This is a genomic window from Massilia sp. LXY-5 (assembly GCF_059801075.1).
In genome coordinates this window covers 908904-1021483 of the sequence record NZ_JBNNEH010000002.1, presented here as the reverse complement: position 1 = coordinate 1021483, position 112580 = coordinate 908904, and the positions used below count along the sequence as shown (strand labels likewise).

General features: G+C 66.2%; 105 protein-coding genes (1 of these 105 only partly in view). 41 read left to right on the top strand and 64 right to left on the bottom strand.

The features are described from left to right. From ACI48I_RS08180 to trhA, 5 genes are all read left to right on the top strand, one after another. Positions 1-1164 carry the 3' portion of a dicarboxylate/amino acid:cation symporter gene (locus ACI48I_RS08180; RefSeq protein ID WP_193685406.1) on the top strand. It extends 138 nt beyond the left edge of the window, so only the last 1164 of its 1302 coding nucleotides appear in the window; its start codon lies off the left edge, out of view; the stop codon is at positions 1162-1164. A 248-nt stretch (positions 1165-1412) separates the two neighbouring features. Next, on the top strand, positions 1413-1862 hold the full coding sequence (locus ACI48I_RS08175) for a YciI family protein (protein ID WP_498573856.1): 450 nt from the start codon (positions 1413-1415) through the stop codon (positions 1860-1862). Positions 1863-1963: 101 nt separating this feature from the next. Beyond that, positions 1964-2347: a BlaI/MecI/CopY family transcriptional regulator gene (locus ACI48I_RS08170; RefSeq protein ID WP_498573855.1), complete on the top strand. Its 384-nt coding sequence runs from the start codon at positions 1964-1966 to the stop codon at positions 2345-2347. Continuing rightward, positions 2344-3612: a M56 family metallopeptidase gene (locus ACI48I_RS08165; RefSeq protein WP_498573854.1), complete on the top strand. Its 1269-nt coding sequence runs from the start codon at positions 2344-2346 to the stop codon at positions 3610-3612. The genes ACI48I_RS08170 and ACI48I_RS08165 overlap by 4 nt, the downstream gene beginning before the upstream one ends. A 112-nt stretch (positions 3613-3724) precedes the next feature. Further along, on the top strand, positions 3725-4345 hold the full coding sequence (gene trhA / locus ACI48I_RS08160; RefSeq protein ID WP_498573853.1) for a PAQR family membrane homeostasis protein TrhA: 621 nt from the start codon (positions 3725-3727) through the stop codon (positions 4343-4345). 46 nt (positions 4346-4391) lie between these two features. On the opposite strand, the gene ACI48I_RS08155 is transcribed toward trhA, so the two are convergent. Together ACI48I_RS08155 and ACI48I_RS08150 are read right to left on the bottom strand one after the other, a co-directional pair. Next, entirely contained in the window at positions 4392-5042 is a 651-nt protein-coding gene (locus tag ACI48I_RS08155; protein ID WP_193685401.1) for a 3-oxoacid CoA-transferase subunit B, read from the bottom strand. Between the two features lie 19 nt (positions 5043-5061). Beyond that, positions 5062-5760, bottom strand: coding sequence for a CoA transferase subunit A (locus tag ACI48I_RS08150; RefSeq protein WP_193685400.1), 699 nt, complete (start codon positions 5758-5760; stop codon positions 5062-5064). Positions 5761-5905: 145 nt separating this feature from the next. Here ACI48I_RS08150 and ACI48I_RS08145 point away from each other — a divergent pair, with 145 nt between their 5' ends. Beyond that, a complete protein-coding gene (locus ACI48I_RS08145) occupies positions 5906-6466 on the top strand; it encodes a PAS and helix-turn-helix domain-containing protein (RefSeq protein WP_193685399.1) in 561 nt (186 codons plus the stop codon). A 10-nt stretch (positions 6467-6476) separates the two neighbouring features. Here the strand turns inward: ACI48I_RS08145 and ACI48I_RS08140 are convergent, their stop codons facing one another. From ACI48I_RS08140 to ACI48I_RS08030, 23 genes are all read right to left on the bottom strand, one after another. Next, positions 6477-7106: a 4'-phosphopantetheinyl transferase family protein gene (locus ACI48I_RS08140; RefSeq protein ID WP_498573852.1), complete on the bottom strand. Its 630-nt coding sequence runs from the start codon at positions 7104-7106 to the stop codon at positions 6477-6479. 7 nt (positions 7107-7113) lie between these two features. Next, a complete protein-coding gene (locus tag ACI48I_RS08135; RefSeq protein WP_498573851.1) occupies positions 7114-7779 on the bottom strand; it encodes a hypothetical protein in 666 nt (221 codons plus the stop codon). Between the two features lie 66 nt (positions 7780-7845). After that, positions 7846-8292: an excinuclease ATPase subunit gene (locus ACI48I_RS08130; protein ID WP_498573850.1), complete on the bottom strand. Its 447-nt coding sequence runs from the start codon at positions 8290-8292 to the stop codon at positions 7846-7848. Positions 8293-8307: 15 nt separating this feature from the next. Then, positions 8308-9534: a beta-ketoacyl-ACP synthase gene (locus ACI48I_RS08125; RefSeq protein WP_498573849.1), complete on the bottom strand. Its 1227-nt coding sequence runs from the start codon at positions 9532-9534 to the stop codon at positions 8308-8310. Next, a complete protein-coding gene (fabG, locus tag ACI48I_RS08120) occupies positions 9531-10277 on the bottom strand; it encodes a 3-oxoacyl-ACP reductase FabG (protein WP_498573848.1) in 747 nt (248 codons plus the stop codon). The genes ACI48I_RS08125 and fabG overlap by 4 nt, the downstream gene beginning before the upstream one ends. Continuing rightward, positions 10274-10732: a hotdog family protein gene (locus ACI48I_RS08115; protein ID WP_498573847.1), complete on the bottom strand. Its 459-nt coding sequence runs from the start codon at positions 10730-10732 to the stop codon at positions 10274-10276. Before ACI48I_RS08115 ends, fabG begins: the two co-directional genes overlap by 4 nt. Then, positions 10729-11913, bottom strand: coding sequence for a beta-ketoacyl-ACP synthase (locus ACI48I_RS08110; protein ID WP_498573846.1), 1185 nt, complete (start codon positions 11911-11913; stop codon positions 10729-10731). The genes ACI48I_RS08115 and ACI48I_RS08110 overlap by 4 nt, the downstream gene beginning before the upstream one ends. Position 11914: 1 nt before the next feature. After that, complete coding sequence (locus ACI48I_RS08105) at positions 11915-12478, bottom strand: DUF3261 domain-containing protein (RefSeq protein ID WP_498573845.1); 564 nt, start codon at positions 12476-12478, stop codon at positions 11915-11917. Then, a complete protein-coding gene (locus ACI48I_RS08100; protein WP_498573844.1) occupies positions 12456-14834 on the bottom strand; it encodes an MMPL family transporter in 2379 nt (792 codons plus the stop codon). Before ACI48I_RS08100 ends, ACI48I_RS08105 begins: the two co-directional genes overlap by 23 nt. Beyond that, positions 14831-15457 (bottom strand): outer membrane lipoprotein carrier protein LolA, encoded by a 627-nt coding sequence (locus tag ACI48I_RS08095; RefSeq protein WP_498573843.1) that lies wholly within the window; start codon positions 15455-15457, stop codon positions 14831-14833. The genes ACI48I_RS08100 and ACI48I_RS08095 overlap by 4 nt, the downstream gene beginning before the upstream one ends. After that, positions 15454-15888 carry an acyl-CoA thioesterase gene (locus ACI48I_RS08090; protein ID WP_498573842.1) on the bottom strand — a complete coding sequence of 145 codons (435 nt, stop codon included), beginning with the start codon at positions 15886-15888 and terminating at the stop codon, positions 15454-15456. The genes ACI48I_RS08095 and ACI48I_RS08090 overlap by 4 nt, the downstream gene beginning before the upstream one ends. Further along, entirely contained in the window at positions 15881-17440 is a 1560-nt protein-coding gene (locus ACI48I_RS08085; RefSeq protein WP_498573841.1) for an HAL/PAL/TAL family ammonia-lyase, read from the bottom strand. Before ACI48I_RS08085 ends, ACI48I_RS08090 begins: the two co-directional genes overlap by 8 nt. Continuing rightward, a complete protein-coding gene (locus tag ACI48I_RS08080; RefSeq protein ID WP_498573840.1) occupies positions 17427-18377 on the bottom strand; it encodes a lysophospholipid acyltransferase family protein in 951 nt (316 codons plus the stop codon). The genes ACI48I_RS08085 and ACI48I_RS08080 overlap by 14 nt, the downstream gene beginning before the upstream one ends. Continuing rightward, complete coding sequence (locus tag ACI48I_RS08075; protein ID WP_498573839.1) at positions 18365-19105, bottom strand: glycosyltransferase family 2 protein; 741 nt, start codon at positions 19103-19105, stop codon at positions 18365-18367. Before ACI48I_RS08075 ends, ACI48I_RS08080 begins: the two co-directional genes overlap by 13 nt. 1 nt (position 19106) lies before the next feature. After that, the gene (locus ACI48I_RS08070) at positions 19107-20183 is read right to left on the bottom strand and encodes a methyltransferase (RefSeq protein ID WP_498573838.1); all 1077 of its coding nucleotides are present in this window, start codon (positions 20181-20183) and stop codon (positions 19107-19109) included. 6 nt (positions 20184-20189) lie between these two features. Beyond that, positions 20190-21884: an ApeI family dehydratase gene (locus tag ACI48I_RS08065; RefSeq protein ID WP_498573837.1), complete on the bottom strand. Its 1695-nt coding sequence runs from the start codon at positions 21882-21884 to the stop codon at positions 20190-20192. Beyond that, the gene (locus ACI48I_RS08060; RefSeq protein ID WP_498573836.1) at positions 21877-22422 is read right to left on the bottom strand and encodes a COG4648 family protein; all 546 of its coding nucleotides are present in this window, start codon (positions 22420-22422) and stop codon (positions 21877-21879) included. The genes ACI48I_RS08065 and ACI48I_RS08060 overlap by 8 nt, the downstream gene beginning before the upstream one ends. A 4-nt stretch (positions 22423-22426) precedes the next feature. Further along, positions 22427-22699: an acyl carrier protein gene (locus ACI48I_RS08055; protein ID WP_227496431.1), complete on the bottom strand. Its 273-nt coding sequence runs from the start codon at positions 22697-22699 to the stop codon at positions 22427-22429. Positions 22700-22709: 10 nt separating this feature from the next. Then, positions 22710-22964: a phosphopantetheine-binding protein gene (locus ACI48I_RS08050; RefSeq protein ID WP_193685382.1), complete on the bottom strand. Its 255-nt coding sequence runs from the start codon at positions 22962-22964 to the stop codon at positions 22710-22712. Continuing rightward, positions 22957-23730, bottom strand: a complete 774-nt coding sequence (locus ACI48I_RS08045) for a lysophospholipid acyltransferase family protein (protein ID WP_193685381.1) — start codon at positions 23728-23730, stop codon at positions 22957-22959. Before ACI48I_RS08045 ends, ACI48I_RS08050 begins: the two co-directional genes overlap by 8 nt. Then, complete coding sequence (locus tag ACI48I_RS08040; RefSeq protein ID WP_498573835.1) at positions 23723-24457, bottom strand: beta-ketoacyl synthase chain length factor; 735 nt, start codon at positions 24455-24457, stop codon at positions 23723-23725. Before ACI48I_RS08040 ends, ACI48I_RS08045 begins: the two co-directional genes overlap by 8 nt. Before the next feature lie 382 nt (positions 24458-24839). Next, positions 24840-25259, bottom strand: a complete 420-nt coding sequence (locus tag ACI48I_RS08035) for an acyl-CoA thioesterase (protein ID WP_193685379.1) — start codon at positions 25257-25259, stop codon at positions 24840-24842. An 85-nt stretch (positions 25260-25344) separates the two neighbouring features. Further along, positions 25345-26169 carry an SDR family oxidoreductase gene (locus tag ACI48I_RS08030; RefSeq protein ID WP_407943863.1) on the bottom strand — a complete coding sequence of 275 codons (825 nt, stop codon included), beginning with the start codon at positions 26167-26169 and terminating at the stop codon, positions 25345-25347. A 127-nt stretch (positions 26170-26296) separates the two neighbouring features. Here ACI48I_RS08030 and ACI48I_RS08025 point away from each other — a divergent pair, with 127 nt between their 5' ends. Then, positions 26297-27973 carry an electron transfer flavoprotein-ubiquinone oxidoreductase gene (locus tag ACI48I_RS08025; protein WP_193685377.1) on the top strand — a complete coding sequence of 559 codons (1677 nt, stop codon included), beginning with the start codon at positions 26297-26299 and terminating at the stop codon, positions 27971-27973. 144 nt (positions 27974-28117) lie between these two features. Next, entirely contained in the window at positions 28118-29332 is a 1215-nt protein-coding gene (locus ACI48I_RS08020; protein WP_498573834.1) for a porin, read from the top strand. Between the two features lie 97 nt (positions 29333-29429). Here the strand turns inward: ACI48I_RS08020 and ACI48I_RS08015 are convergent, their stop codons facing one another. The 12 genes from ACI48I_RS08015 to ACI48I_RS07960 all read right to left on the bottom strand — a co-directional run bounded on the left by ACI48I_RS08015 (position 29430) and on the right by ACI48I_RS07960 (position 39791). Continuing rightward, positions 29430-30356, bottom strand: coding sequence for a Bug family tripartite tricarboxylate transporter substrate binding protein (locus ACI48I_RS08015; RefSeq protein ID WP_193689026.1), 927 nt, complete (start codon positions 30354-30356; stop codon positions 29430-29432). Between the two features lie 125 nt (positions 30357-30481). After that, positions 30482-31822 (bottom strand): glucarate dehydratase, encoded by a 1341-nt coding sequence (gudD, locus tag ACI48I_RS08010; protein ID WP_498573833.1) that lies wholly within the window; start codon positions 31820-31822, stop codon positions 30482-30484. A 31-nt stretch (positions 31823-31853) separates the two neighbouring features. Continuing rightward, complete coding sequence (locus ACI48I_RS08005; RefSeq protein WP_498573832.1) at positions 31854-33233, bottom strand: MFS transporter; 1380 nt, start codon at positions 33231-33233, stop codon at positions 31854-31856. Positions 33234-33386: 153 nt separating this feature from the next. Continuing rightward, positions 33387-34454: a porin gene (locus ACI48I_RS08000; RefSeq protein ID WP_193685373.1), complete on the bottom strand. Its 1068-nt coding sequence runs from the start codon at positions 34452-34454 to the stop codon at positions 33387-33389. Between the two features lie 162 nt (positions 34455-34616). Continuing rightward, the gene (locus tag ACI48I_RS07995; RefSeq protein ID WP_193685372.1) at positions 34617-35501 is read right to left on the bottom strand and encodes a LysR family transcriptional regulator; all 885 of its coding nucleotides are present in this window, start codon (positions 35499-35501) and stop codon (positions 34617-34619) included. Between the two features lie 35 nt (positions 35502-35536). Further along, positions 35537-36193 (bottom strand): amino acid ABC transporter permease, encoded by a 657-nt coding sequence (locus ACI48I_RS07990; RefSeq protein ID WP_193685371.1) that lies wholly within the window; start codon positions 36191-36193, stop codon positions 35537-35539. Positions 36194-36196: 3 nt separating this feature from the next. Then, positions 36197-37009 carry a transporter substrate-binding domain-containing protein gene (locus ACI48I_RS07985; RefSeq protein WP_498573831.1) on the bottom strand — a complete coding sequence of 271 codons (813 nt, stop codon included), beginning with the start codon at positions 37007-37009 and terminating at the stop codon, positions 36197-36199. Between the two features lie 180 nt (positions 37010-37189). Next, positions 37190-37597, bottom strand: a complete 408-nt coding sequence (locus ACI48I_RS07980; RefSeq protein WP_193685369.1) for a hypothetical protein — start codon at positions 37595-37597, stop codon at positions 37190-37192. Between the two features lie 68 nt (positions 37598-37665). Then, on the bottom strand, positions 37666-38127 hold the full coding sequence (locus ACI48I_RS07975) for a metallophosphoesterase family protein (protein ID WP_498573830.1): 462 nt from the start codon (positions 38125-38127) through the stop codon (positions 37666-37668). 19 nt (positions 38128-38146) lie between these two features. Further along, the gene (locus tag ACI48I_RS07970) at positions 38147-38440 is read right to left on the bottom strand and encodes a DUF378 domain-containing protein (protein WP_193685367.1); all 294 of its coding nucleotides are present in this window, start codon (positions 38438-38440) and stop codon (positions 38147-38149) included. A gap of 114 nt (positions 38441-38554) precedes the next feature. Further along, the gene (locus tag ACI48I_RS07965; RefSeq protein WP_193685366.1) at positions 38555-39196 is read right to left on the bottom strand and encodes a YcbK family protein; all 642 of its coding nucleotides are present in this window, start codon (positions 39194-39196) and stop codon (positions 38555-38557) included. 70 nt (positions 39197-39266) lie between these two features. Next, a complete protein-coding gene (locus tag ACI48I_RS07960) occupies positions 39267-39791 on the bottom strand; it encodes a GNAT family N-acetyltransferase (protein WP_193685365.1) in 525 nt (174 codons plus the stop codon). A 223-nt stretch (positions 39792-40014) separates the two neighbouring features. On the opposite strand from ACI48I_RS07960, the gene ACI48I_RS07955 reads away from it, so the two are divergent. Further along, positions 40015-41031 carry a sulfate ABC transporter substrate-binding protein gene (locus ACI48I_RS07955; RefSeq protein WP_498573829.1) on the top strand — a complete coding sequence of 339 codons (1017 nt, stop codon included), beginning with the start codon at positions 40015-40017 and terminating at the stop codon, positions 41029-41031. 260 nt (positions 41032-41291) lie between these two features. Continuing rightward, complete coding sequence (locus ACI48I_RS07950) at positions 41292-42257, top strand: serine hydrolase (protein WP_193685364.1); 966 nt, start codon at positions 41292-41294, stop codon at positions 42255-42257. A gap of 151 nt (positions 42258-42408) precedes the next feature. Here the strand turns inward: ACI48I_RS07950 and ACI48I_RS07945 are convergent, their stop codons facing one another. Beyond that, positions 42409-42549: a hypothetical protein gene (locus ACI48I_RS07945; protein WP_193685363.1), complete on the bottom strand. Its 141-nt coding sequence runs from the start codon at positions 42547-42549 to the stop codon at positions 42409-42411. Between the two features lie 242 nt (positions 42550-42791). Between ACI48I_RS07945 and ACI48I_RS07940 the strand changes: the two genes are divergently transcribed. Then, positions 42792-43055: a hypothetical protein gene (locus tag ACI48I_RS07940; protein ID WP_498573828.1), complete on the top strand. Its 264-nt coding sequence runs from the start codon at positions 42792-42794 to the stop codon at positions 43053-43055. A gap of 17 nt (positions 43056-43072) precedes the next feature. On the opposite strand, the gene recD is transcribed toward ACI48I_RS07940, so the two are convergent. The 4 genes from recD to ACI48I_RS07920 all read right to left on the bottom strand — a co-directional run bounded on the left by recD (position 43073) and on the right by ACI48I_RS07920 (position 55263). Continuing rightward, on the bottom strand, positions 43073-45022 hold the full coding sequence (gene recD, locus ACI48I_RS07935; protein WP_498573827.1) for an exodeoxyribonuclease V subunit alpha: 1950 nt from the start codon (positions 45020-45022) through the stop codon (positions 43073-43075). 3 nt (positions 45023-45025) lie between these two features. Then, positions 45026-48676 carry an exodeoxyribonuclease V subunit beta gene (recB, locus tag ACI48I_RS07930; protein ID WP_498573826.1) on the bottom strand — a complete coding sequence of 1217 codons (3651 nt, stop codon included), beginning with the start codon at positions 48674-48676 and terminating at the stop codon, positions 45026-45028. Next, the gene (gene recC, locus ACI48I_RS07925; RefSeq protein WP_498573825.1) at positions 48673-52068 is read right to left on the bottom strand and encodes an exodeoxyribonuclease V subunit gamma; all 3396 of its coding nucleotides are present in this window, start codon (positions 52066-52068) and stop codon (positions 48673-48675) included. Before recC ends, recB begins: the two co-directional genes overlap by 4 nt. 75 nt (positions 52069-52143) lie before the next feature. Then, on the bottom strand, positions 52144-55263 hold the full coding sequence (locus tag ACI48I_RS07920) for a CHASE domain-containing protein (protein WP_498573824.1): 3120 nt from the start codon (positions 55261-55263) through the stop codon (positions 52144-52146). A gap of 95 nt (positions 55264-55358) precedes the next feature. Here ACI48I_RS07920 and ACI48I_RS07915 point away from each other — a divergent pair, with 95 nt between their 5' ends. Beyond that, entirely contained in the window at positions 55359-57434 is a 2076-nt protein-coding gene (locus tag ACI48I_RS07915; protein ID WP_498573823.1) for a prolyl oligopeptidase family serine peptidase, read from the top strand. 44 nt (positions 57435-57478) lie between these two features. Further along, positions 57479-57982: a GNAT family N-acetyltransferase gene (locus ACI48I_RS07910; RefSeq protein WP_498573822.1), complete on the top strand. Its 504-nt coding sequence runs from the start codon at positions 57479-57481 to the stop codon at positions 57980-57982. 9 nt (positions 57983-57991) lie between these two features. Here the strand turns inward: ACI48I_RS07910 and ACI48I_RS07905 are convergent, their stop codons facing one another. Continuing rightward, a complete protein-coding gene (locus tag ACI48I_RS07905; RefSeq protein WP_193685357.1) occupies positions 57992-58591 on the bottom strand; it encodes an acyl-homoserine-lactone synthase in 600 nt (199 codons plus the stop codon). A gap of 211 nt (positions 58592-58802) precedes the next feature. On the opposite strand from ACI48I_RS07905, the gene ACI48I_RS07900 reads away from it, so the two are divergent. After that, positions 58803-59012: a helix-turn-helix domain-containing protein gene (locus ACI48I_RS07900; RefSeq protein ID WP_227496754.1), complete on the top strand. Its 210-nt coding sequence runs from the start codon at positions 58803-58805 to the stop codon at positions 59010-59012. Here ACI48I_RS07900 and ACI48I_RS07895 read toward each other — a convergent pair. Continuing rightward, on the bottom strand, positions 58987-59721 hold the full coding sequence (locus ACI48I_RS07895; RefSeq protein ID WP_498573821.1) for a helix-turn-helix transcriptional regulator: 735 nt from the start codon (positions 59719-59721) through the stop codon (positions 58987-58989). The genes ACI48I_RS07900 and ACI48I_RS07895 overlap by 26 nt on opposite strands. Positions 59722-60118: 397 nt before the next feature. Between ACI48I_RS07895 and ACI48I_RS07890 the strand changes: the two genes are divergently transcribed. After that, positions 60119-65035, top strand: coding sequence for a hybrid sensor histidine kinase/response regulator (locus tag ACI48I_RS07890; RefSeq protein ID WP_193685354.1), 4917 nt, complete (start codon positions 60119-60121; stop codon positions 65033-65035). Next, the gene (locus tag ACI48I_RS07885; protein ID WP_227496426.1) at positions 65023-65874 is read left to right on the top strand and encodes a CheR family methyltransferase; all 852 of its coding nucleotides are present in this window, start codon (positions 65023-65025) and stop codon (positions 65872-65874) included. The genes ACI48I_RS07890 and ACI48I_RS07885 overlap by 13 nt, the downstream gene beginning before the upstream one ends. Positions 65875-65913: 39 nt before the next feature. Here ACI48I_RS07885 and ACI48I_RS07880 read toward each other — a convergent pair whose 3' ends face one another. Beyond that, complete coding sequence (locus ACI48I_RS07880) at positions 65914-66540, bottom strand: glutathione S-transferase family protein (protein ID WP_193685353.1); 627 nt, start codon at positions 66538-66540, stop codon at positions 65914-65916. A 157-nt stretch (positions 66541-66697) separates the two neighbouring features. On the opposite strand from ACI48I_RS07880, the gene ACI48I_RS07875 reads away from it, so the two are divergent. Then, the gene (locus tag ACI48I_RS07875) at positions 66698-69364 is read left to right on the top strand and encodes a M1 family metallopeptidase (RefSeq protein WP_193685352.1); all 2667 of its coding nucleotides are present in this window, start codon (positions 66698-66700) and stop codon (positions 69362-69364) included. 33 nt (positions 69365-69397) lie between these two features. On the opposite strand, the gene ACI48I_RS07870 is transcribed toward ACI48I_RS07875, so the two are convergent. Together ACI48I_RS07870 and ACI48I_RS07865 are read right to left on the bottom strand one after the other, a co-directional pair. Then, positions 69398-70015, bottom strand: a complete 618-nt coding sequence (locus ACI48I_RS07870) for a glycine zipper 2TM domain-containing protein (protein WP_227496425.1) — start codon at positions 70013-70015, stop codon at positions 69398-69400. After that, on the bottom strand, positions 70012-70335 hold the full coding sequence (locus ACI48I_RS07865) for a hypothetical protein (protein WP_193685351.1): 324 nt from the start codon (positions 70333-70335) through the stop codon (positions 70012-70014). Before ACI48I_RS07865 ends, ACI48I_RS07870 begins: the two co-directional genes overlap by 4 nt. Before the next feature lie 285 nt (positions 70336-70620). Here ACI48I_RS07865 and ACI48I_RS07860 point away from each other — a divergent pair, with 285 nt between their 5' ends. The 4 genes from ACI48I_RS07860 to ACI48I_RS07845 all read left to right on the top strand — a co-directional run bounded on the left by ACI48I_RS07860 (position 70621) and on the right by ACI48I_RS07845 (position 75642). Beyond that, complete coding sequence (locus tag ACI48I_RS07860; protein WP_193685350.1) at positions 70621-71370, top strand: Crp/Fnr family transcriptional regulator; 750 nt, start codon at positions 70621-70623, stop codon at positions 71368-71370. Positions 71371-71648: 278 nt separating this feature from the next. After that, positions 71649-73760, top strand: coding sequence for a PAS domain-containing hybrid sensor histidine kinase/response regulator (locus ACI48I_RS07855; protein ID WP_498573975.1), 2112 nt, complete (start codon positions 71649-71651; stop codon positions 73758-73760). Beyond that, positions 73753-74574: a response regulator gene (locus ACI48I_RS07850; RefSeq protein ID WP_498573820.1), complete on the top strand. Its 822-nt coding sequence runs from the start codon at positions 73753-73755 to the stop codon at positions 74572-74574. Before ACI48I_RS07855 ends, ACI48I_RS07850 begins: the two co-directional genes overlap by 8 nt. 111 nt (positions 74575-74685) lie before the next feature. After that, a complete protein-coding gene (locus ACI48I_RS07845; protein WP_498573819.1) occupies positions 74686-75642 on the top strand; it encodes an IS1595 family transposase in 957 nt (318 codons plus the stop codon). A gap of 66 nt (positions 75643-75708) precedes the next feature. Here the strand turns inward: ACI48I_RS07845 and ACI48I_RS07840 are convergent, their stop codons facing one another. The 3 genes from ACI48I_RS07840 to glpD form a co-directional block, all read right to left on the bottom strand. Further along, complete coding sequence (locus ACI48I_RS07840) at positions 75709-77145, bottom strand: PA domain-containing protein (RefSeq protein WP_498573818.1); 1437 nt, start codon at positions 77143-77145, stop codon at positions 75709-75711. Continuing rightward, positions 77132-77554 carry a post-PEP-CTERM-1 domain-containing protein gene (locus ACI48I_RS07835; protein WP_193685346.1) on the bottom strand — a complete coding sequence of 141 codons (423 nt, stop codon included), beginning with the start codon at positions 77552-77554 and terminating at the stop codon, positions 77132-77134. Before ACI48I_RS07835 ends, ACI48I_RS07840 begins: the two co-directional genes overlap by 14 nt. A 258-nt stretch (positions 77555-77812) precedes the next feature. After that, positions 77813-79363 (bottom strand): glycerol-3-phosphate dehydrogenase, encoded by a 1551-nt coding sequence (glpD, locus tag ACI48I_RS07830; RefSeq protein WP_227496424.1) that lies wholly within the window; start codon positions 79361-79363, stop codon positions 77813-77815. 191 nt (positions 79364-79554) lie between these two features. Here glpD and ACI48I_RS07825 point away from each other — a divergent pair, with 191 nt between their 5' ends. The 4 genes from ACI48I_RS07825 to ACI48I_RS07810 all read left to right on the top strand — a co-directional run bounded on the left by ACI48I_RS07825 (position 79555) and on the right by ACI48I_RS07810 (position 81629). Beyond that, the gene (locus tag ACI48I_RS07825) at positions 79555-80175 is read left to right on the top strand and encodes a phosphohydrolase (protein WP_227496423.1); all 621 of its coding nucleotides are present in this window, start codon (positions 79555-79557) and stop codon (positions 80173-80175) included. Between the two features lie 30 nt (positions 80176-80205). Next, positions 80206-80571 carry a hypothetical protein gene (locus tag ACI48I_RS07820; protein ID WP_193685344.1) on the top strand — a complete coding sequence of 122 codons (366 nt, stop codon included), beginning with the start codon at positions 80206-80208 and terminating at the stop codon, positions 80569-80571. Continuing rightward, complete coding sequence (locus ACI48I_RS07815; protein ID WP_498573817.1) at positions 80510-81391, top strand: SIR2 family NAD-dependent protein deacylase; 882 nt, start codon at positions 80510-80512, stop codon at positions 81389-81391. Before ACI48I_RS07820 ends, ACI48I_RS07815 begins: the two co-directional genes overlap by 62 nt. A 64-nt stretch (positions 81392-81455) precedes the next feature. Next, positions 81456-81629, top strand: a complete 174-nt coding sequence (locus ACI48I_RS07810; RefSeq protein WP_193685342.1) for a hypothetical protein — start codon at positions 81456-81458, stop codon at positions 81627-81629. Between the two features lie 38 nt (positions 81630-81667). Here ACI48I_RS07810 and ACI48I_RS07805 read toward each other — a convergent pair whose 3' ends face one another. Then, positions 81668-83803 (bottom strand): ATP-dependent helicase, encoded by a 2136-nt coding sequence (locus ACI48I_RS07805; protein ID WP_498573816.1) that lies wholly within the window; start codon positions 83801-83803, stop codon positions 81668-81670. 441 nt (positions 83804-84244) lie between these two features. Continuing rightward, positions 84245-84460: a hypothetical protein gene (locus ACI48I_RS07800; protein ID WP_227496422.1), complete on the bottom strand. Its 216-nt coding sequence runs from the start codon at positions 84458-84460 to the stop codon at positions 84245-84247. Positions 84461-84640: 180 nt separating this feature from the next. On the opposite strand from ACI48I_RS07800, the gene ACI48I_RS07795 reads away from it, so the two are divergent. The 10 genes from ACI48I_RS07795 to ACI48I_RS07750 all read left to right on the top strand — a co-directional run bounded on the left by ACI48I_RS07795 (position 84641) and on the right by ACI48I_RS07750 (position 93912). Beyond that, complete coding sequence (locus tag ACI48I_RS07795; RefSeq protein WP_193685340.1) at positions 84641-84817, top strand: hypothetical protein; 177 nt, start codon at positions 84641-84643, stop codon at positions 84815-84817. Between the two features lie 65 nt (positions 84818-84882). Then, positions 84883-85458: a chromate transporter gene (locus ACI48I_RS07790; RefSeq protein ID WP_498573815.1), complete on the top strand. Its 576-nt coding sequence runs from the start codon at positions 84883-84885 to the stop codon at positions 85456-85458. Next, positions 85455-86039 carry a chromate transporter gene (locus ACI48I_RS07785; protein ID WP_498573814.1) on the top strand — a complete coding sequence of 195 codons (585 nt, stop codon included), beginning with the start codon at positions 85455-85457 and terminating at the stop codon, positions 86037-86039. The genes ACI48I_RS07790 and ACI48I_RS07785 overlap by 4 nt, the downstream gene beginning before the upstream one ends. A 165-nt stretch (positions 86040-86204) precedes the next feature. Next, complete coding sequence (fghA, locus tag ACI48I_RS07780; RefSeq protein WP_498573813.1) at positions 86205-87044, top strand: S-formylglutathione hydrolase; 840 nt, start codon at positions 86205-86207, stop codon at positions 87042-87044. Positions 87045-87201: 157 nt separating this feature from the next. Continuing rightward, entirely contained in the window at positions 87202-87711 is a 510-nt protein-coding gene (locus ACI48I_RS07775; protein WP_227496421.1) for an Hsp20/alpha crystallin family protein, read from the top strand. Between the two features lie 21 nt (positions 87712-87732). Then, on the top strand, positions 87733-88458 hold the full coding sequence (locus ACI48I_RS07770) for a phosphoribosyltransferase (RefSeq protein WP_498573812.1): 726 nt from the start codon (positions 87733-87735) through the stop codon (positions 88456-88458). A gap of 72 nt (positions 88459-88530) precedes the next feature. Beyond that, a complete protein-coding gene (locus ACI48I_RS07765; protein ID WP_193685336.1) occupies positions 88531-89730 on the top strand; it encodes an SRPBCC family protein in 1200 nt (399 codons plus the stop codon). 4 nt (positions 89731-89734) lie between these two features. Beyond that, a complete protein-coding gene (locus tag ACI48I_RS07760) occupies positions 89735-91075 on the top strand; it encodes an erythromycin esterase family protein (protein WP_498573811.1) in 1341 nt (446 codons plus the stop codon). A 123-nt stretch (positions 91076-91198) separates the two neighbouring features. Beyond that, positions 91199-91687, top strand: coding sequence for a (2Fe-2S)-binding protein (locus ACI48I_RS07755; protein ID WP_498573810.1), 489 nt, complete (start codon positions 91199-91201; stop codon positions 91685-91687). Then, entirely contained in the window at positions 91684-93912 is a 2229-nt protein-coding gene (locus ACI48I_RS07750) for a xanthine dehydrogenase family protein molybdopterin-binding subunit (RefSeq protein WP_498573809.1), read from the top strand. The genes ACI48I_RS07755 and ACI48I_RS07750 overlap by 4 nt, the downstream gene beginning before the upstream one ends. Before the next feature lie 22 nt (positions 93913-93934). Here ACI48I_RS07750 and ACI48I_RS07745 read toward each other — a convergent pair whose 3' ends face one another. Then, a complete protein-coding gene (locus tag ACI48I_RS07745) occupies positions 93935-94273 on the bottom strand; it encodes a hypothetical protein (RefSeq protein ID WP_498573808.1) in 339 nt (112 codons plus the stop codon). A 266-nt stretch (positions 94274-94539) separates the two neighbouring features. Here ACI48I_RS07745 and ACI48I_RS07740 point away from each other — a divergent pair, with 266 nt between their 5' ends. The 4 genes from ACI48I_RS07740 to ACI48I_RS07725 all read left to right on the top strand — a co-directional run bounded on the left by ACI48I_RS07740 (position 94540) and on the right by ACI48I_RS07725 (position 100465). Beyond that, entirely contained in the window at positions 94540-95694 is a 1155-nt protein-coding gene (locus tag ACI48I_RS07740; protein ID WP_498573807.1) for a pyridoxal phosphate-dependent aminotransferase, read from the top strand. Beyond that, complete coding sequence (locus ACI48I_RS07735; protein ID WP_498573806.1) at positions 95691-97937, top strand: hybrid sensor histidine kinase/response regulator; 2247 nt, start codon at positions 95691-95693, stop codon at positions 97935-97937. The genes ACI48I_RS07740 and ACI48I_RS07735 overlap by 4 nt, the downstream gene beginning before the upstream one ends. Positions 97938-98096: 159 nt before the next feature. Beyond that, positions 98097-99725, top strand: a complete 1629-nt coding sequence (locus tag ACI48I_RS07730) for a Na+/H+ antiporter (RefSeq protein WP_498573805.1) — start codon at positions 98097-98099, stop codon at positions 99723-99725. A gap of 155 nt (positions 99726-99880) precedes the next feature. Continuing rightward, positions 99881-100465, top strand: a complete 585-nt coding sequence (locus ACI48I_RS07725) for a hypothetical protein (RefSeq protein WP_498573804.1) — start codon at positions 99881-99883, stop codon at positions 100463-100465. On the opposite strand, the gene map is transcribed toward ACI48I_RS07725, so the two are convergent. After that, on the bottom strand, positions 100462-101229 hold the full coding sequence (gene map / locus ACI48I_RS07720; protein WP_498573803.1) for a type I methionyl aminopeptidase: 768 nt from the start codon (positions 101227-101229) through the stop codon (positions 100462-100464). The two genes, ACI48I_RS07725 and map, sit on opposite strands and share 4 nt — an antisense overlap. Next, positions 101226-101438, bottom strand: coding sequence for a ParD-like family protein (locus tag ACI48I_RS07715; protein ID WP_193685326.1), 213 nt, complete (start codon positions 101436-101438; stop codon positions 101226-101228). The genes map and ACI48I_RS07715 overlap by 4 nt, the downstream gene beginning before the upstream one ends. 178 nt (positions 101439-101616) lie before the next feature. Here ACI48I_RS07715 and ACI48I_RS07710 point away from each other — a divergent pair, with 178 nt between their 5' ends. Together ACI48I_RS07710 and ACI48I_RS07705 are read left to right on the top strand one after the other, a co-directional pair. Continuing rightward, a complete protein-coding gene (locus ACI48I_RS07710) occupies positions 101617-102741 on the top strand; it encodes a DNA topoisomerase IB (RefSeq protein ID WP_193685325.1) in 1125 nt (374 codons plus the stop codon). A 41-nt stretch (positions 102742-102782) separates the two neighbouring features. Continuing rightward, complete coding sequence (locus ACI48I_RS07705) at positions 102783-103880, top strand: L-dopachrome tautomerase-related protein (protein WP_498573802.1); 1098 nt, start codon at positions 102783-102785, stop codon at positions 103878-103880. Positions 103881-103884: 4 nt separating this feature from the next. Here ACI48I_RS07705 and ACI48I_RS07700 read toward each other — a convergent pair whose 3' ends face one another. From ACI48I_RS07700 to ACI48I_RS07660, 9 genes are all read right to left on the bottom strand, one after another. Next, positions 103885-104304, bottom strand: a complete 420-nt coding sequence (locus tag ACI48I_RS07700) for a DUF4019 domain-containing protein (protein WP_193685323.1) — start codon at positions 104302-104304, stop codon at positions 103885-103887. Between the two features lie 59 nt (positions 104305-104363). Beyond that, entirely contained in the window at positions 104364-105554 is a 1191-nt protein-coding gene (gene pncB, locus ACI48I_RS07695; RefSeq protein ID WP_498573801.1) for a nicotinate phosphoribosyltransferase, read from the bottom strand. A 10-nt stretch (positions 105555-105564) separates the two neighbouring features. Further along, complete coding sequence (locus ACI48I_RS07690) at positions 105565-106053, bottom strand: SET domain-containing protein (RefSeq protein WP_498573800.1); 489 nt, start codon at positions 106051-106053, stop codon at positions 105565-105567. Between the two features lie 160 nt (positions 106054-106213). Continuing rightward, the gene (locus ACI48I_RS07685; RefSeq protein ID WP_498573799.1) at positions 106214-107332 is read right to left on the bottom strand and encodes a TIGR03118 family protein; all 1119 of its coding nucleotides are present in this window, start codon (positions 107330-107332) and stop codon (positions 106214-106216) included. A gap of 95 nt (positions 107333-107427) precedes the next feature. Beyond that, positions 107428-108120, bottom strand: coding sequence for a TorF family putative porin (locus tag ACI48I_RS07680; RefSeq protein ID WP_193685319.1), 693 nt, complete (start codon positions 108118-108120; stop codon positions 107428-107430). Then, positions 108117-109451, bottom strand: a complete 1335-nt coding sequence (locus tag ACI48I_RS07675) for a S8 family peptidase (protein WP_498573798.1) — start codon at positions 109449-109451, stop codon at positions 108117-108119. The genes ACI48I_RS07680 and ACI48I_RS07675 overlap by 4 nt, the downstream gene beginning before the upstream one ends. Beyond that, on the bottom strand, positions 109448-110098 hold the full coding sequence (locus tag ACI48I_RS07670; protein ID WP_498573797.1) for a zf-HC2 domain-containing protein: 651 nt from the start codon (positions 110096-110098) through the stop codon (positions 109448-109450). The genes ACI48I_RS07675 and ACI48I_RS07670 overlap by 4 nt, the downstream gene beginning before the upstream one ends. Then, positions 110095-110694 carry an RNA polymerase sigma factor gene (locus ACI48I_RS07665; RefSeq protein ID WP_227496419.1) on the bottom strand — a complete coding sequence of 200 codons (600 nt, stop codon included), beginning with the start codon at positions 110692-110694 and terminating at the stop codon, positions 110095-110097. Before ACI48I_RS07665 ends, ACI48I_RS07670 begins: the two co-directional genes overlap by 4 nt. 81 nt (positions 110695-110775) lie before the next feature. Then, entirely contained in the window at positions 110776-112455 is a 1680-nt protein-coding gene (locus ACI48I_RS07660) for an AMP-binding protein (RefSeq protein WP_498573796.1), read from the bottom strand. Positions 112456-112580: the final 125 nt, after the last annotated feature.

Below are 112580 nucleotides of genomic sequence, written 5' to 3'. Positions count from 1 at the left end.
ATGATCATCGCCCCCGTCATCTTCTGCACCGTCGTCGCCGGTATCGCCGGCATGCAGGACATGAAGAAAGTCGGCCGCGTCGGCGGCAAGGCCCTGCTCTATTTCGAAGTCGTCTCGACCTTTGCCCTGATCATCGGCCTGCTGGTCGCCAACATCGCGAAACCGGGCGCCGGCTTCAACGTCGACGTCGCCCACCTCGACACCAAGGCAATCGCCCAGTACACGGAGAAGGCCCAGCACCAGAGCACGGTCGACTTCCTGCTGAACATCATCCCGAACACCTTTGTCGATGCCTTCGCCAAGGGCGACATCCTGCAGGTGCTGCTGATCGCGATCCTGTTCGGCACCGCGCTGTCCATCCTCGGCGAACGCGGCCGTGCGACGACGAAGATCATCGAAGACTTCTCGCACGTCATTTTCGGCGTCGTGAACATCGTCATGAAGGTCGCCCCGATCGGTGCCTTCGGCGCCATGGCCTTCACCATCGGCAAATACGGCCTGGCCTCGCTGATCCCGCTGGCCAAGCTGATGGGTTCGTTCTACCTGACCTGCGGCCTGTTCGTCGTCGTCGTGCTCGGCACCATCGCCAGGCTGACCGGCTTCTCGATCTTCAAGTTCATCGGCTACATCAAGGAAGAACTGCTGATCGTGCTCGGCACCAGCTCCTCGGAAAGCGCCCTGCCGGCCCTGATGCGCAAGCTGGAAAAGCTCGGCTGCTCGAAGTCGGTCGTCGGCCTCGTGGTTCCGACCGGCTACTCGTTCAACCTGGACGGCACCAACATCTACATGACGATGGCCGCCCTGTTCGTCGCCCAGGCAACCAACACCGAACTGACCCTGATGCAGGAACTGACCATCCTCGCCGTGGCGATGCTGACCTCGAAAGGTGCCTCGGGTATCACCGGCGCCGGCTTCATCACCCTCGCCGCGACCCTGGCCGTGGTGCCGACCATCCCGGTTGCCGGCATGGCCCTGATCCTCGGCATCGACCGCTTCATGAGCGAATGCCGCGCCCTGACCAACTTCGTCGGCAACGGCGTGGCCTCGGTGGTGGTGTCGAAGTGGGAAAAGGAGCTGGACCACGAACGCATGGATGCCGTGCTGTCGGGCCACTATGTGGAAGATCACGCCAAGCACGTGCCGCCGATCCGCGAAGCTGCCTGATTCTTCGTGTCTCATCAAAAAACCGCGCTTCGGCGCGGTTTTTTGTTGCTTGCGTTCGTGCGCACGGGCTGGAACGCGTGGGCTCGGGAGGCCCACCCTAGGTTACGCAAGGGCCTGCGGCTGCCGTGTAACGTAGGGTGGGGATGCCCACGCGTTCGTGCTCCGGCATACCCGAGCGCCGACCCTTAGCGTTGCCGCCCGAATATCCGCATGCTACCCTCCGCGGCATAACAACACGGAGATACACCATGCGCCTGTCCACTTTCGCCTTCGCCACCCTGCTCGCCCTGCCCTTTGCGGCAGCGGCCCAAACCGCCCCCGCCTACGACGCCGAGCTCGCCAAATCCTTGGGCGCCGATGAGCGCGGCATGCGCCAATACGTGCTGGTCATCCTGAAAACGGGCCCGAACAAGATGGCCGACGGCGAGGCACGCAAGGCCATGTTCGCGGGCCATTTCGCCAACATGGGCAAGCTCGCCGGCGAAAAGAAACTGGTGCTGGCCGGCCCGCTCGACGGCAAGGAAGGCCGGCGCGGCATCTTCGTCTTCAACACGCCCGATATCGAAACCGCGAAAACCTGGGTCGCCACCGACCCGGTCATCATCAACGGCGAAATGGTTGCCGAGTACCACAAGTTCTATGGCTCGGCGGCGCTGATGATGGTCAATGAGGTGCACGGCAAGATCGAGAAGAAATAAAGCCACTGCAGGCAGGGCCGGCACGGCAGCGAAATAATCTAGACAATCTTTTCTAGACAAGATATTCTAGATTCATCCAGCCTGTCCCTGAAGGAAGCACCATGTCCACACCTGCCGACATTCCCAAGCCGACCGCGGCCGAACTCGACCTCCTGCAGGTGCTGTGGCCGCTCGGCGCCGCGACCGCGCGCCAGGTACACGAGGCGATGCAGAAGACGCGTCCCGAGGTGACCTACGCCACCGTGCTGCGCCTCATGCAGATCATGCACACCAAGGGGCTGTTGAGCCGCGACGAGAGCGAACGTTCGCACGTCTACACGCCGGCCCAGCCCCAGGATTCGCTGCAAACCAATTTACTGAAAGACCTGATGCAGAAGGCCTTCGCCGGTTCGGCCAAGGCGCTGGTGCTGGCGGCCCTGAAAAGCGGCATCTCCAAGAAGGAACGCGCCGAGATCGAAAAGCTGCTGAAGGACGACGAGCCATGACCGGCCAGGAGCTCGTCGGCCATATCGGCGCCACCCTGCTCGATTCCGTCTGGCAGTGTGCATTGATCGGGCTGGAGGCCGCCTGCGCGATGATCGGCCTGCGCAAGGCCCGTCCACAGACGCGCTACGCGGTCGCCTGCGTCCAGCTGCTGTTGTGCCTGCTGTGGCCTGCGGTCGAACTGGTCGCGCGCCTGAACGGCGGCCCATCCGGCGCAAGCGGCACCCCGGTACTGGGACAAATCTTCTCTGGCACCGGCGCGGCTGGCGGCGGCTGGCAAGGCTTCCTGCAGGCCCACCTTGCCTGGCTGGTCGCCGGCTGGGCAGCCTGCGCCGCTGCGCTCAGCCTGCGCCTGGCGCTCGGCCTGGTATGGATCCGGCGCTCCGCCAGGACCGAGCGCACCGACCCGCACTGGAAGGCGCGCCTGGACACGATGGCCGCGCAGTTCGGCATCACGCGCACGCTGCGCCTGCGGGTGGTCGACACGCTGTCCAGTCCCGTTACCGCCGGCTGGTGGCGTCCGGTGGTGCTGGTGCCGGCGTCGCTCATCTCCGGCATGCCGCCGCAGCTGCTGGAGGCCCTGCTGGCGCATGAACTGGCGCACGTGCGCCGCTGCGACTACCTGGTCAACCTGGCGCAGAGCCTGATCGAAACCATCCTGTTCTACCACCCCGTGGTCTGGTGGCTCTCGCACCGCATCCGTGTCGAGCGCGAGCAGATTGCGGACGATATCGCGGCAAGACAACTGGGCGAACCGCGGCGCCTGGCCCTTGCGCTTTCCGAACTGGAACGTCTCCAGTTCTCAACCCAGCACCTGGCCCAGGCGGCCAACGGAGGAGATCTCATGACCCGCATCAAACGATTGGTTCGTCCCGAAACGCAAGCACTGACCTGGAAAGCCGCGCTTCCGGTCCTGGCCATGGCGACGGCCTGCATCGCCGGCTGCGCCGGGACGGCAACGGCCCACGACGCCACCGGCGACGCCTCGCTCAGCAGGAAGCCGATTGCCCAGTTCAATTCCTGCGCCAAACCGGAATATACGGCGGAGGCGCTGGCCCGGCGCGCACAAGGAACGACCTCGCTGCGCTTCCTGATCGATACCGACGGAAGCGTGGCCGAAGCGCAAGTTGCGCAGTCGAGCGGCGACGCCTCGCTCGACGAGGCGGCACGCGCCGCGATCGCCAAGTGCCGCTTCACGCCGGCGCTTGCCGGCGGCAAGCCGGCGCGTGCCTGGGTGCCGGTCCAGTACGTCTGGTCGCTCGGGTAAAAACGCAACACCGGCGCACGCGCGCCGGCATGGCACAGTGCGCGCAGACACGCCCGCGCTAGAATGGGGAGGCGGCACTTCCGGTGCCGCCCACTGTTCAGCGGGGGGTGCCATGCAACACGGCGAAAAGCTCAACACCATCACCCACCTCGGCGGCGCCGTGCTCGCCTTCGGCGCCAGCATCCCGCTGCTGGCGCGCGCCTTTAACGCGAACGGCCACCTGGGGCTGGCCAGCACGGCCGTGTATGCGATCTCGCTGGTCCTGATGTACGCCTGCTCGACCGCCTACCACGGCGCCAGCGGATCGCTGAAGCAATTGCTGCAGCGCCTGGACCACCTCAGCATCTACCTGCTCATCGCCGGCAGCTACACGCCCTTCTGCATGCTGATGCTGACGGGCAGCGAGGCCTGGATCCTGCTCGGCGTCGTGTGGGGCCTGGCGATCGTCGGCATCCTGCAGGAAACCCGGCCGCACAAGGGCGCGCGGGTGCTGTCGATGCTGGTGTATCTCGCGATGGGCTGGTCGGCGGCAACCATGTTGCGCCCACTGCAGGAAGGTCTCGGTGCGGCCGGCTTTGCCTGGCTGCTGGGCGGAGGGATCGCCTACACGGCCGGCATCGTGTTCTATGCGCTCGATGCACGCCTGCGCCATGCGCACGGGATCTGGCATCTGTTCGTGCTGGCGGGGAGCGCCGCGCACTACATCACGATTTACTGGTACGTGCTGGAATAAAAAAGAGCGGCACAGGCCGCTCTCCTCGACTGCATCTATCGCAGGCTCAGACCGCCGACACGTCCAGCTCGGCCGCCGTTGCTTCTACAATCTGCTCCTTCGTCACGCCCGGCGCCAGCTCGACCAGCTTCAGGCCCTTGCCGGTGACGTCGATCACGCCCAGATCCGTGATGATGCGGTCGACCACGCCGACGCCGGTCAGCGGCAGGTCGCATTTCTTGAGGATCTTGTGGCTGGTCGAGCCATCCTTGGCGGTGGCGACGTGTTCCATCACCACGACCACGCGCTTGACGCCGGCGACGAGGTCCATCGCGCCGCCCATGCCCTTCACCATCTTGCCAGGGATCATCCAGTTGGCCAGGTCGCCGTGCTCGGAGACCTGCATCGCGCCCAGGATGGCGAGGTTGATCTTGCCGCCGCGGATCATGCCGAAGGAATCGGCCGAGCTGAAGTAGGCTGCGCCGGGCAGCGCGGTGACGGTCTGCTTGCCTGCGTTGATCAGGTCGGCGTCGACCGCGTCGTCGGTCGGGAACGGGCCGATGCCAAGCAGGCCGTTTTCCGATTGCAGGAAGACTTCGATGTCCTGCGGTACATAGTTGGCGACCAGGGTCGGCAGTCCGATGCCCAGGTTCACATAGAAACCGTCCTGCAGTTCCTGTGCCGCGCGCGCGGCCATTTCATCACGAGTCCATGCCATGTTCTGTCTCCGATCGGTTTTAGTTTGCGCGCACGGTGCGCTGTTCGATGCGCTTTTCCGGCGTCGGATTGTGGACGATGCGGTGCACGAAGATACTTGCGGTGTGCACCTGGTCCGGATCGATCTCGCCGATCTCGACCAGCTCTTCGACTTCGACGATGCAGACTTTACCGGCGGTGGCGACGTTCGGATTGAAGTTGCGCGCGGTCTTGCGGAACACCAGGTTGCCGGCCTTGTCGGCCTTCCAGGCTTTCACCAGCGACACGTCCGGCACCAGGGCCAGCTCCATCACATAGTGTTCGCCGTTGAACTCGCGCGTCTCCTTGCCGTCGGCAACGATGGTGCCGTAGCCGGTTTTCGTGAAGAAGGCCGGGATGCCGGCGCCGCCGCAACGCAGCTTCTCGGCCAGGGTGCCCTGTGGGGTGAATTCGAGTTCGAGTTCGCCGGCCAGGAACTGGCGTGCGAATTCCTTGTTTTCACCGACATACGAGGCGATCATCTTCTTGATCTGGCGCGTCTCCAGCAGCTGGCCGAGGCCGAAGCCGTCGACGCCCGCGTTGTTGGAGATGGCGGTCAATTGTTTCACGCCCGAATCGCGCAGCGCTTCGATCAGCGCCTCGGGAATGCCGCACAGGCCGAAGCCGCCGACGGCGATGGTCTGGCCGTCTTGAACGATACCGGCCAGTGCCGATGCCGCGTCAGGATACACTTTGTTCATACCCGTCCCTTTTGTAGATTGGCTGAATAGCCGTTTATGTACCGCAGAGTAGAATCCCAGCATAGAATACGCCGATTCAAAGCACAATACCGTAGAACTACCGGCCATGGCCCTGCCCCAGCAACAGCAAGTAGACCCAGTTCAAGTGAATCCATCATACGCCATCGATTACGAGATGATTTTCCAGCATGCGCCGGTCGGCATGTGCATCTCGAGCAACCGCGTGATCCAGTCATGCAACCTCGCGCTGGCCGCGATGTTCGGCTACGACCGCGGCCAGCTCGACGGCCAGTCCTTTGCCGTGCTGTACCCGACGATGGACGAATTCCTGCGCACGGGCGACCGCATCGTGCCCATCATGAATGCGAAGGGCCGCTACTCCGACGAGCGCATCATGCGCCGCGGCGACGGCGAACTGTTCTGGTGCCACGTGACGGGGCGCGCCCTGAACGCGAACGAGCCGCTCGGCGCGGGCGTGTGGACCTTCGAGGACGTGAGCGAGAAGCGGCCGGTCACAGCCGAGCTGACCCCGCGCGAACGGGAGATCGCGGCGCTTCTAGTGGAAGGCAAGACCAGCAAGGTGATCGCCCGCGAGACCGACCTGAGTCCGCGCACTGTCGAGATGCACCGGGCGAAACTGATGCGCAAGTTTTCGGCGTCGACCTCGTCGGAGCTGGTGCACAAGCTGGTGGGCGTGGCGCGCTGAACGGCGCTTCTCAGGCCGCGGCCAGCAAATCACTAGGGTTAACCGCTTGAAGTACAGGCAAGCCAACCAAAATTTTGGCGCTGCTCAAGGCAATAACAACGTCTGGATGACTCAGGAAATAGTCAGCCACACTAGTTACACCCAACTTAAGACGGGCTTCGTACTGACACCACATCTGATAAAAGCGTATGGCGCGATTATCGCAAGCTGTGGAAGCGATTTCACCAGCTTCCGACGGCCCGAAGACTTGCTCAGCTAACGCTATAAAATCCCTGTTTTGGTTGGCTCGTTCGATATCGAGTCCGACTGGACAGTCGGGACTGATTGCGCAGCCAATCCACCTGCCACTATGCGAAATGCTAAATCCAACTTCGCTGCTAGGTGGAAAAACCAAAAGTGGGCTCTGTGCTCTTTGCTCCCGTAAACTTATCTCGCTTGGAGGAAGATTCAGAATCTGACTGAGCCCATATCGAAGTATCACCCGTCCAAGGATAAACTGGCGCTGCCGGGCCGTTCGCATGAAGCTGTTGCAGCGCTGGCGTTCAGAATCTGATAACCATTGCGTCAGTTGATGAATTTGGTTATCCGCCAAATCATTAGCGTCAACGAGCATCACTTTAATACCAGAGCTAGAGCCCATTTTTATCTCAGTTGAAATCCGAGAGGACCTTATAGGTTATTTCGGTATTTGATGCACTAAGAACTTCAATTCGTGCGCCTTTATACCCAAGAATTTTTGACTCATTGAGATCATAAGTCACATCATTATTAAAAGCAGGACGAGCCATATCGCTGTTAAACTCGCGATATCCCAAGGTAATCCGGTTCCCGATGCGTCCGCTATAAATCAGAGTCTGCTGCGATACTGCTCGCTGGAAATCTGTTTGCTCTTCCGTTTTATAGTCAACCTCGGCGCAGCTTGCTCGACTAACGCAAAGCGACTTGGCGCCGGCGTTCTTCTCAAAAATGTAAACGTTCCCCTGACGTACCGTTTTGGTCGCGTCCTTGTTAATGAGGGGAACCCGGAAATTTCGATACTCTGCGCCATGTCCGACTTTTGGGTATCGCCCCGCTCGAATCAACATATCACCGATGGGTTGATCTTGGGAAATGATAAGCGTTTCGGTAGTTCGAGCAAATCCACTCATCAATAAGTTTTCGCCAACGCCCGCTTTTGCGGTCACGCCAACTTCTGGAACTGTGGCCTTTCGGACCATCGCTGTAGGTGCTTGTACCTGTGGCGCCGGGCGTGGGGACCGACAAGCGGATAAAGAAACCAAACTCAAGAAAATTATAGGCAAAAATTTTTTCATGTAAATTCCAATAAATTTCTTCTTAATTTAAATTATCGAATCGGGAGAGACAGAAAAGTTGCAGGCTCACCGCTTTAACTTAACAAAATTACCTTTTAATGCGACTCCAGCGACGAGTGCTCCAGCGTGGCACTCAAACTCGCTCTCGCTCGACATTTCCGATTTTCGATAATTACTTACAATATTAACGACGGCGTCCGCACCTAACTGCTCAGCACGCTTTTGCAGCTGAAGCATGGCAGAAAGGAAGGCCCAGTTGCAAGCATGCTCGTCGGACTTCCCAAAAGCGTTAGTCTTTTTGTTCGTAGAACCCTCTCCCAGCTCCTCAGCAACCGTCGGCACAGCTTGTGCACCGAAATAAAACTTCGTCGAATTACCAAGTTTCGTTACAGCCTCGGGGGCACTGAGCGCGGCGGCAATCGGCATCATAATCGTCCGGTCTGCCGCGTTCGCACTCAGAGCAAGAGATCCAAGTGTCAAAATTCCGAATGCCTTGATTAACTGATTTTTCATTTCATCTCCTGGTGGTTAAACTCGTGCAAAAATCAGCGACGTGTTAATGCCGCCGAACGCAAAATTGTTGGTCATGACGTATTCGCAGTCGAGGCGGCGCCCCTCCCCGCGAATGTAGTCGAGCTGCCCGCACTGGGGATCGACTTCATTGAGGTTGACGGTCGGGGCGAACCAGCCCTCGCGCATCATCTCGATGCTGAACCAGGCTTCCAGCGCGCCGCAGGCGCCCAGGGTGTGGCCCATGTAGCTCTTGAGGGAGCTGATCGGCATGTGCGGGCCGAACAGCGCGGCGGTCGCTTGCGTCTCGGCCAGATCTCCCTGCTGGGTGGCGGTGCCGTGGGCGTTGACGTAGCCGATCGCGCCTGGGGCCAGGCCTGCGTCCTCGAGCGCCATCTCCATCGCGGTGCGCATGGTGGCAGCGTTCGGCTGGGTCACGTGGGTGCCGTCGCTGTTGGTGCCGAAGCCGACCAGTTCCGCGTAGATGGTGGCGCCGCGCGCCAGCGCGTGTTCGCGTTCTTCCAGGATCAGGGCGCCGGCGCCCTCGCCGATCACGAGGCCATCGCGCGAGACGTCGAAAGGACGCGGCGTGGCCTGGGGCGTGTCGTTGCGCGTGCTGGTGGCGAACAGGGTGTCGAAGACGGCGGCCTCGGTCGCGCACAGCTCTTCGGCGCCGCCGGCGATCATGGCCGTCTGGCGGCCGCTCCTGATCGCCTCGTAGGCGTAGCCGATGCCCTGGCTGCCCGAGGTGCAGGCCGACGAGGTCGTGATCACGCGCCCGGTCACGCCGAAGAACACGCCGATATTCACCGGCGCCGTGTGCGCCATCATCTTGATGTAGGTGGTGGCATTGATGCCGCGCGTGGTGCGCTCTTCCATCATGCGGCCGAAGTCGCCGATGGCGCTCGGGGTGCCGGCCGAGGAGCCGAAGGACACGCCCATGCGGCCGCTGGTGAGCAGCGGATCGTCCAGCAGGCCGGCGTCGATGAGCGCCAATTCGGTGGCGCGTGTGGCCAGCAGCGCGACGCGCCCCATGCTGCGCGTGGTCTTGCGGCTGTAGCGCCCGGACAGTTCGAAGGGTGCGGCCGGCGCGCCCAGGCGCGTGTTCAGGCCATCGTAATCGTCCCATTCCTTCATGTGGACGATGGCGTTGCGGTAGGAGCCGAGGCGGTCGCGGACCGTGGCCCAGTCGTTGCCGATCGGGCTGATGCCGGCCATGCCGGTGACGACGACGCGGTGGTTCATGCGAGACCTCCATTCACGGAAATGACCTGGCGGGTGACGTAGCCGGCGTCGTCGGACAGCAGGTAGCTGACCGCCGCCGCCACTTCCTCGGGACGGCCGACGCGGCGCGCGGGGATCATTTTCAATGCCTCTTCCATCGGCACCTCGCCGATCATGTCGGTCTCGATCAGGCCGGGCGCCACGCAGTTGACGGTGATGTTGCGCTTGGCCAGTTCCAGCGCCAGCGCCTTGGTGGCGCCGATGATGCCGGCCTTGGCTGCGCTGTAGTTGACCTGGCCGCGGTTGCCGACCAGGCCCGAGACCGAGGCCATGGTCACGATGCGGCCGGGCTTGCGGCGCTGGACCATCGGCATCACGAGGGGATTCAACACGTTGAAGAAGCCATCGAGGTTGGTGCCCAGCACCTGGTCCCATTCCTCGCCCGTCATCGCCGGGAAGGCCGTGTCGCGCGCGACGCCGGCATTGCAGACGACGCCGTAATAGCAGCCGTGTTCTTCGATATCGGCCGCCAGCGCGGCGGCCGTGGCCTCGCGCTCGCCGATGTCGAACTGCAGCACGCGCGCGCTGCCCCCAGCGGCGGCGATCTCGCCCGCGACCGCGTCGGCTTCTTCGCGCCGGCTGCGGCAATGCACCACCACGCCATAGCCCTCGCGCGCGAGGCGCAGCGCGATTGCCTTGCCGATGCCGCGCGAGGAGCCGGTGACGAGGACACTGCGCAACACACTTTTATCGATACTACTCATTCGGAACTCCGTTGCAAAAACTCTTCGACATTGTCGGGCTGGAAGACGGTGATCGTGGCGCTGGCCAGCTCGGTCCCGTCCTGCCCATCTGTGATACGGCAGTCGAACGCGCCCAGGCCGTTGTCGCCCTGCAGCGCGCGCTGCACGTGGATATGTAATACGCTGCCGACCGCAAAGGCCGGCACGCTGCAGGCATAGCGCCGGCTGCCGAGCAGGAAGCCGACGCGCACCGGCTCGCCGCGCTGGCGCGCCGCAAAGCCGGCGTGGGCGGCCACCGCCTGCGCCATGTATTCGACGCCGACCCAGGCGCCGACTTCGCCGCCGCTGCAGAACATCGAGTCCGGCCCAATGCGCACCTGGGCGTCGAGGGTCTCGGCGTCGGTCGCCAGCAGGGTGTCCAGCAGCGACATGGCGCCGCTGTGCGGGACCAGCGTTTTGATATCGGGCAGGTTCATTGTGTTCTCCCGAACAGCAGCGCCGCATTCGAGCCGCCGAAGGCGAAGGAATTACTCAGCGCATAGCGGATCGGACGGCCAAGCCTGGCGCCCGGCTGCGCCACGTTCAATGAAGGCAGCGCCGGGTCGGGCGTGCCGTCCCACAGGTGCGGCGGCAGCATGCCGGCCGCGTTATCGTCCTGCATCGCGATCCAGCAGAAGGCCGCCTCCACTGCCCCGGCAGCGCCCAGCGTGTGGCCGGTAAAAGGCTTGGTCGAGCTGACCGCCACCTCGCTGCCGAACAGGTCGGCCACGGCGCGCGATTCCATCGCGTCGTTCTGCACGGTCGCCGTGCCGTGCAGGTTGATGTAGTCGACCTGGCTGGCGTCGATGCCGGCGCGGCGCAGGGCCTCGTTCATCGCGATGCGCGCGCCGCCGCCGTTCGGATCGGGCGCCGACATATGGTGGCCGTCCGACGACTCGCCCCAGCCGCACAGGGCGACCGCGGCCGGCTCGCGGCTCATCAGGAACAGGGCCGCGCCCTCGCCCAGGTTGATCCCGTTGCGGCTGGCGCCGAGCGGGTTGCACTGCACGGCGCTGACCGATTCGAGGGCACTGAAGCCGGCCACCGTGAAGCCGCACAGGGTGTCGACGCCGCCGCTGACGACCGCGTCGACCAGGCCCATGCGGATCAGGCGCGCGGCGCTGGCCATGGCCTTGGCGCTCGAGGAGCAGGCGCTCGAATGGACATAGGCCGGGCCGGACACATTCAGCGCGTGCGCCAGCAGCGCGGCGGGCGAACCCATCTCCTGCTGGCCGTAGTGGAAGTCCGCCGGCAGTGCATGGCCCGCCACGTGTGCGGCGATCGCGCTTTCGGTGGCGCCCACGCCCGAGGTGCTGGTGCCGACGATCACGCCGACCCGGTCCGCGCCGTAGCGGGCAATCGCGGCATCGACCGCCGGCCGGATCTGGGCCAGCGCGGCCAGCGCCAGCGCGTTGTTCCGGCTGCGCATCGGCAGCGGCAGGTGCGCCAGGTCGGGCAGCACGGCCTCGACGCGGCCGAGGGGCAGCGTGCGGCCCGGGGAGCAGGCGTCCGACAGCGTGAGGCCGCTCGCGGCGTCCTCCAGCAAACGGCGCCGCGCCGTCTCGCGGTCGGCGCCGAGCGCGCAGACCAGCGCGCAATCGTTCAGGTAGATCATCATCTTATTCGGCAGCCGACTCGATGGTCAGCTTGTATTTGTAGCGCAGGTTGTCCAGCACCGCCTTGCCCTTCCAGCGCGGCGTGCCGCTGTAGTCGATCGTGGCCACGACCACGCCTTCGCGGCGCAGCGTGCGGCGCAGGCCCTGCTCCTCGATCGTCCAGCCGGCCGGCAGCACGCGCGCGATTTCGGCCGCGGGCCACACGGTCAGCTGCACGTCTTCCAGCACGTCGGCGGCGCGCACCTGTTTCGGCAGCATCGGGTGGCGCCACTCAAGCAGTTCCTTGCCGTCGAACTCGAGGCTCAGCACGCGCATGCCGAGCGCCAGCCCGACCAGGCTGACCTTGTTCGGGTCGACTTCGAGTGCGGCGTCGAGGTCGTTGGTACCGCCGGGGCGCTGCACCGTCAGGTGCTGTTGCACGCTGATCGATTCGCCCAGTGCGGCGGGGGCCAGGCGCAGGCCGAGGCGCGCCGGTACCTCTTCTTTTTTCGTGCAGCCGGCGAGCAGCACGGCTGCTGCCAGCAGCGCGGCTTTGGTACCGCGGTCAAGCCAGGACGGGCGAAGCATGGGGTTCCTCCTTGGTTACGGTGAAGCACGGGGCGCCCAGCCAGACCAGCGCGGTCCCGACCAGCATCGTCAGGCCGAACGCCTGCAAGGCCGGGGTGCCGGACAGGCCGAGCAGGCCGAAGGACAGGATGGTGCTGGCCGCCGACAGGCCGACCGCGAGCCAGGGGGCGTCATCGCCGCGCTCGTGCTCTTCCTGCATGAAGATGCCGTAGTCGACGCCGACGCCGAGCAGCAGCATCAGCGCCAGTACGTGGAACAGCTGCAGGCTCTGGCCGGCAAAGCCGAGCAGCGCCAGGGTCAGCAGGCTGGCCGCGGCGGTCGGCGCCAGCACGCGCCAGGTGCGGCCGCGGTAGCGCGGCAGCAGCACCAGGAACACCACCGCATAGGCGCCCAGCACCGCCCAGCCCATCCAGGCGCGGTAGCGGCCGAGGACCGAGGAGATGCCGCCGACCTTGTCGACCCACTGCACCCCGGCCAGGCCGTCGGCGGCCCGTGCCAGGCTCGGGATGGCCGCGTAGCGCATCCCGCGCAGGGCGACGATGCTGGCGTATTCGCCCTCGACCTTCCCCAGCCACAAGTGGCGCCAGGGTTCGCTGGCCGCGGTGCGCAGGAAATCGTCGAGGCGCAGCGGCACCGCATTGGTGCGCAGGTGGGCGCGGGTGGCCGCGACCCATGCGGCATCCTCGCCGATCTCGCGCGCCAGTCCCGCCAGCGGGCCGTCGCCGGCCAGCAGCTTATTGTCGACCAGCGCCAGGCGCTCGGCCTGGGTGCGCTGGGACGGCACCCAATTCGAGAGCGCCTGATAGCCGCCGATGTCGCCCCCGGCGATCAGGGGTTCGAGGCGGGCCTTGAGCGCTTCCTCGCGCTGCAGCACTACTTCGTTCGAGCTGCCGCGCACCAGGTAGTACTGGACCGGGCTCGGGGCGTCGAGCAGCTTGCCCAGCTTGATCTGGTCGCGGATCAGTTCGGGCGGCGAGGATTGCAGCGAGCGGATATCGTCGTTGACCTTCAGGCGCGACCAGCCGAGGGCCGTGAACACGCCAAGGACCGCGACCAGCAGCAGCGCCGCCGGCTGGTTTGAGACGCGCGGCCAGCGCGCCACCAGGGCGCGGTAGCCGCGCGCCAGCGGCCCGGCCTTCAGGGTGCGCGGACCAATCAGGGCCGGGAACCAGCACACCACGGTCAGCCAGGCGAAGACCAGGCCCAGCGCCGAGAACACGGCCATGTGGCGCAGTCCCGGGAACGGCGTCAGGGCGAGGCCGAGGTAGCCGATCACGGCGGCCAGCAAGGTCAGGCCGAGGCCGGGCAGCAGGCGGCGCAGCAAAGCCGGCGAGTCGAGCTGCGGATCGGCGCCGAGGCGGTGACAGAGGAAATAGATGCCGTAATCCTGGGCCACGCCGATCAGGCTCGCGCCGAACACCAGGGTCAGCAAATGGATGCGGCCGAACAGCAGCCAGCAGACGGACAGCGCGCCCAGGAAGCCGACGGCAATGGCCAGCACGATCAGCGAGATCGGTTTCACGGAACGGAAGGTCAGCCAGGTCAGCAGCACGATGCCTGCCAGGGAACCGGCGCCGATCGTATGGATCTCGCGGCTGGCCTGGCGGCCGGCGGCGGCGGCATGCAGCACCACGCCGGCCTGGATCACGTCGGCGGAAGGCACGGCGCCGGCGGCGGCAGCCTTGGCCGCGTCCAGCAAGGGCACGACCGCGCCCTGGGCGCCCAGCGAAAACGCCGACTGTTTCAAGGTGTAGGTCAGCAGTACATACTGGCGCCCTTCCCCTTCGACGAACAGGCGGCCGTCGCGCGGGCGCACCGGCGTTTCGCCGGCACGCTCCTGCATCCAGCCGGCGAACAGGCCGAACGGGTCATCGCGGAAGGCGACCAGCTTCGGGCCCGAGAAGGCGCTGTACAGGCGCGCCAGGGCCGACTCGGTCCAGTAGCGCGCCGGCTGCTCGCGCAGCTGGCGTTCCCCTTCCGCGCCCACCAGCAGGCTGGCGTGGCGCTGCAGGCCGGCCAGCCAGCCGGCTTGCGCCTCGTCGCCGATGGCGTCGAAGGCGAGCAGCGCAGCGTGCGGCGCCAGTGCGGCGCGGTAGGCGTCGGCCGCCCGCTGGGCATCGCTCCACTCCCTGGCGCCGACCAGCACCACCACGCGCTGCTGCGCGCTGTCGACCATGTGCGTGAACGACTGCTGCAGGACCGGGTCGCGCTCGTCCAGCGGCAGCAAGGCCAGGATGTCGGTGTCGGGCACGATGCGCTGGCCCAGCCAGAGCCAGGCGTTATGCCCGACCAGCAGGCAGACGACGAGCGCCCAGAGCAGCGCCAGGCGTTGTTGGGCGCTTTGCGATCCGATCACAGCAGGGCCGCCTCTTCAGGCAGCAGGGCCGCCGGCCCCGTCTTGATGTCCGAGAAGACGATGCTGGTCCTGTCGCCGCTCTCCTCGTTCATCTGGATGCTGCGCACATAGGCCGCGCCGTCGAGCGAGATGGCGCCGATGGCGCGCGCCAGCGCGGCGCTCTTCGCCTTCAGCGCGACCTTCCAGCCGCTGTCGGAAACGGAGCCGTCGACGTCGAACAGGGTCTCGAGCTGGCCCAGGTCGCCGGCCAGCAGCGAGAACAGGACGCCGTTGATCATGCGTACCGTCGGCTCCTGGCTGGCGTCGAGGCGCATGGCGACACGCTCGCCTTGCATATGGACGATCTCGTCGCGCTTCAGGCGCAGCGTGTTCGGGAAGGGTTTCAGGGTGCGCCACAGCACGCCCTTGCCGGCGACGACGCAGAAGCGGCCGCTCGAGAGCAAGGGCTTTTTCATGCCGGCCAGCTGCTTGGACTGCTCGAAGCGGCCGCACAGCTGTTCGGGTTTGGCGAGCATGGCCTGGATCTTCGCGACCGGCGCGGCGGCCTGGCTGTTTGCGGCCGCGGCGCAGGAGGCGGCCAACAGCAGCCTGACAAGGATCGGCTTCAGATGCGTGCGTTTCATGGTGCGGGTACTCCGAGTTTTTCGAACAGGATGGCGGGCGAGACGAAGCACATCTCGCCGCTCTTGATGTCGACCGCGACCTGGGTCGTGGTGGCGCGGTTGAGGCGCTTGCCGCTGGCGGCGTCGCTGATCAGGTAGTCGATGCGCAGGCGGTTTTCCCACTCGACGATCTCGGCGCGCAGCAGCAGGCGCTGGCCGAAGGTGGCCGGGCCGGCATAGCGCAGGTTCATCTCGATGATCGGCCACATATAGCCCGATTCCTGCATCTGGCCGTAGTTGTAGCCGATCTTGTCGAGCAGCGCACAGCGCGCGACCTCGAGGTATTTCACGTAGTTGCCGTGCCAGACGATCTGCATCGGGTCGAGGTCGAAGAACTGCACCGCCATCTCGACTTCGGCGAACCAGCGTGCCGGGCTTTTGACTTTACGCATACAGGCTCCAGGCCTGGTCGCGGATGCGGCCCAGCAGCAGGTGCAGTTCCGGATCGAGGCGGCGGTCTTCGACCACGGGCGCGATGTCCTGGCCCAGCAGGTCCATCATGCGCGACAGCGGCACCGGCAGCGCGCGCGAGCTGTCGAGCTTCGTCCTGAGCCAGACGCCCTGGCGCACCGTGATCAGGAGCGCGGCGGCGACCTGTTCGACCAGTTCCAGCACGCGCAGGCAGTCGCGCGCGGCGATCGTGCCCATGCTGACCTTGTCCTGGTTGTGGCACTCGGTGGAGCGCGAGAACACCGAGGCCGGCATCGTCAGCTTCAGGGCTTCCGCGGTCCAGGCCGAAGCGCTGATCTGCAGGGCCTTCAGGCCGTGATTGATCGCGGCGCGCTCGCCCGTGCCGCCCGACAGGTTGGCCGGCAGGCCCTGGTTGTAGCGGGCGTCGACCAGCAGCGCCATCTGGCGGTCGAGCAGGTCGGCCAGGTTGGCGACTGCATTCTTCATGCTGTCCATCGCAAACGCGATATGGCCGCCGTAGAAGTGGCCGCCATGCAGCACGCGCTCGCCCTCGGCGTCGATGATCGGGTTGTCGTTCGCGCTGTTCAATTCGTTTTCGATGGCGTCGCGGAAGAAAGGCAGCGCGTCGGCCAGCACGCCGATCACGTGCGGGGCGCAGCGGATCGAGTAGCGGTCCTGGAGGCGCTTGCCGTTGCGTTCCAGCTGGCCGGCGTATTCCAGGTCCTGGCGCAGCCAGGCGGCCACATTCTGCATGCCGGCATGCGGCTTGACCGAGAACAGGGTCTCGTCGAAGTGGTGGTCGTTGCCGTCGAGCGCGAACGAGGCCAGCGCCGTGATGCGCGTGGTCAGGCGCGCCAGGTAATCGGCGCGGTCCCAGGCCAGGCAGGCCAGGCCGGTCATGACGGCGGTGCCGTTCATGATGGCGAGGCCCTCTTTCGGGCGCAGACGGAGCGGCACAATCCCCGCATCGGCCAGGGCCTGGCCGGCCGGCACCTGCACACCGTCGCGCAGCACTTCGCGCTCGCCGCACAGCACCGCCGCGAGATAGGACAACGGCGTCAGGTCGCCGCTGGCGCCGACCGAACCCTCGCTCGGGATCAGGGGCAGCAGGCCGGCGTCGAACAGGCGCACGATCTGCTCGAGCAGGCCCACGCTCACGCCCGAAAAGCCTTTCGAGAGCGAAGCCAGGCGCGCGCCCATCACCGCGCGCGTCTGCGCCGGGCTCAGGTGGGCGCCGAGGCCGCAGCCGTGGTAGGTGTACAGGTGGTGCGGCAGTTCCGAGACCAGCGACAGCGGCACGGCGACCGTGCAGGAGTCGCCGTAGCCGGTGGTCACGCCGTAGATCGCGCCGTCCTCGCGCAGCAGGCGGTCGAGGAAATCGGCGCCCTTGGCGATCGCGGCGCGGAAGGCCGGATCCGTCGACAGTTCCGGGCGCGCACTGCCGCGTGCGATGTCGACGATGTCTTCCAGCGCCAGGCGTTCGCGGTCGAAGCGCACGGTGCGCTGGGGAGTGTTCAGGTCAGTGAGCTGCATCTGCGCGTTCCGAATCGGGTAAGTGCCAAAAGTCGTAAAAGTTGAACCACTCCAGCGGTGCGCGCCGGACATGGTGTTCGAGGCGGGCGGCGTACTCGCCCGCCAGTTCCGTGAGCGCTGCCTCGCGCCCGCGGCGCGGCAGCGCTACCTGCTCGCGCAGACGCTCGAAATGGAGTTCGTAGGGCGCCTCAAAGCCCTGGCGCGTGGTGAACAGCGCGTACAGCGGGCAGCCCAGCACCGAGGCCATCACATAGGGGCCGACCGGGAAGGCCGCGGCCTGTCCGAGGAAAGGCGCCAGCGCGACGCGTGGGTTGCTCGATACCGGCACCCGGTCGCCCGCGATGACGACGAATTCGCCGCGTTCGACGCGTTCGGACAGCTGCATCGCGGTGGCCGGCGTCATCTCGGTCACCTGCATCAGGTTCAGCTGGCTGCGCGGATCGAGTTTCGCGAGCATGCCATTGAAGGCCTGGGCATGGCGGGTATGCACCAGCACCGTGATTCTCAAGCCCGGCGTGCGCAGCGACAGCGCGCGGCACAGGTCGAGGTTGCCCAGGTGCGAGCACACCAGCAGCGCGCCGCGCCGCTCGCGGATCATCTGCAGCAGCGGCTCGGCGCCGTGCAGCTTCACCCGGTCGAGGTCGAACAGGCCGCCCCAGAGCAGCATCTTGTCGAGGATGGCCTCGGCGAAGGCCCCGAAATGGCGCAGTACGCCGAACAGGCCGCCCGGCGCGCCGACCCGGCGCAGGTAATCGCCCGACACCCGGCGCGCGCGCGCCTGCGTCGCCACGTACCACAGCAGCACCGGATACAGCACGATGCGGAAGGGCCAGCGCCCGAACACGCGGCAGACCCAGAACAGCAGGCGCATGCCGGCCACGAAGGACGCTTCGTTGATCGCGGCCCAGTGGCGCGTGTCCGACCTCAGGTGCGCCATTTGCGCCCCAGCAGCGAGGGAATGCGCGGCAGCATGCCGAAGAACAGGTTCACGTGCATGCGCGTGATGAGGACGTTGTCGGTCCATGCCTTGAAATGCGAGACGCCGTCTTCCGGATACCCGACTTTGGTCGGCAGGTTGACCACCTCGATGCCGTCCCAGTACAGGCGCACCAGGATCTCGATGTCGAAGTTCATGCGCAGGCCGAGGCGGCGCCGCTGCGCCAGCGCCAGCACCGGCGCGACCGGATAGACGCGAAAGCCGCACATCGAATCGCGGATCGCCAGAGAGAGCGTGTTGATCCAGACCCAGACATGGGTCAGGTAGCGCGCGTACAGGCGCAGGGCCGGCACCGATTCGTCATATACCGGGCAGCCCGCCACCACCGCGCGCGGCCGGGCGCGGGCGGCGTCCAGGAAGCGCTCCATGTCGGCCACGCAGTGCTGGCCGTCGGCATCCACCTGCAGCACGTGGCTGTAGCCATCCTTCGCCGCGCGTCGGAAACCGGTCAGCACCGCCCCGCCCTTGCCCTGGTTCACAGCGTGCCGCTCGAGCACGACGCGGCCAGGATGGGCGGCCGCCAGCGCATCGAGCGTGGCGGCGCAGGACGGCGAACTGGCGTCGTCGACCAGGATCACGGGCAAGCCATGGGCCAGCACCTGGTCGAGCACCTTGCCGATCGCGTGCTCGTGGTTATAGACGGGGATGACGACGCAGGGGTGGAACATCTCAATCACCCTTGGCGAAACGCAGCAGCGAGTGGCAATAGCCGATGCCGTCGCGCGCGGTGACGAGGTCGAGGCCGGCCGCTTTCGCCAGGCGCACGTAGTCATCGCTCTGGTAGACCTTGCTGTTGCCGCTGGCGAGGTTGTTGAAGTAAGGCGAGGTGTTGATCAGGCAGTAGGACGCGATGTCGTAGCGCTGGCGGTCCCAGAAGGTGTCCATGATCAGCACCTGGCCATTCGGGGACAGCGCGGCGGCCACGCGGCGGAAGATGCTGGCGATCGCGTCTTCCGAAAAGCAGCTCAGGAACTGGCTCATCCAGATCAGGTCCATCCCGTCCGGCAGCGCGGCGCTGTCGTCCAGCAGGTTGGTCGGGTGCAGGCTGGCGCGCTCGCGCAGGCCGGCCTGCTGCAGGGCCTTGTCGGCCACGGCCAGTTGGCCCGGCAGGTCGACCAGGTGCAGCTTGACGGAGGCGTTGGCGCCCAGCGCCGCCAGCGTGAACTTGCCGGTATTCGCGCCGATGTCCATCACGCGTTTCGGCGCGGTCGCGAACACGTCCGGCAGGATGTCCGGGAAGGAGGTGTCGGAATAATAGTGGTCGAAGGCGAACCAGCTGCCGCGGGCCGGCTCCGGCAGCTGCGACAGGCCTTCATACACGGTCGGCCAGTCGCCGAACACCTTCAGGCCGAGCGGCTTCTCGGCGTCGAGCGACTGTTCGAGCGAGAACAGCGCCTGGTAGCAGACGTCATGGTTGAAGTCGATGTTGACCTGGGTGATCGGGTCGGTCAGCACGACGAAGCCTGCCTTGTCGAGCACGTAGCGTCCTCCGCTCAGGTAGACCACGCCGGCCGACAGGCAGGTCTCCAGTACCACCTTCAGCACATAGGGCGTCCAGCGGCCGCTTGCCGCCATCTGCTCGACCGACAGGCCGGTGTCGCCGACGTCGGCGATCGCCTGCAGCATGCCGCGCTTCCACGCATAGCGCACGCACTGGAACACGACCGGGCCGAATGCGATCTTTTGCGCTTCGAAACGGGCTTCGAAGGCGCTCTGGCGCTCCGGCGAAAATTTTTTGTCCAGCATGGTCGATCAGGTCCCTAACAAAATGCGGCCGCTCGCGTGTGCGCCGGCTTCGGAAAAATAACGGAAATTCAGGCTGCCCTTGACGGGGTCCCAAACCAGTTCCAGTTGCACCGGCACGCCGGGCCGGATCATCTGCTGGAACTTCAGCGCGTTGATGCCGCCAAAGCTGCCGGCCAGGCCGAGATGCAGGCGGCCGTAATGGATTGCCCAGTCGACCTGCACCACGCCTGCCAGAACCGGGGCCACCGTGAAGTGGCCGTCGAAATACAGCAGGTCCGCCGGCACCACCAGTTCGAGCAGCTTGCGGGCCGGTGCGTCCTCGATCAGGACGGCCTGCGGGAAGCGCGGCCGCGCGGGCATTTCGGTGTCGAGCAGCGCCAGCAGACCGGCCTGGGTGGTCTTGCCCTGGGAATTGACGGGCAGGCGTTCGAGATAGCGCCAGCGGCGCGGCAGCGCCACCGCGTGGGTCGACGCCGCCAGCGCGGCGCGCAGGCGCGTACTGAGGGCGTTCCTGCCTCCCTCTTCCAGCAAGGCCTGCCCGCTGTCGGACGGCGCCACGAACGCGGCCAGCGACTGGCGCGCGTCTTCGAGACAGGCCAGCACGCGTGCCTCGCGTACCAATCCGGTCGCGCACAGGGCGGCCTCGACGGCGTCGAGCGAGACGCGCTTTTCCTCGATCTTGACGATGCGGTCGGCGCGCCCGCGCAACACGAAACGCCCGCCTTGCGTGCCTTCGACGCGGTCGGCCAGGCGCTGCCAGCCGCCCGCCGGGCCCGAGCTCAGTTCAAGCAGGCCCTCGGCATCACTGCGCCATTCGACGCCAGGGAACGGCGTCCAGTCCTCGACGCTGCCGGGCGTGCGCTGGCGCCAGGCGACGCCGCCGGTCTCGGAGCTGCCGTAGACTTCGATCGGAGCCTGGCCGAGCAGAGCGCGCGCATGGAACGACGCCTTCGCTTCGAGCATGCCGCCCGAAGAGAACACCGCGCGCAGCTGCGCCGCGCCGCGCCAGTCGAGATGCTCGGGCAGGCGCTTCAGGTGTGCCGGGCTGGCCAGCAGCAGGCAGGGACCGGCGCCCAGGCGCGGGGCCAGGGTTTCCGGGAATTCGTGGCGTGCCGCTTCGACCGGACGGCCGGCCAGCAGCGGCCACAGGACGCGGAACAGCAGCCCATAGATATGGTGGTGCGACACGGTCGACAGCACCGTCGCGTCGCCGACGAGCGCGCCGAACTCGGTCTCCAGCGCGGCGATCTCGGAACTCAGCTGCGAGAAGCGCTTGCGGATCGCGGTCGGCGCACCGGTGCTGCCGGAGGTATGGACGACCAGCGCGGGAAAATCGGGAGCGGGCGTAGTCCAGCCGGGAACCGAGTCATCGCCGGTTTGCGGGATACAGGGCGCGTAGTCCTGCGGGAACTCGCCCCAGAAGGCCCCCACTTCGGCCGCAAGCGCGGCGCAGCTGGCGGGCAGCGTGTCGGCCACCAGCCAGACGGTCTTCCCGGCCAGCCAGGCACCAAGCAGGGCCGCCGCGAATTCCAGGCTGTCGTCCAGGTAGAGGGCGACGTCGCGCGCAGCGCTGCGGCGGCCGAGTGCGGCCCAGGCGCGCGCACGGGCCAGCAGCTCGCCGTGCGAAACCAGGGAGCCGTCGCGCCAGCCAGCCGGCGCGGCGGGCGCACGGGCGCCGAGACGCTCAAAAAAATCAGACATGATGCAGCCGTTTAAAACGCATGCGCAGCAGGTATTCGCCGCCGAACATCAAACCCATCAGCACGTAGGAAACGACGCCCGTGTAGAGCGACCAGACGGCATCGGGAGAAAACAAGGCGGTGCCGAGACACACGGCGCCGTTCGCGACGAAGAAGACGCACCAGGCCTGGGTCACGCGCCGCGTGTAGCGCACCGCTTCAGGCGGCAGTTCGGGCTCGTGCAGGCGCGCCAGGCGCTCGATCATCGAGGGGCCCGACACCAGGCTGGCGCCGAAGGCGGCCAGGAAGGCGGCATTCACCAGCACCGGATACAGCTTCAGCGGCAGCACCGCGTTCGAGCCGACCGCCGCGGCGACGAGGAGCAGCGCCCCGCCCGCCGTCCAGCGTGCCGGCGCGCTCAGCTTCAACTGCGGCAGCCGGGTGGCGGCCGTCAGCAGCAGCAGGCCGGCCAGCCAGCGCGGCTCGATGCTGCCGTGGCCGAGCCAGATGGCGAGGGGATATACCAGCGTCAGCGCGATGGTCAATGCATTCCACAGCACGAAATCAGGCCGCCTGCTCTTCCGCCAGGCCGGCCAGTGCGTTCACGACGTCGTCGATCGTGCGGATGGTCTTGAACACTTCCGGCTGCAGGCGTTTGCCGGTGGTCTGCTTGAGCTTCACGGCCAGGTCGACGGCGTCGATGCTGTCGATGTCGAGGTCCGTGTACAGGTTCGACTCCGGCGTGAGCGCGTCGCGGTCGAGTTCGAACATCTCGGCCAGCAGGTCGGCGATCCAGACGAACAGTTCGTCGCGATTCATATCGTTGATGCTTACCATGGCTTCCTCTTTATTTCTTGCGGTTGGCTTCGATCATCGCTGCGAGCGCGCGCACCGAAGCAAAATGACGGCGCGTTTCCTGCGATTCGGCCGACAGCGTGATGCCGTAGCGCTTCTGCAGCGCGACGCCGATTTCCAGCGCGTCGATCGAATCGAGACCCAGCCCTTCGACGAACAGGGGTGCCTCGCTGTCGATATCGGCGGGGGCGATGTCTTCCAGCTGGAGGACGTCGACGATCAGTTCTTTCACTTCCTGTTCAAGCATGGTGCTGGCCTTCTTCCATAAAATAACGTTGCAGGTATTCGGTGAGGCGGCGCGCCGCCATCACGTCGGGGACGCCGGGACCGGTAAAGGCCTCGATGCCGATGTCGTCCTTGACTTCGATGCGAAAGCGCGCCTGGCGCGGCGGCACATGCCACCATTTGTCGCCCTTGCCCAGGGTCGGCGGCTGGCAGGCGATCAGCACAGGCGTCACCGGCTGGGCGCCGCGCACGGCGATGTTGGCGGCGCCGCGCTTGAGTTCCATGGCGCCGCCGCGCGGGGTGCGCGTGCCTTCGGGGAAAACGATCAGGTTCCCGCCGGCGCGCAGCGAGGCGATGCAATCGTCGACCAGTTCCGGACCGCGGTCGTTGCAGACATAGCCGGCGGCGCGTACCGGGCCGCCGGTGAACGGGTTGTTCCACAGGCCGCCCTTGACGATGCAGTCGGCATTGCGCACAAAGGCGATCAGGAACACGGTGTCGATCAGGGTCGGGTGGTTCGCGAGGATCAGCTGGCCGCCGCGATCGAGCTTGTCGAGGCCATGCACTTCGTAGCGCAGCACGCCGAGCCCGTTCATGATGCCGACGAAAGCGCGAAAGCTCAGGCGAATAGTGGCGCGCGCGGCACGCATGCGCGCCTGTGGATCGCGCACACACAGCGCCAGCAACGGGAACACGATGACGCGCAGCGCCAGGCCGCCCAGCCCGAACAGCGCAAAGGAAAGGCCCGTGGCCAGCACGCGCCAGCCGCGCCAGAGCGCATCAAGCATCGCGGCTCCAGGTCCAGTGGCGCGCAGCCGCCGTGCGTTCGAGCACTGTGCCCTGGCCCAGCTGGAAGCGCAGCACCTCGAGACCGCCCGGGATGTTGCCCGGTTCGGCCGGCGCCGCGGCCGCGCGCCAGGACAGGCGCACGGCGCGCTCGCCCGCCGGGACGATGGCCCAGGCAAAGGCGAAGGGCTGCTCGGCGCAGTCCTCGAAGCCTTCCAGCGGCGCCGGCAGCGGCTCGTCGCAGGCGACCAGCAGCACCATCGGCGCGCCGTCGGCCAGCAGGCCGCAGGCTTCGATGACGGCGTGTTCGAGCGTGGCGCTGCCCGCTGCCAGCGCGACGTGGTTGGCGCGGTCGGCGCGCGCGATCGAGAACAGCCCGGCGCTGGCATTGTGCACGGCGAGCCCGAAGGCGGTCGGCGACAGCGGCTCGCCGCGCGCCAGATCGCCCAGCAGCCCGATCGCGCGCCCGACTTCGCCATGGCGCGAACAGAAGACGGTCGGCACGCCTGCCTCCTGTCCGAGGCAGGCATAGGCCACTTCGAGCGCCATGCGGCCCAGGAAGCCCGCGCGCCGGCGCAGCATGGCCGGCATCGCCGCCACTTCCGGTTCGTCGTCCCCGGAGATCGGCCACGGCGCCTGCGCCCAGTCCGACCATGCCGCGGGCGACGTCACGCCTGGAGCCCAGGCGGCGTGGCGCGCGATCGAAAAGAGGACGTGGTTATCAGGCATAGTTATCGGCACGGCGATGGAATGGGTGATACAGGAAGAAAAATCAATCGTGCGGCGTATTTAATAAGTGCGAATTATAATGCTTGGTTTTGCCTGAAGGAATAATCGCCGCATTCCTCGGGCCATTTCGCAACAGATCGCTTCGCGTACACTGATTAAAGGCGAGGAAAAGCCTGCGATCGCGGCATATCAATGCGCGCCGCATAAGTAAGGAAGGCAGTGACGAAGACGGCTGCAACGCTTTGCGCAGGAATGCGCGCAGCGGGGAACAAGTCGGGCAAGGCGCCATATTGCCACATCGCAATAGGCTTAATTCTCACAGATTGTCACAAGTCGAAAATAATCTGGTCCGGCGTAAAAAAAGCGCCCGCAGGCGCTGTTTTCAGGCGGCCGGCAACAGCGCCCTGACCTCGTCCGGCAGCGGCACCGACTTCTCCGCCAGGAAATCGACCCAGACAATCTTCGCCGCGCCCTCGGCATGCAGTGCCCCGGCCTGCCCGTCGGCGCCGACCAGCCGGATCTCGTGCGACAGCACGAAGCTCGAACGCCCCGGCAGCCCCGCATACGAGCGCACTTCGATCTCGGCCGGGTATTTCAGCTGCTTCAAAAACGAACACTGGGCATTGATGAGCACCGGGCCGGTACCGGTCGGATCGGGCAAGGCGCCGATCTGCTCCAGCCAGGCGATGCGCGCCGTTTCGATATACCGGAAATACACGGTGTTATTCACGTGGCCCATCGCATCCATGTCACCCCAGCGCACGTCCATCCGCATCGTGTGTACCAACTGTTTGTCGCTCATGCCATTTACTCGTCTTCGATTTCGTTAAATTAAAATGAAAATGGCGCCGTTGCCGGCGCCAATTCGTCAATATCGACAATATATTCTATTGTGCGGTCATGCCGTCATCGGCGGTAATGATCGCGCCATTGATGAAATGCGCCTCTTCGGCCGCGAGCAATAACAGCAGGCCGTCGAGGTCTTCCGGTTTGCCGGGACGCTTGCGCGGCAGCAGGTCGATCAGTTTCTTGCCCTGCTCGGTCTCGAAATAATCCTCGTTCATTTCGGTCGCAATATAGCCCGGGCAAATGGCGTTCACGTTGATCCCGTATTTGCCCCATTCGACCGCCATCGCCTTGGTCATCTGCACCACGCCGGCCTTGCTCATGCAATACACGCCGATCTGCGGCAGCACGCGCAGGCCGGCCACCGAGGCGATGTTGACGATGCGGTGCTGCTTGCGCGGATCGCCCTTGGCGCGCTGGATCATGCGCTTGGCCGTCTGCTGGGCAACGAAGAAGGCGCCGCGCAGGTTGGTGTCCATGATGTACTGATAATCGTCCTCGGTGACGTCAAGCAGGCGCTGGGTGCTCTGCACGCCCGAGTTGTTGATCAGGATATCGATCGGGCCGGCCTCGGTCTCGGCATGGGCAATCGCCGACTTGATGCTGGCCATGTCGGTTACGTCCAGGTTGACGACGTGGGCGGCGCCGCCGTCGGCCTCGATTTCGGCGCGCAGTTCCTTCAGCCGTTCGGTACGGCGCGAGGCCAGCACCACCTGGGCGCCGGCGCCGGCCAGGGCTTTCGCGAAGCGGGCGCCGAGCCCGCTCGAGGCGCCGGTGACCATCGCAATCTTTCCTTCAAAATTCACTTCGATGCCCACATTGGCTCCTGTCCTGTTGTGCTCCGGCACGGATGATGTCGAAGGCATAATGATGTCACAGATTGCCGGGTTTAGATTGCCGCGCCTAAAAATGGGCCTAAAATGGCGCCCGACATTGCATTCAGGCCGAAAAACCCGCACACTCGTGCTTAAATTTTTTTAACCATACAAGACCATGACTGAGACAATCAACATTCTCGAACAATACGGCCCGCGCGAGGCGATGGAGTACGACGTCGTCATCGTCGGCGGCGGCCCGGCCGGCCTGTCGGCGGCAATCCGCCTGAAGCAGCTGGCGGCCGAGAAGGGCCAGGAAGTGTCGGTCTGCGTGCTCGAGAAAGGCGGCGAAGTCGGCGCCCATATCCTGTCGGGCGCGGTCATGGATCCGATTGCCCTCAATGAATTGTTCCCGAACTGGAAGGAACTCGGCGCACCGCTCAACACCGAAGTGACCGAAGACCGCGTCCTGTTCCTGACGGAGACCAAGGCACGCGCCACGCCGAACTTCATGATCCCGAAGATGCTGACCAACCACGGCAACTACATCGTCTCGCTGGCGAATGTGGTGCGCTGGCTGGGCCAGCAGGCCGAAGCGCTGGGTGTCGAAGTCTTCCCGGGTTTCCCGGCCGCCGAAATCCTCTACAACGAGGATGGTTCCGTCAAGGGTGTCGCGACCGGCAACATGGGTGTCGACCGCGAAGGCAATCCGACCGACGCCTTCCAGCTCGGTATGGAACTGCACGCGAAATACACCTTCTTCGCCGAAGGTTCGCGCGGCCACCTCGGCAAGCAGCTGATGGCCAAGTACGACCTGAACAAGGGCAAGGACCCGCAGACCTACGGCATCGGCATCAAGGAGCTGTGGGAAATCGACCCGGCCAAGCACCAGCCGGGCCTGGTGATCCACACCGCCGGCTGGCCGCTGGATAACAGTACCTATGGCGGTTCCTTCCTGTACCACCTGGAAAACAACCAGGTCGCGGTGGGCTTCGTCGTCGGCCTGGCTTACCAGAATCCGTATTTGTCGCCGTACGAGGAATTCCAGCGCTATAAAACCCACCCGGCGATCCGCGGCTTCTTCGAAGGCGGCAAGCGCATCTCCTACGGCGCGCGCGCCATCACGGCCGGCGGCCTGCAATCCTTGCCGAAGACCGTGTTCCCGGGCGGCGCCCTGATCGGCTGCGACGCCGGCTTCCTCAACACCAGCCGCATCAAGGGCAGCCACAGCGCGATCAAGACCGGCATGCTGGCCGCGGAAAGCGCCTTCGAAGCGCTCGGCGCCGGCCGCCAGCACGACGAGCTGAGCAGCTACCCGGCCGCCTTCGAGCAGTCCTGGTTGTACAAGGAACTCCATGCGGCGCGCAACTTCAAGCCCTGGATGAGCAAGGGCCTGTACCTGGGCACCGTCATGACCGGCATCGACCAGATGATCTTCAAGGGCAAGGCGCCCTGGACCCTGCGCCACAAGCACGCCGACCACGAAATGCTGCGCCCGGCCTCCGAGTTCACGCCGATCGTGTATCCGAAGCCGGACGGCAAGCTGACCTTCGACCGCCTGTCGTCGGTGTTCATCTCGAACACCAACCACGCGGAAGACCAGCCGGTGCACCTGACGCTGAAGAACCCGAGCATCCCGGTCGACGTGAATCTGGCCAAGTACGCCGGTCCCGAGCAGCGCTACTGCCCGGCGGGCGTGTACGAGTTCGTGAAGACGGATGCGGGGCAGGATCATTTGCAGATCAATGCGCAGAACTGCGTGCATTGCAAGACCTGCGATATCAAGGATCCGACGCAGAACATCGTGTGGGTGACGCCGGAAGGTGGCGGCGGGCCGAATTATCCGAACATGTAAGTTGAAGCGGGCACCAGGCGGTGCCCGTTTTTTTTCGTGATGCGGCAGCACGCCCACCTTCTTGTTGTTTTGCGGCAACCTGCTCTTTCGGTGAGGATTTCGCGCATGTGATAATCCTGCTTTGCAATCTCACCAATACTCACGATGCCGCGTTTCACCTCGTTCCGCCCTGCTCTCCTCTGCTCGCTGCTTGCCACTGCCTTTGTCACCCCTTCGGCCTTCTCCCAGACCGGCCCCTCCTACCTCATGACCCGCCTGGCCCAGCTGCCCGAATACAGCCGCGGCGGCGGCGCCGTGCGCATCTATGGCACGCTGGATCTCGGCATGATGTACACGACGACCGACCATGCGAGCGGTCGCTGGCAGCAGCAGAGCGGCGGCGACCACACGTCGAAACTCGGTTTCTATGCCTCGGAAGACCTGGGCAACGGCGTCAAGGCGGAAATGAAGCTGGAAGCGGGCATCAATGCCGACACCGGCGCCCAGCAGGCGAGCGCCCTGTTCAACCGCGAATCCTGGGTCGGCCTGCGTTCGAACACCCTGGGCACGGTGCGCCTCGGGAACCAGATCAATGCGATGCTGCCGCTCTTCATCGACCCGTTCGCGCTGGTGAACACCAATTCGGTCTACACCTGGGTTGCCGGCGGCGCCATGCAGGGTCCGCGCGGCGTCGGTGCGAATACCGACCTCGGTCCGGGCGCGGGCACGATTCCGGTGCGCGTGCCGAAGTCGATCACCTATGCGACGCCGCGCCTGGGCGGTTTCGCGGCCCAGGCCATCTGGTCCGCCAATCCCTACGGTACGGGCGAGCCGTCGACCGGCACGCGCGGCGGCGTGGTCTCGTACAGCACCGGTCCGGTGTATCTGGCGGCAAGCCTGATCCAGTCCTTCAGCAGCCCGGTGACGATCAGCGCAGGCCTGCCGGCGCAGCCGGTGCGCACCGACATCCCGTCGGTCGGCGCGATCTTCGATAACGGCAAGCTGGTGCTCTCGACCTCGTATGCGCGTATCTCGCCGCAGCTGGCGCAAAGCGGCGAAGCGCAGATCGTCACCCTGGGCGCGATCCTGCCGCAGGGCCGCCTGACCTGGCGCGCGTCCGCGGTCCACCGCGATACCGAGGGCGCGCGCAACGGCGCCGGCCAGTTGGTCGCATCCTCGGCGCTGGGCCTGATGCTGGGCGTCGACTACGAGCTCTCGCGCCGTACCGGCCTGTATGCGCGCGCCGGCTCGGTGCGCAACTTCGGCGCCTCGACCATCATCCTCAACAGCGTTGCCCTGCCCCTGCAAGCGGGCAGCACGGCGCCGCAAACGGGAATCGAGACCCGCACCTGCTCGCTGGGCCTGTTCCACCACTTCTAAATAAAAAACGGCGCGGGACCAGAAAGCCCGCGCCGCAAACCACGCTCGAATGAGGTAAAACTCAGTCGTCCGCTCAGTCAGCTGCTCAGTCAGCTGCTCAGTCAGCTGTAATTTTGCCGGTCTCGATCACGTTCTTCCAGCGCGCCTGTTCGCCCGCCAGGAACTGCTCGAACTGCTCGGGCGTATTCGCCACGACTTCGAAGCCCTGCTCCACCAGCTTGGACTTCAGCGCCGGCTCGGTGAGCGCTTCGACGATCGCGCCGTGCAGCCTGGCCTTCACGTCCTTCGGCAAGCCCTTCGGTGCGGCGATGCCCTGCCACGAATAAATCTCGACGCCGGGAACGCCCGATTCCGCCAGGGTCGGCACTTTCGGCAGGACGGCGGCGCGTCCCTCGCCAGTCACGGCCAGCGCCTTGAGCTTGCCGCTCTTGATATAGGGGAGCGCGGCGTTGATGTTCACGAAGGAGACGTCGGTCTGCCCGCCCAGCAGGTCGGTGATCGCCGGGGCGCCGCCTTTATAGGGCACGTGCAGGCCGCTGGTGCCGCTCTTCTGCCAGAACAGTTCGGCCGTCAGGTGGTCCGAGCTGCCGTTGCCCGAGGAAGCGAAGTTGACCTTGCCCGGGTTCTTTTTCAGGTAGGCGAGCAGTTCGGCCATGTTATTGGCCGGCAGGTCGGCCCGGGCGACCAGCACGTTCGGCGCGCGCACGGCAACCGTCAGCAGGTCGAAGTCGCGTTGCGGGTTATACGCCAGGTTCTTCTGCAGGAAGGGGTTGACGGCATACACGCCGATCGAGGCGACCATCAGGGTGTAGCCATCGGGCGCCGCGCGCTTGACCAGGCCGGCGCCGATCGCACCGGTGGCACCGGGGCGGTTGTCGACGATCCACGGCTGGCCGAAGCGCGCCGAGATCTTCGGCCCGATGGCGCGGGCGATCGCGTCGGTCGATCCGCCCGCCGGGAAGGGCACCACCACGGTGATGGTCTTGTCCGGATAGGCCGCCTGCGCGCCCGACACCAGCATCATGCTCGACAGCACAGCTAGCAGAAACTTCTTTGCATTCATTTCGCGTCTCCTGATCATTTTGATTTATGGATGTACAGACTTCCCGATGCCGTCCCACCTCCTTGCGGGAAGTGAGACGGACCGTATCACCGCACCAGGCAAGGCCCCTTGGCGTCGAACTTCCAGTTCGGCACCAGGAACTGCATCGCCGTCGCATCGTCGCGCGCGCCCAGGCCCATGTTGCGATAGGCCTGGTGCGCCTTCTCCAGTTCGGCCGGGTCGAGTTCGATGCCCAGGCCAGGCTTTTCCGGAATGCGGATCATGCCTTTCTCGATCTTCAGCGGTTCTTTCGTCAGGCGCTGGCCGTCCTGCCAGATCCAGTGGGTATCGATGGCGGTGACCTTGCCCGGCGCGGCGGCGCCGACGTGGGTGAACATCGCCAGCGAAATATCGAAGTGGTTGTTCGAATGCGAGCCCCAGGTCAGGCCGAACATCTGGCACAGCTGGGCCACGCGCACCGAACCCTGCATGGTCCAGAAATGCGGGTCGGCCAGCGGGATGTCGACCGATTGCAGCTGGATCGAATGCGCCATCTGGCGCCAGTCAGTGGCGACCATGTTGGTGGCGGTCGGCAAGCCGGTGGCACGGCGGAATTCGGCCATCACTTCGCGGCCCGAGAAGCCGTCTTCGGCGCCGCACGGATCCTCGGCATAGGCCAGCACGCCGTGCTTGTCGCGGCAGACGCGGATCGCGTCCTTCAGCAGCCAGCCGCCGTTCGGGTCGAGCGTGCAGCGCGCTTCGGGGAAGCGCTCGTGCAGGGCGACGATGGCTTCCATTTCGGCGTCGGCGCTGAGCACCCCGCCCTTCAGTTTGAAGTCGTTGAAGCCGTAGCGCTCCCTGGTCGCTTCGGCCAGGCGCACGATGGATTCGGGCGTCAGCGCTTCCTCGTTCCGCAGGCGGAACCAGTCGTTGTCTGCGTCCGGTTCGGCGCGGTAGTCGAACGGCGTCCTCCTGCGATCGCCCACGTAGAACAGGTAGCCCAGCATCTCGACCGCATCGCGCTGCATGCCTTCGCCCAGCAGGCTGGCCACCGGCACGTTCATGAACTGGCCGAGCAGGTCGAGCAGCGCCGATTCGACGGCGGTGACGGCGTGGATGGCGACGCGCAGGTCGAAGGTCTGCTGGCCGCGCCCGCCGGCGTCGCGCCCGGCAAAGGCGGTGCGCATGGCGTTGAGGACGTTGTTGTATTCGCCCAGGGTCTTGCCGACCACCAGCGAGCGCGCATCCTCGATCGTCTGGCGGATCTTTTCGCCGCCGGGCACTTCGCCCAGGCCCGTGTTACCCAGGCTGTCGGTGAGGATCACGATATTGCGCGTGAACCAGGCGCCGTGGGCGCCGGAGAGGTTCAGCAGCATGCTGTCCTGGCCGGCGACGGGGACGACGCGCAGGTCGGTGATGGTTGGGGCGCCCGAGACTGCTTTGTTCATGTTCGACTCCAGAAAATGCGTTGCGTAAGAATTATTTGATGAGCGATCTGGTCAACGAGACCCGCTTGATGTCGCCCACGATGAAGAGGTAGCTGACGATGGCCAGTGCCGCATTCGCGCCGACGAAGACCAGGGCGCCGGCGAAGGATCCCGTGCCCTGCACGATGTAGCCGATGACGATCGGCGTCGTGATGCCGGCGGTATTGCCGAAGGTGTTGAACAGGCCGCCCGACAGGCCGCCGGCTTCTTTCGGCGAGGTGTCCGACACCACCGCCCAGCCCAGGGCGCCGACGCCCTTGCCGAAGAAGGCGAGCGACATCACGGCCACGACCAGGGCGTCGGTTGCGATGTAGTTACAGGCGATCATCGAGGTCGACATCAGCATGCCGAGCACGATCGGCAGCTTGCGTGCCACCGACAGGGAGTAGCCTTTTTTCGACAGGCGGTCCGACAGCCAGCCGCCGAAGATCCCGCCCAGGCAGCCGGCGATCGCCGGCAGCGAGGCGACGAAGCCCGCCTTCAGGATCGTCATGCCGCGTTCCTGCACCAGGTAGACCGGGAACCAGGTCAGGAAGAAGTAGGTCAGCGTGGTGATGCAGTACTGGCCGATGTACACGCCCAGCAGCATGCGGTTGGCGAGCAGCTCCTTGATGCAGGCGAAGGTATTCACGCCCGGCGCCGCCGCCGTGCGGCCGCTGCCGTCGATGTCGATCAGGGCGCCGCCTTCCTGCATGTAGCTGAGCTCTTCCTTGCTCACCGTCGGGTGCTGCTTCGGCGGGTGGATGGTTTTCAGCCAGATGAAGGACATGCAGATGCCGATCGCACCCATCACGTAGAACACGCTCTGCCAGCCGTGGGCATGCACCAGCCAGCCCATGATCGGCGCGAACAGGACGGTCGCGAAATACTGGGCCGAGTTGAAGATGGCCGAGGCCAGGCCGCGCTCGTGGGTCGGGAACCAGGCCGAGGTGATGCGGCTGTTGCCCGGGAACGAAGGCGCTTCCGCCGCGCCGACGGCAAAGCGCAGCGCAAACAGCATCGCCACCGCTACGGCGCCGGTGAAGAAGCCGACGAAGCCGGTACACAGCGTGAACACCGACCACAGGAAGATGCTGAAGAAATAGGTAATTTTCGAGCCGAAGCGGTCGAGCAGCCAGCCGCCCGGCAACTGGGCCAGCACATAGGACCAGGCGAAAGCGGAGAACACGTAGCCCATCTCGACCGGCGACAGTCCCAGCGCTTTTTTCAGCTCGGGACCGGCGATCGAGATCGTGGCGCGGTCGGCGTAGTTGATGGTCGTGACCATGAACAGGATGGCGAGGATCATCCAGCGCGCGTTGCTTGCGGGGGTGGCGGGCTTGGTCCTGGCGGGCGCGCCGACGGTGCCCGTGCGGGCCTGTACTTGTTCCATGCTTGTCTCCTGAGTAGATACGCCTGCCGCCCACCGGGCGGACAGGGACTGGACTTTTTTGTATTTGTTGACGGCCATCATAGGGGTGCCAGGATGGCCGAACAAACCAATCACTGTCCTGATCGATCCACGATTTGAATCGATGCAGCGCGATCAGAACGTGTGGCGCAGGCCGAGGTTGTAGCCCGTATTGCCGCTACCCGACTCGGAATTGTTGGCGACCGTGTAGCCGGCGCCGTTCTTGTTGTTGATGTGGCCGTAAGCCGCGTACACGCCGCTGCGTTTCGACAGCGCATACAGGTAGCCGATGCCCCAGGCATTGGCGTCCTGGTTGAAGGCGGTGCGGTCGTCCTTGTGCATGACCGAGGCCATCAGGGTGCCGGCGCCGATTGGTGCGCTGATGCCGAGCAGGAGCTCGCGCCCGTCGGTGGAGGCGGTCGGGCGGACGCCGCCGTAGGGGTTGTTCGCATTGCCGAAAGGCGCACTGTTGAAACCCTTGTCGACATTGAAGCCGGCGAACAGCTTGACGAATTTCAGGTCGTAGTTCGCGGCCAGCAGCGTGTTGCGGCCGGTGCGTCCGCCAGGCTGCAGGGTTTCCGCGTTCTTGTTGTTGTAGGCCAGGCGCAGGTTCAGCGGGCCGTTCGCATAGCCGATCGCGCCGCCGTACTGGCGGCCGTCGGCGCTGTGGGCGAGTTCGCCCAGGCTGTAGGCGAGGTCGACGGTGACGCCGGCGACAGTCGGCGCGGAATAGGTCACCGTATTACTGGTGCGCACGTTCGCGCCGCTGTCCGGGAACAGGTTCTTCGAGGTGCCGGCATAACCGGTGCCGAACGGATCGGCAACCTGGGCCAGCGCCTGGTGCCAGGGCGTGTACTGGCGGCCGAGGGCGACCGAGCCGGCCTTGCCCTTCAGGCCGACGAAGGCCTGGCGGTTGAAGAGGACGTTGTTGGCGTCGAGGGCGCCGGTATCGATCCGGGGGCCCGATTCCAGCGTGAAGAAGGCGGACAGCCCATCGCCGAGCTGCTCGGTGCCGCGAAAACCGAGGCGCGAGGCCGAACCGGCCCCGCTGGTGATCTTGTTGACGTGGCCAGCGCTGCCGCCGCGTTCGCCGACGAATGCCGCGTCCATGATGCCGTAGATCGTGACGTTGGTTTGTGCCTGTGCCGCGGCGCTTGCGCCGAGCAGTCCGAGCGCGATGGCTACCTGAGTGCCTGCCTTCATTGTGTTGTCTCCATGATTGATGGGCATGCAAGGCCGGACACGGTCGATGCCGCGCTTGATCCGGTGCTGATCTTGCACAAAAACAATCATAGGCGTGGAACGATCCACGAACAAACCAATGCGTGACGCGTCCGATCCACGAATTGAATAGATGGGTCCGGTTCAGCTCACCTGGAAATTCGGGACGATGTCGCGCTTGAACAGCTGGAGGATGGGGTTCTCGTTGTCGCGGCGCCAGGCGCAGACCATGCGCACCGGCTCGGTGTCGATCTTGCGCACGACGATGCCGTCGAAGTGCAGGCGCGTCGCGCCCTCGGCCACCAGGGCGGCGCCGATGCCGGCGTTCACCAGCGCCAGCATCGTGTGCACCTGGCCGATGTGCTCGACGATGTCGGGCACGACGCCGGCACGCTCGAAGCGTTCGCTCAGCATCTGGTGGAAGGGGCGCGCCTCGTAGGGCGAATACATGACGAAGGGCTTGCCGTGCAGGTCGGCCAGGGTCGGGTTCAAAGGCCATGCGTCTGCCTCGCCTTTCGGGATCGCCAGCATCAGCGCCTCGGTCGCCAGCAGGGCCGACTCCAGTTCGGCGTTCAGGGCATGCGGCCGCATCAGGCCCAGTTCGATCTGGCTGGCGTTGAGCGCCTCGACCTGCTGGGTGCTGACCAGCTCCTTCAGGGTCAGCACCACGCCCGGCGACTGTTCGCGCAGGCGCCGCACCACCTCGGGCAGCAGGCTGTAGCCGGCCCCTCCCGTAAAACCGATCGCCAGCGTGCCCTGCTCGCCTTTGGCCACGCGCCGCGCAGTGAACGTCGCTTCTTCCGCCATGCGCAGGATGCGCGCCGCTTCCGGGAAGAAGGCCTTGCCGGCGGCTGTCAGGCGCACGGTGCGGCTGTTGCGCTCGAGGAGCTGGGCGCCGACGTGGTGCTCGAGCAGCCGGATCTGGCGCGAGAGCGGCGGCTGCGTCATGTTGAGGCGCTCGGCCGCGCGGCTGAAGTGCAGTTCCTCGGCCACCGCCACGAAGCAGCGAAGCTGGCTGATTTCGAACATGGTGCTTTCCCCTGTCTTCCTGTGGATAGTTGGCGCTAGCGGTGCGCCCGGTTCAGGCGCCGCTCGGCCAGGCGCTGCACCTGCTCGAAAACGAGGCTCAGGGCCCAGTAGATGGCGGCCGCGGCCAGGTACAGCGGCAAGGGCTGGAAAGTGGTCGCGATCACCTCCTTGGTCGCCAGCATCAGTTCGGTCATGGTGATCACCGAGACCAGCGAGGTGTCCTTGATCAGGCTGATCAGGGTATTGCTCATCGACGGCACCGCCACCCGCAGCGCCTGCGGCAGCACGACGTGGACCAGGGTCTGGCCATAGCCCAGGCCCAGGCTGAAGCCGGCGCGCCACTGGTCCTGCCGGATGCTGGCGATCGCCCCGCGCAGGCTCTCGGACAGGTAGGCGCCGCTGTTCAGCGACAGCGCCAGCACGCCCGCCGTGACCGGGGTGAATTCGATGCCGATGCCCGGCAAGCCGTAATAGATGACGAAGATCTGCACCAGCAGCGGCGTGCCGCGCATCACGCTGACATACAGCGTGGCCGGCCAGCGCAGCACGGCGACAGGTGCAATGCGCATCAGCGCCACCGGCACCCCGATCGCCATCCCCCCAATCATGGCCGCCAGCGCGAACAGCAGCGTGTAGCCGGCCCCCGTGAGCATGGCCGGCGCAGCCTCGCGCAAGAGCGCAAACAGCGCCATCGCTCAGTGCGCCGGGCGCGAGGCGTCGCTGCCGAACCACCTGGTCGACAGCGCCTTCAGGCTGCCGTCCGCCTGGAGCCCGGCCAGCGCCCCGTCGAGCGCCGCCTTGAACTTCGGATTACCCTTGCGGAAGGGGATGCCCATGCGTTCGACGGCGCCCACGCGCGCGCCGGCCTTGATCGGCAGTTGCGAATTCTTCAGCAGGTAAGCCACCATCAGGCTGTCGTTCAGGGCCGCGTCGATGCGTCCGAAAGCCAGGTCCTGCAGGTTCTCGGGCGCGGCCGGGTAGCTTTTGACGAGAATGCCGGGCACGCTTTTCGCCTGCTGTTCGAACACGCTGCCCTGCCCCACGCCCAGGGTCTTGCCCTTCAGGTCGGCCAGCGACTGGTAGGCGATGCTCTCGTTGCGGCGCACGATCAGCTGGGGCGAGGACCAGGTATAGGGCTGGGAAAAATCGAAGGCCTGCTCGCGCCTGGCGGTGATGCCGACCTGGCTGACGATGACATCGTACTTGCCCGAGGCCAGACCGGCGAGGATGGCCGACCACTCGGTGGTCACGAATTCGGGTTTCAGGCCCAGCCTGGCGGCCACGGCTTTCGCCACGTCGACGTCATAGCCGGCCAGCTGTCCCGTCTTGCCGTCCTTGAAGTTGAAGGGCGGATAGGTGCCTTCCATCGCGATGCGCAGGCTGCCGCGCGCTTTCACCGTATCGAGCAGGTCGGCGGCGGATGCGGGCAAGACCGCGCCGAGGGCCAGCACGACCGCGCCGAGCTGACAGGCACGGCGGCGCGAAGAAAACAAGGACAGCGTACGCATCGGGGTTGCTCTCCGTTAAAAAGCGAATGTTGCTTTTATAACCGAAAAGCGCGCCGCCGGGCGAGGGAAAGATAGGGCGCTGTTCTCGTTAAGTGTGGGATCGCTTTGAACAGCCGTGGCCCGCACGACGAGTGGAGCTCCACACTTTCCACACTTAACGCGAACAGCGCCAGGATATTTTCAGTAGGCCTGCGCTTGCCCGCGCGAGCCGAAGCGGTGGCCGACGACCAGGGTCGTGCTGGCGACCAGGCTCGACAGCCCGATGACGAGCTGGACCAGCCGGTCGGCCGGCAGCAGCCAGTAGGAACCGCGCGGGATCTCGGCGCCGGTGGCGGCCACGATCAGGGGCGCAACCCAGCTGGCCTCGTCGTCGACGTCGAGCTGGATGGCGTCTTCATGCGTCTGCAGGTAGATGTTGCCGCCTTCGGCCAGCGTGAAGCAGACGCCGTAGCCGGTTTCCTGGGGCTTGATCAGGTCCTGCAGCGCCTGGTCGTGCTCCGCGATCCAGAGTTCGACGTCCTGCGGCGTTTCGAGGTGGATCCAGGGACGGGGACGGAAGCGTGGAGGCGTATCAAGTGGAGCGGTCATCGGAGGCGAAAAAGATCAACGGCAAAGGAGCTATCCTACGGCATTTCGGGGTGGACGTACATGGCGCACTAGGACGCGACCAGGGTAACGATGCGCGGCCGGATCCTGCCGTCCTCGATGACGAGTTCAGCGGCCGAAACCGGCAGCGAGAAGCGGCGCCGCCCGGCACTGCCGGGATTCAGGTAGAGGACCCCGTTGCGCTCGGCGCAGGCCGGCTTGTGCGAGTGGCCCGAGACCACCACGCGCACGCCGCAGGCCGCCGGATCGATGTCGAGCTCCTTCAGGTCGTGGATCGCGTACAGGGAAATCGGCCCGACCTGCAGCGTGGCGGTGACGGGTATCGTGCGCGCCCAGGCCTCGCGGTCGTTGTTGCCGCGCACGACAGTGAGCGGCGCGATCTGCGCCAGGCGTTCCAGGATGGCCGCGTTGCCGATGTCGCCGCCATGGACAATATGGTCGCAGCCCGCGAGAAAGGCGAGTGCCTCGGGGCGCAGCAACCCATGCGTGTCGGAGATCAGCCCGACGCGCACGGCCTGGTTGGCATGGGGCTTAGTGATGGCGCTTCGCCCCGGCCATCTTCGCCGCGGTATAGATCGAGTACAGGGCGGCCAGGCCGACCAGTACATACACCAGGCGCGCCGCCGGGCTGCCGGGGCCGAAGATGGTGGCGACCATGTCCACTTCGAACAGCCCCACCAGCGCCCAGTTCAGGCCGCCGATGATGAGCAGGGCCATCGCCAGGTAATCGAGCGCCGACATGGCCGAGCGGCTGCCCTCGCGCATGGCGCTGCGGCGTTCGGGGTTGGTTCGGCGATCCATCGTTGGTGCGTTCATCGTTGCCATAGCGTTCTCCTCGAAAAGATCCGACGCTCGAGCGGCAGTCAACGCACTGCCGCTCCAGATCTCACGATAGCAAAAACTGGCGTCAGGAGGGCGCTTGATACCCTATCAACCTTGTCAGCCTTTCCAGGTGCGGTTCAGGCCGGTATCCGCGTGGATCCAGCCGCCTTTCGGGCCGGAACGGTAGTAATAGCCGACGCCACCCTGGCCAAAGCTGCGGATCAGGCCACCCAACACCTCCTCGGTCAGGCTGGCAATCCGGATGTCGGCGGCCTTGCCCGACATGTGCAGCGACTTGCGCGCGGCCGGGATGCCCTGCTCCTGCAGGCGCGCGTTCGAGGCCGGCGTGCGGTAGCCGGACAGGATCTCGAGCGGCTGTTCCATGCCGTAGCGGGCGATGAAGGCCTGCGTGCCCCACAGCATTTCGAGCAGCTTGGGGTCGATGGGCGCGGTGGCGCGGCCGTTCACGTCGCGCAGCAGGTGGCACAGTTCCTGGTAGGCGGAGTCGATCACTTCGCCGTCCTTCCAGTACAGCAGCCTGGCGCGTTCGCCGCTTTGCGGGCGCGTCACCGACAGCGTGCGCGGCTTGACCCAGAAATCGAGGTCGAGCAGCTGGGCGTCGAACAGGTCGGGAGGCGGCGTCAGGTCCGCCGGTGCGGCTTGCTGGGCGGCGTTGGCATTGGTAACGAGGATCGGGGCAACTGCGCCTAGGGCGGACAGGCGCATGCCCTGTTGGAGGAAATCTCTGCGGGAAGGCATAAGGCACTCATCTTTGCGAAGGCCGTACTATAACTGAACGAGATGCCGCACAAAAGACGTGTTTTGTAGCTTATTCACTGCAGTTACAGAAACGTTTTCGCTTCGCGTCCATCTCTTCGGGCTTGGCATCAAGCTGTTTCCACATCAGGTTGCACTCCAGCCCGAAGCAGGATTTTTCCAGGCCGGCGTTCGCATAGCCATGGCGCTCATAGAACGTGGCGCAGCTTTCCGGGCTGTGCAGATTGAGTTTGCGGATATTCCAGGCCCGTGCCTGTTCCTCGACCGCGGCCAGCAGCGCGCGGCCGACGCCGATCCGCAAGGCGCCCGGTTCGACATAGCACAGGGCCACCCTGCCGGCCTGGGTCAGCAAGGCCAGGCCCAGCAACTGCCCGTCGCGCTCGGCGACGATGGCGTGGTTGGTCGGCGAAGCGAACCAGGCTGCAATCGTTTCCGGGGTCTTGTTGGCGAGCCAGGCATCGAGGACTTCGGGCCGGCCGCGGTGGTCCGGCTCGCAGACCTCCGCGATCGAGCGGCGCAGCAGCGCGCAAGCGTTGGCGGCGTCGTGTGGCACTGCTTTGCGAATGTCGATACCCATGAACTTCTTACCCAGTAACTCGTAATGACTGACTCTATTGCTCGCCGGAACGCTTTTGACGTCGTGGCCGATGTCCGGACTATACACCGAAAGCCGCCGAGCTTGCCCGAGGCCATGCATACACGCCAGGGCTCTAAGCATATGAGAAAACTGTTCTTCCGTTTTGCTGCGAATAAATGGAAGATGCACGCTGTTCCCATTGTATTGAAAGAGCGAGAAAAATATGCCACATACTCCCGTCAATTCCCTGCGTCGCTGGATCCTCGCGCTGGCCGTCGGCGCTGCGCTGCCCTTCTCGGCAAGCGCGGCCGAGGTCGAGCTGCTGAACGTGTCCTACGACGTGGCGCGCGAGTTGTACAAGGACGTCAACCCGGCCTTCATCGAGAGCTGGAAAAAGAGCACCGGCGAAACCGTGACCATCAAGCAGTCGCACGGCGGCTCGAGCAAGCAGGCGCGCGCCGTGGCCGATGGCCTGGAAGCGTCGGTGGTGACGATGAACCAGGCCAACGACATCGACATGCTGGCCGACCGCGGCCTCGTGGCGAAGGATTGGGCGAAGAAATTCCCGAACAATGCGGCGCCCTACTACTCGACCATGGTGTTCCTGGTCCGTAAAGGCAATCCGAAGGGCATCAAGAACTGGGACGACCTGGCCAAGCCGGGCGTGCAGGTCATCATCCCGAATCCCAAGACCGCAGGCAATGGCCGCTACACCTACCTGGCGGCATGGGGCTCGGTGCTGAAGAAAAAGGGCGGCACCGAAGCGCAGGCGCGTGACCTGGTCGGCCGCATCTTCAAGAACGTACCGATCCTCGACGCCGGCGGCCGCGCCGCGACCACCACCTTCACCCAGCGCCAGATCGGCGACGCCCTGGTGACTTTTGAAAACGAAGTGAGCATGGTGCGTGCCGAGTTCGGCGACAACTTCGAAGTCGTCTACCCGACCGTGTCGATCCTGGCCGAGTCGCCGGTGGCCGTGGTCGACAAGGTGGTCGACCGCCGCGGCGTGCGCAAGCAGGCGACGGCTTACCTGAACTTCCTGTACACGCCGGCCGGCCAGGAAATCGGCGCCAAGCACTTCCTGCGCGTGCGTAATGAAGCGGTGATGAAGAAGTTCGCGGGCAACTACAAGCCGATCACCCTGTTCTCGGTCGACGAGCTGTTCGGCGGCTGGCGCAATGCCCAGAAAGTGCACTTCGACGACGGCGGCGAGTTCGATAAAATTTACCAATCGAAATAATCGAAGCGTACGGAGAAAACGATCATTCTCTTTTTGATCGGACAATCCAGTTGTCGCTCTACAAAGGCCCTGTAACTACACAGGGCCTTTTTTGTCACTAAATATCACAGTTGAGCTCGTTTTTGCCTGTGCGCCATAGACACAAAGAAACGCGGGTGCTATCTTCCACTACTTCGGTGTGCCCTGTAGCAAGAATATAGCCAGAAACGCGGCGCCGTCCCCGGCGCCTGGCCTCTAACCCGACACCTATTCCGACATCCATGATCAAAAAACTGTTCGCCGCTGCCCTGTTGTCGATCTCGTCTGCTGCCGCATTCGCGGTGCCGTTCGGCTCGCAATCGGTGCTGGTGGTTGAAGACGACACCGGCAAGGTATTGCTGGAAAAGAACGCCGGCGCCATCGTGCCCATCGCTTCGCTGACCAAGCTGATGACCGCGATGGTCATCCTCGACGCGAAGCAGGACATGAACGAGCTGATCGAGATCGACCGCAGCGACGTCGACACCCTCAAGCACAGCACCTCGCGCGTGCCGGTCGGCGCCAGCATCCCGCGCGCCGACGTGCTGCAGCTGGCCCTGATGTCCTCGGACAACCGCGCAGCCGCCTCGCTGGCGCGCACTTATCCGGGCGGCCAGCTGGCCTTCAAGGCCGCCGTGCGCCGCAAGATCGCCGCCCTCGGCATGACCAATACCGTGATCGAAGAGCCGACCGGCCTGTCGCCGAACAATCGCTCGACCGCGGCCGACCTGGTCAAGATGGCGCAGGCCGCTTCCCATTACAAGGAAATCACCGACCGCACGACCGATGCCAAGAACCTCGTCAGCATCAACAGCCGCGAAGTCGAATTCCACAACACCAACCGCCTGGTCGGCGCCAAGGGCTGGGACATCGGCCTGTCGAAAACCGGCTACACCCAGGAAGCGGGCCGCTGCCTGATCATGAACATCAAGGCCGCCGGCAAGAACGCGACCATGGTGCTGCTCAACGCCGGCGCCTCCTCGGCGCGCATCCTCGACGCGCTCAACATCCGCCGCTACCTCGCGGGCGAAGAAGCAACGAGCGGCCGCGTGGCGCGTGCCAGTGGCCCGATGAAAGCCAGCACTGGCGGCCCGCGCATCACCGCCGGCAGCGGCCGCGTCGTGAAAGCGAGAGCGACCGTCCGCGCCAAGGCGAAGGTCGTGCCGATCAAAAAGAAGGTCGTCGTGTTGCGCAAGCGCCGCAACTGACGGCAGGGGCCGCGAGCCGGCCACTTGACTGATAAAAAGGGATCTCCGCAGGCTGAGATCCCTTTTTTTATGCCCGTTGCGATGCGGTCCGCCAAAAGCAAAGCCCCGCATCGGCGGGGCTTTCGTATTCCAGCGGACTGCGCTTGCCTGCTTACAGCGGCGGCATCGGGCCGTCCACGTAGGGAGCACCCGACAGCTCGAAGGCGCGGCGCAACTCGGCGCCGAAACGGCGCAGCATGTCGCGGAAGCTGGCTTTGGCCGGGGCCGGGGAAGTGATGGCGATCGTGTTCATATGCGCTCCTGTGAATTCGTTGACCTGTGTCGATGGTTGAAGCTTACGCTCCAGCAAGATATAAATCCAATTTCGCTTTTGGATTTCCGACATAAGAAAGCCATATGTCTCCCATCGAGCTCATCATTAGCGCTACGGGACTGTTATCACGCCAGTGCATATGCGGGGCACGCTGCCGAGCCGGCGCTGCCTCGCCGCCATCGCGGGTAGAATGCGGATCGACCAACCTGTGAAAGCATGCAATGAAAAAAACCGACCTCGCCAAAAGCGACGCCAAGAAAATCATGAACCAGATGGGCGCGCGCAATGCCGCCTTCGGCGCGGCTGCGTCCGCGCCCGTCGACAAGCGCGAACAGCGCGAACGCGACCGCGCGCTGGGACTGGTGCCGTTTGCGGTCAAGCTCAATGGGGAGCTGGTGGGGCGCTTGCAGGCGCTGGCGAAGGAGCGTGGGGTCGACATGAACCAGCTGGTCGACGAAGTAGTCCGCAAGGGCCTTGGAGAGTAAGAAGCGAGTTTGCTGCGCTACCGCTCGATCAGGTGCCGCAAGCCGCTCGCCCGGTGCGTGCGCCGCGCGACCGCCTCCGCCAGCACCGTCCCATTCGGCGTCACCAGCGTGAACTCGGCGCTGGCACGCGTGATGCCCGTGTAGACCAGCTCGCGCGTCAGGATGCCGTGGCGGTCCTCGGGCAGCACCAGTACCGTGTGGCGGAACTCGGAACCCTGCGATTTGTGCACCGTCATCGCATACGCGGTCTCGACGCTCCTCAGGCGCGTCGCCAGCACGCTGCGCACTTCGTCGCCTTCGAGGAAGTAGACGCGCAGCGAGCCGGGACGGGCCGGGTCGCCCAGGGTCAGGCCGATATCGCCGTTGAAGACGCGGGTGCCGTAGTCGTTGCGGGTGACCATGACCGGGCGCCCGACATACCATTCCCCCGTGCGCCGCAGCAGGCCCGCCGCCTGCAGGCTGGCCTCGATCGCCGTGTTCAGGCCGGACACGCCCCACTCCCCTTCGCGCACCGCGCACAGGATGCGGAAGGCTTCGAAGCGCTGCAGCACCGCGCGTACCCAGTCCTCATGCCCGCCCGCCGGTCCCGCGCGCAGCAGTTCCAGGTAGGGCTGGTAGCCCGCCAGCGCCAGGCTCACCACCTGGTGCTGGTGCGCGCCTTCGATCCAGCGCAGCGCACCTTCGCCACCGCCGCGCAGCACGGCTTCGGCGGCCGGCGCCTCGCCCGCGTTGACGGCCAGCGCCAGCTGCCCGATCGGGCCGCCGAAACGGCGGCTGTGGCGCAGCATGACCGTTTGCTGGGCCAGCGGTCCGGCGCTGCCCAGGTAGGCCGGAGGCAGTTCCTCGCCGCTGGCCGCCAGCACATAGGCCGCGGTGTGCGCGCTGTAGCCGCCGGCCTGGGCATCGTGGCACAGGTCGCCCAGCACGGCGCCCGCTTCCACCGAGGCCAACTGGTCCTTGTCGCCGAGCAGGATCAGGGTCGCGCCGGGCGGCAAGGCATCGAGCAGGCTCGCCATCATCTCCAGGTGCACCATCGAGGCTTCGTCGACGATCAGGACGTCGACGTCGAGCGGGTTGCCGGCATGGTGGGCAAAGGCGCGGCTGTCGGGACGCGCACCCAACAAGCTGTGCAGGGTGCGCGCGGCGCCCATGCGGCCAGTGAGTTCACGCAGCTTCAGCTTGTCGCCGACGCGCTCGGCCAGTTCGTTCAGGGCCTTGTCGATCGACTGCTTCAGGCGCGCGGCGGCTTTCCCGGTCGGCGCGGCCAGGGCGATGCGCTGCCGGGCGGCGTCGGGGGCGACCGCGAACAGCAGCGCCAGCAGGCGCGCCACGGTATAGGTTTTACCGGTACCCGGGCCGCCGGTGATGATCGCGACCGAGCCGCGCAGGGCGACGGCGCAGGCCAGTTTTTGCCAGTCCGGCTTTTCCTGGGCCCGCTGCGAGGCGAACAGCAGGTCGAGCCAGCCGCGCACCTCATGCGACGCGACCGGGTGGCTGGCGGCGGCGCGCGCGCGGATGCTGTTCGCCACCAGGGTTTCGTCGCGCCAGTAACGGCGCAGGTACAGGCGCTCGCCGTCGAAGACGAGCGGCGCGCCGTAGTCGAATTCCTCGACCTGCCATACCTGCTCGCAGGCGGCCAGCTGCACGGCCCAGGCTTTCGCGTTCTTCGGCAGCGGCGCCACCGTTCCCGCCAGCGCCTGCCAGCCCTCCCGGGTCCAGCCGAGGAGAGCCGCCGGATCGTGCGCCAGGTCGGCGATCTGCAGGCAGCTGTGGCCATGCCCTTCGAGTTCCGACAGCACCAGCGCCGCCAGCAGCACCGGAGGCGCGACGGGCCCGAGCGAATCGACGAAGCGCGCAAAGGCGAGCGACAGGCGGCGCAATTCGCCGGCCTCGATCAGGCGCGTCGCTTCTTCCCACAGGGCAGCCGGCGATGCGCTCACCTGCGCGCTGTGTGCGTCGTGCTTCATGCGCTAGCCCCTCCCGAGCAGTTGGTCCAGGCCGTCGAGCAGTTCGACGTCCGGTTCGAGCAGGCAGCAGCCGTGCGTCGAGGTGTTGGCGATCCCGCGCAGGAACAGGAACACGGCGCCGCCCAGCTGCTGCGCCGGATCGTAGTTCTCGCCGAGGCGGCTCTTGAGCAGGCGGTGCAGCGCCAGCATGTAGATCGCGCCCTGGATGTCGTAGCGGTGCCCGGCCATGCCCTCTTCCATCGCACGCTTCGTGTAGGCGGCGTCGTTCGGCCCCAGCGCATTCGATTTGTAGTCGAGCACCCAGTACCGGCCTTCGTGTTCGAACACCAGGTCGGCAAAGCCCTTGAGCATGCCGTGCAGTTCGCGCTCGGGGAGAAGCGGACGGGCAGCCTTGCCGAGCAGCCTGCGCCGGCACAGGCGATCGAGTGCGCCCAGGTCCAGGCCCTCGCTCGGGAACCAGAATTCCATTTCCGGCACGGTCTCGGTCAGTTCGTTGAGACTCGCGCCGATCGGCGGCAGGCGCGTCGCGACCACGGTCCGCAGCCAGGCGATGGCATCGTCCAGGCGGTGGCCCCAGCCCGCGCGCTCGATGCGCTGCGCCAGGCGCGCGTCGAAGTTCGGGTCGTCGATGCTGTCGAACCCTTCCTGGCCGATCCACTCGAGTTGCTCGTGCAGGAAGTTGCCGGGCACCGAACCGCGTGGGAAGCGGTGCCAGGGCGCGTCCTCGAGTCGCGGCACCAGCGGCGGCGCGGGCTCCTCGTCCTCGAGCAGGGTTTCCTCCAAGGCGCGCATCGGCGGCGCCGTCGTGTGGCGCGTGATCGAGGTAAACGAGCCGACCGCCCAGTTGCGCTCGAAGTCGGCTTCGAAGGGTGCCGCCTCCACCAGCGCCGGCCGTTCTTCGACCCGGTTGAGCATCGTGCAGCCGTCCTGCGGGGCCAGCGTATGGAGCTCGATGCCGGCGCAGCCGCCGCGCAGGCGCGCCAGTTGGTCGCCGATGGCGCTGGTCGGCACCGGCGACCCGCCGCTGAGCAGGTAGCCGAGCGCGGATTCGTGCAGCATGTTCTCGCCCTTCTTGCGGGTGGCGACCGCCGCCACGCCCAGCCACAGGAAGTGGCGCGCGCGCGTCAGCGCCACGTACAGCAGGCGCAGGTCTTCCTCCAGGCGCGCCCGGTCCACCGCCTGCATCGCTTCCTCCGACAGGGCCAGGTCGATGTGCCGGCTGCCGTCTTCCAGCACGTACTCGAAGAAGCTGCGCCTGCGTTTATCCGTCTTGCGCGCGGTGGCCGCGAACGGCAGATACACCAGCGGATACTCCAGGCCCTTCGACTTGTGCACGGTGATCACCTTGACCAGCTCGGCGTCGCTTTCCAGACGCAGCACGCGCTCGTCGCCGCCCTCGCCCAGCCCCTCGATCTGTTCGGCGAACCAGCGGATCAGGGCCTGCTCGCCGTCGAGCTGGGTGCTCGCTTCCTGCAGCAGCTCGGCCAGGTGCAGCAGGTTGGTCAGGCGCCGCTCGCCGCCCGGCTCGCGCAACAGGCGCGCCGGCAGGCCGAGTTCGTGGATGAAGCGGCGCAGCATCGCCAGCACGCCCTGGCGCTGCCAGGTCGCATGCAGGGCTTTCAATTGCTCGACGCGCTCTTCCCAGACGGTCTCGTCGCCCGAGAGTTTCGCCAGCTCGCCCAGGGGCAGGTCGGCCGTGCGCGTGGCCAGCGCGGCGCGCGCCAGGGTGCCGTCGAGGGGGCTGGCGACCGCGTACAGCCAGCGCAGCACGTCCGCCGCCTCTTCGCTTTCGACCACCGAATCCTTGTCCGACAGGTAGACGCTGGCGACCTTGCGCCGTGCCAGCGCCTGGCGCACCGCACTTGCTTCCTTGCGGTCGCGCACCAGCACCGCGATATCGGCCGGCTGCAGGCGTACGAAGCGGCCGCCCAGCCCCTCGGGGTCGGGTTCGGCGAAACCGACCTGCGGGTCGTTCAGCAGCGAGACGATGTGCTCGGCGCAGTGACTGGCGAAGAAGCTGCGGACCTCTTCCGCCTTCATCTCCTCCTGGTCCGTGGTGCACATCGCCAGCGCTTGGTAGGGTCCGTCGACGCCGACCAGGTGCGCGCCGCGGCCGGCCGCGCGTACCGCATCGAAAGGCAGCGGATTGATGTTTCCGCGCCGGAAGCGGAAGGCGCCGGCCGCATGGCCGGGGTGCTCGCCATGGCCTTCGGCATAGCGGAACAGCTGGTTCACCGCCTCCACCAGCGCGCTGGTCGAACGGTAGTTGGTGCCGAGCTGGTAGTGCCGGCCTTCGGTGGCGATGCGGGCGGCCAGGTAGCTGTGGATGTCGGCGCCGCGGAAGCCGTAGATCGACTGCTTCGGGTCGCCGATCAGGAACAGGCCCTGCTCCGGATCGTTCGCCTCGACCCGGTACAGCAGGTTGAAGATGCGGTACTGGTCGGGCGAGGTGTCCTGGAATTCGTCGATCAGCGCGACCGGGAACTGGGTCACGATGCGCTGGCGCAGGGCCTCGCCGTTGCCGCCTTCCAGCGCCTCCTTCAGGCGCGCCAGCATGTCGGCGAAACCGAACTGGCGATTGCGCGTCTTGAGTTCCGCCATGCGCTGGGCGATGTGGCCGGCCGCGTGGCGCAGCAGCGCATGCGCGAGCGGTTGAATCGTGTCGAGGGCCGCGCGCAGCTCTTCGGTACAAGCGAAGCAGTCCGGCACCACGGCGTGGAAGTCCTTGCCGAAGGCGTCCTCGATTCCGTGCGGCGTCAGGCGCTTCCAGGCGGTTTCGTTCATGTCCGGCTCGACCAGCGCAGCGTCGGCGGCCCAGGCGCGCAGTGCTTCGAACCATGTGGGCACCGAAGCGGCACGCATCTTGTTGCCGTTGAAGGCTTTGGGATTGCGTTCCTGCTGCTGTGCGATCCAGCGCTCCATCTTGCCGGCGCGCTCGTGCCAGCCCTCTTTCAGGCGCGCGAGTTCGGCCTGCTGGCTGCGCTGCACGCGCGCGACCAGCGCCGCCAGCGGCTCGGCCTCCGGCATGCCGAGCGTGGCGGTGCGTCCGACCAGGTCGCGCACCGCTGCCTTCATGGCCTCGACGTCGCGCCAGCAGGCCAGCACCGCACCCAGGCCGGAGGCGTTCAGGGGATAGACGTGCTGGCGCCAGTAATCGTGGGCCGCGTCTTCGAACAGGGCGCGCTCGTCGCTGACCAGCTCCTCGTCGAACAGGCTGCCGCTGTCGAAGGCGTGCTCGCGCAGCATGCGCTGGCACCAGGCGTCGATGGTGAAGATCGCCGCTTCGTCCATCGTCTCGGCCGCCAGCACCAGGCGGTGCGCCGCGACCTGGCGCTCGCTGTCGCTGTCGTAACTGCTGGCGAGCGCTTCCAGGTAAGGATCGGACTCCTTGGCCTCGCCGCGGAAATAGGCGGCGGCGCCGACCAGGCGCTCGCGCACGCGGTTGGCCAGCTCGCGCGTGGCGGCGCGGGTAAAGGTCATCACCAGGATCTGCGAGGGCAGCAAGGGCCGGGCAAAAGCATCCGCGCCGCCGTGGCCGAGCACCAGGCGCAGGTAGAGCGCCGCGATAGTCCAGGTTTTACCCGTGCCGGCGCTGGCCTCGATCAGGCGCGAGCCGTGCAGCGGGAACGTGAGGGCGTCGAGCAGCTGGCTCATTGCGCGTCTCCCCCATGCTGCGTTACCTGGATATGGTTGGCGAGCCAGGCGACGAGGCCGCCGTACAGGGCCTCGGCCAGGTCCGGCCAGCCGCCGGCCGCGACCAGCAGACTGAATTCCGGCCACAGGCGCGCCAGGCAAGGCTCCCGTTCGACCTCGCCCGGGAATTCGTAGTCGCCGTCGTAGACCAGGCGCGGCTTGCCGTCTGCCAGGTGCGCCAGTGCCGTCCTGCAGGCCACAGGCAGCGGTGCGTTCAGATTGTGCCGCCACAGCGCGCTGATGTCGCCAAGCGCGGCCAGCGCCATCTCGCGCTCGATCGGCGCCATCGTGATGGTTGCGTCGCGCGCGACCAGGTAGCCGGTCACCGCCGCACCGGCGGCGCTGGCGGCCAGCTGACGCAGCCAGGCGTCGATCAGCTTGTCGCCGCGCGGCGCGCCGGATTTATCCAGCACTTTCGAGGAGATCTGCATCAGCCAGGCCGTGCGTTCGCCGTCGCTGCGCAGGCGGTCGATCCAGTCTTCCAGCAGCACGCCGTCGAGATCGAGGCTGACCGCCAGCTTGGGCGCCGGCTGCGGGAAGCGCCGCCCGAGCTCCAGCCAGGCACGCCGCACCGGCACCAGGCCCTCGACCAGCTGCTGCTGCCACTGGCGCCCGACCAGGCCGATCGGCAGCACGCCTTCGCGCGCCAGCCGTTCGGCGCGATTCGTCAGCACCTGGCGCACTTCGTCGGGTTCCTCGACCGTGCCCGAATCGTCGAGCAGGCTGTCTTCCAGGAAGTAGCGGTCGAGCGCGTCGAGCGAGAACGGTTCCTCGTCCTCGCCGATCACCTCGGCCGCGTTGAAGATCACGCCCAGCCGGCGCCGGAAGAAGTAGCGCGCCGGCTGTTTCAGAAAGCTCGCCAGTTCGGACAGCTTCAGGCGGAAATCCGGTTCCAGTTCATAAGCCGGCAAGGTATCGAGCGCCTCGCCGCCCTCCGAACCATGCGCTGCGCGCCATTCGCGCGCATAGGTCAGCAGCCCGCCCTCCTCGAAATAGCGGCGGCTGAAGGGCTGCAGCGCGTGTTCCACCGTCAGGCTGTGCAGGTCGAGGTCCCAGCCTGCATGCAGGTAGTCGCGCAGCTGCGCCACCAGCACCGAGGCCGGCTGCTCGCTGTTGTCGCGCACGTTGCGCCCGACCCAGCTCACGTAGAGCTTGTCGCGCGCGGCCAGCAGGGCCTCCAGCATCAGGTAGCGGTCGTCGTCGCGGCGCGAACGGTCGCCGGGACGGCTCATGCCCGGCATGGCCAACAGGTCGAAATCGTTCTGCGGCGTGCGGCGCGGGAAGTCGCCGTCGTTCATGCCGAGCAAGCAGACCGCCCGGAAGGGCACGGCGCGCATCGGCATCAGGGTGCAGAAGGTGACGCCGCCCGAGACGAACTGGTGATTCAGGGTCGGCTGGTCGATCTGGCCGAGCCAGGCTTCGCGCAGCACGGCCAGCGGTACCGCTTCGTCGAAGCCGCCCGCCTCCGTCATCTCCAGCCAGCAGTTCAGCGCCTCGCCGAGCTGGGCCAGGGTGATGCGGTCGTTCTCCTCGCGGCCGTCGAAGAAGGCGGCCAGCAAGGCGCGCGCCTGCACGCCCCACTCGGCCGGGGTGCGCGCCTGCGCCAGGCGCGCGCGCCACTCCAGCAGGCATTCCACGAACTGGGCCAGCGAACCGGCCAGCGCCGCATCGAGCCCGCCCACTTCCGCGTAGGGTTCGATGTCGCCGAAGCGCGCGCCGGCGCCGCTGGCGTAACCGAGCAGCATGCGCCGTACGCCGAAGATCCAGGCATTCTGTTCGCCCGCCGCACCGAGCCCGAGGCCCGCGCGGTGTTCGCCGTCCAGGCCCCAGCGCACGCCGGCGCCGTCGATCCAGGCGCCCAGCGTGTGCAGGTCGTCTTCCCTGACGCCGAACCGCGTCGCCACCGCCGGCACGTCGAGCAGGTCGCGGATTTCGCTCTGGCGGCAGCGCTGCTGCGGCAGGCGCAGCAGCCACTCCAGCGCCACCAGCAGAGGATTCACGCTGCGGTCGCGCGTATCGCCGATCTCGAAGGGGATGTGGCGCGGGTCGCTTCTCTTGTGCTGGTCGAAGACGGCGTGGATCGCGGCCGAGAAGGTGTCGATGTCGGGCACCATGACGACGATGTCGCGCGGGCGCAGCGTCGGGTCGGCCTCGAACCAGGACAGCAGCTGGTCGTGCAGCACCTCGACTTCGCGCTGGGTGCTGTGGGTCACGTGGAACTCGATCGAGCGGTCCTCGCGCGGCGGCGGCACGTGCGGGTGTTCGTTCAGCGGACGCAGGTCCCGCACCGCGGCCTGCACCTGCTGCAGCAGGGTCTCGCCGTCGCCTTCGGAGAACAGGTCGACCCGCAGTTTGGCGATCCCCTCGGTTTCGGGGCGTCCGGCTTCGTTGTCGAATTCGTCGAGCATGCGCACGAAATCGCGCCCCTGGCGTCCCCAGCTTGCCAGCAGCGGATGGCTGTGCGCGTGCAGTTCCTCGATCGGCAGCGTGGCCAGGTCGACGCCTTCGCGCGCCGGCTGGCGCTTGTGCGCGGCCTTCAATAGTTCGCGCCCTTCGATGATGTCGCCCCAGTAGAACTGGCAGGGGTTCGGCACGGCCAGCAGCACCTGCGTGTGGTGCGAGAGCGCGGCGATCGCCTGCAGGGTCTGGTATGGCAGGGCCGACATCCCGAACAGCACCACGCGGCGCGGCAGGCGGCCGGACGGCGGCTCGCCGGCCAGGATTTTGGCGACGAAGATTTCGTGGATCATGGCGCGCCCGGTTCCGCGCTGCATCGGCGGCACGCTCTCGTGCACGGCGCGCCACAAGCGCGCCTGCCAGCGCTGGTCGGGAGCGAGGGGCACCGGGTCGCCGCCGGCGCGGCGCAGCTGGTCGCGGCCGATCTCCCAGTCGGTCAGCCAGTCGGCGCGGTACACCTGGTACTGGTCGAATAAATCGGCCAGGCGCTCGGCCAGCTGCAGGCGGCGCTCGGGACAGCCGTCGCCCAGGAAGTGCGCGAGCGGCGCGAACACCGGCTCCTGCAACAGCGTCGGCAGCAGGCGCATCAGGCGCCAGGTCAGCGGGTCGCGGTCGAAGGGAGAACGGCTCGGCACCCGGTCGCGCCCGAGCATGGCGCGGTAGGCTTCCCACAGAAAGCGTGCCGGCAAGGCCACGCGCGTGGCCGCGCACACCCCGAGCTCCTCGGCCAGCGCGATTTTCAGCCATTCGGCAAAGCCGTTCGACTGCACCAGGATGGTTTCCTGCTCCAGCGGCCCGAGCGGATGCCCGCGCAGCCAGTCGAAGACGGCTTCGCGCAGCATTTCCATCTGGTTGCCGTGCAAAATCAGCAGGCCGGGGGTGATCGTGGAGGACATCGCGGGTGGAGAAGTGGGGAGCTCAAGCCCGACAGGATACTCTTTTTGAGGACGCGGCGAAAGGCGCTCGACCGGTTAGCGCCCATCCGTGGCGCGGGCGCCAAGTTCAGCTGCGACCTGCCGTTCGAGCCGCGCAAAGATGCTGCGCAGACGTGCACTCAGGGCTTTTGCCTGGGCGCTGCTCCCCTGTTCATGCTGACGCTCGAGCTCGGCACACAGACCGGCGAAACTGAGCGCGCCCACCGCCCGCGCCGAGGATTTCAAACGGTGCGCGACCGCGCCGGCGCGCGCCAGGTCGTTCGAGACCAGGGCGATGTCGATCTCGGCCAGGCCTTCGCGCGCGCTGTCGAGGAACATGAAGGCGAACTTGCGCATCTTGCCCGGATCGCTGCCGAAGGTGGAGGCGAGCACGGCGGTATCGAGCAGCGGCGCAGCCACCTGACCCGCTGCGGCTTGAGCGGCGGCGGCCGGCCGGGCGGCTGCCTCGGCGGCCGGCGCCCCTTCTGCAGTCGCCTCAGCCGAACGTTGGGCCGCCGCGGACGAAGCAGCGGCCTGGCGCCCGCCCGCCCCACGCCCGACCGTGCGCGCGATCGTCGCCGCGAGAAGCTCGGGCGCGACCGGCTTGGTGAGGAATTCGTCCATGCCGACCTCCATGCAGCGCGCCTGGTCGTCGACGCCGGCATTGGCCGTCATCGCGATCACCACGGTATCCTGCAGCGCGTCGTCGGCGCGGATGCGGCGCGTGGCCTCGAAGCCGTCCATCACCGGCATTTGCACGTCCATCAGCACGCAGTCGAAGCGCCGGCCGCGCATCAGGTCGAGCGCCTCGCTGCCGTTGTTGGCCACGACCACCTCGGCACCGGCATTTTCCAGCAGTTCGCACCCTACCTGCTGGCTGAAGACATTGTCCTCGACCAGCAGCACCGCGGTCCCGTCCAGGCGCTGGCCGGCGGGCACCGGCGGCGGCGCGGCCTTGCGCGCCGGAGGCGCGTCCTGCCTCCCATCCTGCACCCCGCCCTGCCCCAGGCGCGCCGTGAACCAGAAGATGCTGCCGCGACCGGGCTCGCTCTCGACGCCGGCCTCGCCGCCCATCAGCTCGGCCAGCTGCTTGCTGATCACCAGGCCCAGGCCCGTGCCGCCGTAGCGCCGCGTGGTCGAAGGGTCGGCCTGGTGGAAGGACGTAAACAGCTGCGCCATCTCGGCCGGGTCGATGCCGATGCCGTGGTCCTCGACTTCGAAGCGCACCAGGGTCTCGTGGCCGAAGCTGCGCAGCGTCCGCGCCCGCACGGTGACGCTGCCGCGCTCGGAAAACTTGATGGCGTTGCCGACGAAATTGAGCAGCACCTGTTGCAGGCGCAGCGGATCGCCGCGCAGGGGACGCGCCAGGTCCGGGGCGATGTCGAATTCGAGGCGCAGTCCCTTGGCGGCGGCGGCTTCCCCGAGCTGGCTCTCGAGCTTGTCCATCAGGGCGTCGAACCGGAAGTCGAGCAGTTCCAGTTCCAGGTGCCCGGCCTCGATCTTCGAGAAGTCGAGGATGTGGGTGATGATGCCCAGCAGGTGCTGGCCCGAGTGCCGGATCTTTTCCAGGTAGTCGCGCAGTTTCGGTTCATGCGCCGATGCCAGGGCCAGGTGGGTCATGCCGATGATGGAGTTCATCGGGGTGCGGATTTCGTGGCTCATGTTCGACAGGAAGGCGCTTTTTGCCTGGTTGGCGGCGTCGGCCGCGGCTTTGAGCTGGTGCAGTTCGGTGACGTCGGTGGCCACGCACAGCACCCCGCCCACATCCCCGTCGAGGCGCACCGGCACCTTCGCTTCCCACAGCTGGCGCGGCCCGCCATCGATCTCGACCTCGACCTGGCTGGCGCGGCGCTTGCCGTCGAACACGGGGCGCTCGCGTTCCCAGGCGGCGTCGGCCAGCTCGGCCGGCATCACCTCGCGGTCGATGCGGCCGACGATGCGCTCGGCGCCCTGGCCCAGGGCACGGGCCATCTTCGCGTTCACGTAGCGGAAACGACGGTCGCGGTCCTTCATGAAGACGAAGGCGTCGACGTTGTCGAGCACCGTGTCGAGCAGCGTGCGCTGTTCGATCGCGGCGCGGCGCGACCAGTACAGCGAGAGGAACAGGCTGTATATGACCAGGGTCGCCGTGAAGCCGGTGGCCAGGGCGATCAGCGGCAGGCGCTTGTCCAACGGCAGGTAGAGGGCGGTTTTCGGCGCGCTGAAATGGGCTTTCCACAAGCCGCCGCCGAAGTCGACCGGCAGCACGGTGGTGAAGGTGGCCGCCTCGTCGACGATGCGGGTGCGCACCGCGCCATCGCCATACAGCAGGCGGTCGGCCGGCCCGACGGCCAGCCCGGGCAAGGCCGTGCCGGGACCGGCTGCGAACAGCGCCAGCGAGACCGGATCGCCGGCAGGGTCGGCAGCAGCGGAGAGCGCGCGTTCGACCAGGGCCGGCACCGAAAACGACACGCCGACACCGCCGATATAGGCGGCCCGGCGGGCCGCGACGGTCCCGGGCGTGCGGCCGCCGCGGTAGACCGGTGCGCGCATGCTGAGCGCGATATGCGGCGTCGGTCCGTGCACCTGTACCGGCTGGCCGGAAGCGCTGATGCCGCCGGCATCGCGGGCGCGCGCCATTGCCTCGGCTACCGCGGGACGGGCGCCGATATCGAGCCCGAGTTTTCCGTCCATCATGGCGGGCGGCTCGATGAAGGTCAGCGCCGTGTAGCTGGGCCGCCTGCCGGCGGGGGTGATCGTGAAATCCGGATAGCCGTTCGGATCGACGCTGCGGTCGGCGCGCACCCGCGCCTCGAAGGCGGCGCGCTCCGCGTCCGGGACCACCTGGGCGTAGGTGACGGCGTCGATCGCCGGATAATGCGTGCGCAGCTCGAGGGTGTCGACATAGCGGTGGAACTGCAGGCGCGTGACCGGTTCGTCGCCGGCGGCGAACAGCGCGACCAGTGCGCGGGTGACGTCGGTATACGACTTGATGGCGCCGGCCAGGCGCTCCTGGGTGGCGCGGGCCCGGTTCTCGAAACGACGCCGCGCTTCTTCTTCGACCGTGCGCGACGCGGCCATGTGCAGCATCGCCCCGACCAGCAGCGCCAGCCACAGCCCCGCGCCCCACAGCACGATGCGGGTCGTGCCGCGCGCGCCGGCGGCCGCGCCTATGCTGCGGGTGATCGACAGGGGCATTTATGCTGTTCTGACAAACGAAAGATTATTGATATCGGTTGTTGGTAGTATATGCGAACCGATCGCCATGGGGCGCTGGACAGTAAGGGGAATGAATGCAGAAGGCGGCACTTAAATTGGCAGCGCTGGCCGGCGTGGACGCGCCCGCGCAGCAGGACCCGTACACCTGGCTGGAAGACGTCGGCGGCGAGCAGCCGCTGGCCTGGGTACGCGAACACAACGCGCTCGCCGAAGGGGCGCTCGGCGGCGCGGCGCACGAGGCCTTGCGCGCCAGGCTGCAGTCCATCCTCGACGCGAAGGAACGGATTCCCTACGTCAGCCGGCACGGCGACCATTTATATAACTTCTGGCGCGACGCCCATCACGAGCGCGGCATCTGGCGCCGCACCACCCTGCCCGAGTACCGCAAGGCCGCGCCGCAGTGGGAAACCGTGATCGACCTCGACGCGCTGGCGCGCGACGAACACGAGAACTGGGTCTGGGCCGGCGTGACCTGCCTGGAGCCGCGCGGGACGCGCTGCCTGGTCTCGCTCTCGCGCGGCGGCGGCGACGCCGACGTGGTGCGCGAATTCGACCTCGCGGCAGACAGTTTCGTCGAAGGCGGCTTCGCCCTGCCCGAATCGAAAGGCAGCGCCGCCTGGATCGACCGCGACACCCTGTTCGTCGCCACCGATTTCGGCCCAGGTTCGATGACGGCCTCCGGCTACCCGCGCATCGTCAAGGAATGGAAGCGCGGCACGCCGCTTGCCGCAGCGCGCCTCGTGTTCGAGGCGGACGCGAACGACCTGTCGGCGTCGGCGCGCAAGGACCTTACGCCCGGCTTCGAGCGCGAGTTCGTCACGCGCCAGATCGGCTTCTACAGCAGCGAATTGTTCCTGCGCGAGGACGGGCGCCTGCGGAAAATCGACAAGCCCGAGGATGCGAACGCGTATGCCGTGCGCGACCAGCTATTGATCGAACTGCGCTCGGATTGGACTGTCGCCGGCCGTACCTGGCCGCAGGGCGCCCTGCTGGCCATCGATTTCGAGCGCTTCATGCGCGGCGAGCGCGATCTCGAGGCCCTGTTCGTGCCGACCGCCGCCAGTTCCCTGGACGGCGTGACGGTGACGCGCAGCGCCCTGCTGCTGACGGTGCTCGACAAGGTCAAGAATCGCCTGCTCGAGCTGCGCCGCGAGAACGGCGCCTGGCTGCGGCGCGAAGTTGCGACAGAAAGCGGCACGCCCGGCATCGGCACGCTCGGGGTGACGGCCCTCGACGAGATCGAGTCCGACGACTACTTCCTGAGCGTGACCGACTTCCTGACGCCGACCACCTTGTACCTCGGCCAGGCGGGCTCGGATGCGCGCGAGCCCCTGAAGGGGATGCCGGCCTGGTTCGACCCGGCACCGTACACCGTGTCCCAGTTCGAGGCGCGCTCGAAGGACGGCACGATGGTCCCCTATTTCGTCGTCATGGCGAAGCAAGCGAAGTTCGACGGCAGGAATCCGACCGTCCTGTACGGCTACGGCGGCTTCGAGGTCTCACTGAAACCTTCGTACAGCGGCATGATCGGTACCGGCTGGCTGGAGCAAGGCGGCGTGTACGTGCTGGCCAATATCCGCGGCGGCGGCGAATTCGGTCCGCGCTGGCACCAGGCGGCGCTCAAGGAACACCGCCAGCGCGCCTTCGACGATTTCCTTGCGGTGGCCGAAGACCTCATCCGGCGCAAGGTCACCAGCCCGCGCCACCTCGGCATCATGGGCGGCAGCAATGGCGGCCTGCTGGTCGGCGCCGCACTGACCCAGCGTCCGGACCTGTTCAATGCCGTGGTCTGCCAGGTGCCGCTGCTGGACATGCGGCGCTACCACACCCTGCTGGCGGGGGCCTCGTGGATGGGCGAGTACGGCGACCCGGACGATCCGGCACAGTGGGAATTCATCGGCAAATACTCGCCCTACCAGAACGTTTTCAAGGACAAGCAGTATCCGCGTGTCTTATTTACAACATCGACCCGTGACGACCGGGTCCATCCGGGCCATGCGCGCAAGATGGCGGCGCTGATGGAAAGCCAGGGACACGAGGTGCTGTACTGGGAAAATACGGAAGGCGGACATGCGGGCGCGGCCAACAACACGCAGACGGCGCGCATGTGGGCGCTGACCTGGTCCTTCCTGCGCAAGCAGTTGCAATAACCGGGGGCGCGGACGTGGCAACTATATATAGAGGCGGCGCCGGCGTGCGTCCACTCGCGGCGCACGAGTGGGAGCTGTACCGCGCGCTGCGCCTGCGGGCGCTGGCTGATGCACCCGAGGCCTTCGGCATGACCCTGTCCGAGGCGGTGCAGCGGACCGAGAACGACTGGGCCTGGATTCTGAACCTGGGCACGACGTCGGGCTGTGACCTGCCGCTGTTGGCCGAGATCTCCGGCAGCGCGGCCGGCATGGCCTGGGCCAAGGTCGATGCGGGCGATGCCTCGCTGGTCAACCTGTTCCAGATGTGGGTGGCGCCGGAAGCACGCGGACACGGGGTCGCGGCCGCGATCCTCGAGGCGGCGATAACCTGGGCGCGCTCGCGCAATGCACGCACCATGCAGTTGGGCGTGGTGTGCGGGAACGACGCGGCCCGGCGCCTGTACGAGCGCGCCGGGTTTCATGCGGTGGGCGCGCCCGGGCCGCAACGGCCCGGATCGAGCCGCATGGAGCAAACGATGCAGCTCGACCTCGCCCGGGAAGACGCGTAAGGTACGGCGTCAGCTGGCCAGCCGCCGGTCGAACAACACCTCGCAGGTCGGCTCGATGTCCACATACAGGGCCACGGCCGTCTCGATTCCGATCACCAGCGGCGGCCCGAGGCGCTCGGTCACGACCCCGGCGCGGCGCAGCAGGCGTTCGATGGCGGTCGTGGTCACCGTCACGTAGCGCTCGATGCCGTGCTCGTGGCCGTAGCGGATGATGGCGGAAATCGACTCCATCGTGATCTCCGAAAATCCGAAATGACTGCTGCCGCCGGTTTCGATGGCAAAGCGCGACAGCTCCCAGATGTGCTCGTCGCATGGGGCCGGCTGCCCGTGCAGCAGCTGGGAGAACGAATCCTTCAGCATGTACGGCCCTTCGGTCGGCAACAAACGCCAGCAGCCGCGCAGGATTCCCGCCTTGGCGCCCGCACCCGGCTCGCGCATCATCATGTAGTGCGGATCGAGTGCGTCGTAGCCGTCGATTTCCATCCCCGAGAGCACCGGCACTTCCCAGCCGAGTCGGCCCTGGAACACTTTTGCGCGCAAGGTGTGCATTTCCCACAAGTCGCGGGATTGAAACTCGCGTCGTGCCGCGATATTGATTTGCAGTGCCATGTCGTTCTCCCTGTATGTTGACGAAAATATCTATGCGACAGGCATAAGCCTCATGCAATCAGGGCAGGAGCGGTACTAGCAAGTTTGCTAGGTGGCTACAGGGTGACGGAGTGGAATACTAGGTTTTTCACCTGAACAACCAAGGAGACTGGCCATGCCAAACGACTTCATCAGCGAATCCATGCTTGCCCGTCCGGGCCTCCACAGCGGCATGCCGATGCCCGTCCGCCCCCCTCATGCGGACCTGCGCCAGTTCCGCATCAGCAAGCGCGAGAGTCAGGAAAAATTCTGGGGACGTTTCGGCGTGACCCAGTCGAGCGGTAGCCGCTTCGAGACCGGCCTAGCCATTCCGGCGCCGGTGGCGATCCTCTTGAAGCTCTACGTCAACGGCAAGCTCAACGATGGTGATCTTCAGGGTTGATCAGACCCAGCGAGATCGCCTTGACCACCGCCTGCTGACGTGTGTTGACGTTGAATTTCTGACGCACGTTAGCCAGGTGGAAGTTGACGGTCGCCTCGGAGCAACGGGTGATCATCGAGATCTCCCATGACGACTTGCCGGCCATCACCCAGTTGAGCACTTCCAGCTCGCGCCGGGTCAGGCGCGGCACATCGTCCTTCCCCGCCGACTGGGTAAAGCGTTGGGAGGAAGCGAAGGCGTAATCGCGCACCAGGGTCAGCGCCGGCGTGACCTGCGCCATATCGCGCGCGAATCCGGCACCGGGTTTGGCATCGGACGCAAAGCTGAGCACTCCGAACTCCCCGTTCGGACCATGGATCGGCAGGGTCACCCCGGTGACGATGCCATGGCTGGAGGCCTCCTCATACAGGGCGCTCTGGGCGTCGCCGACGAAGAGGTCCGGCTCCCAGACAATCGGCAGGGAACTGGTGAGGCAATGGCCCACCGTCGGGTCGACATAAGCGAGATGTTCGGCGTCGTAGTGTTGGCGCCACTCGGTCGAATAATTACTTTGCAGGAAAGCGCGCTCGAACTGGGCGTGGCGCGAACTGACGATTCCGAACAAGACCTGGTCGAAACCCAGTTGCTCACCCAGCCCAACCAGCGCCCGACTCCAGCTGGCGACATCTTTGCTGTTCAACAGCTGCACAAGCTGTGCAGTTTCGATCATGGCGCTCGCTCTTTTTATGTCAGATAAACCTGCATATTTTATTCCGCTATTTCACGAAAATCATGCACTGTAGTAATCTTAACAAGGTTCGCGCGCTTGTAAACGACTATTTAATGTAGTGAATACACAACATGCAGCCTGCATGTAATTTTTAATCGTGCGCCACAGAAACGAAATTTCTACTACCCTCCTGCGCTGGCGATTTAACATTCCCAGATGCAATTTTTATTCTGGTTGTAGAGCTTGACTTGATATCGCACAAGAGTATCGTTCCGTATTCCCGCTTATTGCCTTTTTACAGTTTTTAACGCGCAGTTTCCCCTGTGCGAAATCTGCGCTTGCCGCTGCGCCGACAAAACAACGCCATACCACTTTCCAAAACAAGGATTAAACGTCGATGAACACAATGACCGACATGGCCGAACAGCTGGACGTCAAGCTCCTGCTCGCAACGCTTATGGCCCTGAAAAAGGGTGACTTTTCGGTACGCATGCCTTCCGACTGGACTGGCGTCTCGGGCAAGATTGCCGATACCCTGAACGACATCATCGAGACCAAATCGAAGATGGTCGAAGCCGTGACCGAAGTGTCGCGCGTCGTCGGCCGCGAAGGCCACCTGACCCAGCGCGCGGACGTGCCGGGCGTGGTCGGCGGCTGGAGCACCATCATCAGCTCGGTCAACACCCTGATCGACGACCTGGTGCGCCCGACCACCGAGATGGCGCGCGTCATCGGCGCCGTGGCGAAGGGCGACCTGTCGCAGACCATGGCGCTGGAAGTGGACGGGCACCCGCTGAAGGGCCAGTACCTGCGCGCGGCGACCACCGCGAATACGATGGTGGAACAGCTCTCCTCCTTCTCTTCCGAAGTGACGCGCGTGGCGCGGGAAGTCGGTACCGAAGGTAAACTCGGCGGCCAGGCGCAGGTGAAAGGCGTGGCGGGTACCTGGAAGGACTTGACCGACTCGGTCAACTCGATGGCGGGTAACCTGACCTCCCAGGTGCGTAACATCGCGGAAGTGACGACCGCCGTGGCGAACGGCGACTTGTCGAAGAAAATTACGGTGGACGTGCGTGGCGAGATCCTGCAGCTGAAGGACACGATCAACGTCATGGTGGACCAGCTGCGTTCCTTCGCATCCGAGGTGACGCGCGTCGCGCGTGAGGTGGGTACCGAGGGCAAGCTGGGCGGCCAGGCATACGTGCCGGGCGTCGGCGGTACCTGGAAGGACTTGACCGACAACGTGAACTTCATGGCCTCGAACCTGACGGGCCAGGTGCGTAACATCGCGGCGGTGACGACCGCGGTGGCGAACGGCGACTTGTCGAAGAAGATTACCGTGGACGTGAAGGGCGAGATTCTCGAACTGAAGAACACGATTAACGTCATGGTCGACCAGCTGTCCTCCTTCGCATCCGAGGTGACGCGCGTGGCGCGAGAAGTGGGTACGGAAGGAAAGCTGGGCGGCCAGGCGCAGGTGAAGGGTGTTGCGGGTACCTGGAAGGACTTGACCGACTCGGTGAACTCGATGGCGGGTAACCTGACCGGCCAGGTGCGTAACATCGCGGACGTGACCACCGCCGTGGCGAACGGCGACCTGTCCAAGAAGATTACGGTGGACGTGAAGGGCGAGATTCTCGAGCTGAAGAACACGATCAACGTCATGGTCGACCAGCTGAACTCCTTCGCATCCGAGGTGACCCGAGTCGCACGGGAAGTGGGTACCGAGGGCCGCCTGGGCGGCCAGGCGAACGTGCCTGGTGTTGCGGGTACCTGGAAAGACTTGACCGACGGCGTGAACTCGATGGCGGGTAACCTGACCGGCCAGGTGCGTAACATTGCGGACGTGACGACCGCGGTGGCGAACGGCGACCTGTCGAAGAAGATTACCGTGGACGTGAAGGGCGAGATTCTCGAACTGAAGAACACGATTAACGTCATGGTCGACCAGTTGTCCTCGTTCGCATCCGAGGTGACGCGCGTCGCGCGTGAGGTGGGTACCGAAGGTAAGCTGGGTGGACAGGCCTACGTGCCGGGCGTCGGCGGTACCTGGAAGGACTTGACCGACAACGTGAACTTCATGGCCTCGAACCTGACGGGCCAGGTGCGTAACATCGCGGCGGTGACGACCGCGGTGGCGCGTGGTGACTTGTCGAAGAAAATTACCGTGGACGTGAAGGGCGAGATTCTCGAACTGAAGGACACGATCAACGTCATGGTCGACCAGTTGTCCTCCTTCGCATCCGAGGTGACCCGCGTCGCACGTGAGGTCGGAACGGAAGGTAAGCTGGGCGGCCAGGCAAACGTGTCCGGTGTCGCGGGTACCTGGAAGGACTTGACCGAGAACGTCAACCAGCTGGCGGCAAACCTGACCAACCAGATGCGCGCGATCGGTGAAGTGGCAACGGCCGTGACCCGTGGTGACTTGTCGCGCTCGATTCAGGTCGAAGCGCGCGGCGAGGTGTCCTACCTGAAGGACAACATCAACGAGATGATTCGTAACCTGAAGGAGACCACGCAGAAGAACGCGCAGCAGGATTGGCTGAAGACCAACCTCGCCCGCTTCACGCGACTCCTGCAGGGCCAGCGCGACCTGGGCGCGGTGACCAAGCTGATCCTGTCCGAACTGGCACCGCTGGTCTCGGCGCACCACGGCGTGTTCTACATGATGGACTCGCAGGAAGCCGATGCCCGCCTGCGGATGATCGCATCGTATGGCTATCGTTCCAGCCGCAAGCTGCCGACCTCGTTCTCGCCGGGCGAAGGCCTGGTGGGCCAGTGCGCGCTCGAGAAGACCCGCATCTGGCTGACCGACGTCCCGCGCGACTACATCGTCGTCTCCTCGGGCCTGGGGTCGGCGCCGCCGAACAACATCGTCGTGCTGCCGATCCTGTTCGAACAGCAGGTCAAGGCCGTGATCGAAATTGCTTCGCTCGACCGCTTCACCGAGACCCACCTCTCCTTCCTCGACCAGCTGATGGAGTCGATCGGCGTCGTGTTGAACACGATCGAGGCGAACAGCCGTACCGAATCGCTGCTGACCCAGTCGCAGTCGCTGGCGCAGGAACTGCAGCAGACCAACCAGGAACTGGCGGAAAAGGCGCGCCTGCTGTCCGAGCAGAACATCGAGGTGGAACGCAAGAACCGCGAGGTGGAGCAGGCGAAACTGGCGCTGGAAGAAAAGGCGACCCAGCTGGCCCTGTCCTCGAAGTACAAGTCCGAGTTCCTTGCGAATATGTCGCACGAACTGCGTACTCCGTTGAACTCGCTGCTGATCCTGGCGCAGCAGCTGTCCGATAACCCGGAAGGCAACCTGTCGGGCAAGCAGGTGGAATTCGCAAAGACCATCCACGGCTCCGGTTCCGACCTGCTGACCCTGATTAACGACATTCTGGACTTGTCGAAGATCGAGTCGGGTACGGTCACCCTGGACGTGTCGGAATACCGCTTCGCCAACCTGCGCAACTACGTGGACCGCACCTTCCGCCACATGGCCGAAGCCAAGCACCTCGGCTTCCAGGTCGACCTTGCGGAAAACCTGCCGACCGCCGTGATGACGGACACCACGCGCCTGCAGCAGGTGTTGAAGAACCTGCTGTCGAACGCCTTCAAATTCACCAGCCACGGCCAGGTCGCGCTGCACATCAGCCTGGTGACCAGCGGCTGGACGGCGGACCACCCGCACCTGCTGCATGCGGACGCGGTGCTCGCGTTCTCGGTCAGCGACACCGGTGTCGGCATCCCGTCCGACAAGCTGCAGCTGATCTTCGAAGCCTTCCAGCAGGCCGACGGCTCGACCGCCCGTAAATACGGCGGAACCGGCCTGGGCCTGTCGATCTCGCGCGAACTGGCGCGCCTGCTGGGCGGCGAGATTCGCGTGGAATCGACCGTCAACGTCGGTTCGATCTTCACCCTGTACCTGCCGTACAACCGCGCCGGCTTCATCAACTACGAAGCGACGCGCCAGCCGCAGCCGGCCCGCCTGGTCGCGCCAAGCGCAGCACCCCTGTCCGCACCGGTGGTCTACACCCCGGCGCAGGTCGAGGAAAGCGGCGTGGCCACCATCGAAGTCCAGGCCCCGACCAACAGCAACCTGGTCGAATACGCCTCGATGCTGGATGACCGCGGCCTGATCGCCCCGGGCGACCCTTCGGTGCTGATCGTGGAAGACGACGACCGCTTCGCCAAGACCGTGCTGGAACTCGCGCGCGAGAAGAACTTCAAGGGCATCGTCACCCACCGCGGCGACTCGGCCCTGTCGCTGGCGCGCGATTACCTGCCGTCGGCGATCCTGCTCGACATCGACCTGCCGGACATCGACGGCTTCACGGTGCTGGATCGCCTGAAGCGCGACCCGAGCACCCGCCACATCCCGGTGCACGTGGTCTCGGCACTGCGCGAGCGCGAGCGTGCGCTGCGCCAGGGCGCGATCTCCTTCCTGAACAAGCCGGTGGAACGCGAGGTCCTGGAAGATGAATTCAATCGCATCCAGAAGTTCCTGGTCGGTGGCAAGCGTTCTTTGCTGGTGGTGGAAGACGACATGGCCCAGCGCGAGTCGATCGTGGCCCTGATCGGCGACAGCGACCTGAACATGGTGACCGTGGAAACCGGCAAGGCCGCGATGGAAGCGCTGGACGCCCAGCACTTCGACTGCATGGTGCTCGACCTGACGCTGCCGGACATCTCGGGCTTCGAGCTGCTGGACGAAATCGGCAAGAAGCCGGCCCTGCGCGACCTGCCGATCGTGATCTACACGGCGCAGGAACTGAACCGCAAGGAAGTCACGAAGCTCAAGAAGTATGCGAAGACCATCGTCATCAAGGATGCCCGTTCGCCGGAGCGCCTGCTCGACGAAACGGCGCTGTTCCTGCACCGTTCGCACGCCTCGCTGCCTGAACTGCAGCGGCGCATGCTGGAAGAGATCCACGCGGCCGATGGCGGCCTCGCCGGACGCAAGGTGCTGATCGTCGACGACGACCTGCGTAACATCTTCGCGCTGTCGTCCTTGCTGGAGCGCCAGCAGATGCAAGTGCTTTTCGCGGAGAACGGCCGGGACGGCATCGAAGTGCTGGAGAAGGATCCGACCATCGAGATCGTCCTGATGGACATCATGATGCCGGAGATGGACGGCTACGACACGATGCGCGCCATCCGCCGTATTCCGAAGTTCAAGTCGCTGCCGATCATTACCCTCACCGCGAAAGCGATGAAGGGCGACCGCGACAAGTGCATCGCCGCCGGCGCTTCCGACTACATCACCAAGCCGGTCGATGTGGCGCAGCTGCTGTCGCTGATGCGAGTGTGGCTGCATTGACCGCCTTTGCCGCCTTCGCCGCTTCGCTGGCTGTCGAGGAACTGGAAATCGAACTGTTGCTGGAGGCTTTGACCCAAAGGCACGGCTACGATTTCCGCGACTACGACCGCCAGCTGGTGCGGCGCAAGCTGCTGGGCGTGATGGGCGTACGCGAGCTGAAAACGGTCTCCGCGCTGCAGGAACGGGTGCTGCACGAGCCGGGCGCCGCATCCGGCGTGCTGCGCGCGCTGGCGGTGCGTCCGGCCGGACTGTTCGACGATCCGGCCGGGGCACTGCACGCACGCCAGGTGCTGGGCGCGAACCTGCGTTCGGCCGCCTTGCCGAAGCTGTGGCTGGCCGAATGCGCCGGCATCGGCGAAGCCTGGACGCTGGCGATCCTGCTACAGGAAGAAGGCCTGCTCCACCGCAGCGAGATCTTCGCCACCATGGCCAACGACGAGTTGCTGGCCGAAGTACGCGAAGCGGGCATCGATGCCGACAGCCTGCCCGGGCTGCAGGAGAACTACCTCCTTGCGGGCGGCACCGGAACGCTGGCGGACTATTTCGAGGTGCAGGACGGCCGCGCGCTCCTGCTGCCGCGCCTGCGTTCGCGCATCACCTGGGCCGGCCACAACCTGGTGACGGACGCCTCGTTCAACGAGTTCCAGGCCATCCTCTGCTGCCGCGCGCTGGCCGACTTCGGCCCGATGCTGCGCCAGCGCGTGCTGCGCCTGTTCTACGAGAGCCTGTCGCGTTTCGGGGTGCTCGGCATCGACCGCGAGCTGGCGCCGGGAGATGCGCATGCGGGGGCCTACAAGCCGCTGCTGCCGGACTTGCCGTGGTATCGGCGGGTGGAGTGAGTTCTTGTGAAGGGCGGCGCTTGCCGCCCTTTTTTATCCCTATTTCGACCCGATCGCGCTCGGCCGCTCCGCAATCCGGTCGCGCCAGGCCTGCAGGTTCGCCATCCCCTCCTCGCCCGGCCTGAAACGCAGCAGGCCGCGCCCGAATTCGAGCGCGCAGAAGGCGGTGATGTCGGCAATGGTAAAACGCTCGCCGGCCACATACGGCTGGCGCGCCAGCACCTGGTCGAGCCAGCGCGCGGTGATGCGCATCCTGTCGGCCTGCGCCGCGCCATACTCCTTGAACTGCGGCTGCTCCAGCGGCGCCAGCGCCGGGTGCGTGTGGCGCGCGCTGTGCGCCGTCTCCAGCAGCAGGTGCAGTTCCATGCGGCGGTCCGCCATCTCGATGAAGGCGCGCTCCTCGAAGTCGACGCCCATCAGGTTCGGCTCGGGATAACGGCCCTCGAGCCAGGTGCAGATCGCACGCGTCTCGCTCAGCACGCGGCCGTCGTCGAATTCCAGCGCCGGCACCCGCCCGAGCGGGTTCTTGGCCAGGAAGCGCTCGCTCCTTTGTTCGCCGGCCAGGATGTCGACCACCTCGGTCGCTATCCCGGTGATGCCTTTTTCGAGGATGAACATGCTGACCCGGCGCGGGTTGGGCGCATGGCTGCTGATATACAGTTTCATAGGTCTCCTTCGGTTTTGTTGTAATGATCTTCCATGGGAATCATAGCCGCAAACAGGCTGCCCGGCGACGCGCCGCGGCGATTCAGCTCTTAACAGATTGACACTCCCCCGGCCCGGCGCTAGATTGGCGGATTGCCTGCCTTCGACGAAAGAACCCATGCACCGCAGCCTGCTCTCCGCCGCCCTCGTCCTTGCCTTCTCCGGCCTGGCCGCCCTGCCCGCCGGCGCCGCCCCGGCCGCACCGACAACCAGCATCGAAGCGACGACCCAGCTGCCGCGCGGCGTGCGTCCGCTGCACTACGACATCGCGCTGGTGCCGGACGCGCAGAACGCCCGCTTCGGCGCCCAGGCCGCGATCGATCTCGAGATCACGGTCCCGACCAGCAGCATCACCCTGAACGCGGCCGACCTGGCGTTCACGCGCGCCTCCCTGGCGCCGCGCACCGGCGCCGCACTGGACGCGAAAATCGCCATCGACGACAAGGCGCAGACCGCCACCTTCCGCTTCGCCAGGCCGCTCCCGCGCGGACGCTACAAGCTCAGTCTCGACTACACGGGCGCGATCGGCAGCCAGGCCGTCGGCCTGTTCTCGCTCGACTACAGCACGGGCGAGGGCAAGCGGCGCGCCTTGTTCACCCAGTTCGAAAACTCCGATGCGCGGCGCATGATCCCGTCCTGGGACGAGCCGGCCTACAAGGCGAGCTTCGCCCTGCGTGCTACCGTGCCGGCGGGCGAAATGGCCGTCAGTAACATGCCGGTGAAATCCAGCACCACGCTGCCCGACGGCCGGGTCGAGCTGCGCTTCGCCGATACGCCGAAGATGTCCACTTACCTGCTGTTCTTCGCGCTGGGCGACTTCGAGCGCGCAACAGCAACGGTGGACGGCACGGAACTGGGCGTCGTCACGCGCCGCGGCAGCCTGCCGCAGGCGCGCTTCGCACTGGAGTCGTCGCAGGCCGTCCTGCGCGAGTACAACGATTATTTCGGCGTGCGCTATCCGCTGCCGAAACTCGACAACGTCGCCGGCCCGGGCCGCAGCCAGTTCTTCGGCGCGATGGAAAACTGGGGCGCGATCTTCACCTTCGAATACGCGCTGCTGCTGGATCCGGCGATTTCGACCCAGCACGACAAGCAGGAAGTCTTCGCCACCGCCGCCCACGAAATGGCGCACCAGTGGTTCGGCGACCTGGTCACCATGCGCTGGTGGGACGACCTCTGGCTCAACGAAGGCTTCGCTTCCTGGATGGAGTCGCGCATGACGGCGCGCCTGCATCCCGAGTGGAACACGGCGCTCGAAGCGGTGAACAACCGCGACGCGGCCATGCGCCGCGACGCGCTCGCCACCACCCATCCGGTGGTGCAGCACGTGAAAACCGTCGAGCAGGCCAGCCAGGCCTTCGACGAGATCACCTATCAAAAGGGCGAAGCCGTGATCCGCATGCTGGAAGCCTATGTCGGCGAAGACGCCTGGCGCCGCGGCGTGCGTTCGTACATGCGCGAACACGCCTACGGCAACACGGCCTCGAACGACCTGTGGCGCCAGGTCGAGCGCGCCGCGGCGAAACCGGTGACGGCGATCGCGCACGACTTCACGCTGCAGCCGGGGGTGCCGCTGATCCGCGTCGGCGAGCCCGTGTGCAAGGGCGGCAGCATGACGGTGGCGCTGAGCCAGGGCGAATTCTCGCGCGACCAGCCGGCGCGCAAACCACTGAACTGGCGCGTGCCCGTCATTGCGCAGGCGACCGCCACGACGGGGCCAAACCCGGCCGAAGCGCGCACGCTGGTCGCCGGCGGCAAGGGCAGCCTCACCCTGCCCGGCTGCGGCCCGGTCGTCGTGAACGCCGGCCAGAGCGGCTACTACCGCACCCTGTACAGCCAGGACGGCTTCGCGCAACTCACGAAGGGCTTCGCCGCGCTGGCGCCGATCGACCAGCTCGGCATGCTGAGCGATACCTGGTCGCTCGGCATGGCCGGACTGCAGCCGGCCTCGAACTTCCTCGACCTGGCCGATGCCACCGCGGCGGGCGCCGATCCGCAGGTCTGGGCGCTGGTTGCCCGCGGTTTCGGCAGCCTGCACGCGATGTATGGCGAGGACAGGGCCGGCCGCGCGCGCCTCGACGCCTATGCCGTCCAACGCCTGGCGCCGGTGATGGCGCGGATCGGCTGGAACGCGCGCGCGGACGAACCGACCTCGCACGCCAACCTGCGTGCGCAGCTGATCTCGACCCTGAGCCAACTGGGCGACCAAGCCACGATCGATGAAGCACGCCGCCGCTACGCCGCCATGGAAACCGACCCGACCGCCGTGCCGGGCGCCCTGCGCAAGACCATCATGGCAGTCGTCGCCGCCCACGCCGATCCTGCCGCCTGGGAAGCGCTGCGCCGCGCCGCCCAGGCAGAGAAATCGCCGATGATCAAGGACGCGATGTATGCGCTGCTGGCCTCGAGCGAGGACCCGGCGCTCGCCGAACGGGCGCTGGCGCTGGCCCTGGGCGACGAGCCGGGCGCGACGAACGGTGCGGCGATGATCGCGATGGTGTCGCACAGCCATCCGGAACTGGCCTTCGATTTCGCGCTGGCCAACATCAAGGCCGTCAACGAGCGCGTCGACGCCACCTCGCGCAGCCGCTACCTGCCCGGCCTGGCCGGCAGCGCCGCGACGCCGGCGATGATCGAGAAGGTGCGCGCCTATGCCGAGGCCCACATCGCACCGGAAGCGCGGCGCGATGCCGAGACCGCGATCGCCGCGATCAAGGACCGCATCAAGGTGCGCCGCGAACGGCTACCGGAGATCGATGCCTGGCTCGCGCAGCGCGCCAGGTAAGCGGGTCGCCGAACTCGGCGCCGCTGGTGCGGCTTATCCGTTCATCCGCACCGTGCCGTCGACGATCTTGACCCGGTCCCCGTCGTGCCATTCCGGCGCTGCCGCGTGTGCGATGGTCCGGCTCGACCCGTTGCTCATGCGGATCGTCGTTTCATAGCTGCGCGTCGCCCTTGCCTGTTTTTCGATCTGGTTGCCGGCAAAGGCGCCGCCGATCGCGCCGACCACCGTCATCGCTTCCTTGCCGTGACCGCCGCCGACCTGGTTGCCCAACAGGCCGCCGACGACGGCCCCACCCGCCGCACCCAGGCCGCTTCCGTCGCCGCGGGTGCTGACTTCCCGGATCGACTCCACGACCCCGCAATTGCCGCAGGCCAGTGCAGGCGCACTGTGCGCCGGCTCGGCACGGGGCTGGCGATGGACGGCCGGGGCGCTTGCCGCGCGCGGATGCGTTGCATGCGTCGCTGCCTGTTGTGCAGGGACGGCCGGCGACGCCAGCGTGGCCACGTTTGCATTGTTGCTCGCTCCGGTCGACGGCAGCCATCCGAGGATGGCCGCGGTGCCGGTCAGGCTCACCAGCACAATGGCGGCGCCGGCAATGATCAGCATGGGATGGGTGCGGTTTTTCGAAGCGGTGGTAGGGGACATGGTCATGATGATTTCTTCTTAGTGAGGGGGAATTCAGGTGAGACGGGGAACCGGTCGGGAGTTCGTTTCTTCTTGAGCGGTTTGCACCAGGCACGGTGCGCAGGCATCGTTATCCGCTCTTCGGCAAGGCGGCTCTGCCGGCTACCGCACATAGCGTGAAACGATGCGTCGAACGGAATGTGCCGATCTTTTTTGCGATAAAAGCGATGCACGGGATGCAGGACGACCAGCCGTACTGCTGGAAGGCCCAGGCCAATGCCACGATGCTGGACATTGCCATCACCAGGGTCGGCGATGAAAACGGGTGCAACCAGGGGGCGGAACACAGACTCGTTATTTTTGTATGAAAATTTGCCGGACTCATGACTTGACTTTCGTTGACCATTTCCTGCCTTGAAGCATGAGGCTCATGCAAACCAGGAAATGTTGGAAGGCGCATTCGTTCGCGGCGCTGACTTCGTGCTGCACTATCGCGTTTCGCCAACGCCGGCTCCGTTCGGTACCGCGCTTAGGTCGGGGAAAATGTTTGCCGAAATAGTTGTAGGTTTTATAACCCCTTCGTGCTACCCTGCGCTCATCCATACCTCAGTAGACAAAGAAGCCAGCGCCGCGTGCCCCCCATACAAGACCCGAACCAGAATCACCTCCTCGCTGCCCTGCTCGACGCCGAGTTCGACCGTCTCTCCCCTCATCTCGAATGCATTCCCCTCCTGCTCGGCGAAGTGCTCTGCCAGTCCGGCGGCACGCTCGATTACGTTTATTTCCCGACGACGGCCATCATTTCGATCCACTACCTGCTGGAAAACGGCGGCTCGTCGGAAATCGCGGGCGTCGGTAACGAGGGCGTGCTGGGCGTTGCGCTGTTCATGGGCGGCAGTACCACGCCGAGCCGCGCCGTGGTCCAGACCGGCGGCTTCGGTTATCGCCTGCCGGTACGCGTCCTGATGGAAGAATTCAACCGGGCAGGCCCGGTGATGCGCCTGCTGTTGCGCTACACCCAGGCCTTGCTCACCCATATGTCGCAAACCGCGGTATGCAACCGCCACCACACCGTGGAGCAGCAACTGTGCCGCTGGCTGCTGCTCACGCTCGACCGTCTTTCGTCCAACGAACTGACGATGACGCAGGAGCTGATCTCGAACATGCTGGGCGTGCGGCGCGAAGGCGTGACCGAGGCCGCCGGCAGGCTGCAGGGATACCGCTACATCAGTTATCGGCGCGGCCACATCACGGTACTCGACCGCGCCGGCCTCGAGCAGCATGTATGCGAATGCTATGGCGTGGTCAAGAAGGAATTCGGACGGCTGCTGTCGGACGTGCGCCAACGCCAGCCGGTGGCCCGGCCGGGCCTGGCCGCCTGAACACCCCCTTTTTCCCGTTACCGTCCGCCAGGCTTGCCGCCCCTGGCCGGGCATTGGAGTCCATCATGCAACATATCGGATATTTTTCCGTCAGAAACCTGGCGGCGGCCGGCTTCGCCGCCAGCCTGGCCGTGCTGGTCCTGGTGAGCGCATTCGCACTCCAGCATGCCGACGGCCCGGCAATGACGGTGCGCGTCACGGCAAGCCTGGGCCTGCTGCTGTGTTTCCTGGGCGGTTTGCTGCTGCTGGCCAGGAGCCAGTCGCGCCAACGCAGCGCCATGCAGGCGAAGCTGCTGTCGGCACCCTTGTTGAAAACCGGGGCGCTGCAGGACGCGATTTTTAACAGCGTCAACTTTTCAAGCATTGCCACCGATGCCGACGGTGTCATCCAGATCTTCAATGTCGGCGCCCAACGCATGCTCGGCTATGCGCCCAGCGACGTGGTGAACAAGCTGACGCCCGCCAGCATCTCGGACGCGCACGAGCTCATCGTCCGCGCGGCATCCCTGAGTACCGAGTTCGGCACCGCCATCAGTTCCGGCTTCGACGCGCTTGTCTACAAGGCGGTACGGGGTATCGAGGACATTTACGAATTGACGTATATCCGTGCCGATGGAACACGCTTCCCGGCACTGGTGTCGGTCACCGCCCTGCGTGGCCCGAACAGCGAGGTGATCGGGTTCCTGCTGATCGGGACCGACAATACGGCCCGCAAGCAGGTCGAGGCGGAACAGTCGCTGCTCGACCAGCGCCTGCGCGACCAGCATTTCTATACGCGCTCGCTGATCGAATCGAACATCGACCCGCTGATCACGACCGACCCGCGCGGCATTATCAGCGACGTCAACCAGCAAACGGAGATGCTGACCGGCCGCACGCGCGACGAACTGATCGGCGCGCCGTTCAAGGGCTGCTTCACCGAGCCGCAACGTGCCGAAGAGGCGATCACCCGCGTCCTGCACGAAGGCAAGGTCACGAATTATGAACTGACGGCACTGGCACGTAACGGCAAGGAAACGGTGGTGTCGTTTAACGCGACGACCTTCCATGACCGCGACCGCAAGCTGCAAGGGGTCTTCGCCGCGGCGCGCGACGTCACCGAGCGCAAGCACTTCGAACATGCGCTGCAGGTGACCAACGGCGAGCTGGTCGCCGCCCGGGAAGCGGCCGAGAAGGCCAACCGTGCCAAGTCCGAATTCCTGTCGAGCATGAGCCACGAGCTGCGGACCCCGCTCAATGCGGTGCTCGGTTTTGCCCAGCTGATGGGTTCGGAAGTGCCGCCACCGGAGCCGCGCCAGCAACGCTCGATCGACCAGATCCTCAAGGGCGGCTGGTATTTGCTGCGCCTGATTAACGAGATACTGGACCTGTCCATGATCGAGGCGGGCAAGGTGACCATGTCGCAGGAATCGATGTCGATTAACGATGTCCTGCAGGACTGCAAGGGGATGATCGAACCGCAGGCGACGAAACGGGGCATTGCAATGCGCTTCCCGGAACTCGACAACATCCTGTATGTGCACGCGGACCGCACCCGGATCAAGCAGGTCATGATCAACCTGCTGTCGAACGCCATCAAATACAACGGCATCGGCGGCAGCGTGACGGTCGAGTGTGCCAACAGCGGCGCCGATCGCGTGCGCATCAGCGTCAGGGACACCGGCGCCGGCCTCTCCGCCGACCAGCTTGCGCAATTGTTCCAGCCGTTTAACCGCCTCGGCCAGCACGACAGCGTCGAAGAAGGCACCGGCATCGGACTCGTCGTCACGAAACAACTGGTGCAACTGATGGGCGGGCAGATCGGCGTGGACAGCGTGGTCAACCAGGGAACGGTATTCTGGGTCGAGTTTGCGGCGTCCGCGCCGCCCACCCTGGTACTGGACAATATTGACGAGGAATCCCTCGGGCGCCGGCAAACGGCGGCCACCGGCCTCGATGAGCAGCCGACCCTGCTCTACGTTGAGGATAATCCGGCCAACCTCGCCCTCGTCGAGCAATTGATCGCGCGCCGAGGCGACCTCAAACTGCTGACGGCGATCGACGCGCATCTCGGCATCGAACTGGCGCGCGCCTACCTGCCCGACGTGATCCTGATGGACATCAACCTGCCGGGCATGAGCGGCTACGGAGCGCTCAAGCGCCTGCACGAGGATCCGGTCACCGCACATATCCCGGTGCTGGCGCTGTCGGCGAATGCCGTTCCGCGCGACATCGAAAAAGGACTGGAAGCCGGCTTCTTCCGTTACCTCACCAAGCCGATCCGCGTACACGAATTCATGAACGCCCTCGATGTCGCCTTGCTGCACGCCGCCAGCCATCGGGGCCTCCAGCCGCCGAACACCACCAATATCGATATCCCGATGCACATTCCGAGGAACTGCCATGCTTGACGCTAATGAAATCCTGAACGCAACGATCCTGATCGTGGATGACCAGGAGGCAAACGTCTTGCTGCTCGAGCAAATGCTGCGCAACGCGGGCTATCGGCACATCACGACGACCCAGGATCCGCGCGTGGTCTGCAGCCTGCACCAGGAGCAGCGCTTCGACCTGATCCTGCTCGACCTGCAGATGCCGGAAATGGATGGGTTCGAGGTGATCGACGCGCTCAAGGCGATCGAGGGCGGGGGCTATCTTCCGGTGCTGGTCATCACCGCCCAGCCGGCGCACAAGCTGCGCGCGCTGAAAGCGGGCGCGAAAGATTTCGTCAGCAAGCCATTCGACTTTGTCGAAGTACAGACGCGTATCCACAATATGCTCGAAGTGCGCCTCCTGTACCGCCGGCTCGGCGATCACAACCGCCTGCTCGAGCAGACGGTCCTCGAACGCACCGCCGAGCTGCGCCGGAGCGAAGCACGCTTCCAGCGCTTTACCGAACTCTCGTCCGACTGGTATTGGGAGCAGGACCCTGCGGGGGCCCTCACACAATTCTCGGGCCCAGTGGAAGAGATGCTTGGCATCAACAACAGCGTTACTGCCGAGGAAATGGCAGCGGCGGGCTGGAACCTGGCCGAGCGTGCGACGCTTGAGGCCAAGATTGCGAATCGGCAGCCCTTCCTCGACTTTATCTACAGCCGAACCTTGCCGGACGGACGCGTTCAAACCCTGCAGGTCAGCGGCGAACCGATGTTCGACGCGGCCAGTGCATTCGCCGGTTACCGGGGCATCGGACTCGATGTCAGCGAACGCATGCTGCGCGCCTGAACGGTAGCGCGAGCCCGGCCGTGCAAAAAAAAAAGGCGCTGTTCGCGTTGAGTGTGGAATCTTCTTGAACGGCTGAGGTCCAACCCGGACTTCACCCGTGAGGAGGTTCGCATGCATGCACGCAAGTTCGAGCACTTCCTGAAGAACCTGGCCGCGCTGACCCGGCGCCAGCGCGAGCGGCTGCTCGGCCTGCTGCTGCCAACGGTCAAGCGCGATCGGACGGTGGACGTCATCGAGCAGGCGAGCGCGCCACAACTTGCCTGTCCCGGTTGCGGCGCGCAGCAGTTTCACAAGCACGGCCGCGCCAACGGGCTGCAGCGCTTTCGTTGCCGCGCTTGCGGCCGCACCTGCAATGCGCTCACCAACACGCCGCTGGCGCGCTTGCGCCACAAAGGGCGCTGGCTCGATTACCTGGGCGGCATGCTCGACTCGCACAGTATCCGGCGCAGCGCCGCCCAGCTCGGCGTCGCCGGCGCCACCAGCTTTCGCTGGCGCCACCGTTTTCTCGCGCTCACTCAAAACGACCGGCCCCAGCGCCTGGCCGGGATCGCCGAGGCCGACGAGATGTATGTGCTCGAATCACACAAAGGGTCCCGCTCGCTCGAGCGACCTCCACGCAAGCGCGGCGGCAAAGCGACAAAACGCGGCATTTCGAACGAGCAGATGTGCATCCTGGTCGCCCGCGACCGGACCGGCCAGACGCTCGACTGGGTCCCCGGCAAGGGGCCGGTGACGCGGGCGCAATTGCACCAACATTTGAAAGTGCGCCTGGAGCCGGACGTGTTGCTGGTGACGGACGCCCATGCGGCCTACCGGCATTTCGCGCGCGAAGCCGGGATCACCCACCAAACGGTGAACTTGCAGGCGGGAATCCGGGTGCGCGGCGCACTCCACGTCCAGAACGTGAATGCCTATCACAGCCGCCTGCGCGGCTGGCTGCAGCCGTTTCGCGGGATTGCAAGCCGTTACCTCGGCAACTATCTCGGCTGGCGCTGGGCGCTCGACGGCGCCCGTATCAAGACGCCAGAGGCTTTGCTGCGAGCGGCAATCGGCATATTCCACATTTAACGCGAACAGCGCCAAAAAAAACCGCCTGCATGCAGGCGGTTTTGCGTCGTACTGCGGGAACGGCAATTACCAACCGATGTCCTTGAACAGTTCGAAGGTCAGGTCGGTCGGTGCCGTCACCGAGTGGGTCAGGTCGGCGCTGATCGCCGGCTCCATCAGCTGGTTGCGCGTGGCGCTCGTATTGTAGTGCGAGACCGACGAGCCCGGCTGGTACGGATTCGGCGTGAACATCGTGATGCGGCGCTGGGCATCGGCGCCCGAGAGCGAGCTCCTGGAACGCTGCAGCTTGGCCACGGTGCCGTTCGTATTGCCGTTCGCCCTGGTCAGGCTGGCGGCGAGCTGCACGCCGTCCGCCTGGCTCACGCGCACGGCCGGGATGGTGATCGATGGATCGGCACCGCCCAGGCCCGTGACCGCGCCCGGTGCGTTGTCCGCCACGATCACGCCGGTCGCGCCCGCGTTCTGCGCGTTCTTGACCTTGACCACGAAACCGCAGGTACCGCGGCTGACCAGTGCGATCTTGTTGCGCACCGCTTCGGCATTGGCGGCGTTGAACGGGGTGCAAGCCGAGCCCGGGCTGTCCGCCTGCAGGGCGACCTGGGCAACCTGGCCGGTCAGCGGCGACTGGTCCAGCTTCGGACCGAAATCGGCTTCGCCCACAGCGTACAGGTCGCCGCTCGGCGAGTTGGCGCCCGCGCCGACCACGCGCAGCTCGGCCGTGGCGGTCAGGACCGACGGCACGGCCGCGGTCACGCGCGGACCGGTCCAGGACAGGCCCGAAGGCTTGAGCGCGGATGCGGCACGCTCGGCATTGGTCATGTCGACCCACAGCTTGCCGGTCGTGTTGTCGAGCAGGTAGTGGTCCCAGGCCGACGGGTAGCCGGCGAACTGGGCGCCGGTGGCGCCATTCGTGAAGGTCTGGAAGCCCAGGCCGTGGCCCATCTCGTGCAGCAGGGTGGCGACGAAGTCGATGTTGCTGCCCTCGTTGGCGTCCAGGCCGAGGTAGAAAGAGCTGCCCGCCAGGCAGTTGGCCTTGCCCAGGTCGGAATTGAAACGGGCATTGATCTGGGCGCCGGGGTTGTCCGAAATCTCGCTGCCGTACAGCTTGTTGGCCAGGGCGTAGGAATAGACGGTGCCGGCCTTCGGCGCGCCCGGGAAGTCGGCGAACACCTGGGTGGCCCCGGCGCTGCCGAGCACGGCGCTGGTGGCGGTACAGGCCAGCGGCGTGAACTGCGCATTGACGACGATCGGCACCGACGAGGTCAGGGTCGCGCCCCAGATATTGGCGGCGTGCGTGAACGCGATCAGGCGTTGCTGGCCGATGGTGGTGCCGGTATTGCCGCCGACCGGGGTGGCCGGGGTCGGATCGTTGAAGCCGACGCCGGGCGCGTTCAGGTTGTTGATCACGACCTTCGCTGCCGCCTGGGCAGAACCCATCGCGGCGAACGAGAGGGCCAGGCTTGCTGCCACCAGGGTCAGGCTTGGGAGCTTATTGAACTTCATGCTGGTGCTCCTCGGAGTGCTTGGTCACTGGGTTGGTCAGGGCGGTTTCGGCGGCGGTCTTGCCGTGGATGCAGTCGGCTTCGAGTTTGCCGTCGGCGGTGCGGTGCACCACCGAATACGACACCGACTCTTCGTCGACATAGGCGGCAGCGATGCCGTTCTGCTGCAGGCGGACGACGCCTGCGGCCGGGGCGCCGGCGGCCTGGCGCGCCGCTTTCTGGGCGGCGCGGTCGGCGGCGCGCAGTTCATTCAGCTGTTTTGCTTCTGCGGCCGTCGCGTTGCGGATCTTGCCCGTGCGTGGATCTTTAGCAACGACCTGGTCGGCCTGGCCGGCGGCGAAGGCCGAACCAGCGAGCACCAGTGCCGCCGTGGCGGCGACGCAGCGCAGTGTGAATGCAGGTTTACGCATGTTTGTTTATCTCTTGGAAAAATGAACTTCGATCGGTGCATCTTTTCTTTCCGGTCTTGGCGCCGGTTGTCGAGAACTATAGCTTCGGCGACAATCAGCCCCCGGGAATGTTGTCAAAAATATTGTATTGTTCTCGAGCCAAAACAGCGTGCATTGTTCGGCCCATACTCTGAAAAGACAGAGGCTGTTATGCGAGCTCGTGTGTTGTTTTCGCGCTGAGGCCGGTTCGGCCGGGGCCGGAATACCGCTCCCGATGCTTTAGATCGCCACCGCACCCTGCCGCGCCGCGATCCATTCGTCGAGCCGCACCGCGCTGCCGGGTGCCATGTGCAAGCCGAGCTTGCTGCGGCGCCAGAGGATGTCGGCGCTGCTGCGCGCCCATTCGTGCTGCATCAGGTAGTCGATCTCGGCCGCGTACAGGCCGGGCAGCACTTCCGGTCCCATGTCCGCCAGGCTCTCGCGGCGTGCCAGCAGCAGATGGATGCGGGTGCCGTAGGCGCGAGCATAGCGCTCGAACAGGGGCGCCGGCAGCCAGGCATAACGGCCTGCCTGGCGCGCGCTCCAGGCGCCGAATTCCAGCACCCCGCGCTTGTCCGGACGCGGACCGTAGAGGTCGCCACCGGGCAGGCAGGCCTGCTCCGTCCAGCCCGCGCAGTGACTGTGACCCGCGCGGCCGAGCGCCTGCCCGATCCAGTCCACGGCCTGCTCGGCCAGCTTGCGGCTGGTCGTGATCTTCCCGCCGAAAACGGACAGCAGCGGTGCCCCGGCCAGGTCGGGCTCGAGACGGAAGTCGCGCGTGGCGGTCGCCGCGCTGGCGGCCGCATCCTCGACCAGCGGACGCACGCCGGCATAGCTCCACAGCACGTCGGCAGGCGTCACCTGGCGCGTGAAATAGCGGTTCACCAGCTGGCACAGGTAGACCGTTTCCTCGGCGCTGATCGCCACCTTGTCGAGCTCGCCGCGGAAGTCGACGTCGGTGGTGCCGACCAGGGTAAAGGCGCCTTCATAGGGCAGTGCGAACACGATGCGCCCGTCCGGGTGCTGGAAAATATAGGCGTGCGCGTGTTCGAACAGGCGCGGCACGACGATGTGGCTGCCCTTGATCAGGCGCAGCGCCTGGCCGCCCGCCGCATTCGTGGCGCCGTGCAGGAAGCGCGCGGCCCAGGGGCCGGCGGCGTTGACCAGGCAGCGCGCCGTCACGTGCACGTGGCGCCCTTCTCCCTCGAGCGTGGCGTTCCAGCCGTCGGGGTGGCGCTGCGGCGGGTTGCAGCGCGCATGGGTCAGGATGACGGCGCCGCGCTCGCGGGCGTCCAGCGCATTCAAGACGACCAGCCGGGCGTCGTCGACCCAGCCGTCGGAATACATGAAGCCGCGCGTGTACTGCGGCTGCAGCGATGCCCCGGCCGGGTGGGTGCGCAGGTCCACGCCCTGCGAGCCGGGCAGGAATTCGCGCCGCGCCAGGCGGTCGTACAGGAACAGCCCGGCGCGGATCATCCAGGCCGGGCGGGCGCCGGCGTCATGGGGCATCACGAAGCGCAGCGGACGCATGATGTGGGGCGCGCTGCTGAGCAGGGTTTCGCGCTCGGCCAGGGCCTTGCGCACGAGGCCGAACTGGCGCTGTTCGAGGTAGCGCAGGCCGCCATGGATGAGTTTGCTCGATGCCGAGGAGGTATGCTGGGCCAGGTCGTCCTTTTCGCACAGCACCACGCGGAGGCCGCGTCCGGCCGCGTCGCGCGCGATGGCCGCGCCGTTGATGCCGCCGCCGACGATCAGCACGTCGCACTCGTACCGCTTCGGTGTGTCATCCACGGGGCCTCCTTCAGGATCACAAACCGATCCAGTGTATGCCGCCTCCATGTCGCCATGTTCGCATGGATCAATGGGTCCGGCACCAGGAAAATCCGCGTGCGCGCCTCCCGGCACGCGCACGCCCATGCCGGCCGCAAGCGTTCGTCCGCCCTGTAGAATCCGGGTATGAGAACGACGAACCGGATCTTCTGATGGCCCAGCAACGCGCCTGGGTGCGCATGCCGTCGGGCAAGCGCCTCGACCTGCTGAACCCGACCCCCTTCGACTGGGACGACGCCGACCTCGCGCTCGGCCTGGCCCGCACCTACCGCTGGGGCGGGCATTCGGCCTGGCCCCTGCCCCTGTCGGTGGCCCAGCATTCGATCACGGTCATGCTGCTGCAGCGCGCCGCGCTCGGCGACCGGGCCGAACCCCTGCTCGAGCTGCGCGAACTGCTGCACGACGCCGAGGAAGGCCTGCTCGGCTTCGATGCGCTGTCGGTCATCAAGCCCTTCCTCGGCGAAGGTTTTCATGCGCTGACGAAACGGCTGGAACACGTGGTCTTCCTGCGCTACGGCCTGCCGTCCTGGACCCCGCTCGACCATGCGCGCCACAAGCGCGCCGACCGCCTGGCAGCGGCCAGCGAAGCCGTGCACGTGGCCGGCTGGTCGCGCGAGGAAGTACGCAGCACGCTCAAGATCCAGGCCGCCGTATTGGAGGATGATCCGCTGGTCGCGCGCTATGGCGGCCGGCCCTGGGAGCCATGGCCGCCGGCGCTGGCCGCCGAGCGTTTTCTTGCCGAACTGCATCGGCTAACGGCAGCGATCCGCTAAGCTCGACGGCATCGTATGGAGGAGACCCCGATGAAACGCATTCTCAGCCTTGTCGCAGCGCTCGCGCTCGCCCTCCCTGTCCAGGCGGCATGTAACGCAGCCGATCAGTTAGTACAAACCTATGGCATCTCGTTTTCGGGTTTCAGGAAGCAGATCCCGAAAGCGCCACGGCCGCTCGAACACGGTGTGCGCACGGCGGACCTGGTCGTCATCCGCCTGCCGAACCAGAAGGGAGACGTGCCCGACGGCTTTGCCCATTCGGCCCTGATCAACAAAGACAACAAACAAGCGTGGATACGGCGCAAGGGCGGCTTCGTACCGGTGGACGAATGGTATGGGCCGGTCAAGCTGGAAACGGTGGATCTCGGGGGCTGTGTTGTCGAACCCTGGCGCTGACAAGGCCGCCGGCCTCGCCGACGCCGCGCAACTCCTGCGCGAAGCGCATTCGCTCCTGATCTGCGCCGGCGCCGGCATCGGCGTCGATTCCGGCCTGCCCGACTTTCGCGGCAACAGCGGCTTCTGGCAAGCCTATCCGGCCTTGCGCGCATCAAACATTGCCTTCCACGAGATCGCCAATCCGGCATCCTTCGCCGACGATCCTGCCCTTGCCTGGGGCTTCTACGGGCATCGCCTGCAGCTCTACCGGGACACGGTGCCGCACCCGGGGTTCACGATCCTGCGCAGGTTGGCCGCCGATATGCCCGGCGGCGCCTTTGTCTTCACGAGCAATGTCGACGGCCAGTTCCAGCGCGCCGGCTTCGACGAGGCGCGCATCGTCGAATGCCACGGCTCGATCCACCACCTGCAATGCACCCTGCCCTGCTCGAACGCGACCTGGACGGCGGACGCATTCATGCCGCTGGTCGACGCGCAGGCTTGCCGGCTGCGCTCGGCGCCGCCGCGCTGTCTGCATTGCGGGGCGCTGGCCCGGCCCAACATCCTGATGTTCAACGACGGCGACTGGATCGCGAACCGGACCGATGCGCAGTTCGAACGGCTGCGGCGCTGGCGCGCAAGGGTGCGCGGAATGGTCGTGATCGAACTCGGCGCCGGCATCGACATTCCCTCTGTGCGGCGCATGAGCCAGATGCAGGGCGTGCCGATCGTGCGCATAAATCCGCGCGCGTCCCAGCTCGACGGCCATCCGGGTGTTGCAATTTCGCTTACTGCACGGGACGCGCTCGAAGCGATGGCTGAGCTGATGCAGCGCAAATAATTGCAGCTAAGTCATTGATTTCATTAGGGCGGCGCTGATATCCACAAGAATTGTGGATAACTGTGTGGACAAGCGCCTCTTGACAAGCCGCAAGCGCAGTATTGATGCGGGTTTCAACAAAATGCCCAATCTACAGGCAGAAATTGTGTCCTTTAAAATCAATGGCTTGCACGCACTGTGCTTTCGTGCACAGGGCCGTTATCAGCAAATTCCTACAAAGTCCTACAACGGGGGATAAGTCAGCTTGAGACACATTCTCTGCGCCATTTCCCCGCCTCACTTCCACGCGCTGCGGGCACGATCGCGCACCAGCATCCGGACACTGTCGGGCATCGGCTTTTTCGATTTCGCCGTGTCCGCCGTGATCCAGACGCATTCCTCGAAATGCTTGAGCATGGCCGGCGTCACGAAGCGGGTGCGCGCCGCATACACATGGCGATCGCCCATCTGCGACTGCTGCTTGATGAAGAAACGGTTCGGTACCACCAGGTGCAGATGTTCCCTGGCGCGCGTCATGGCGACATACAGCAGGCGCCGCTCCTCCTCGATTTCCTCGGCGCTTCCGGTGCTCATATCGGAGGGAATGCAGCCGTCCACCACATTCAGTACGTGCACCGATTTCCATTCCTGGCCCTTGCTCGAGTGGATGGTCGACAGGATCAGATAATCTTCGTCGAGCAGCGGCGGTCCGGCGCGGTCGCTGGTGGCCTCGGGCGGATCGAGCGTGATCTCCGCCAGGAAACTTTCGCGCGTGCCGTGGCCGCCCGCCAGCTGGGCCAGCTGGGCGACGTCGGCCACGCGCACTGTCGCGTCGTCGTGCAGGCGCTCGAGGTGGGGCAAGTACCAGTCGCGCACCAGCTCGATGTCGGCCGGCCAGCGCAAACCCGGCGTGCGCAGGCGCCGGTACAGGGTAACGAAATCCTGCCAGTCGCCCTGGCTTTTCGAGGGCGGCGTGAAGGCCTCGACCGCGTCCAGCGCTTCGGGCGCCGCGGCCATCGCGTCCAGCAGGCGCGTGGCCGTGGCCGGGCCGATGCCCGGAATCAGTTGCAGCACCCGGAAGCCGGCCATGCGCCCGTTCGGGTTCTGGGCAAAGCGCAGCACGGCCAGCACGTCCTTGATGTGCGAGGCTTCCAGGAATTTCAGGCCGCCGAATTTCACGAACGGGATATTCCGGCGCATCAGTTCGAGCTCCAGCGCCGCGCTATGGCTGGCCGCCCGGAACAGCACGGCCTGGGTCGTCAACTTGATGCCCGCTTCGCGGTGTTCGAGGATGCGGTTGCAGACCCAGCGCGCCTGCTCGGCCTCGTCGGGAATCAGGACCAGCTGCGGCAGGCTGCTGGCGACCTTGTCCGTCCACAGCGTTTTCGCGTGGCGCTCGAGCGCGGCGGCGATCACGGCGTTCGAGGCGTCGAGGATCGGCTGGGTCGAGCGGTAATTGCGGTCGAGCGTAATCACCTGCGCCGGCTGCGAGAACTGGCCCGGGAAGTCGAGGATGTTGCGCACCGTGGCGCCGCGGAAGGAATAGATCGACTGGGCATCGTCGCCGACCACCATCACGCCCTCCCCGCCCGGCTTCATGCCGGTGATGATGGCGGCCTGCAGGCGGTTGGTGTCCTGGTATTCGTCGACCAGCACGTGGTCGAACAGGGAACCTATCTCGGGCCCGAGTTCGGGGTCCGAGGCCATCTCGGCCCAGAACAGCAGCAGATCGTCGTAGTCGAGCACATTCTGCTCCTGCTTGGCGTCGACATAGGCGCCGAACAGGCGTTTCAGCTCCGCTTCCCACTCGCAGCACCAAGGGAAGGTGCTCTGCAGAACCAGGTCGAGCGGTTCGCGCGAATTCACGACCCGCGAATAGATCGACAGACAGGTCCCTTTCAGGGGAAAACGCTTGGCGGTCTGGGTCAGCCCGATCTCGTGGCGTACCAGGCCCATCAGGTCTTCGGAGTCGCCGCGGTCGTGGATCGTGAACGATTCGTCCAGGCCGATGCGCCCGGAAAATTCGCGCAGCAGGCGCGCACCGATGCTGTGGAAGGTGCCGGCCCAGGGCAGCGTCGCGACGCCGCCCGCACTGCCTCCCATGATCCTCTGCAGTACATTGCCGGCGCGCTGGGTCATCTCGTTGGCGGCGCGCCGCGAAAAGGTCAGCAGCAGGATCCGCTGCGGATCGGCGCCGGCCATGATCAGGCGCGCCACCCGGTGCGCAAGGGTATTCGTCTTGCCCGAACCGGCGCCGGCCACGACCAGCAAAGGCCGGCTGGCCGCTGCGCCGATGTCGTGCTCGACTGCCAGGCGCTGCGCGGGATTGAGGCTGGCGAAAGGATCGTCGACAGGGGGTAAAGCGGCCGGCACGGATGCAGCCAAAGGATCGGACGAGTGAGCGGGCACAGCGACGGCGGCGGCAGCGGACATGGAAAACTGACAAGGTGAAGACAACGCAACTGTACATTTGTCCAGTAGCGCTTCGCAAGTGCATTTTGCACTTGCTGCCCGATGCGATGTTGTAAAAAGCGTGCACGAGCGTTGCGCGAAGCTCGCGTGTTACGCGATCCTTTTCTGCTAAGTAGCCGTAACCAAAGAACTTTTCCGGATATCCACAAAGTCTGTGAATAACTTTGTGGAAAAGAAGGGGCTTGACAGGCGGAAAACCCGTCCGCATGCGGGTTTCAACAATTTGCCCGTTCGGCGGGCAGCACCGAATTCACGAAAAATCAATGACTTGCGAGATCATGCACAGGACCACCGTGAAGATCGGTGAAGATAAAAAAATGCAACTTATGTGTATAAATGCCGGTCACCAGGCGCAACAAACATGCACCTTTGACATCAAAAAGACAGTGTTGTGGGAAACTTTCAGGAGCGGGAGCGGCGCCGGTGCGGCTCTAGCAGTACCCGCTCGATGACGTGGACGTCGATATCGCGTGTGCGCAGGTATTCGAATGCGGACATGGTATTGCTGCTGTCCTGGACCGCAATGCCGGCATCGACGATGCGGCGCTGGCGCGCGTCGGTCCGGGATTCGTCTATGACTGCCGATATATCCGTTTGCTCGCTTGGGGATTGCTCCATAGTGACCTCGCCTCGTAGGTTGAAGTTTCCTAACGAGTATTCATCAATACAAAAGAATGTCAATGTCAACTTCCTATCGAAAAGTGTAAAAAGTTGAGCGTACGACTTTCTCAAGGGAGCGCCACCGGTACCGGGATCGTCCTAGAATGGCCGTGTTCTCCACCCACTTGCGAGGCACCCATGGCAACGACTCCCGAACCCGACCTGAACCCTGGCGACGAAGCCACCCCGGGCACGCCCGGCGCCGGCGAAGACGTCTGCGAAGCCTGCTCCGGCAGCGGCAAACTGGCCGACGGCAAGCAGTGCCCGCAATGCGGCGGCAGCGGACGCGTCATGCGGGGGATCGGCGGCGGCTGAGCCGAGGACAGGCTGATTCCGGGCGCTTGCGTGACAGAAAGCCGGCTGGGCGCGATAATCGCGGGATGACTTCACCGCCCTCCGCTTTCGAACACCCGCGTCCCGAATCCCTGCTCGACCTGTTCGTCGCCTTTACCGTCCTGGCCCTGCAAGGCTTCGGCGGCGTGCTGGCGGTCGTCCAGCGCGAGCTCGTCGAGCGCAAACGCTGGCTGAGCAACGAAGAGTTCATCGAGGACTGGGCGGTCGCGCAGATCATGCCCGGGCCGAACGTCGTCAACCTGTCGATGATGATCGGCGCCCGCTATTTCGGCCTGCGCGGCGCGCTGACGGCGCTGGCCGGCATGCTGGCCGTGCCGCTGGTGCTGATCCTGCTGCTGGCGATCCTGCACGCGCGCTTTGCCGACAACGCCCAGGTGGCCGGCGCCCTGCGCGGCATGGCGGCGGTCTCGGCCGGCCTGATCGCGGCGACCGGCCTCAAGATGTCGGTGGCGCTCAAGCGCAATCCGGTGCCCCTGCCGTGGTGCGTGGCGATCGGCGCCGCCGGCTTCGTGCTCGTCGCCCTGCTGAAATTTCCCCTGGCTTATGTGCTGCTTGCCCTTGGCGGCCTCGGCTGCGTGCTTGCTTACAGGAACCTGCGATGAACGGCGCCATCCACATCACCCTCGCCTGGCATGACTGGCTGAACCTGTTCGCCCACTACATGCTGTTGTCCCTGATGTCGCTCGGCGGTGCGATCTCGACCACCTCCGAGATGCACCGCTTCCTGGTCGAGCAGCATGGCTGGCTGAGCCAGGCCCAGTTCAACGATTCGATCGCCCTGGCCCAGGCCGCGCCGGGGCCGAACGTGCTGTTCGTGGCCCTGATGGGCTGGAATGTCGGCATGAACGCCGGCAGCACCAGCGCCGCCTTTCTCGGCGTGGCGACGACCATGATCGGGATCCTGCTGCCCTCGACCATCTTCACTTACCAGGTCGCGCAATGGGGCCACCGCAACCGCGAGCTGCGCCCGGTGCGCGCCTTCAAGCAGGGCATGGCGCCGGTCGTGATCGCCCTGCTGCTGTCCACCAGCTGGATTTTGGCCAGTTCGGCGGGCGGCAGCGGCTACCATTGGCCGCTCTGGCTGCTGACGCTGGCCAGCTGCCTCGTCATCTGGCGCACGAAACTGCACCTGCTGTGGGTGCTGGGGGCCGGTGCATTATTGGGAGCGCTCGGCTTCGTGTAAGGAGCGCCTGACAAAACCGTCAGGGCAAGGCGCGGCGCCGAAGACAGTACGAGGGTACGGCGAGGCGCTGCAATGCGGCCATGGCTGATTTGTTAGGCGCTCCAACGCGATGCGCCCGGTTTGCCGAACTGGCATACTTGCGGTATCGATCATCCGGAGCCTTCCATGCTTACTCTCCTCAGCGAACACGCCTCGTTCGGCGGCGTCCAGCGTTTCTACCAGCACGAATCAAGCGCCATCGGCCTGCCGATGCGGTTCTCGGTCTACCTGCCGCCGGACGCCGAAGGAAAACACCTGCCGGTGCTGTTCTACCTCGCCGGCCTGACCTGCACCGAAGAGACCTTCGCGATCAAGGGCGGCTTCCAGCGCGTCGCCGCCGAGGAAGGCCTGATCGTGGTCGCGCCCGATACCAGCCCGCGCGGCGCCGGCGTGCCGGGCGAGACCGACAGCTGGGACTTCGGCGTGGGCGCCGGCTTCTACGTCGACGCGACCGAGGAGCCGTGGTCGCGCCACTACCGCATGTACAGCTACATCCTCGAGCTGCGCGAACTGGTGCTGCGCGAATTCGGCGCCGACGCCGAACGCTGCGGCATCTTCGGCCACTCGATGGGCGGCCATGGGGCACTGGTGCTGGCCCTGCGCAAGCCCGAGCTGTTCCGTTCGGTGTCGGCCTTTGCGCCGATCGCCGCCCCGAGCCGCTGCCCCTGGGGCGAAAAAGCCTTCGGCGGCTACCTGGGCCCGGACCGCGCGCGCTGGCGCGCCTGGGACGCCACCGAGCTGGTGGCCGAGGGTCCGGTGCGCTTCCCGCAAGGCATCCTGGTCGACCAGGGCCTGGCCGACAAATTCCTGCCGGACCAGCTCAACCCCGAGGCCTTCGAGGCCGCCTGCAGCGCCGCCGGCCAGCCCCTGACCCTGCGCCGCCACGCCGGCTACGACCACGGTTATTACTTCATCGCCAGCTTCGTCGAAGACCACTTGCGCTTCCACCGCCGCCAGCTCGGCTAACGCTTTCACACGCTCGTTTTGACCGGCGGAACTGCTTTCAGTTCCGCCTGGTTGCACCATTCCTGCCCTCCCGCAAAGCCGCCCCAAAGCGGACTCGCGAAGCCCTTTCGACCCTTGAAAATGCCCTTGCGCTGCCCTATAAAACAGGTGCGGCGCCATGCCGCGCTTGTTCATCCATTATAAAAGGAGGCTTACCATGAATCTCGTCAGGAGAGGCAGTTCGCCCCTGGCGGCCTATCGCCCCGGCACAGTCGAGGACGGGTTTGGCCGCCTCGTCGAAAGCATGTTCGAAGATTTCTTTGCGCCCATGACCGTGGGAGCCGGCCTGCGCCAGGGAGATACCAGCATCCCGCGCCTGGACATGACCGAGAGCGAGCAAGCCTATGAAATTCAGGCCGAAATGCCGGGCGTCGAGAAGGAAGACCTGAAGGTGGCGATCGACCATCAGCGCGTCACCATCGAAGGAGAATGCCGCAAGGCAAACGAGCGGCGCGAGGGCGAAAACGTGGTGTATTCTGAACGTTCAGCACGCAAGTTCATGCGCAGTTTCACCCTGCCTGGCGAAGTCGACGATGCGGCTGCGGAGGCAAAGCTGGAAAACGGGGTGCTGCACCTGACGCTGCCGAAGAAACAGGGCGGCGCAGCGCGGCGGCTTGAAATCCACTGAGCCTGCGGTCGCAATCCACGCATGCCAGCTGCGGCTGGCATGCAGGGAATCGGGGTGATCACGATGGCCGAGGTCCGCCGTTTCAAGAACCGCGCGCAGGCCGGCAAATTGCTCGCGAAAGCGCTGGGCGTTTACGCGCACCAGCCTGACGCGGTCGTGCTGGCACTGCCGCGCGGCGGCGTCCCGGTTGCGTTCGCAGTGGCGATGACGCTCGATCTCGAGCTCGACATCCTGCTGGTGCGCAAGCTGGGCCTGCCCTACCAGCCCGAGTACGCCATCGGCGCGGTCGGCAGCGGCGGCGTGCGGGTCTTGCAGCCGGGCGTGCCCGGGCTGCTGGGCGTGACACAGGAACAGGTCGACGCGATCACCGCGCGCGAACTGCTCGAGATCGAACGGCGCACCCGCCTCTACCGGGGCGGGCGCGCGCAGCCGGTGCTGGGCGGCCGGACGGTGATCATCGTCGACGACGGCATCGCCACCGGTTCGACGATGCTGGCCGCGGTGCAGGTGGCGCGCGGGCATGACGCCCGGCGCGTCGTCGTCGCCGCACCGGTCGCCCCGCCCGATACGCTCGCGGCGCTGGAGGCGGTGGCCGACGAAGTGGTCTGCCTGGCAGCACCGCCGCATTTTCGCGCGGTGAGCCAGTGGTACGAGACGTTCGACCAGACGAGCGACGAGGAAGTGCAGGACTTGCTGGCAATGGCCTGGCGCAGCGGGGCAGATCGCACGCCCCGCATGCAACCCTAGAGCGCCCTGGAGCTCGCCTTCGGGTATTCAGGCGCTTTTGGCAACTGAAGCAACCAACAGAAAGGACACAACATGCGACACACCACCACTACCGACAGCAGCATCGAAGCAGGCGATCTGGTCAAGTTGCTGGGCGGAGCCGCCGCAGGCGCCCTGCTGATGTACATGCTCGATCCCGACCGCGGCAGCGCACGACGCGCCACCTCGACCTCGGCGCTGCGCAACGCGGGTACGCGTACCGGCAGTGCGCTCGGCAATGCCTGGCACGGCATTGGCGAGCGCATCGGCAAGGCGGCCCGCCAGGCCGGCGACGCCGCCAGCGAGATGCTCGAGGACGCCAGCGACACCGCCGGCAAATATGTCGACGAAGCCAGCTCGCGCGCAAGCAAATATGCCGACGAAGCCGGCTCGCGCGCGAACCGCATGCTGGAGTCGGCCAAGCCGAACGGCTCGGCCCGCCGCAGCTATGAAGATGCGGTCGACGGCGCATCGCGCATGCTCGACGACGCATCGAGCAGCGCCAGTGCCGCCGCATCGCGCTTTGGCCGCATGGCCAGCAATGCCGCCGGCAGCGCAGCCAGGGCCCTGCACCTGGAGAACCGCGACGACCTGTCTGCCCTGCTGCGCAACCCGGCCGTGGTCGGTGGCGGCGTGCTCGGCCTGATCGGGCTGTTCCGCCGCTCGCCGGTGGGCGCCGCAGTTGCCCTGGGCGCGCTCGCGCTCGCCGCACGCAGCAGTGGCGGCGGCGGTTCGGCCCTGGCGAAGCTGCTCGGCAGCGGCCGCGGGCGCAGCATCGACCTCGAAAAATCGATCCGCATCGACGCCTCGCCGGACGAGGTGTACGACATGTGGAGCAACTACGAAAACTTCCCGCGCTTCATGTCGCACGTGGTCGACGTGCGCGACATGGGCCGCCGCCGCTCGCACTGGGTCGTGCAGGGTCCGGCCGGCACCCAGTTCGAATTCGATTCCGTGCTCACCGAGCAGACGAAGAACCGGCGCCTGGCCTGGCGCAGCGAACCGGGCGCGCAGATCCCGAATGCGGGCTCGGTCGAGTTCGAGCCCTACCGTGGCGGCACCCGCGTCACCGTGCGCCTGTCCTACTCTCCGCCGGCCGGCGCCATCGGCCATGGCCTGGCCTCGCTGTTCGGGTCCGACCCGAAAGGCCAGATGGACGACGACCTGGCGCGCATGAAGCAATACATCGAGCGCGGCAAGATTCCGCACGATGCGGCGCAGCGCGAGAAGTCGGGCAGCCGCTTCCTGCACTGACGCCATGACGGCCGCGATCGACATCAGCGCGGCCGCGCTGGCGGCCGCCGCCCGTCCGCTCTCCGGTGGACCGGGCGACTACGACGCCCTGATGAATCTCGTGGGCGACGCCCGCTTCGTGCTGATCGGCGAAGCGACCCACGGCACCCACGAGTTCTACGAGGAACGGGCGCGCCTCACCCAGCGCCTGATCCGCGAGAAGGGATTCACCGCAGTTGCGGTCGAGGCCGACTGGCCCGATGCCTATCGTGTCAACCGCTACGTACGCGGCGAAGGCCTGGACGCCGACGCCGATGCCGCGCTGTCCGGCTTCGAACGCTTTCCGGCCTGGATGTGGCGTAACGCCGATGTCGCCACCTTCATCGACTGGCTGCGCACCCACAATGCCGGGGTCAGGGCGGGGCCGAAGGTCGGCTTCTACGGACTCGACCTCTACAGCCTGTTCACCTCGGTACGCGAAGTCCTCAATTACCTGGACAAGGTCGACCCGACCGCCGCCGAGGAAGCCCGGCGCCGCTATGCCTGCTTCGACCATTACGGCGAAGACAGCCAGCATTATGGTTACGCCACCGGCGTCGGCCTCTCCGAATCCTGCCAGCAAGGGGTGTTGACCCAGCTGCAGGAACTGCAGCAGCGCGCCTTCGACTACATGCATGCCGACGGCGCCTCCAGCGAAGACGCTTTTTTCTACGCCCAGCAGAACGCGCGCCTGGTGAAGAACGCCGAGGAATACTACCGGACCATGTTCCGTGGCCGGGTCTCGTCCTGGAACCTGCGCGACAGCCACATGGCCGAGACGCTCGACGCCCTCGCGCGCCACCTGTCGAAGGGCGGCGAGTCCGCCAAAATCGTGGTCTGGGAACACAATTCGCACATCGGCGACGCCCGCGCCACCCATATGGGGAACCTGGGCGAATGGAATGTGGGCGAACTCGTGCGCAAGGCCTACCCGGGCCAGACCTGCCTGGTGGGCTTTTCGACCTACGAGGGCCATGTGACGGCGGCCTCGGAGTGGGACGGCCCGGCCGAGCGCAAGCGCGTGCGTCCCGGCATGTCCGGCAGCTACGAGGAATTGCTGCACCATGTCGGCCTGCCGCGCTGCTACCTGAACCTGCGCGACGAAGGCCCCGCGCGCCGCCTGCTGCTGGAGGAGCGCCTGGAACGGGCGATCGGCGTGCTGTATTTGCCGCGCACCGAACGCCAGAGCCATTACTTCAAGGCCCAGCTGGCCCAGCAGTTCGATGCCGTCATCCACATCGACCAGACCGAAGCACTGGTGCCGCTCGACGCGACCAGCGGCTGGCATTCGGGCGAGCCGCCGGAAACGTATCCGGAAGGGATTTAAGACCGTCTCCATGGACGGTATCCGCAACAATTCTCCAACAATAAACTTTCCTCACGCCACCGCTTTCCTGCCGCCTTTTGATACGATGCTCGGGTTTATCACCAGGCAAGGCAAGGCAAGTGGATGAGTAAATACACGCTGAACATCAACGGCAAGCGGCAGGAGGTCGATGTCGAAGCCGACACCCCACTGCTGTGGGCGCTGCGCGACGCGCTCGGACTGGTCGGGGCCAAGTACGGCTGCGGCGCGGGCCAGTGCGGCGCCTGCACCGTGCACATCGATGGCGCGCCGACCCGTTCCTGCCTGTTGCCGGTGTCGAACATCGGCAAGGCGAAGATCACGACCATCGAAGGGCTGGCCAGGGACCATCGCCATCCGCTGCAGCTCGCCTGGCAGGAACTCGACGTGCCGCAGTGCGGCTACTGCCAGTCGGGCCAGATCATGAGCGCCTGCGCCCTCCTGAAACAGCACCCGAAACCGACCGACGCCCAGATCGACGAAGCGATGGCCGGCAACCTGTGCCGCTGCGCGACCTATACCCGCATCCGCGCCGGCATCCACCGCGCCGCCGAGATCGCCGAGAGCGCGAAACACGGAAAGGGCAAGGCATGAACGCGCCCCTGTCTTCCTCGCGCCGCGGCTTCCTGCGGGCCGCCGGCGCCGGTGCCCTCGTCATCGGCATGGGTCCGGGCGGCGTGCTCGCCGCACAGAACGCGGGCAAGCCGGCGGAAGAATTCGCGCCGAACGTCTTCATCCGCATCGGCCGCGACGGCGTCGTGACCCTGATATCGAAGCAGCCGGAAATCGGCCAGGGCATCAAGACTTCGCTGCCCATGGTCATCGCCGAAGAGCTCGAAATCGACTGGAAAGACGTGCGCATCGTCCAGGGCGACCTGAACCCGGCCTACGGCAGCCAGGGCGCGGGCGGCTCGACCTCGACGCCGACCAATTACAACGATTTCCACCGCCTGGGCGCGACCGCGCGCACGGTGCTGGTCCAGGCGGCAGCCCAGGCCTGGGGTGTCCCGGCCTCCGAATGCCGCGCGCTTCATGGCGCCGTCCACCATGCCGCCAGCGGCCGCAAGCTCGGCTACGGCGCGCTGGTGCCAAGCGCATCGCAACTGGCGCTGCCGGACGCTGCCCAGGTCCAGCTGAAGGACCCGGCCACCTACACCCTGCTCGGCACCCGCGTCGGCGGCGTCGATAACGCGGCCATCGTCAGCGGCAAGCCGCTGTTCGGCATCGACGTGCAATTGCCAGGCATGCTGTACGCGGTGTATGCGAAATGCCCTGTGTTCGGCGGCAAGCCGGTCAGTGCCAACCTGGCGGCGATCAAGGCCATGCCGGGCGTGAAGGATGCCTTCATCGTCGAGGGCACCGGGAACCTGAACGGCCTGCGTCCGGGCGTGGCGATCGTCGCCACTTCGACCTGGGCGGCGTTCAAGGCGCGCCGTGCGCTGGAAGTGACATGGGACGAAGGCGCCGGCGCCGGCCACAGCTGGGCCGGTTTTGCAGCCCAGGCCGAGGCCGCCGCCGGCAAGCCGGGCACGACGGTATTGCGCCAGGACGGCGACGTGCGCGCGGCCCTGGCCGGTGCCGCAAAAACCGTGGAAGCAAGCTACCGCTATCCCTTCATCTCGCATGCCAGCATGGAGCCGCAGAACTGCACCGCCCTGTTCAAGCCGGCGGACGGCACGCTGGAACTGTGGGCGCCGACCCAGAACCCGGGCGCCGGCCAGGCCCTGATCAGCGCGACCTTCGGCATCCCGAAGGAAAAGATCGTGCTCCACATCATCCGCAGCGGCGGCGGCTTCGGGCGGCGCCTCAGTTCGGACTTCATCGTCGAGGCCGCGGCCATCGCGCAACGGGTCAAGGCGCCGGTGAAACTGACCTGGACCCGCGAAGACGACCTGCAGCACGACCATTTCCGCGCCGGCGGTTTCCACCACCTGCGGGGCGGCGTCGATGCCCAGGGCAAGCTGGTCGCCTGGCACAACCATTTCGTCACCTTCGCCAACCGCATCGAGCGCGACGGCAAGAGCATTTTGCAGCCGGGCAGCGGCGGCAGCCTGTCCGGCGACGAATTCCCGGGACGCTGGCTGGCCAACTGCCTGCTCGAGCAGACCGCCCTCGAATGCCGGATCCCGATGGGACCGTGGCGTGCGCCGGGCAGCAATGTGTTTTCCTGGGTCTTCCACAGTTTTATCGACGAGCTGGCCCATGCGGGCGGGCGCGACCCGATCGAATTCCGCCTGGAACTGCTGGGAGAGAAGGACATCGTTCCCGGCACCGGCGAACGGGGACAGCCCTATAGCGTCGTGCGCATGAGGAATGTGTTGAAGGAAGTGGCCGAGAAGTCCGGCTGGGGCAAGAAGCAGTTCGCGCGCGGCCAGGGCGCGGGCGTCGCCTTCCACTTCAGCCATCGCGGTTATGTGGCGGAAGTGGCGGAGGTGACGGTCTCGAAGTCGGGCGAACTGAGGGTCGACCGGGTGGTCGTGGTGACCGACATCGGCGCCCAGATCGTGAATCTCTCCGGCGCCGAGAACCAGGTGCAGGGCTCGGTGATCGACGGCCTGTCGACGCTGCTGCACCCGGAACTGAACATCGAAGGCGGTCGCGTGGTGCAGAGCAACTTCCACGAGTACAAGCTGCTGCGCATGCCGGAAACGCCGCCGCGGATCGACATCCATTTCCTGAAGACCGATTATGCGGTCACGGGACTGGGCGAGCCGGTGCTGCCGCCGCTCGCCCCGGCAGTATGCAATGCGATCTTCGCCGCGACGGGCAAGCGCGTGCGCGAACTACCGCTCAGCAAGACCGACCTGAGCTGGAGCTGATCGGGGAAGCCGGGCGCCGGGCTCAGGCCCGGCCTGGCCGATTGTGCGCAGGGTCGACGTCGAGCCCGCCGTTGTAGTCGAGGATGGCCGTCGCGCGCTCGATCTGACTGGCGTCGGCCACCGTGACCGTCATCACGCACAGGTCGCCGCGATCGGCGGGCTTGAAGACATCCTTGTAATCGGTACCGCCCTTCACCTGAGGCGAATCGCCGACATAGAAATTGCTCTCGGCAGGACCTGCTTCGTCGGTGGTCACCTTGATATCGATGCCGTCGCCGTCGAACCCCTCTGCCAGCAAGGTCTTGCGCGCCTGGTCGGCCGCCGCGAAGTCGGGCAGCACACGTACGATCTGCTTGTTCATGGTCGCTCCATTGTTGCAGTTGTGACCACCGTACCAGAATCCTTTTCCCTGCGGCGCCCGCCCGGGATGGTGCCGCGCTGTCGGCGTTTGAACACACGTAAAACGGAAGGTCATACGGAACATGCCCGCCGGGTCCGGTTTGACGCCATTCGCGCTCGCCCCGCTGCAATTTTTTAGTACAATCAGGAAATGTTGTGGCACGCGGAAGCCACACGGAGACACAGTGTCAATCGTTTAATCATAGAGCATAAGCTGAGCATAAGAAGATGAAGATTTCGCACCGGATTGCCGCCTCCCGTCCCCTCGCAACGACCGCCATGCACGGCCGCGTCGAAGCCTTCCGCAACGAGGGCATGGGCATCATCGATTTCTCGATCGCGATCTCGCACTTCCCTCCCCCGGCGCCGGTGCTGGACGCCGTGACGGCCGCCGTGCAGGAAGAACGCACCATGCCCTATACCGGCGTGGCCGGCGCGCTCGATGTGCGCCGCAGCCTGTGCACCAAGCTGCAACGCGAAAACGGCATCGACGCCAAAGCCGGCGAGATCATCGTCACCAACGGCGCCAAGCAGGCCCTGTACGAGGCGCTGTATGCGATGACCGATCCGGGCGACAGCGTGCTGATCTTCAAGCCGCACTGGCCCGCCTATGTCACCACCTGCCAGCTGCTCGGCCTGACCCCTGTGCTGGTCGACCTGCCCGACCAGGTGACGCCCGCGACGCTGGGCGCCTGCCCGCGCGCCGACCTCGTCATCATCAACAATCCGCACAACCCGACCGGCAAGGTCTATACGAAGCAGGAGCTGGAGGCGATCCGCGACTGGGTAGAAGCCAACGGCTCCCAGGTGATCGTCGACGAGAGCTACGAACACCTCAGCTTCGGCCCGGCCCACACCAGCTTCGCCACCCTGTGCGACTGGCGCGCGCTCGGCGTGGTGACGATCTTCTCGGCTTCGCAGAGCTACGCGATGATGGGCTGGCGCCTCGGCTTTGCGCTGGCCCCGCTCGAGATCGCCGAGGCGATGCAGACCTTGCAGGGTCCGATCACGGCGGCCGCCTCGCACCTGGCCCAGGTCGCGACCGTCGCCGCCTTCGACTGCGGCCCCCAGCAGCACATGATCGACGAATACCGCGAGCGCCGCGACACGGTGCTGCGCCACGTGCGCGAAGTGCCGTGGATCGAGATGAAGTGTCCCGATTCCGGCCCCTACCTGTGGGGCGACGTGCGCGCGCTCACCCATGACACCGAGGCCTTCGCCGAAGCGCTGCTGGCCGAGGAAGGCGTGGCCATCATGCCGGGCGACGCGCTCGGCGTGCCCGGCTTCATCCGCATCGGCTACATCCGCGACGACACCTGGACGCTGATGGAAGGCGTGCGGCGCCTGGTCGCATTCGGCGACCGGATGGCAGCGCGACGATGAAACCGCCGCGCGCACCCTTCAAGCCGGGCAGCCTGCGCAGCCGGCTGATGCTGCTGGTCGCGCTGGCGATCCTGCCGCTGGCCCTGATGACCATCCTGGGCGGGCTGCGCGAACGCGAGCAGGCGGTCGAGGCCTCCCAGGACAACCTGCGCCGCCTGACCAACCTGGCCGCGGCCAACGAAGCGCAATCGGTCGAGCGCGCGCGGCAGATCCTGGTGGATCTCGCCAGCGTCCCCGACCTGCTGGGCGAAACGCCGCGCTGCAATGCGCTGCTGGCGGACGTCCTGGACCGCAACGAAGGCTATGTCAACTTCGGCCTGATCCAGCTGAACGGCGACGTCACCTGCAGCGCCGTGCCGATGCTCCATTCGGTCAACCTGGGCGACCGCAGCCACTTCAAGCGCGCCATCTCCGAACGCCGCTTCATCGCCGGCGACTACGTGTTCGGCCGCGTGATCCGGCGCCACACGATCAACCTCACCTATCCGGTGATCGACCGCAGCGGCAAGGTCGTCGCCGTCGTCTTCGCGGCAATGGACCTCGCCGGCCTCGACACCTTTGTCGCCGACATCAACCTGCCGCCCGGCTCGGTTTTGGTGACGACCGACGCCAACGGCACCATCATCTCGCGCCGTCCCGACCCCGAGCGCTGGTTCGGCACCAAGGTCTCGACCGCGATGCGCGACGCCATGCGCGAGGCCGTGAAAGGCGGCGGCCGGCGCGCCGTCGTGCTGCGCGACGACGACGATGTCGAACGCCTGCACACCTTCGCCCGCGTGGGCGCGCCTTCGCTGTCGGACTACACGGTCACGATCGGCATCCCGGTCGACACCGTCACGGCGGGCGCACGCCGCGCCCAGCTGATGTCGCTGGTCGGCCTGGCCGCCACCACCATGCTGGCGCTGCTCGCGGCCTGGCTGGCCGGGGACGTGCTGATCGTGCAGCGCGTGCGCAAACTGATGGACACGGCGCGCCGCATCGCCGCCGGCGACCTCGACGCCCGCTCGGGCATCGCTTACGAGCGCGAAGAAATCGGCCAGCTGGCCGAGGCGCTGGACGAGATGGCGGCGACCTTGCAAAAGAAGGAAGCGGCGCGCGGCCTGGCCGAACGCGAACTGCGCGCGGCCGACCAGCGCAAGGACGAATTCCTCGCCATGCTGGCGCACGAATTGAGGAATCCGCTGGCGCCGATCAGCACCGGCGCGCACCTGTTGAAACTGCTCCACTCGGACAACGCCCAGATCACGCAGACCTGCGCCATCATCGCGCGCCAGGTCGAGCACATGACGGGCCTGGTCGACGACCTGCTCGACGTGTCGCGCGTGACGCGCGGCCTGGTCTCGATCTCGACCCAGGTGCTCGACCTGCGAAAAGTGATCGACGACGCGGCCGAGCAGATCCGCCCCCTGATTTCGACCCGCCGCCACAGCGTCGTGCTCGACCTGCCGTCCAGCCCGGCCACGGTCAAGGGCGACCATAAGCGGCTGGTGCAAGTGGTGGCCAACCTGCTCAACAACGCGAACAAGTACACGCCCGAAGGCGGACGCATCGAACTGGGCCTGGCTGAAGACGGCGCCGACTACGTGCTCACCGTGCGCGACGACGGCATCGGCATGGAGCCGCAGCTGGTCTCCCGCGTGTTCGACCTGTTCACCCAGGCCGAACGTACGCCGGACCGCTCGCAGGGCGGCCTGGGCCTGGGCCTGGCGCTGGCGAAAAGCCTGGTCGAACTGCACGGCGGGACGGTGCGGGCGGAAAGCCGCGGTCTCGGCCAGGGCAGCACCTTCACCGTGCGCCTGCCGCGCCACAGCCAGGAAGTGCTGACCCCGGTGGCGCAGAGCGCGGGCCACGCGCAGGCGGTCAAGCCGCTGAAAGTGCTGCTGGTCGACGACAACCTGGACGCCGCGCACACGCTGCAGCTGTTCCTGGCCGCCGGCGGCCACCGGGTCGAAATCGCCTACTGCGGCGCCGACGCGATCGAACTGGCGCGCGTGTTCGTGCCCGACGTCTGCCTGCTCGACATCGGCCTGCCCGACTTCGACGGCAACGAACTGGCCCGCCGCCTGCGCCGCCTGCCGCAAGCCACCGGCGCCACGCTGGTCGCCATGACCGGCTACGGCCGCCAGCAGGACCGCGACGCCGCCGTGGCGGCGGGCTTCGATCGTTACATGGTCAAGCCGGTCAATACGGTGGAGTTGTCGGATTTGCTGGCCGATGCGGCGGCGGAGCAGCATCCGCGGTAGGGTGGGCACTTGTGCCCACGCGGTGATAGGTAGCGGCTCCGTTACCGTGCTCGATGATCTTCCAGCCGCGTATCACCGCGTGGGCATGAATGCCCACCCTACGAAAACCACTCCGCCCCGCATTCCCGTATCATGCCGATTCGACATGAAGGGGGATGAATGGAATCGGTAGGCGTCGTACTCGCAATGCTGCTGGCGGTGATCGGCAGCGGTTACCTGGTGCGGCTGCTGCCCTTCGCGGTGCCGCTGCCGCTGGTGCAGATCGCCCTCGGCGCCGTCATTGCCGGCGTCCTCAAGCGCGGCGTCGCGCTCGATCCCGAGATCTTCTTCCTCCTGTTCCTCCCGCCTTTGCTGTTCCTCGATGGCTGGCGCATTCCGAAGGTCGGCCTGTTCCGCGACAAGGGCACGATCCTCGAGCTGGCCCTGGGCCTGGTCGTGTTTACGGTGCTGGGCGCCGGCTTCCTGATCCACTGGCTGGTGCCGACCATGCCGCTGCCCGTGGCCTTTGCGCTGGCCGCGATCGTCGCGCCCACTGACCCGGTGGCCGTGTCCTCGATCGCCGCGCGGGTGCCGATCCCGCACCGCCTGATGCACATCCTCGAGGGCGAATCGCTGCTGAACGACGCCACCGGCCTGGTGTGCTTCCGCTTCGCCGTCGCCGCCGCGATGACGGGCGCGTTTTCGCTCGCCAGCGCCTCGTTCACCTTCCTCTGGGTGGCCCTGGCCGGCATCGCCTGCGGCGTCGCGATCACGGTCAGCGTGGCCTTCATCCAGCGTGTGGCGGCCCAGCGCCTGGGCGAGGAACCGGGCTCGCCGATCCTGGTGAACCTGCTGATCCCCTTCGGCGCCTACCTCGCGGCCGAACACATCGAAGCCTCGGGCATCCTGGCCGCCGTCTCGGCCGGCGTCACGATGAGCTTTGTCGAACTCTCGGGCCGCGCGCTGGCGACGACCCGCGTGCGCCGCGCCGTGGTCTGGGACACGGTGCAGTTCTCCCTGAACGGCGTGATGTTCGTGCTGCTCGGCGAACAGCTGCCCGAGATCGTGCAACGCGCCCTGCACGACGCCCGGCTCGATGCGGACATGACGCCGATGTCGCTGCTCGGCACGGCCCTCGCCATCAGCCTGGGCCTGATCCTGCTGCGCCTGGTGTGGGTCTGGGTCTCGCTGCGCCTGACGATCCTGAAAGCCCGGCGCCACGGCCAGCACGTCTACACGCCGAACTTCCGGCTGGTGGTCGCCACCTCGCTGGCCGGGGTGCGCGGCGCGATCACGATGGCGGGCGTGCTGACCCTGCCCCTGACGCTTCCCGGCGGCGCGCCCTTCCCCGCCCGCGACCTGGCGATCTTCTATGCCAGCGCCGTCATCATCGTGTCGCTGCTGGTGGCCAGCATCGGCCTGCCGCGCGTGCTGCGCAACCTGGAAGTCCCGGACGAACCGGCCGAACTGGCCGAAGAAGACCGCGCACGCCACGATGCCGCCCTCGCCGCCATCGCTGCCATCGACAAGGCTGCCCACGGCCACGCCGACAAGGAACATGACGCCGACGTCCACGCCAGCGCCGTCGACCATGTGCGCGGCGTCTACGAGCATCGGCTGGGCGTGGGCGGCCTGTACGACCCGTCGCGCGTGCGCGTGGCGGAACAGGCCGAGCGCGAATACCGGCTCGCCGCCTTAAAGGCAGAACGCACGGCGATCCTGGCGCTGGTGCACGCGCGCGAACTGTCGGACGAAATCGCGCGCAAGCTGCTGCGCGAGATCGACCTGGTCGAGTCCAGGTACGGCTGAGGGACTTGCAGAACCGTTCGGCCGGCGCCGATAAAAAGAAACGCGCCCCCGTCGCTTTCCTCCAACGCAGGCGCGCACGGCCGGCGCCACGATTGTCAAGGACCCGAAACTGCGCCAGAATTCTGCTCAACCATTTGGGAGAGAAGGAGCCGGCGATGCAGACTTCCATCCATGTTGCCGATGCCCTGAGCGCGAGGCGCGCCCTGGGAGCGCTGATCTTCGGCTTTTTCGGCAGCGTCCTGCTCGAGGTCTGGAACGAGCGTGCGCATGCCGGCTTGCCGCTGGCCCTGACGATCGGCGCGCTCGGCCTGGTCCTGTTCATGTTTGCCGGCATGCGTTACCGGCGCCATGCACCGGCCCTGGCCGGCGAACCCGACTCGGCGGAAAAGCGCCGCGCCGACCGTGTGTTCAACCTCGTGAACCTGGGCCAGTGGCTGCTGATCCTGGTGCTCGGCAATGTCATGGCCAACCTGGGACTGGGCGACTGGGTGGTGCCGATGGCGATCGCCGTGATCGGCCTGCACTTCGTGCCGCTGGCGCGCGTGTACCGCAACCCGCCCCATTACCTCACCGCATGCGCGATGGTTGCCCTGGCGCTGTCGTATCCCTTCCTCGCACCGGGCGGGGCGCGCGATCCGGTCGGCTTTCTCGGCACCGGGCTGATCTTGTGGATGAGTGCCCTGTGGGCGCTGCGCCCTGCCCGTGGCACCGCGCCCGTAGCTTCGACACCGGCAGCTTAAGCCGGCATCCTTTCCTCAGGGCGCAGGGTCAGCACCTGCACGCCATTGCGGGTCACGGCCACGGTGTGCTCGAACTGTGCCGAGAGCTGCCCGTCGCGTGTGACGACGGTCCAGCCGTCATCCTCGGTCCGTACCGCACGCCGCCCCTGGTTGAGCATCGGTTCGATGGTGAACACCATGCCTTCGCGCAGCACCAGGCCTGTCTGCGGTTTCCCCCAGTGCAGCACCTGCGGCGGCTCGTGCATTTCGCGGCCGATCCCGTGCCCGCAGTATTCCCGGACGACCGAATAGCCGTTGCGCCGCGCATGGCGCTCGATCGCATGCCCGACGTCGCCCAGCGTCGCACCCGGACGCACGGCCTTGATGCCCTTCCACATCGCCTGGTAAGTCACCTGCACCAGCCGTTCGGCCAGCGGCGACACCGCCCCGACCAGATAGGTCTTGCTGGAGTCGGCGATATAGCCGTTCTTCTCCAGCGTGATGTCGAAATTCACGATGTCCCCGTCCTGCAGCAGCTCGCTCGTCGATGGCACGCCATGGCAGACCACGTTGTTGCGGGAAGAATTCAGGGCATAGGCATAGCCGTATTGCCCCTTGCTGGCCGGCCGCGCCTTCAGCTCGTCGACGATCAGGCTGTCGACCAGGTCGTTGACCTGCATGGTGGACATGCCGATCAGGCTCAGCCGGTCCAGGTGGCCGAACACCTGCGCCAGCAGCTTGCCCGATTCGGCCAGCAGGGCGATCTCTTCCGGCCGCTTGGTCATGTCGAGGCCACCCGGATGGCGTCCTCCATGATGCCCGCCGCCCGCAGCTCGCGCGCCATGAGCTCGTTGAAACTCAGGGTCGGATTCAATTCGGCCAGCATGCCGATCCTGACCCAGAACGCCGCCTGCGCGTTGATCGAGCGGTGCGACACACTGCTCCCCTTGCGAATCTGGTCGTGCAGATCGTCGTCGATGTTAACAATGCCCATGCCAAACCCCTTATATACGATTTATATACGGATCATATATTGTCGATCGAGCATAGTGCAAGCGATCTTTGCTGATCCAGGTCATCGTCCTGCCCCGCGCGCTGCGTTAGCTCCCGAACGGTACGCACATGTGGAAGGCGTAAGATCGGTCCGGCACATTGACTCCAGAGCCGCGACCATGACCCTCGACGCCCAGACGCAGCAAGACCCTGCACCGCTCAGCGATCCGCCCGCCGCCGCCAAGGCGGCCGGGCTGCGCTACGTCCACGACGACCGGCCCGGCATCCGGCGCGAGCCGGCGCAAGAAGGTTTTAATTACTTCTCGGCCAAGGGCGAGCCGATCGAGGACGAGGCGACCCTGAAACGCATCAAGTCGCTCGTCATCCCGCCGGCCTGGACCGAGGTCTGGATCTGCCCCCAGGCCAACGGCCACCTGCAGGCGACCGGGCGCGATGCGCGCGGGCGCAAGCAATACCGCTACCACCCGAAATGGCGCAGCGTGCGCGACGAGGTGAAGTACGAGCGGATGATCAATTTCGGCAAGGCCCTGCCCGCGATCCGGGCCGAAGTGGACCGCGCCCTGAAACTGCCCGGCCTGCCGCGCGAAAAAATGCTGGCGACCATCGTCTACCTGCTCGAGGCGACCATGATGCGGGTCGGGAACGAGGAATATGCGCGCACCAACAAATCCTTCGGGCTGACCACCCTGCGCAACCGCCACGTGAAAGTCGACGGCAGCGAGGTCGCCTTCTCTTTCCGGGGCAAGAGCGGCGTCTACCACAAGATCAAGGTGCACGACCGGCGCGTGGCGCGCATCATCCGCAGCACGCGCGACCTGCCCGGCCAGGAACTGTTCCAGTACGTGGGCGAAGATGGCGAGACACATAGCATCGATTCTTCCGACGTCAACGATTACCTGCGCAGCATTACCGGCGAAGACTATACGGCCAAGGATTTCCGTACCTGGTCGGGTACGGTGCTGGCCGCCCTCGCCTTGCAGGAATTCGAGAAGTTCGATTCCGAAACCCAGGCCAAGAAGAACGTCGTGCGCGCCATCGAGTCGGTGGCGCAAAAGCTCGGCAACACGCCCTCGGTCTGCCGCAAATGCTATGTGCATCCGGCCGTGCTCGACGCCTACATGGAAGGCGCCGTGATCGAGGCCATGCGCGAACGCACCGAACAGGAGCTGGTCGAAGACCTGCACGCGCTCCAGCCCGAGGAAGCAGCCGTGCTCGCCATGCTGCAGCAGCGCCTGGCGCACGAGGCCGAAGCCGCCTCGGGCAACCAGAAGAAGGCTGCCTGAGCGTCGGCCTCTCCCCCTTTTCAACGATTCCAAGGACATTCATGAGCAAGAAGACCGCATCGACTTTCGATCTGCAGGAAGGCCATTGCAGCATCGACTGCGTGGCCCGTTTCGAACACCAGGTGACGGGCGTCACCGTCTCCGAGGACAATCGCATCTTCGTCAATTTCCCGCGCTGGACCGAAGACGCGCCGGTCTCGGTGGCCGAAGTGCTGGCCGACGGCAGCGTCAAGCCCTATCCGGACGAAGAATGGAACGCCTGGCGCAATGCGAAGAAGGACGAGCTGAGTCCGGAAGACCACTGGGTCTGCGTGCAGAGCGTCGTCGCCGACGGCCGCGGCAGCCTGTGGGTACTGGACCCGGCCGCGCCGGCGCAAAGCCATGTGGTCGACGGCGGACCGAAGCTGGTGCGCATCGACCTCGCCACCAACAAGGTGAAACAGACCATCGCCTTCGATGAGGACGCGGCGCCCCAGGGTTCCTACCTGAACGACGTCCGCTTTTCGAACGACGGCGCCGTCGCCTACATCACCGACTCGGGCGTGAAAGGCGCGATCGTGGTGGTCGACATCAAGAGCGGCAAGGCGGTGCGCGTGCTCGACGGCGACGACTCCACCCAGATGAAGAAGGGACTCGACGTCAAAGCCGACGGCAAGGTGCTGCGCCGTCCGGACGGGCGCGGCGTCGAGTTCTCGGCCGACGGCATCGAGCTCTCCGGCGACGGAGAGTACCTGTACTGGCAGGCGATCAAGGGCGACACCCTGTACCGCATCCGCACGGAGCAGCTGCGCGGCGCCGGCATGCGCGGCGAGGACGTCTCGAAGGAAGTCGAACCCTATGGCCTGAACGGCGTGAACGACGGCCTGCTGATCCCGCGCGGCAGCAACCGCATGCTGCTCACCGCCGTGCAGGACAATGCGATCAAAATGCGCGACCTTGATGCAGGGCCGGGCGCGCCGCTGCAGACACTGGTGCAGGACAAACGGCTGCGCTGGCCCGACACCTTCAGCCAGGGCCCGGACGGCACGGTCTATGTGACGACCTCGCACATCCAGGATTCGGCTTTCTTCAAGCCGGACGCGCCGAGCGCGCTGCCGACCGAGCTGTGGCGCCTGGTGCCGGGCAAGCCGGGTAACTGAGCGGCTAGCGGATGAAGTAGCCCGAGACTTTCCAGCTGCCGTCCGGCTGGCGCATCGGGACCACGGTCTCGACGGCGCCGGCGCGCCTGGCGAAGTCGGTGTTGTACTGGATGACGACGTATTCGCCGGCAGGCGCGTTCGGCAGCGTGCGGGTGTAGCCGGCCGAACCCAGCGTGCGCGTCTTGACCGCGCCAAAGGGGGCGCGCGCCTCGCTGCCGACCCTGGCCCAGGTGTCGCGCGTCACGGCCTGCTGCATGGCCGGCGCCATGGCATCCCAGGATTCAGGGATCTTGCCGGCATCCATGAGGGCGAGCCACTGGGTGGCGGCGTCGGTTGCGGCGGCGACGCTGGCCGTTTCCTGCGCATGAATGGTCGGGGCGGCGAAGCTGGCGGCGGCCAGCACGAAGGCGGCGAGTGCTTTCAAGACGTTCTCCATCGAGTTGACGGCAAGCGGCCGCCGCGCAGCCGGTCCAGGAACCGGGCCTAGGATACGGAATGCTGGAACACCTGGCGCAAGTAGGCCATGAAAGTCTCGTCGGTGCACATCGATTTGCCGGGCGTGTCCGACAGTTTCGCCACCGGCTGGTTATTGCAGCGGGTCAGTTTCATGACGATGTTCAGCGCTTTATAGGGCGTGTCGTTGGTGAGCTGGGTGCCGATGCCGAAGCCGGTCTGGGTGCGGTCGGCGAAATGGCGGTACAGGGCCAGCGCCTTGGGCACGGTCAGCGCATCGGAGAACACGAGGCGCTTGGTGCGGGCGTCGATGCGCAGTTTCGCATAGTGCGCCAGCGCCTTTTCTCCCCATTCCAGCGGATCGCCCGAATCGTGGCGCAGGCCGTCGAAGAGCTTGGCGAAATACAGGTCGAAGTCGGCCAGGAAGGCGTCCATGCCGACCACGTCGGTCAGCGCCGTGCCGAGGTCGCCGCGGTATTCCTGCACCCAGTCCTCGAGCGCCGCTTTCTGAAAGTCGCGCAGGCGCACCGGGAAGGCCTGGAAGGCCTGCATGTATTCGTGCGCCATGGTCCCGATCGGCACCAGGTTGTACTTGCGCGCCAGGTGCACGTTCGAGGTGCCCTTGAAGAACTGCGGCAGCTCGCGCGCCAGCGTCGACACGACCTCGTCCTGCCACTCCCCCGAGAAGCGCCGGCGCACGCCGAAGTCGAAGAATTCGAAGGGGTTGGTGCGCTTCGGCTCCTTGTCGAAGTCGCGGAACTGTTCGACCTTCAGCGCCAGGCGCTTGCGCGCTTCCTCGATCGCCGCGGCGGCGTCGAAGCGCCGGAAATACAGCTCGTTGACGATGTAGAGCACATAGATCTCGAAGCCCATCACATGCACGATCGGGCCGGTGGCGCGGATGCGCAGGTGCGGTCCGTCGGTCTCGACCGTGATGAACTTGCGCTGGAAGCGGAACACCGTCAGGAAGTCGGCGAAGTCGCTTTTGATGAAACGCAGGCCGCGCAGATAGGCGATCTCTTCGTCGGTGAACAGCAGCTCGCACAGATGGTCGAGCTCGCGCTCGACTTCTTCCTTCAGCTCGGCCAGCGGATAGTCCGGCTGGTTACGGCACAGGAATTCGTATTCGCCATGCGCGTTCGGGTGCCGGTGCAGCAGCGCCTGCCACATCGTAAATTTGTAGAGGTCGGTTTCCAGCAGGCTGCGGACGATGGGTTTCATGATTTTTCTTTCACGCCTTTTTCTTTTGACGTTTTTTGGGCGCGAGCATGGTGCCGGTGCAGCCGGGCGTGCCGCAGCGGCAGGCGAACAGTTTTTTCAGGGCCGGTGTGTGGCGCTCGTCGTAGATGAGTGCGTAGTTGTAGTTCAGTTCCTGGCCCGGCTCGATCGGATGCAGCGCGTGGATGTAGACGCGCCCTTCGTCTTCATACGCTTCGCAGTTGGGCGAACAGGCATGGTTGATCCAGCGCGCCTCGTTGCCGCGGCTGCCGCCGTCGATGACGCGGCCGTCGTGCAGGCTGAAGTAGAAGGTGTGGTTGATCGGGCCGCCCCGGTCTTCGGCGCGCTGGGTCGCCTTGTCCCAGGTGATGCGTTCGCCCCGGTATTCGATGATGCGCTCGCCGGCATCGATGTGGCGGCGGGCGAAGACGCCGTTGCCGTGGACGGGGGATTTCTTCACTTCATAGGCCGGGTCGGCCTTGGCTGCGGGTTTGGTGGGCATGTAGGGTTCGGGTTGGCGATCGACGCGCGGCATGCGCGATGTGCATCATTACTATTATCGTACGTTTTTTCCGTCCACGCCGCACATGAGTATTTCTCGCCGGCGAAAAAAACGCCCGCTGCGGACGACACCGCAGCGAGCGCCAACGGGACACGCGCCCTTACTGGAGCTCGATCTTGCCGTACTGGCCGTGCGCCTCGTCGCCCGGCCCGGCCGCGTAGAACAGGGTGGTGGTCGGCTGCGCCTGGATGCCATTGCCGAAGGCGATACCCCATAAGCCATCGATGACGATCGGCGTCTTGTCCGCGCGGCTGAGCGTCCCCATCAGGGCGCCGGTGCTGGGGTTGTAGGCGTTGATCTTGCCGTCGCCAAAATTCGCCACCAGCAGGCTGTTGCTGAAGTCGCCGAAGGCGGCCGGCGCCAGCGTCATGCCCCAGGGCGCGTTCAGGGCGCCGCCGGTCGCCACCCGCGCGACGAAGGCGCCGTTCGGATCGAAGGCGTCGACGATGCCCAGGCCCGCGCCCTTGGCCTCCTCGCCGGAGGCGTCGCGCTGCGCATAGGCCACGTAGATGCGCCCGCCCGCGGCCTGGATGCCGAAGGGCGCATAGGTGGCCGGCAGGTTGGGGTCGGTGAAACTGCCGCCGGGCAGCGTCGCCTTCTGCCAGTTGCCGTCGTAGACATCGATGCGGCGATTGCGGAAATCCGCCGCGTAAATGAAGTTCGCGCCGCCCGAGCTGGCGATCGCCAGGCCCGTGTAGACGGACGCGCCGCCGCTGTCGACCACCGTCACCGCATTGGTGCGGTTCACCGTGGGCGACCAGCCGGCCACCGTGCCGGCCAGGCCGGCGAAGATGAAGGGGCTGGCGCCGGTGACGCCGTTCTGGGTCACCTTGAAATCGCTGCTGCCGTTGAACACGATGCCGGTCGGCCGCGCCGCGCCGGCCGTGCCGGCGGGAATCGCGACGACCAGGGACTGCGGCACGCCGGCGCCGTCGTACAGGGTCGAGGTCGAGGTACCTTCGTTGTTGACCCAGACGAAGCCGGTCGGATTGAAGGCGATGCCCCAGGCATTGACGAGGTGCGTATCGACGTGCGGCGCCGGCGCCGCATCGGCCACCAGGACCGTCGTGGCATAGGCGCTGGTGGCGACCGGCGGCATGACGACCGGCGGCCGCATCGGATGGTCGTCGCCGCCCCCGCAGGCTGCGACGACGGCGGCCAGGGCCGCGCCGGAGAGGGCCGCCTTGAACCAGGCGGCCGCTTTGGAATGGATGTGCATGGCTGCTCCTCAGGGCTGGGTCGGGAAGGATGATCCCCCGTTAATGCCCGCCGGCCCGCGCAAGGTTCAAGCGTCGCGGCGCAAAAGGCTGCCCGTCAGAAGCCGAGGCTGGCGCTGGCGAACAGCGCACGCGCCCGCGCGGCGCCCAGGCCGGGGTCGCGCTGGCGCGCCTGCAGGCCGATCTCGACGCTGAAGTCGCCGATGTCGGCGGCCAGGCCGGCGCGCAGGTCGATGCGGTTGCGCGCGGCGCGGCCATAGTCCTGCAGCCAGTGCAGCAGGCCGGCGTGGCCGGTCAGCCGCAAGCGCTCGCCCAGCGGCCAGTCGCCGTTCACTTCGGCATAGGCGGTGCGGCCCTCGCCGTAATAATGGGGCGACAGCGACACCCGCGCGCCGGCGCGATCGGAACTGATCCCGGCATACACCTCGAGGTAATTGCTGCGGCCGTCGCGCAGGAACACCACGCGGCTGACCCCGGCATCCCAGCCCAGCCCGGAGGCCAGGCGCCGGGCATAGCCGGCGTAGGCGATCGCCAATGCGCTGGCGGGACTGGCGCGCAGGAGCACGCGCGAGCCGAAGGCTCCCCAGTACCAGCCATCGCTGCTGTCCTGGTCGATGCGCAGCTGCGGCTCCGCGCGGCCGCTGCTGAGCGAGAGGCCGCGCAGGCTGTATTCGGACACGACGCTGAAGGTGGCGGCCGTCTGCGCCTGGGCGCCGGGCGCCAGTGCGAACAAGGACAGCAGGAAGACGGCGCGGCAGGCCGCGGGCACGACCCGGCGGCCAGGGATCAAGGGGCTTTTTCGGCAGTGATCGCGACAGTCGAGGGGCATGGGCAGACACAGGCTCCGGCGGCGCGCCCGATGACTGCGCATGCGTCTATGCTACCAGTTCGTTCGGCTTGCTGTCCCGGTTCTTGTCGCGTGTTCAGCGAGAAGGCCGCCACGCCCGCCCCCGCCTCGCTCAGGCGGCTGCGCAGGCCGGCCGGCGTCAGCGCGGGCCGCAGTTCGACCAGCAGGGCGGCCAGGCCCGACACATGCGCCGCCGCAAACGAGGACCCGTTCACCAATGCCCAGCGCGCGCCCGGCATGCAGGTCGGGATGTCGGCGCCCGGCGCATGCAGCGCGCCGGGCGCCGCGCCCGTTCCCGCCGCCGCCACGGAAATCACGCCCGGATGCGAGGCCGGAAAGCCGCCATCGGCGCGGCGCGGATCGGCCGCGCCGACCACCGCGATGCCGCGCGCCAGGGCCGCGTCGAGCAGGCTTTGCAACAATCGGTCGGGCGGCCCGCTCAGGCTCAGGTTGATGACCCTGGCGCCATGCAGCAGCGCATAGTTGATGGCCCGGCCCAGGGTAAAGCTGTTGCAGCGGACCGGCGCATGCGGGCGCTCCCAGCAGGCGCGCAAGGCCATCAGCCTGGCGTCCGGCGCGATGCCGGCGATGCCGACGCCGTTGCCGCTGCGCGCTGCGATGATGCCCGCCACCGCCGTGCCGTGCGCTTCGGCGGCGTCCGGGCCGGCATCGACGAAATTCTCGCGCAGCGCCACCTGTCCCAGCAGGTCGGGATGCGCGCTGTCGACACCGCTGTCGATAACGGCCACCGGCACCTTGCGTCCGGTGCTGGCGCGGTGCAGCGCCGCCAGCTGCCAGTCGCGGCCGGCCGGCTGGACGGCGTACAAGGGATCGCCGCCGTCCAGGCCCTCGTACAGGCTGACAGGCTGCACCCAGAGCACGCGCGGATCGCGCGCCAGTTCCGCCAGGGCGCGCCCGGCCGGAACGCCGCCCGCCTCTTCCATCACGAAGCAGTCGACGCCGATCGCCGGCATCGGCCAGGCATTCACCAGTTTCAGCCCATGGGCGCCGGCCAGTTCCTCGGCGAGGCGACGGCGCGCGGCACGTGTGCCGTCGCCGCCATAGCCGCTGCCGTAGGCGCTGTCGGGACGAAAATGCCGGGGCGGCAGGCGCAGCATGACCAGCAGCTGGCGCGCGGCCGGCTCGGCCTCGCGCGCGGCGGCGGGCGAAGCCGGCTGGGCGTCCTCGGCTGCGGCTTGGGCGGCGCAGCGCTGCGCCGTGCCGAGCAGCGTGCACAGCCCCAGCACCAGGGCCGCGATGCGGGCCCGGATCATGGGTGGCCCGTGGCGCCGAGCGATTCGGCCAGCAGTACCGCCGGCTCGGCGCGCAACCTGGCCAGGGACGCCGCCGCATCGGCTTGCGGCAGCGCCAGCAGCCAGGCATCGGTCACGGTCGGCCCGCCGACCACGCGCGCCCCGCTGGCGCGCAGGATACGGCGCAGCTCGCGCTCGGCGGTCTCGGGCCGGAACACGACCACCGCCTGCCCCATCGCCGCGGGCGCCGCGCCCAGTCCGCGGAAGCTGTCGGCGGGCGGACCCGGCCGGGCCAGCAGGAAGGCCAGCAGCACGATCACGCCGCATTGGACGAGCGCCATGCGGCGCAGCCAGCGCGGATCGTTGGCGGCCCGCCCCCGCAGCGTCAGCGGTGGGGAAACGTCCGCCGGCGGCTGGACCGGCGCGTCGATGCGCGCGAGCAAGCGGCCCAGTGCGGCGTCCGGGTCGCACTGCGGGTCGGGCGCCGCTGCCGCCTCGCGCAGGCGGCGCAGTTGCTGGAAATCGGCACGGCAGGCGGCGCAGCCGGCAAGATGGGCCTGCGCCGCGTCCAGCTCGGCGCCGCCGAGCCGACCGCTCAGCAGCCAGGGCAAGGCGTCCCGGGTTGCGCGGTGGGCCGCGTCGCCATCCATGCCGGAACGCCCGTTCATGGCCGTCCCTCCAGCTGGCCTTCGAACAGCAGGGCAAGGCGGCGCCGGGCGTGGAACAGCCGGGTTTTGACCGTGTTGACGGGGCAATCCATGATATCGGCAATCTCCGCGCAACTCATGTCGTGATAAAAGGTCAGCTGGAACGCGGCCCGTTGCGCCAGCGGCAAGGTGTCGAGGGCGTCGCCCAGCGCGTGCGCCAGGCTCAGCTGCTCGAAGCGGCGCTCCGGCTGGCAACTCGCCTCGGATGCGAGCGCATCGGGAAAAGAATCGAGCGGATCGTCGAGCTTGTGCAGCATCTTGCAGGCCTTGCGGTAGGCAATCGCAAAAATCCAGGTCGAAACCTTGCAACTGCCGTCGAAACTGTCGGCTTTCTGCCAGACGACCAGCATGACGTCGTTGACGATCTCCTCGATCAGCTGCACGCTGCGCGTCATCCGGTGCAGGAAGCGCGTCAGGCGCGGGAAATAGGCACGGTACAGGACCTCGAAGGCGTGCCGGTCCCCGCCCGCCACCAGGCCGACCAGCTCGGCGTCGCGGTCCTGGCCTGTTTCCGCCAGCCGCGCGGCGGGCTGCGTTTCATGGGTCCGGCAATCCACGCCTGCATCTCCGCTGTTTTCGGTGAATACCCCGCCGCGGCAAAAAAGTTCAAGCCCGCCGTCCCTGCACCCGGCTGGGGATCAGTTACCGAGCTCCTCCTCGCGGAACTCGACGCCCGTTCCCGGCGCCGTGTCGCGCACCGCCTCCTGCTTGCGCAGCTCGACCCGCCGGATCTTGCCGGAAATCGTCTTCGGTAGCTCGCGGAATTCGATGCGGCGAATACGTTTGTACGGCGCCAGGCGCTCGCGCGCAAAGGCAAAGATCTCTTTCGCCAGCGCGGCGCTCGGTTCGACGCCCTGGCGCAGCGTGATGAAGGCCTTCGGCACCGACAGGCGCAGCGCGTCCGGACTCGGGACGATGGCCGCTTCCAGCACCATCTCGTGTTCGACCAGCACGCTCTCCAGCTCGAAGGGGCTGATGCGGTAGTCGCTCGACTTGAAGACGTCGTCGTTGCGGCCGACGTAGAAGTAATAGCCGTCCTCGTCGACCAGGGCCGTGTCGCCGGTGTGATAGAAGCCGGCGCGCATCACGTCCGCCGTCTTTTCCTCATCGCCTTCATAGCCCAGCATCAGCGCCAGCGGGCGGGGATCGAGCTTCACGGAGATCTCGCCCTCCTGCGCCGGCTGGTCGTCGATGTCGAGCAGGGCGATGCTGTAGCCGGGCAGCGGGCGGCCCATCGAGCCCGGTTTCACGGTCTGGCCCGGCGGGTTGCCGATCTGGGCCGTGGTTTCGGTCTGGCCGAAGCCGTCGCGGATGCGGATGCCCCAGGCGCGCTCGACCTGTTCGATGACTTCGGGATTGAGCGGCTCGCCCGCCCCCACCAGTTCGCGCAGCGGCGGCTTCCACTGGCTCAGATCTTCCTTGATCAGCATGCGCCAGACCGTCGGCGGCGCGCACAGCGAGGTGACGCCGCAGCGCTGCACGGTTTCCAGCGCCGCCTTGGCGCTGAAGCGTTCGTAGTTATAGACGAATACGGTGGCGCCGGCGTTCCAGGGCGCGAAGAAGCAGCTCCAGGCGTGCTTGGCCCAGCCCGGCGAGGAGATGTTCCAGTGCACGTCGCCGCGCTGCAGGCCGATCCAGTACATGGTCGACAGGTGGCCGGCCGGATAGCTCTGGTGGCTGTGCAGCACCAGTTTCGGCTGGGCCGTGGTGCCGGAGGTGAAGTACAGCAACAGCGGATCGTGGGCCTGCGTTTCGCCCTTCGGCGTGAAGACGCTCAGCACGCGCCGGCAATCGTCGAAGTCGTGCCAGCCGTCGAGGCTGCCGCCCACGGCAATGCGCGTGTAGTTGCCGGTGATGCCTTCGAACTTGTGCGCCTCGGAGACCTGGGCGATCACGTGGCGCACCCGGCCGCGCGCCATCCGGTCCTGCAGGTCGGCGGTCGAGACCAGCATCGTCGTCGGCACCAGCACGGCGCCGAGCTTGATCCCGGCCAGCATGATTTCCCAGAGTTCGACCCGGTTCGGCAGCATCAGGAGAACCCGGTCGCCGCGTTCGACGCCGCATTGCTGCAGGTATTGCGCGACCTGGTTCGAACGGGACGACATGTCCGCGAAGGAGATTTTCTGCTCGCGCCCATCCTCCCCGACCACCCACAGCGCCGGGGTTTCGTTGTCCCTCGCTTCGTGGTCGAAGAAGTCGAGCGCCCAGTTGAAGGTATCGAGCTTCGGAGCCTGGTAGTCGCGGTAGGCGGTGTCGTAGTCGGTGCGGTGCTGTTGCAAGAAGTCGCGTGCCTGGACGAAACGCTGGTAAGGGGTCATGGTGTCTCCTGTGCGCAGTTGCGGGGCAGCCTGGTCCCATCCCGGAAGGACATGGCTCGGCTTTTATTGTCAGTTTGCGCACATTGTGCCATGGCTTGGCGGCGCGCGGCAGGTGTACATGGAAG

What these genes read in the sequence shown, in the direction of transcription:
- ACI48I_RS08030 (WP_407943863.1), bottom strand. Translation starts at nt 26,169, where the DNA reads ATGCCTTCGACATCATCCGTGCCGGAGCACAACAGGACAGGAGCCAAT.
- ACI48I_RS07845 (WP_498573819.1), top strand. Translation starts at nt 74,686, where the DNA reads ATGCATGCACGCAAGTTCGAGCACTTCCTGAAGAACCTGGCCGCGCTG.
- ACI48I_RS07960 (WP_193685365.1), bottom strand. Translation starts at nt 39,791, where the DNA reads ATGGGTATCGACATTCGCAAAGCAGTGCCACACGACGCCGCCAACGCT.
- ACI48I_RS07940 (WP_498573828.1), top strand. Translation starts at nt 42,792, where the DNA reads ATGAAAAAAACCGACCTCGCCAAAAGCGACGCCAAGAAAATCATGAAC.
- ACI48I_RS08105 (WP_498573845.1), bottom strand. Translation starts at nt 12,478, where the DNA reads ATGCTTCGCCCGTCCTGGCTTGACCGCGGTACCAAAGCCGCGCTGCTG.
- ACI48I_RS07685 (WP_498573799.1), bottom strand. Translation starts at nt 107,332, where the DNA reads ATGCACATCCATTCCAAAGCGGCCGCCTGGTTCAAGGCGGCCCTCTCC.
- ACI48I_RS08170 (WP_498573855.1), top strand. Translation starts at nt 1,964, where the DNA reads ATGTCCACACCTGCCGACATTCCCAAGCCGACCGCGGCCGAACTCGAC.
- ACI48I_RS07870 (WP_227496425.1), bottom strand. Translation starts at nt 70,015, where the DNA reads ATGACCATGTCCCCTACCACCGCTTCGAAAAACCGCACCCATCCCATG.
- ACI48I_RS07840 (WP_498573818.1), bottom strand. Translation starts at nt 77,145, where the DNA reads ATGAAGTTCAATAAGCTCCCAAGCCTGACCCTGGTGGCAGCAAGCCTG.
- ACI48I_RS08025 (WP_193685377.1), top strand. Translation starts at nt 26,297, where the DNA reads ATGACTGAGACAATCAACATTCTCGAACAATACGGCCCGCGCGAGGCG.
- ACI48I_RS07850 (WP_498573820.1), top strand. Translation starts at nt 73,753, where the DNA reads ATGCTTGACGCTAATGAAATCCTGAACGCAACGATCCTGATCGTGGAT.
- ACI48I_RS08015 (WP_193689026.1), bottom strand. Translation starts at nt 30,356, where the DNA reads ATGATGCTGGTGTCGGGCGCGCAGGCGGCCTATCCGGACAAGACCATC.
- ACI48I_RS07895 (WP_498573821.1), bottom strand. Translation starts at nt 59,721, where the DNA reads ATGATCGAAACTGCACAGCTTGTGCAGCTGTTGAACAGCAAAGATGTC.
- ACI48I_RS07970 (WP_193685367.1), bottom strand. Translation starts at nt 38,440, where the DNA reads ATGGCAACGATGAACGCACCAACGATGGATCGCCGAACCAACCCCGAA.
- ACI48I_RS07900 (WP_227496754.1), top strand. Translation starts at nt 58,803, where the DNA reads ATGCCGATGCCCGTCCGCCCCCCTCATGCGGACCTGCGCCAGTTCCGC.
- ACI48I_RS07805 (WP_498573816.1), bottom strand. Translation starts at nt 83,803, where the DNA reads ATGTCCGCTGCCGCCGCCGTCGCTGTGCCCGCTCACTCGTCCGATCCT.
- ACI48I_RS07725 (WP_498573804.1), top strand. Translation starts at nt 99,881, where the DNA reads ATGCAGACTTCCATCCATGTTGCCGATGCCCTGAGCGCGAGGCGCGCC.
- ACI48I_RS07835 (WP_193685346.1), bottom strand. Translation starts at nt 77,554, where the DNA reads ATGCGTAAACCTGCATTCACACTGCGCTGCGTCGCCGCCACGGCGGCA.
- ACI48I_RS07955 (WP_498573829.1), top strand. Translation starts at nt 40,015, where the DNA reads ATGCCACATACTCCCGTCAATTCCCTGCGTCGCTGGATCCTCGCGCTG.
- ACI48I_RS08095 (WP_498573843.1), bottom strand. Translation starts at nt 15,457, where the DNA reads ATGAAACGCACGCATCTGAAGCCGATCCTTGTCAGGCTGCTGTTGGCC.
- ACI48I_RS07950 (WP_193685364.1), top strand. Translation starts at nt 41,292, where the DNA reads ATGATCAAAAAACTGTTCGCCGCTGCCCTGTTGTCGATCTCGTCTGCT.
- ACI48I_RS07715 (WP_193685326.1), bottom strand. Translation starts at nt 101,438, where the DNA reads ATGGGCATTGTTAACATCGACGACGATCTGCACGACCAGATTCGCAAG.
- ACI48I_RS08050 (WP_193685382.1), bottom strand. Translation starts at nt 22,964, where the DNA reads ATGCTTGAACAGGAAGTGAAAGAACTGATCGTCGACGTCCTCCAGCTG.
- ACI48I_RS08110 (WP_498573846.1), bottom strand. Translation starts at nt 11,913, where the DNA reads ATGATGATCTACCTGAACGATTGCGCGCTGGTCTGCGCGCTCGGCGCC.
- ACI48I_RS07750 (WP_498573809.1), top strand. Translation starts at nt 91,684, where the DNA reads ATGAACGCGCCCCTGTCTTCCTCGCGCCGCGGCTTCCTGCGGGCCGCC.
- ACI48I_RS07775 (WP_227496421.1), top strand. Translation starts at nt 87,202, where the DNA reads ATGCCGCGCTTGTTCATCCATTATAAAAGGAGGCTTACCATGAATCTC.
- recC (WP_498573825.1), bottom strand. Translation starts at nt 52,068, where the DNA reads ATGTCCTCCACGATCACCCCCGGCCTGCTGATTTTGCACGGCAACCAG.
- ACI48I_RS07915 (WP_498573823.1), top strand. Translation starts at nt 55,359, where the DNA reads ATGCAGAAGGCGGCACTTAAATTGGCAGCGCTGGCCGGCGTGGACGCG.
- ACI48I_RS07855 (WP_498573975.1), top strand. Translation starts at nt 71,649, where the DNA reads ATGCAGGCGAAGCTGCTGTCGGCACCCTTGTTGAAAACCGGGGCGCTG.
- ACI48I_RS07760 (WP_498573811.1), top strand. Translation starts at nt 89,735, where the DNA reads ATGACGGCCGCGATCGACATCAGCGCGGCCGCGCTGGCGGCCGCCGCC.
- ACI48I_RS08070 (WP_498573838.1), bottom strand. Translation starts at nt 20,183, where the DNA reads ATGCTGGACAAAAAATTTTCGCCGGAGCGCCAGAGCGCCTTCGAAGCC.
- ACI48I_RS08085 (WP_498573841.1), bottom strand. Translation starts at nt 17,440, where the DNA reads ATGCAGCTCACTGACCTGAACACTCCCCAGCGCACCGTGCGCTTCGAC.
- fghA (WP_498573813.1), top strand. Translation starts at nt 86,205, where the DNA reads ATGCTTACTCTCCTCAGCGAACACGCCTCGTTCGGCGGCGTCCAGCGT.
- ACI48I_RS08075 (WP_498573839.1), bottom strand. Translation starts at nt 19,105, where the DNA reads ATGTTCCACCCCTGCGTCGTCATCCCCGTCTATAACCACGAGCACGCG.
- ACI48I_RS08035 (WP_193685379.1), bottom strand. Translation starts at nt 25,259, where the DNA reads ATGAGCGACAAACAGTTGGTACACACGATGCGGATGGACGTGCGCTGG.
- ACI48I_RS08090 (WP_498573842.1), bottom strand. Translation starts at nt 15,888, where the DNA reads ATGCGTAAAGTCAAAAGCCCGGCACGCTGGTTCGCCGAAGTCGAGATG.
- ACI48I_RS07965 (WP_193685366.1), bottom strand. Translation starts at nt 39,196, where the DNA reads ATGCCTTCCCGCAGAGATTTCCTCCAACAGGGCATGCGCCTGTCCGCC.
- ACI48I_RS07820 (WP_193685344.1), top strand. Translation starts at nt 80,206, where the DNA reads ATGAAACGCATTCTCAGCCTTGTCGCAGCGCTCGCGCTCGCCCTCCCT.
- gudD (WP_498573833.1), bottom strand. Translation starts at nt 31,822, where the DNA reads ATGAACAAAGCAGTCTCGGGCGCCCCAACCATCACCGACCTGCGCGTC.
- ACI48I_RS07815 (WP_498573817.1), top strand. Translation starts at nt 80,510, where the DNA reads ATGGGCCGGTCAAGCTGGAAACGGTGGATCTCGGGGGCTGTGTTGTCG.
- fabG (WP_498573848.1), bottom strand. Translation starts at nt 10,277, where the DNA reads ATGAGTAGTATCGATAAAAGTGTGTTGCGCAGTGTCCTCGTCACCGGC.
- ACI48I_RS08020 (WP_498573834.1), top strand. Translation starts at nt 28,118, where the DNA reads ATGCCGCGTTTCACCTCGTTCCGCCCTGCTCTCCTCTGCTCGCTGCTT.
- ACI48I_RS07980 (WP_193685369.1), bottom strand. Translation starts at nt 37,597, where the DNA reads ATGACCGCTCCACTTGATACGCCTCCACGCTTCCGTCCCCGTCCCTGG.
- ACI48I_RS07985 (WP_498573831.1), bottom strand. Translation starts at nt 37,009, where the DNA reads ATGCGTACGCTGTCCTTGTTTTCTTCGCGCCGCCGTGCCTGTCAGCTC.
- ACI48I_RS08045 (WP_193685381.1), bottom strand. Translation starts at nt 23,730, where the DNA reads ATGCTTGATGCGCTCTGGCGCGGCTGGCGCGTGCTGGCCACGGGCCTT.
- ACI48I_RS08130 (WP_498573850.1), bottom strand. Translation starts at nt 8,292, where the DNA reads ATGAAAAATCAGTTAATCAAGGCATTCGGAATTTTGACACTTGGATCT.
- ACI48I_RS07755 (WP_498573810.1), top strand. Translation starts at nt 91,199, where the DNA reads ATGAGTAAATACACGCTGAACATCAACGGCAAGCGGCAGGAGGTCGAT.
- ACI48I_RS08135 (WP_498573851.1), bottom strand. Translation starts at nt 7,779, where the DNA reads ATGAAAAAATTTTTGCCTATAATTTTCTTGAGTTTGGTTTCTTTATCC.
- ACI48I_RS07995 (WP_193685372.1), bottom strand. Translation starts at nt 35,501, where the DNA reads ATGTTCGAAATCAGCCAGCTTCGCTGCTTCGTGGCGGTGGCCGAGGAA.
- ACI48I_RS08000 (WP_193685373.1), bottom strand. Translation starts at nt 34,454, where the DNA reads ATGAAGGCAGGCACTCAGGTAGCCATCGCGCTCGGACTGCTCGGCGCA.
- ACI48I_RS07670 (WP_498573797.1), bottom strand. Translation starts at nt 110,098, where the DNA reads ATGAACGGGCGTTCCGGCATGGATGGCGACGCGGCCCACCGCGCAACC.
- recD (WP_498573827.1), bottom strand. Translation starts at nt 45,022, where the DNA reads ATGAAGCACGACGCACACAGCGCGCAGGTGAGCGCATCGCCGGCTGCC.
- ACI48I_RS07790 (WP_498573815.1), top strand. Translation starts at nt 84,883, where the DNA reads ATGACTTCACCGCCCTCCGCTTTCGAACACCCGCGTCCCGAATCCCTG.
- ACI48I_RS08150 (WP_193685400.1), bottom strand. Translation starts at nt 5,760, where the DNA reads ATGAACAAAGTGTATCCTGACGCGGCATCGGCACTGGCCGGTATCGTT.
- ACI48I_RS07990 (WP_193685371.1), bottom strand. Translation starts at nt 36,193, where the DNA reads ATGGCGCTGTTTGCGCTCTTGCGCGAGGCTGCGCCGGCCATGCTCACG.
- ACI48I_RS07705 (WP_498573802.1), top strand. Translation starts at nt 102,783, where the DNA reads ATGAGCAAGAAGACCGCATCGACTTTCGATCTGCAGGAAGGCCATTGC.
- ACI48I_RS07740 (WP_498573807.1), top strand. Translation starts at nt 94,540, where the DNA reads ATGAAGATTTCGCACCGGATTGCCGCCTCCCGTCCCCTCGCAACGACC.
- map (WP_498573803.1), bottom strand. Translation starts at nt 101,229, where the DNA reads ATGACCAAGCGGCCGGAAGAGATCGCCCTGCTGGCCGAATCGGGCAAG.
- ACI48I_RS08040 (WP_498573835.1), bottom strand. Translation starts at nt 24,457, where the DNA reads ATGCCTGATAACCACGTCCTCTTTTCGATCGCGCGCCACGCCGCCTGG.
- ACI48I_RS08155 (WP_193685401.1), bottom strand. Translation starts at nt 5,042, where the DNA reads ATGGCATGGACTCGTGATGAAATGGCCGCGCGCGCGGCACAGGAACTG.
- ACI48I_RS07745 (WP_498573808.1), bottom strand. Translation starts at nt 94,273, where the DNA reads ATGAACAAGCAGATCGTACGTGTGCTGCCCGACTTCGCGGCGGCCGAC.
- ACI48I_RS07905 (WP_193685357.1), bottom strand. Translation starts at nt 58,591, where the DNA reads ATGGCACTGCAAATCAATATCGCGGCACGACGCGAGTTTCAATCCCGC.
- ACI48I_RS07730 (WP_498573805.1), top strand. Translation starts at nt 98,097, where the DNA reads ATGGAATCGGTAGGCGTCGTACTCGCAATGCTGCTGGCGGTGATCGGC.
- ACI48I_RS07710 (WP_193685325.1), top strand. Translation starts at nt 101,617, where the DNA reads ATGACCCTCGACGCCCAGACGCAGCAAGACCCTGCACCGCTCAGCGAT.
- ACI48I_RS08175 (WP_498573856.1), top strand. Translation starts at nt 1,413, where the DNA reads ATGCGCCTGTCCACTTTCGCCTTCGCCACCCTGCTCGCCCTGCCCTTT.
- recB (WP_498573826.1), bottom strand. Translation starts at nt 48,676, where the DNA reads ATGAGCCAGCTGCTCGACGCCCTCACGTTCCCGCTGCACGGCTCGCGC.
- ACI48I_RS08140 (WP_498573852.1), bottom strand. Translation starts at nt 7,106, where the DNA reads ATGGGCTCTAGCTCTGGTATTAAAGTGATGCTCGTTGACGCTAATGAT.
- ACI48I_RS07920 (WP_498573824.1), bottom strand. Translation starts at nt 55,263, where the DNA reads ATGCCCCTGTCGATCACCCGCAGCATAGGCGCGGCCGCCGGCGCGCGC.
- ACI48I_RS08080 (WP_498573840.1), bottom strand. Translation starts at nt 18,377, where the DNA reads ATGGCGCACCTGAGGTCGGACACGCGCCACTGGGCCGCGATCAACGAA.
- ACI48I_RS07675 (WP_498573798.1), bottom strand. Translation starts at nt 109,451, where the DNA reads ATGATCCGGGCCCGCATCGCGGCCCTGGTGCTGGGGCTGTGCACGCTG.
- ACI48I_RS07800 (WP_227496422.1), bottom strand. Translation starts at nt 84,460, where the DNA reads ATGGAGCAATCCCCAAGCGAGCAAACGGATATATCGGCAGTCATAGAC.
- ACI48I_RS07765 (WP_193685336.1), top strand. Translation starts at nt 88,531, where the DNA reads ATGCGACACACCACCACTACCGACAGCAGCATCGAAGCAGGCGATCTG.
- ACI48I_RS07880 (WP_193685353.1), bottom strand. Translation starts at nt 66,540, where the DNA reads ATGAAACTGTATATCAGCAGCCATGCGCCCAACCCGCGCCGGGTCAGC.
- ACI48I_RS07890 (WP_193685354.1), top strand. Translation starts at nt 60,119, where the DNA reads ATGAACACAATGACCGACATGGCCGAACAGCTGGACGTCAAGCTCCTG.
- ACI48I_RS07735 (WP_498573806.1), top strand. Translation starts at nt 95,691, where the DNA reads ATGAAACCGCCGCGCGCACCCTTCAAGCCGGGCAGCCTGCGCAGCCGG.
- ACI48I_RS07660 (WP_498573796.1), bottom strand. Translation starts at nt 112,455, where the DNA reads ATGACCCCTTACCAGCGTTTCGTCCAGGCACGCGACTTCTTGCAACAG.
- ACI48I_RS08165 (WP_498573854.1), top strand. Translation starts at nt 2,344, where the DNA reads ATGACCGGCCAGGAGCTCGTCGGCCATATCGGCGCCACCCTGCTCGAT.
- ACI48I_RS07825 (WP_227496423.1), top strand. Translation starts at nt 79,555, where the DNA reads ATGGCCCAGCAACGCGCCTGGGTGCGCATGCCGTCGGGCAAGCGCCTC.
- ACI48I_RS07785 (WP_498573814.1), top strand. Translation starts at nt 85,455, where the DNA reads ATGAACGGCGCCATCCACATCACCCTCGCCTGGCATGACTGGCTGAAC.
- ACI48I_RS08125 (WP_498573849.1), bottom strand. Translation starts at nt 9,534, where the DNA reads ATGAACCACCGCGTCGTCGTCACCGGCATGGCCGGCATCAGCCCGATC.
- pncB (WP_498573801.1), bottom strand. Translation starts at nt 105,554, where the DNA reads ATGAAACCCATCGTCCGCAGCCTGCTGGAAACCGACCTCTACAAATTT.
- ACI48I_RS08115 (WP_498573847.1), bottom strand. Translation starts at nt 10,732, where the DNA reads ATGAACCTGCCCGATATCAAAACGCTGGTCCCGCACAGCGGCGCCATG.
- ACI48I_RS08065 (WP_498573837.1), bottom strand. Translation starts at nt 21,884, where the DNA reads ATGTCTGATTTTTTTGAGCGTCTCGGCGCCCGTGCGCCCGCCGCGCCG.
- trhA (WP_498573853.1), top strand. Translation starts at nt 3,725, where the DNA reads ATGCAACACGGCGAAAAGCTCAACACCATCACCCACCTCGGCGGCGCC.
- ACI48I_RS07945 (WP_193685363.1), bottom strand. Translation starts at nt 42,549, where the DNA reads ATGAACACGATCGCCATCACTTCCCCGGCCCCGGCCAAAGCCAGCTTC.
- ACI48I_RS08005 (WP_498573832.1), bottom strand. Translation starts at nt 33,233, where the DNA reads ATGGAACAAGTACAGGCCCGCACGGGCACCGTCGGCGCGCCCGCCAGG.
- ACI48I_RS07875 (WP_193685352.1), top strand. Translation starts at nt 66,698, where the DNA reads ATGCACCGCAGCCTGCTCTCCGCCGCCCTCGTCCTTGCCTTCTCCGGC.
- ACI48I_RS07795 (WP_193685340.1), top strand. Translation starts at nt 84,641, where the DNA reads ATGGCAACGACTCCCGAACCCGACCTGAACCCTGGCGACGAAGCCACC.
- ACI48I_RS07690 (WP_498573800.1), bottom strand. Translation starts at nt 106,053, where the DNA reads ATGCCCACCAAACCCGCAGCCAAGGCCGACCCGGCCTATGAAGTGAAG.
- ACI48I_RS08055 (WP_227496431.1), bottom strand. Translation starts at nt 22,699, where the DNA reads ATGGTAAGCATCAACGATATGAATCGCGACGAACTGTTCGTCTGGATC.
- ACI48I_RS07770 (WP_498573812.1), top strand. Translation starts at nt 87,733, where the DNA reads ATGCCAGCTGCGGCTGGCATGCAGGGAATCGGGGTGATCACGATGGCC.